The organism is Catellatospora sichuanensis (genome assembly GCF_007483665.1).
Classification (GTDB): domain Bacteria; phylum Actinomycetota; class Actinomycetes; order Mycobacteriales; family Micromonosporaceae; genus Catellatospora; species Catellatospora sichuanensis.
The window spans coordinates 1-96,686 of sequence record NZ_VIQO01000046.1 but is presented as its reverse complement, the minus strand read 5'-3'; the positions used below and the strand labels follow the sequence as shown (position 1 = coordinate 96,686).

Sequence of the window (96,686 nt, the reverse complement as noted above, 5' to 3'; positions counted from 1 at the left end):
GTGGGTGCTGAACGCGGTCGCGTTCGTGTAACCCTTGTACGCGTTGTACTCAGTCAACGACGCCGGGATCTCGTTCGCCACGAAGCCCATGACCACCTTGGCGGTCACGGTCGCGCCCGCCGCGATGGTGACAGACCGGTTGAGGCCGCCGCTGCTGACGGTGAAGCTGTCACCGGACAGCCGCGGGTAGAGCGTGGTGAGGTTGTTGTACGCGTTGACCTGGCCGGTCAGCTCGTTCCCGCTGCCGGAGGTCGCGAACGGCGAGGTGGCCCGCAGCTGCAGCGTCGTGGAGCTGCTGCCGCCGTTGGTGATCGACAGGTTCGTCACCGCGACGTTGTTGTCGGTGATGAACTTCGTCTGATTGATCGTGACCGAACCGCTGGTGTGCACACTCTTCCAGTGGCTGGGCGCCTGCCAGCGCGAACCCACCTGCTCGGTGAACGTACCGGGGGTCACCGCGACCGTGTAGGCGTTGCCGTTGTTGATGCTCTCCCAGTACGCGGCCTGCCCGGCGAAACCGAGCGTGCCCGGAGTGTGCGTCTTCATGTACAGCGCACGGCCACGCGACATCAGCCAGGTACCGGCCGGATCGTTGCCAGGACGGGCCAGCAACCGGTCCATCCAGAAATCGGTACCACCCGACTCCGCGTTGTAGATCGACTGCATCATGTTGCCGCTGGTGTAACCGACCGGCGCAGCAGGGATCGCCGGACCGCTGAACGTGGGGAAGCCGATGGTCTGCGCCGCCATCGCCGGACTGTTCGCCTGAACGGCGATCACGCCGGTGGCCAGTACTGCGGACAGGCCGAGTGCCAGGCTTCTGCGCTTGCCGCGCACGAGTTGTGACATGGGTATTCACCTCCACGTGAGGGACGGTTGTGAATATTCGCGGTGACAGGGTCGTGCCTGGAGCTGCGAGGGAGCGGCGGGCAACCGCTCCGTGGTTCAAGCCATCGATATGGACTTCCGGACCGGTCCGGCGTACCAGCCACTCTGGATGCCGAAAACCTTTTCGACAAGATGGCCAAAGCATTTCGTTGGATCGATGGCGTAACAGGCACTATCTGCTACATGCGCATGCCAGGCTGTGAAAGCACCACACGCCATGACCGAAAACTTTTCGGCCGTGCCTCACGCCATGGCGGGTTGCCTACTCCACCGCGACCACCAAGCTGGGCTGTATGCTCGGCGCCTCGTTCCCTGGGTTGGGTGGTGTTGGTCCGGTGACGTTCGACTGGGCGGCGTTTGAGCGCGAACTGGAGGCCGGGCTCGTGGCCACCGTCAAGGCCGCGATCGCCGTTGAGCCGGACCAGCGGTGGTACGCCGCCGCCATGGCCGAGATCTACGCGGAGGAGGACGGCGTCATCTGCTTGCCGCTGCTCGGTGTGAACAGCGAAGAAGCCCTGGCGGAGTCCGACGGTGACGTGCGGTGGCACCCGCCCGACTGGCCGACATTCGGTGACCTGTGGCTTCCCGAGGACCGGTGGGCGCACTGGCAGCAAGCACTCACGGCGCAGGCATGCCGGGGCACGCCTGAAGAGTGGACGTCAACGTATGAGTTGTTCCTGTCAGCGCTCGTCCGCGTTGCCAAGCGGTCGGCACGGACTCTGCGCGCCCGCGGCATCACCGACCGCCGGTTCGTCGTCGTCCTCGTCGACCAGGAGCGTTACGAGGCCATGATCGAGCGCTGCCTCACCAAGCAGGAGTTGCGCCGGCACTTCCCCGAGTTCGACGGGGAGGCTGTCGAGCGCACTCGCGTCGCGGCCCTGCCCGAGCCTCAGCGGCTCGCGATATATGTATCGAAATTGGATGCATATTCGGACCCCGTCGGTGGCGACTACGCCGTGCAGGCGCTTCGCGCCGCCGGTCCAGCGGCCTTCCAGGTGTTGACTGTGCAGCTGTCCGGCTCGTGTCGGGCCTGGCAGGCCGCGAAGCTGTTGGCCGAGATCGGCGGCGCCGACGACCGGGTCGTCGCCGCGCTCGACGCCGCACTGACCCAGCACGCCGGCCCCGACCAGTCATGGATCGCGAGTGCCCTGACTCGGCTCGGCCGGCCCGACCTCGTGGAGGCCAAGCTCGATTGGTTGCCGGAGGATACCGTCGCGGCGGCGATGACGGCGCCGTACAACGGGTTCCGCGACGACGCCGTCGACCCGCTGCCGCTGGACTACCGTCCGCTTGAGCGCTTCCTCGCACGCCACCCGACGTACGAGCCGGCGTTGGTGGCCTACCGGCGCGTGGGGACCACTTCGTGCCGGATCCGCCCGTACGAGGTCGACGAGGCGATCCGTGGACTGGCATCGCCGTATGCCCTCGTCCGCCACCACGCTGTCGACGTGCTCGGCAACCGGCGCCTCGGCCCACGGCTCGGCAAGCGTGTACTGCCCGCTCTCGCCGACGTCATGGCGCGAGACCTGGTCCCGTCGGTCCGCCGAGCAGCCGTGTACTCGCTGCTGTGGTGGAAGAAGGACTCCCGTCAGTACGTGGACGCCGTCGCCCGCGCGCTCGACGATCCGGACGCGGGCGTCCGCGAGGCCGCGGCCTACTGGATCGCGCAGCAGAACCTCGCCGCCGGGAATCCGTAGCCGGTGCCCCGGACACCAACCGCGGCCACTCGGCAGATCCAGGAGAAGCTCGCCGAGACGTCGGGCACCCCCAGCCTGTTCTACACGGGCCTCGACGATGTCGCACAGGTGCTCGGCGTTTCGGTCGCGGTCACCGCATTCGGCCCGACCTGGGCAGACCAGATGCAGCGATCCACGCGGTTGTCATCGGCGACGGCGGAGCGGCGACCTACGCCGACTCGTGCAGCGGCCACACCTCGACGACTCCGTGCGCGACCGCGCAGGGAGTCGCGGACACGGCTTCGATCGCCTCGTCCATCGAGGCCGCCTCGATGAGGGCGAACCCGGCCACCGGCAGTGCAGCCGACATGAACGGACCTTTCTCGACGACCACGCCGGTGGCATCATGATTTCTCACCTGTACAGGCGCACCGGCGATCCCTGACTCGGCACCAGCCTCCCGCAGCCGCACATCATGGGCATGCGCCCGATCGCGCAGCTCAGCGGCGGTACGGTCGTATCCGGCCTGGTCGCCGTATCCGATGGTCAAGAACTTCGCCATGACGGGGTCCTTCCGCGGCAGGGGGTCACCGAGCCGGACCGGCCGGTGACACCTACCAACTCACCGATCGGGCGGGCGATGAAACCTACGAAGTACCCCCGCGGGTGGCCCGGCGCAGGACTTCCGTAAGTCGCCAGGCGGTGGGTCGGGCCGCGCGACCTCGGCTGCGGATACATCGACTTCGAGGCGTGACCGCGCCGGCACCCTGAGCCCTGCCGTGTGCCGGTGAATGAAAGTGGCGCGTCGTGGGTACGTCTGCCGTTGCAAGATCGAGGAGGCCGCGATGAGCCAGACGCCCGAGGAGCCGGAAATCGTCCGTGAGGATGACGAGGCCGAGGTTCACGAACAGCGGGGACGTACTCCGCACCCCATCGAACCCGCGGAAGGGCCCGACGATCCGGAGTACACCGGCGGTTGAGGACGCCGACGCCCTTGCGTACAGGGCACGACAGCCGACTCGGACATTGCGCTCTGATCTGCTTAAACTAAGCGAAAATGGTCGCTCCGAGGGGTCACCCGTGCGGCCTGTCGTGCCGCTACGCCTGGGTTCGGCGGACGGACCTGCGACAAGCGGATCGAGTCCCTTGCCGACCGTCTGCAACAGGAAAGTCCAGACGACATCACGTCTCGCCGTGCCAACGGGTCCAGCAGACCGGGGCCGCGAGATCGGCCCAATGTCGAAAGTGAAAGGATTCGGGGCGCACGTTCGGCACCACGCCGGACCACGACCCCGAAGGAGTGGCCATGCCGGTTTCCGCTGACCTCGCCAAGCTGCTGGACAAGGACTACCAGGACAAGAGCCTTGAAGAGCTCGCCAACGCGCCCGTCGCCGCGCTCGCCGGTGTGAGCGAGCGCGCCGCCGAGCACCTCAAGGACGCCCTGGGCATCAAGACGATCGGCGAGCTGGGTCGCAGCCCGTACTTCCGCGCGGCGCGGGCAATCGCCGACCTGGCCGACGCAAAGTAGTTCGGTTTCGCAGGGCCGGCTGCTGAATCAGCCGGCCCCGCGGCCCGATCCGTCGCCCCCACGGCGGGCGACGGATCGGCCGGGCGGCGGCCAGCGCGCGGTCGTCGCCGTCGGCGGCGGGCGGGTACTGGACCGCAAGGATGCTCTCGTTCGCCTTGAACACCAGCTCACCGCCGGGAACATGCTGATGTCGTTGACGTAGGTGCCATCGGCCAGGCAAACCGAGGCCGGACGACGATGGCACAATCTGTGGGTGCTGCACATGGTGACGATCGCCGGCCTGGCCCACAGCGACTACGGGTGGCGGGTGCTTCCCGCGGTGAAGCTACGCGACCTGGCCTACCCCGCGGGCTGCCGCGTCTCCATGCGCGGAGACATCCTGCAGGTGCGCCGACCCGACGGGTCCGTGCTGACCGGAACGGTCGGGATGTGGGGCGTCGACGCATGGCAGGACGCCGACGGCAACCTCGTGATCTCATCCGATCCCGCCGACCCGGAGGTGTCGGTGACGGTCGCCGACCTCGCCGAGTCCGATCTGGTGCCGGGCTCCGAAGTCTGGATCGAGACCTACCGGATGCGGGACGACCCGGCCGATGAGACCGCAGACCGATCGCCTGCACGCACCCTCGGGCCTGCGGCCCGCCGGCCGGACCGGCCCGGGAGCGGCGCTCCGACCACATGATGGCTGCGTCCTGACTGCCCGTCGCGCGTCGCGGGCAGCTCGCGAGCGGTCGGTCGCCTATGGAGTGAGACGGATCCTGGCCCCTATGATCAGCCGACGACAATCCGGGGAGCAGACTTGAAACGAATCCTGGCAACCGCCGCTGCCATGCTGGTAGCCGTCACGACTGGGGCCGCTGTCGCGGCGCCGGCACATGCTGACGTTCTCTGCATGACGAAGGAGAATGCCCCGTTCTACGCCTCGATCGACGGCTACGGCGGGACTGGCTACCTCTTCACGCTCAGTCCAGGCCGTGGTTTCCGTGCCGACGGCGCGGGTTACAACGACGTTTACGGCCGCAACTGGCTCCGTGGCCACGGCGCGGAGCACCCCAATCGGACGGGTTGGGTGCTCCACAACCACACCACCTGCTGATCATCACGGTCGGTGAGCTTGGTGCAGCCGCGGCGGTCGCTACCCTGCGCCAAGCTCCCGGTCACGTCTTCCTGCCAACCTGGCCCGAAATGGTCGCTTTTCGAGATCTACGACACCAGGGTGCCCCGGACGTGTACGGCGGCGAGTTCCACTCGGGCGACCACCGCTTTGACGGTGCGATGCAGGAGTCGACGTTCGCCCGGCTCGGCGAGTGGGCGGTCGACAGGGCCAGCACGTCACTGCGGAATCCGGACGAGCCTTTACCCAAATGGTCGATATCCTGGCCGGCATGGCCATCGCTCGCTTGCCCCTCATCGCTATCGACTGCCCCGATCCCGGTGCGCTCGCCGAGTTCTACGGCGCGATGCTGGATTGGAAAATCGACGTCTCCGCCGACCGGGCTTCGGTCTGCCCCGAGGACGGCCAGTGCATCGCCTTCCATCGAGTGGCCGACTACACGCCTCCGACGTGGCCGACCCAGGAGCGACCCAAGCACATGCACCTCGACATGCTCGTCGACGACCTCGACGCCGCCGAGAAGGCAGTGATCGATCTCGGTGCGACCAAACACCCGGAACAGCCCGGTACGTCATACCGGGTCTTCCTGGACCCTGCAGGTCACCCCTTCTGCCTTTGTCTGGAATGATCCCTGAGTATGCCAGCGGCGTTACCGCAGGTCCGGCAGCCGGTCGTCGGGCTGCGGTGGGCGGCGGTCGTCAAGCCAGAAGCTCAGGTCGGCAGAGGATGCCACCGCTGGAGTCGGATCCCAGTAACCGATGGCGTCTTCCAGCATCATCGAAGACCCTCCCCGGCGGCACGCGCTCCGCTGCCGTGCCAGCTGTCGGTCATCGCCCCCGGTATGCCACGCTCACCGCTATGCCTGCGACAAGTCCCTGCCACAGCGACCGGGACACAACCAGGCTATCCGCGAACCAGGCGAGATCCAAAGCATTGACGTGACGTCCGCAGTACCAGACCGATGTTGCCTTTGATCATCGCTTGCAGTTCAGCACCTCGGCAGGTCACGCGTGCGTCACGCACCTCCACGCCGTCGAGCAGTACCAGCCGGGCAGACGGACCGGTGACCTGGATACCGTCGGATCCGAGACGGATCGGGGTGATGAGGTCACAGTCAGCGCCGTAGCCCCCGATCAGGACCGCCTGCTCGCCATCAACGAGAACGCCGGTGGCCCCGACATCGGGCGATACTCCATGATCGAGCATCTCGTCACCGCAGACGCTCACCAGGTGATGCGCGTTGTAGACAAACGCGCCCGGCGGCTTCCCTGCGCACGCCCGAATCGACGCTGACCTGGGTATCGAGGCGATCGCAACCGGCGCCGGGCCTCGTCGTCTCCGGCCCGGCCGCCCGGCAATTGACTCGCCGCGTCAGCGGGAATGCCGATGTAATCCTGCGATGCGCATCACCTCAGAAACCGTCGCAGACGGCATCCGCGAACAGCACTTCACCATCGGGGACATCCCCGGGGTGCTCTGGACGCCCGCCGAGGGCTCCGGTCCCCGTCCGCTGGTCTTGATCGGACACGGCGGCGGCCAGCACAAGAAGGGATGGGAGGTCGTCTCCCGTGCCTTCCCCTACGTCACCTCCTGCGGCTTCGCGGTCGCCGCGATCGACGCGCCGGGCACCGGTGACAGGCCGGAGCACCCGGAGATCCGGCGGCTCGTCGCGCTCATCCAGGAACGAGAGGCTGCGGGTGAGCCCTTCGGCCCGGCGTGGCGTGCCCTCAACGAGACCGTGGCGGCGCAGCTCATACCCGACTGGCAGACCACCCTGGATGCACTGCAGAAACTGGACTACGTCGGCGAAACCCAGCCCGTCGGGTACTACGGCCTGTCCCATGGGGGTGAGATGGGCATACGCCTCGTCGCGGCCGAACCTCGGATCACGGCTGCGGTCCTCGGCCTCATCGGAAGCGACTGGCTCATCGACACCGCAGCGCGGATCACGATCCCGGTCGAGTTCGTGCTGCAGTGGGACGATGAAGGCAATCCACGGGACTCCGTCATGAAGCTGTTCGACGCACTCGGCTCCGCCGAGAAGACCCTGCACGCCAACCCCGGCAGCCACTTCCGAGTCCCGTCCTTCGAAATCGACAGCTCGATCCGGTTCTTCGCCCGGCACCTTGATATCCCACGGCGCTAGCTGTCTAGCGACGGTGGCGAGTTGGGCGTGGTGTCGATCCCACCATGGCATCTCGGTGGGCAGACGCGGATCAGACAGCGTGCGCGGGAGGTATTCCTCGTCGAGGTGGTGATCAGCTTTCGCAGCGTTGTCGCAGCTGTCGCCGGGAGTACGTCGTGTTTTCGGATGGTGGCTTGCCTGCACCCGCCGACCGCGGTGTCCGTTGCGACAGCGTGGGTATGGCGGGGTCGGACGCCGCGCAACGCGGCATCTTGGCGACAAGCCTGTGCCCGCCGGCACCGCTGTCAGGACGTGATGAGGTTGATGTAGTCGGCGCAGGTCAGGGGGTCTTCGGTGAGGGAGCCGTTGCCGCGGGGCACACCGACGCGGGCGCCCTGGCGGGTGAACACGACCTGGTTGATGTCGGGCCTGCTGGACAGGGTGCACACCAGCTGCCCGAAAGCCAGGACGTCGTCGCTGCGGCCAGTGCCTTCCAACGCGGTGGACAGCTCGACGGTAGCCGACCCTGCGGCGTCGGTCGCTGAGTTGATCGCGGTCGTACCGGCCAGCGCGCTGCTCAGATCGGTGTCCTGTTCGGCGGGTGTAGGTCCGGCCAACAGATGGGCGAGTAGCTGCTGAGCGTCGGGTTGGGTGGGCACCCGGCGTTGCACCGCGACGAGGTGTCCGTCGCGCAGCAGGTAGAGCTTTTCCGTGACGGGGCCGGAGGCCTCGGCGGCCGGCGTCGGTGCGGCTGGGGTGGCTGTGCCAGTGTGCTCGATCTCGCGGGCGGTTTCCTCGGTGGGCACGCCGCAGCCTGCCGCGAGGCCTGCCAGCAGCACGGCCGTGAGGGTGGCCGCGGCGGCGCGGGCGAGGTTCATGAACGCTCCGGGGGTAGTTCGATGCGGAAGCGGGCGCCGCCGCCGGGCCGGTCGAGGACCTGCACGCTGCCTTCGTGGGCGGTGACGTGCTGGACGACCAGGGCCAGGCCGAGACCGGTGCCGTCGTTGTCGCCGCGGGCGCCGGCCGAACGCCCCCGCACGAACCGGTCGAAAATCGCCTCACGGTCGGCGGCGCTGACCCCGGGGCCTTCGTCATCGACCTCGAGGATCCTGGCGGCTGGCTGCGTGGCCAGGCGCACGGCGACCACGCCGCCGCCGTGAGCCTGGGCGTTGTCGATCAGGTTGGCCAGGACCTGTTCGATGCGTCGCCGGTCGACGCGCCACACCGGGCCGGTGTCGACGTCGGCGGTGACCAGGGAGGTCGGCAGGCCGCGGTGGCGGCACACCTGCCGGGCAAGGGCCCCGACGTCGACGGGGGCGGTGTCGGCGGGTTGATCGCTGCGGGCCAACTCCAGCAGGTCGGTGACGAGTTCCTGGAAACGCTGTACCTCCTCGACCACCAGCCCCGCCGCGGTGGCGGACCGCTCATCGAACTTCTCACGGCGCCGCTCCAGGACGCTCGCGGCCGCGGCGAGGGTCTGCAGCGGCGAGCGGAGCTCGTGGCTGACGTCGGCGGCGAAGCGCCGGTCGCGTTCCATCCGGGCGGACAGCTGGTCGACCATGTGGTTGAACGAGGTCGCCAGGCGGGCCAGGTCGGGTTCGGTGGCCGGATCGAGGCGGGCGCCGAGGCGGCCGCCGGCGATGTCGCGGGCGGCATCGGCGACCGTGTTCAGCGGTCGCATGACCCGGCGGCTGGCGTACACGCCCAGCAGGGCCCCAGCGCCGGCGGTGGTCGCCGCGACGAGTGTCAGGACGAGGGCGAGGACTTTGAGATTGCCGTCGAGCTCGCTCATATAGTCGATCTCGTACAGGGCCGTGGATTCACCGATCGGGATGCCGAAGACCATGGCGGGGCGTCCCGCGATGCGTACCCGCTGTACGGCCGGTTTGCCTTGCTCGACGAGGCTGATGACGCTTTTGGGGAGGCTGTCGGTGAGAGTCTTGTCCACGACGGTGCGGGAGTAGAAGTCGCCGTCGCGCCAGATGAGCGCACGGCGGTTGGCACCGGTGTCCAGCGAGCGCAGCACGGGTAGGACCTCGGGGTTGTCGGTGTCCAGGCCGGCGCGCACGATACCGGCGTCGAACAGCGCCGCCCGCCTGGCGGTGCGTTCGCGTTCGTCGAGCAGGAACCGTTCGGTCAGCTGGTAGGACAGCAGCGCCATCGCCGCTGATACCAGTAGGGCTCCGACGGCGAACCCGGCGGTGACCCTGGCCCGTAGCCCTGGACGTCTCATCGGGGCATCTTGTAGCCGAGGCCGCGTACGGTCACCAGCCGCTGCGGGTTGGCAGGGTCGTCTTCGATCTTCTGGCGCAGCCGGCCGACGTGCACGTCGACGAGGCGTTCGTCGCCGAAGTCGTACTCCCAGACCCGCTCGAGCAGCTGCTGGCGGGACAGCACCTGCCCGGCGTGCCCGGCCAGTTCGCACAGCAGCCGGAACTCGGTGCGGGTCAGTGCCAACGGCTGTCCGTGCAGCAGTACCTCCCCGGCCTGGGCACGCACTTTCAGGTCCCCGAGGTCCTGGTGCCCCGCCGGCGTGGCCGGTCCGGTGCGTGCCCGGCGACGCAACGCGCGCAGCCGCGCCGACAGTTCCTTCACCGCGACCGGTTTGACCAGGTAGTCGTCGGCACCTGCTTCAAGGGCCGCGACGATGTCGTGGGTGTCCTCGCGGGCACTGACGACCACGATCGGCACATCGTCGTCGCGGCGAAGCTCGCGAATGCACTGGAACCCGTCGATGCCGGGCAGCATCAGGTCGACCAGCACGGTGTCGGCGGGTTCGCGACGCTGGCGCAGCAGCCCTTCCTCCGCCGTCGCGGCGGTATACACCGCGTAGCCCTCGTCTTCCAGCGCCAGCGACAGCGACAGCCTGATCCGGTCGTCGTCTTCGATCACCAATACCGCAACCACCCGCGGAATACTGCCCCCGCGCAGGCGGGCGCGATAGGGCTGAGCAGCCGATCCGGCGATTTGTCACACAACTGTCACGGGTTCGCGGAACTTCCGCCACACCCGGCATCAATCGTCTGGTGCACCCGATACAAGGAGGTGCCGCGGTGGGGCGAACCGGCGCGATGACGACCTGCCCGACATCTGGACGACCGGCTCCAGGATGCCGGTGCGGCAGGTGAGCAGAACGTTGCGGATGCGGCTGTACTCCGGCCCGATCGGGTTGTACCTGATCGCCGAGGGCGCCCTGGACACCACTAGCGTGCACCAGCTGACCCGGGCCGTGGACCTGGCGATGAACCGGCTGAACCCAGCCCGGTTCACCATCGACGTCGGCGGCCTGGACTTCATCGACGTCGCCGGGGTCGCCACGCTGATCGCCTGCCGCCGTGACGCCGACGCCCGCGGCGTCACCTTGCGGGTGGTGCAGGCCTCTGCGCAGGTCAGAGCCACTGTCGACGCGTGCGAAGCGGCCGACCTGCTGGCCTGCGCTGACGGTGACCGGCTGCCGAGCGCCGGCCCACGTCGGCACCGCAGTCACCGACCAGGGCCGGGCTGCCTGCGCCCGACACGCCGGTCCCGCCGCAACCAGCCCAGCCGCTGACGCCACCGCCGGGAGAACTTTTCATGGCCGACCTGCTGCAACTGCGGCTGTACGCCACACCAGCCGGCACATGCCTGGGAGCACGCGGACGCCTGGACGCCACGACCTGCCGGCGGCTGTCAGCCGCCGTGGAGATCCTGCTCGAACACCTCGCCGTCGACCGCGTCCTCGTCGACCTGCACGACCTGACAGCCGTCGATGCCACAGGCGTCACCACCCTGGTCCTGATGCGCGTACGCGGGGACCATCGACCTCCGGTTGTCACACAACTGTCATGGGTTTGCGTAGTAAACGCCGTACCCGCTGGCAAGGGTGAGATCACCAGCGAGGAGGTGGCAGGTGGACGAGGTGAGCCGGGCGTCGCAGACGACGCAGGTCGTGCCGTTGGTCGAGGTGCAGGTACGCGGCGACCTCGACGCGAGTTCCGCGCCGGGCGTCAACGACGTCCTCGAGGAGGCCTTGGCTCTGCACCCGCGGCGGCTGGTCATCGACCTGGCCGATTGCGAGATCATCGACGCGGCGGGGATCCTGCTGCTGCTGGACACGCACCGCCGCGCCATGCGAGACGGTGGGATCGTCGCGCTGCGGTCGCCGTCGGCGCGGGCGCGCCGCAACCTGAAACTGGCCAAGGTCGACCGGGTGCTTCAGGTCATCTCCGCCGACGGCGACCTGACGCTCGGTGATTTTCCGCGCCCGCAGGTGGCCCCGTGATCCGCACCCACCGGCATCGGCTGGTCATAGCAGCTGATCGGATCCCACCCAGCGATGCCGATGACGGGCACGGCCATGTCGATGCCGCGCTGGCGGCGTTGCGGCCGTTCGCCGCGACGCAGGCGGCGACCTGGGTGGCTGCCGAACCTGGTGACCCGCAGCAGGCGTCTGCCGCCGCACACGCCGCGGCGCTGCTTCGCTCACTGGGCCACGGCCGGCAAGGCTGCTTCCCCGACGGCTGGTTCGACACCTATCTCGCCGCCAACCAGCAGGTGGCGACGGCCGTCGCCGACACGGCGGTCGATTCCGGGACGCTGTGGGTGCACGGTCACCAGTTGCAACTGCTGCCCGGCATCATGCGGCAGTTGCGCCCGGACCTGTCCAGCGTGATGCAGCTGCACACGACGTTCCCTCCGGCGGAGTCGCTGGTGCGGCTGCCCGAGCACCGGGCGCTGCTGTCAGGCCTGCTCGGCGCCGACGTCATCGCGCTACCTCACCGGCGGGCTGCCGACAATCTGCTCGACCTGGCCGGACGGGTGAACGGGCTGCCCGTGCGCGACGGCCAGATCGCCGTCGGGAGTCGGCGCGTACGAGTGATGGCCTACCCGTTGCCGGCCGACACGGCGGGAATCGGACGGCTCGCCCGTTCGGCGCTGGTGCGTGCTCGGGCGCGAGAGATCCGGGATGCGTTGCGGGTGGCAGGGCCGGTGCTGCTGTCGGTCGCGGACTGGGACCCAGGCGAGGCCGTCGAGCAGCGCCTCAACGCCTTCGAGCGGTTCCTTGCCGAGCACCACCCGGCCCCGGCGACCGTGGCCCTGCTGCACGTGGCCTGCGGCGAGCCGCAGACCGCTGCCGAAGCTGAGATCCGTGAGCGGGTCGACCGGCTCATCGCGAAGATCAACGGTACGTACGCCGACGTCGGCCAGCCTCTCGTGCACTACCTGCGTGCCACTCCTGATCGGCGGGAGCTGGCCGCCCTGTACCTGGCCTGCGACGGGCTGCTGGCCACACCCGCGAACCACGGCACGGCCGCGCACGCCCACGAGTTCATCGCCGCACACGGCCGCGCGCCGATGGTGGTCAGCGAGCTGACATGCGACAGCGGCGAACTGCCGGGAGCGGTCGTGGTCAACCCCCATGACACCGCCGCATTCGCCGCCGCCATCGCGCGCGTCGCCGGGGTCAGCGAGCCGGTGCCCGAAGCCCAGACCGCGGCCGCCGCACCGGCGCCGGGGGCGTGGGCGCGGCGACTGCTCGCCGTCGTGCACGCCAGAGCCGCCGCCGTCCCGCCGCGCCCTCGCCGGCAGGCATCCGTACCCGGGCACACGCGTCCGGCCGGGCACCCGGCACCACACGAACACGCAAGGAAGATCGACGCACAGTGACATACCCGCTCGACCAGCAGCAGCTGCGACGACGTGCACACGGCTGCCTGCTGGTAGCCGCTTGCGCCGACCTGATGGCCGCACCGCTGCACGGCCGCACCACACCTGATCCGGCACAGGTGGACACGATCCTGCGCGCCGCACCGAGCGTGCTTCAACCCAGCCCCGCCGCGCTACAGATGATCGTGCTCGCCGAGCATCTGGGCGCGCACGGCGGCCGGGTCAACGACGACAGCCTCGCCGCGGACCTGGCCAAGGAATGGCCCGCCGACCGCACGGACCTGGCCGGCACCGCCACCGCCCGGGTCCTGACCGTCATCGCGGGCGGCATCCGCTGGTGGCAGACCGCTCCGAGCGTCCATCACGGGCAGGGCAGCTACGGCAGCGTCGCCGCCGTGCGGGCGTGCGCGGCAGGCCTCGTCCCCGGCAACGGAGCCGCCGCAGCCGCCGCCCTGGGCCGCCGGTCGGCCGGCGTCACCCACACGCACCTGCTGGCCCGAGACGGAGCCGCGGCGTCGGCGGCAGCGGTCGCGCTCGCCGCCCAGACTCAGCCCTTCGCACCGGCGGACAAGTACCGGTTCCTGTCTGCGGTCGCGGCGCAGATGCGCACCACGGAGTTCCGGGCGGCGCTGCGCACCGTGCAGACGCTGGTCCGGCACCGCAGCGCGCCCGCCGAGACCGCCGCGACCCTCGGCGTGGACCGGACCGCGCTGCGCAGCGTGCCTGCGGCGCTGACCGCGTTTCTGCGCCATCCCGACGAGCCCGCAGCCGCGATCCGGTACGCGCTGATGATGGGCGGGCAGACCCAGACCACCGCGACGATCGTCGGCGCGATCAGCGGCGCCCGCAACCCCGAGCACACCCTGGCCATGCCGTGGCGGCCCGACGTCATGCGGCTGCTGCGCATCCGTGCGGCAGCCGCCACCCTGTCGGCCACTGCCGCCGGCCGCAGCGGGCGCCGCGGCGGCGAACAACACCCGGAACAGGCGCGATGACCGACGATCTGGCGCTGCGCCTGGGCGGCGAACAGCGGACGCTGAACGTTTCCGCGGTCGGCTCGCTGCACGCCGACAACGCTCACCGGCTGCCCAAGGCCGTGCTCGGGCTGCTGCGCCAGTACGCCCCCGCCGTGGTCCGGTTGGACCTGAGCGCGGTCACGCGCATCGACATCGTCGGTGTCGTCGCCATCGTCCTGTGCGAACGGCAGGCAGCCAGGCACCGGGCCGCATTCACCATCACCGGGCACTCCCCCGCCGCGGCAAAGGCGCTGCGCGCGCACGGCGCAGGCCACCTGCTACCCGTCCCGCGGACACGGCACGCCATGCCGCTGCGGCCACCACGTACCGGCACCGTGTGCCGCACCCCGGCGCACCCACCACGGCCCACCGGCCCGCACCCAGCAGACAGGCAATGATCGCCGCCCTGCACCTGCGGCTGCAGGACGCCGCACCCGGCCTGCGGCTGACCGCCCGTGGCCGCCGGGGTCGCCGCGCTGATCCGCAGCCGCATCGAAGCCGACCAACCACGGGCAGGAAGAGCACATGGGCTATAGCTGCAGCGTTCTGTCTGGCTGGACTCGCGCTTCTCGTAATGCTCGTGGTGCGGAATCAGCCACAGCCCGTGGATCAGGACCCGTGCGCTCTCCCAACGGCCGAGCGGCGCGGCGGCTGGACGTGTCCACTCTGACGGCGTTCTAGCCGCCTGACCTGCGTGCGAAGCATGTGCCGGTGCCGTACAAGGACTGCTTGAGGCACCACCCGCCGCGCATCGTGGCACCCTCGCGCACGTCGGCGTACCACCACGCCGCGCCGCCGGCGTTCCCCTCAGCCGAGAAGGAAATTCGACTCACCAGGTGACGACGACCGCACGGATACCTTGCTCATCATTGAATACGATCAGCACCCGGCCATCGACCGCGACGGTCATCGCCAAGGCGTTGAACTGGTTGTCGATCTGCCACAACGGTGTACGTTGCGGCTGGTCGCAGCCGGTGACCGGGCACCGCCACAGCATCAGCTGCTGTCCATTGCTCGGCGAGCCTGCGACGTCGATCCGAAGCGACAGACCCGCGATGGGCGGTGCCTCCTCCATGGTGAGCGCGTAGACACCGGTGCCGGTCGCGGCGAGTGTGCCGGCCGTCACCGGCTTGCCAGACGTCCGCAGGCCGACGTGTCGAAATGCGTTTCCCGTGCCGTAGGCCAGTTCACCGTCCAGCAGCGAGGCCGCGCCGGAACGGGGATCGTCGAGCCAGGTCATCGGGCCACGCCCGAACCCGGCCAGCTCAACCTGGTGCAGAGTCGGCCGGTCGCACCGTGGCGAGTCGCAGGTGCCGATCCAGCCGACGCCGCCCGCGCCGTCTCGGACCAGAACTGTCGGCACGTCGCGCTCGTCGACGCGTACCTGCAGCACGGCGTCACGCTGCCGGAACCGCAGACCAGTGGCATCTCCGCTGTCGAGCCTGGCCAGCAGGTCCAGCTCCAGGGTGCCGAAGTCGGTCAGGTGCCGGTCGGTGCAATGCACCGTGTTGCACCGGGTCAGCGTGATCCGGGTGCGATGCTGTTGCGGCTTCTGCGAGTCGGCGCTCGCGTCGAGCACGTGGGCGCTGGCGACGACGACGGATCCGTCGCGGCCGGGCATGGCCGCCAGGTGCGGCTGGCCGTCCGTGCCGCCGGTGTGCCACTTGGTGACGCCCTGCTCGCACACGCCCGGCTGCCAGCACAGCTCCATCCGGACGGCGTCGTTGCCGTCGGTGCGTACCAGGTCGTCTCCGCCGCGGCCGTGCACCGCGGCCATGGCGACGGCCCTGTCCGGGCCGATGCCGGCGAGGTTGTGCGGGCTCGTGCCACCGACGTTGCGGTCGTGGAAGTCGGTGTGCTCGCAGGCGTCGTCGCGGCACCAGTGCACGGTGCTGCTGGTGACGATGACCGGGTGTGAGCCGGCCGGCCAGGCCACCGCTTCGACGTCCCAGCCGTAGTTGACGTCCTGAGCCGTCACGGTGGGCCCGCCACGGCCGGTTGCGGCCAGACCCCCGGCCAGCAGCGCCGGTACAGCGACGAGTGCGGCCGCGGCGATGCCCCGAGCGCGGCTGCCCACGGGCCTGTCCCGGCCATCCCTCATGACGGCCAGGTCGGCGTCGACCTTGGCGAGGTCTGCCAGGGTGCCAGAACCTGGATGGCGTTGCAGGTAGACCACCGCGAGGGTGGCGGCCTGCAGTGCCACAGCCACGACCGTTGCGCAGTCCTCGACGAGGTGGGCGACGATCGCCACACCGAGCGGCAGGGTGCCCGGTACCGGATAGGCATCGTGGGTGATCGCCCACACCAGCCGTGGTGCCAGACCCACCAGCAGCGGCAGGCCCGCGGTGCCCAGCAGCACCGAGACGTTGGCGGCCAGGCGCTGCCTGGCCACGGTCGCGACACCGCCAGCGTGAAGCACAGCCTGCGGGATCAGCAGTGCCGACCTGCACACCAGCCCGATCAGCAGCACCAGCGGGACGATCGCGATCAGCGGGCCAGGGCCGCGCGCGGCGCAGCCCACGATCACCGCCGCGCCGAGCAGAACGACGACCACGATCATGAGAACCGCGAGAACCATGGTGAGCATCGAACGAGCAGCCCTGCTCAGCGCCGCACGCCACGTCACCGCGCTGCCGCGCAGCGCGGCAGCCGACACCACCACACCTGCGCCGACAGCCAGACACCAGGCGACGGCCAGCAACGCGGTCGTCCAGCCTGCTTGACCGCCCGCCAGCCGGCTGGTGATCGGCTCCTCCGCCACCGCGTACCGCACCGCCAGCGCAGGCACCAGCGTCGGCACGAGCACCGCCAGCAGGTCCCGCCAGCGCGTGATGACCAGCGCGATGACGACCCCGGTGGTGGCGACGGGACCACGGGCTTTCAGCAGCTCCTGGTCAGGCGACGGGCTCAGCATCGCCGCAGGGTACGTCACCGGCTCCAACTGCGCGGGACGCGCCGTCGCCCAAGGCTGTCACCGCCGGTGGCAAGCGGGCAACGCCACCGGCACCGGCTCCGTACGATCACCGCGTAGCGCCCCTCACCAGACCAGACACTCGTACCCGGCGGATCGCGCAGCTTGCCATGTCCGCAGTGGTCGTGGCGTTGTTCGTCGTGGTGTGGTCGGCACCGCCCGGTGAGCCATCCGTGCCCCTGTCGATGGAACCACGCTGCTCCGACACCAGCCCTTGTCTCCCGTCGCCCCTGCTGCCGATTGCCCTCGGCGCCCTGCTGACGATGCTTTTCGTCAATTGGCTCAGCCCGTGGACGGGTGCGTTGGCCGGCACCGTATTCGTCGGTGGCACGGTTGCCGACACGGTAGTCAGCGATCTGCCGCCGCCTGACAGCGACGACATCGCCGTGATGGTGGTGTTCCTGGCCGCCGTGTGGCTGCTCGCCGGGCTCGCCGAACGTCAGCGCGGCGGCAGTGTCGACCTCGTCCGCAATCGGACAGGTGCCGTGCCCGCGCCCAGCGGGCCACGCGCGACGGACGGCCGGTTCCGGACATGGTGCCTGGTCGGGGCAGCCGCGCTGGTCGGCATCGGGATCTGGCAGCAGATCGCCGCCGAGATCCGGCAGGCAAAGGCGGAGGTCGTCGCGGCTGTGGTCCAGTTCTGGCCACGTCATCTCTGACCATCGACCGAGGCCATCTTGCCGAAGCGAGACAAGCTGTACCGGCATGCTCTCCGTCGGATCCCGACCCCCCCGCCTCGTGACAGGTGGCACCCGGTGGGGGTGGGGGAAACTACACCCCCACTCGGCAGGCAGCGTCATACCGGGCCGTACGCGGCGCGCCTAACTTGAGCATTGCCGCACGAAAGGTGTCCCCACACCGGGCGGCGGGATGAAATCCATCCAGTTCGTACGCACCGACGCCGGCTGGCGCAGCAGCGCGGCCGCATCGGCTACGACCGCCCGCAGCGATAGGAGAACCGTGGTCAACGGCAGTGCATCGATGCCAGACTCGAGCAGGAAGGCCACCGGCTCGCACCCGTCGGCGCAGGACGACGGGCCGCCGGCGCTGATCCTCGCCGGCCTGACCAAGACCTTCGGTGGCAAGCCCGCGGTCGACCGGGTCGACCTGACCGTTCCCGCGGGATCGTTCTTCGGCCTGGTCGGGCCCAACGGCGCCGGCAAGACGACGGCGTTGTCGATGGCGGTCGGGCTGCTGCGGCCCGACGCTGGCAGCTCGGCCGTGTTCGGTGTCGACATGTGGTCCGACCCGGTACGGGCCAAGGCCTTGATCGGGGTGCTGCCCGACAGCCTCGCGCTGCCCGAAAGGCTGACCGGGCGGGAACTGCTCACGTTTCTCGGCCAGCTCCGCGGCCTCGACCCGGCCGCGATCACCGAGCGGACCCGCGAACTGCTCGACGTGATGGACCTGGAGCACGCCGAACGGACGCTGGTCGTCGACTACTCGACCGGCATGCGAAAGAAGATCGGCCTGGCGACCGCGCTGCTGCACGCGCCCCGGCTACTGGTGCTGGACGAACCGTTTGAGGCGGTCGACCCCGTGTCGGCGATGGCGTTGAAGTCGATCCTGGCGCGGTTCGTGGCCGACGGCGGTTCGGTGGTGCTGTCCAGCCACGTCATGGCACTCGTCGAGCAGCTGTGCGACACGGTGGCCATCATGGTCGAGGGCCGTGTGGTGACGGCCGGTCCGCTCGCCGAGGTCCGCGGCCACGGCTCCCTCGAGGAGACCTTCGTCCGGCTGGCAGGCGGCGACGTCCGGGCCGCGGAGGGGCTGTCATGGTTGGCGTCCTGATCCGGATGAAGCTGGCGATCGTCCGGAACTCCATGACGGGCGGCAGAGCCGCATTGATGATCACCGGCGGGGTGCTCGGCCTCCTGGGCGCCGCCACCACCGTCTGGCTCAGCCTGGTGAACCCGTCCGGTCCTGGCGTGGTCCCTGATCTGCTCGCCACGACTTACGTCGTCTGGTTGCTCGGGTGGCTGGTCGGCCCGGTGTGGGGCGCCTCGTCGGTCCTGCGCGTCGAGCACTTCGCGCTGCTGCCGATGCCACGGCGGCAGTTGGCGATCGGCCTGCTCGGTGCCGCGTTCGTCGGCGTCACCACCGCGGTGACGGCACTGGCCTTCCTGAGCCTCGTCGTGTACGGCATCCGGCAGGGTGTCCTGCCGGCGCTCGTCTCGGTGCCGGCGGCCGCGCTGCAGCTGGTGCTGGTGGTGCTCCTGTCCCGTACGTCCCACAGCGTGTTCGGTCTGATCGCGCGGGGGCGCCTCGGCTCGGCGTTCACCGGGCTGCTGCTCGCCGCGTTCCTGGTGCTCACCCAGTCCGGCTGGATCGTCCTCGTCGTGATCGCCAACTCGGAAGTCCTCTCCACCGGGTTCCCGTCGGGGTACTCGGCCGTGGTGCGGGCGATCCCGTCCGGATGGGGCGTGGCCGCCGTCGAGTCCGCCCACGAGGGACAGTGGTGGCGTGCGGTCGGCATGCTGGCGGCCATGGTCGCGCTGAGCGGCCTGCTGCTGCTCGGGTGGAGCCGCACACTGGGATCGTTGCGGCACGGCCGGACGACGATCCGCGGCAGCAGCCACGCGCCGGCCGCCACTTCGCCGGTGCTGGCCGGGCGCACCGCGGCCGTCGTACGCAAGGAACTGCGCACCTGGTGGCGCGACCCGGCGCGGATCCAGATCCTGGCGATCGTGCTCGGGTGGGCGTTGGGAACCGCGCTGCTGCCGCTGACGCTGGGCTGGACGGCGGTTCTTCCCTGGGCCGGCCCGGGCATGGCGTTGATGGCGGCCACGGTGGCCTGCAACCTCTACGCCCCAGACGGCACCGCGCTGTGGCTGACCCTGCAGACCGGCAGCGAACGCGAAGACCTGCGCGGGCGGCAGTGGGCGTACCTGCTGGTGTTCGGGTCGCTGACCGTCGCCGTCACGGTCGGGTTCACGCTCTGGAGCGGGTACACCTGGGCCTGGCCGTGGGTGCTCGCGCTGGTGCCGGCCCTGCTCGGCGGCGGCGTGGGCCTGGCCCTGTACACCTCGGTCGTGGCGCTGGCACCCGGCCCGGACGCGCACAAGCGGCCGGACAACCCGCTCGAGCACGGCGAGACCCCGTGGCAGTCCCAGGTGCTGTTCTGGGTCGGCCTGCTGCCGGCCGTTCCGGCGGTCATGACGGTCGTCTTCGGCACCGTGTACGACAACGCCGTGCTGCTGTGGGCCGGTGGCCCGGTCGGGCTGGCCACAGGCGTCTTCCTCGGGTGGTGGCTGGGGCGGGTCGCGATCGGGCGGCTACGGGCCAAGGGCCCCGAGATGTTGTACCAGATGCGCACCGGGCGGGCCGCGAAGACCGTTGCCGCGGCGGCACCCAGGGTCGACGTGCCCAAAGTCAAGCTGTCCAGAAGGGAGAGCCTCGTCGCGGGACTCTCCTGGATCTTCGGCCCGCTCTGCCTCATTCCCCAGGGCGTCATCCCGGTGGTGATCCTGCTCGCCGGTGCCGAACAGAAGGTCTGGTTCCTCGCGCTGTACATGCCGGATCCGCTGCGCTGGCCGGTGGCCATCCTGATGGTGCTACTCGGATGCTTCCTGCTCCACCAAGCGATCCGGCTCACCGTCAAAAGCAGCCGGCTATGACGCTGCCCGCTGCCCGCTCTCGGCGAGCGCTTCGTCGACGGTGAGGTCGCGGCCCGCCGCGAGTTGCGCGTCGAACGCGTCGCCGCCGAGGAGGGCCTTGGCCTGGTCGTTGGTCTGCCGTTCCCATTCGGTGACCAACGGCCAGGGCACCAGCCCGATACGCTCTCGTGCCGCGCTGCCGGCTCCGGCGAGGCGAGCGGCGAGGCGGGCGTCCTGTCTGCGCAAGGCCAGTGCGCTGAGCGCGCCGATGCATCGGGTCAGCCCGTCGAGATTGTCGAAGGCGCGGTATGCGGCCACCGCGACGGCCAGCTCGGCCTGCGCAGCGGCGGGGTCGCCGGCCTGCATGGCGTCCAGCGCCAGCTCGTAGTGGGCCTCGGCGCGCAGGTTCTCGTCGTTGAGCACATGGGCGATGTCCAGCGTCTCCCGGTGGTGTTCCCGTGCCTGGTCGGTCTCACCGGCCAGGCACAGCAGCAGCCCGTAGTGGGACAGGACGTACCCGAGGCTGAGCGGGTCCTCGGCGGCGCGTGCCGTGCGCAGCGCCTCCTCGAAGTCGGTCCGGGCCTGCTGGGGTGCGGTGGCGGCCAGCGCGATCGCCCGCGTGGTGAGCAGCAGTGCGGTGCGCGGTGGGGGTGCGAGCCGACGGGCGTCGGGAAGTATCCGTTCGACCAGGGCGCTGGCTTCGGCGAAGGAGCCGTCGTTGAGCAGCCGGTTGGCCTTGAGCCAGGCCAGCGCCAGCTGGTCGTCGTCGGTACGCAGCCTGTCGGGGGGCAGCGACTGGATCCGCTGCCACAGCTCGGAGGTCTGCCGCAGGTGCCCGCAGGCCTGCATCCACACCCAGGCGTCGCCCAGGGCGCGCAGCAGCGGACCGGACGGCTGCCCGTCGCGGCCGATCCATTCGATCACGGCCTGCAAGTTGAGCTGCTCGCTGTCGAGCTGCCGCATGAGCTGGTCCAGGTGCCCTCGCCTGGTGCCCGCGGCGGTGAGGACGTCCAGAATGTACCGGTGCAGCCGGCCAGGTGTCGGGCCTGCCGGGTCGAGGCGCTCGGCGGCGAAGCGCCGGATCGGTTCGAGCAGTTGGTACGCGCGCTGACGGTCGGCGCGCTCGGACGGGCTCACCATGCTGCTGTCCAGCAGCATGGACAGGTCGGTGACGACGTCGGAGCCGTCGTCGCCGCAGACCGCGATCACGGCGTCGACGGTGAACGGGGCCGCGAACACCGACAGCCGGGCGAGCAGCTGCCGTGCGGTGGTCGGCAGCAGGTCGTAGCTCCAGCCGATCGTGCTGGTCAGGGTCTGCTGGCGATCGGGCAGATCGATGAGGGTGCCGGGTTGTTCGAGGCGGCCGTAGACCTGGGTCAGCATCTGTTCAGGGGTGAGCAGGCGCATCCAGGCGGCCGCCAGCTCCAGGGCCAGCGGCAGGCCGCCCAGCCGCCGGGAGAGCTCGGCGAGAATCGGTGCGTTCTGGCCGGTCAACTCGAAGCCGGGCTGGACGTCGCGGACCCGTTCGACGAACAGCCGTAGTGCGGGTGCCTGCGCCAGTTCCTCGACCGGGGCCGTGGCCGGTGGGACCTCCAGCGGGTCTACCCGCCAGTCCTGCTCGCCGCGCACCCGCAGGACGACGCGGCTGGTCACCAGGACGCGTAGGTGCGGGGCTCGCTGCAGCAGGTCCGCGACCACGGGTGCGGCGTCGAGCACCTGTTCGAAGTTGTCGAGGACGATGAGCATGTCGCGGTCGGACAGGCGCCGGTGCAGCGTGTCCAGTGGACGTTCGCGGCCCTGCACCACCAGGTCGAGCGCCAGGGCTATCGCATCGGGGACGCGCCGGGCGTCGGTGATCGTGGACAGGTCGACGAACGCCGCGCCGTCGCGCCACCGGCCTGCGGTGCGCTGCATCACCGCGAGGGCGAGCCGGGTCTTGCCGATGCCGCCGGCGCCGGTCAGCACGACGAGGCGGCGTTCGTCGGAGTCGAGCAGTGCGGCTATGCGGTCGAGGTCGCCGTCTCGCCCGATCAGCGCCGTCGCCGGTGCGGGCGGCGCGGCGACCTCGGTCTCGCGCACCGGGGGCTGCGGCTTGCCGAACCGTTCCGCGAGCAGGGTCGCCAGGTCGGTGAGGATCAGTTCGCGTAGCTGGGCGGCGTCGGTGAACTTCTTGTAGGAGGTCCGGCCGTCCTGCCTGATCCGGTCGAGCATCCGGGCCAGTTCGGGGTCGCGGCCTGGTGCGGGCGACCTGACGTACAGCAGTCGCGGCAGGTCGGTGGCGCGTTGCAGTTCGTCTTCGAGGCCGGAGACGGTCATGCCCGGCCCGACCCAGCCGTAGCGGTCGCCGTATATGCCGACGAAGACATCGGATTGGGCCAGGTAGGCACGGTAGACGTCTTGTGCCGGGTGGGGCCGGGCACCGGATTCGAACATGACCGGTGCCAGCCGCAGCTGTTCGATCGCTGTCCGGGCCGCGGCGCGCTCGGCGGCCAGTTCTTCCAGGGTCGAGGAGACGAATATGCGCAGCCGCTGGTCTGGCGTCCTGATGGCGCTGCGCGGCGGCGCGCCGGTGTCGGCCATAGCGTCGCCATTCTCATCGCTGTGCGCGTGGACCGCGGCGCCGTCGTCGGCGCGTCTGGCCGCCCGGTGCGGCTGCTGCCAGGTGTTATTCACGATACAGGCGTGGGCCCGGCGCTGCGGCAAGATCCAGTTGTCAGGTCCGGGCCTGCCGCACGCCGCTGGAGACCGCCCTGTTTTGGACAGGGTCCCCGTTGGGCCTGCGAGCCGCTGTCCGGGCGGGCTGCGTCGAGCTCTTCATGGCGGCCCCACGGTGGCGGAGAGTAACCAGCTGTCCGGCCCGTCAGTTGACTGATCAGGCCGTATCCACGGCCCTCACTGCATCTGACGGGATGTGAGTCCATGAATCGTACGCGTCTGCGGGCCGGCGCACCCGGCCCGTCGACAACACGGCGACCGCGGAGGCGGGCCTGGTCGCTGCTCGCCCTCCTGGCGCTGCCGCTGTCGGGCCTGACCGGCCTGGCACAACCCGCCCACGCGGTCGGCGGCGGATCTGACGCCACCGACGGCCAGTTCCCCTTCATCGCCCGGGTCACCCTGCCGGGTCTCGTGTGCAGCGGTGCTCTCGTCCGGCCCGAGTGGGTGCTGACGGCCGGGCACTGCGTCGACGCGCTGCGGCCATACCGCATGCGGGTCGCACTCGGCGGCACCACTGTCGAGACCGCGACCTCTGTCGCCGTGGCCGGCGCCCGGCGCCACCCGTCCTGGCCGTCCCAGCCCGGCGCCGACCCGTCGCTCGACCTGGCCCTGATCCGGCTCGCCGAACCGGCCGACATTCCGTTCGCGCCGCTGGCCGAGCCGGGCGAGTCGGCGGCCTGGGACGGCCCGAGTGACCCGATGACCGCGGTCGGCTGGGGCGTCACGGGACCGGACACCGGACCGGCCGAAACCCTGCAGACCGTTGACGGCACCGTCACCACCAGCACCGACGTGCTGACCGCGACCTTCGCCGCCGGCAGCGGCGTCTGCGGCGGCGACAGCGGCAGCCCCGCGCTGGTGACGACTCCACGCGGAACGGTCGTCGCGGGCGCGCTGTCCAAGGCCCCGGAGTACTGCGGCAGCCCCGGCACGTACGCCATGGTCGGCAGCGGCCCCGCCCGCGACTGGCTGCAGAGCGTGCTGGACAGCGGCCCCACCGAGCGCACCGAGCACCCGTGGACCTCCGAACGGGCCGCCAGTGAGCGGTACTGCACGCTCGCCGGCGACCGGGGCGTCGACGCCGGGGAGGCCGAACTGGTCCCCGGCATCGCGGCGCACCACACGTTGTGGTTCAACTACGATCCGCCGGACACGTCCACGCCGGTGGTGGTGTCCACCGCGGGCAGCACCGTGGACACCGTGGTCGGGGTGTTCCACTCCACCGGCGACACCCTGCAGCACGACCTGATGGCCCGGTGGACCCAGGGCGAGAACGACTCCCAGGGCACACCGCAGACCCTGCACACGTGGGCCAGCCAGGGCGGCGAGCCCTCAGAGCGGGTGTACCTGATCGGTGTCGGCACCCGCACCGAGAGCGACACCGGCCCGATCTGCGTGCAGATCATGCCGCAGTACCCGGCCAACGACGTCCCCACCGGAGCGGTGGCGATCAGCGGATCCACCGGCTCTCAGAACACCGACGTCGGCATCGCCACCGGCGACCCGGCCGAGGGGTCAGGGGCGGACGCACCGACGGCGACGGCCTGGTACCGCTGGACCGCCACGGCCGGGCCGGTCGAGTTCAGCCACACCGCCGGCGCCGCGCTGTCGGTCTACCGCGGACAGGTCACCGTGGCCGACCGCGTCGCCGCCGCGCCCCGGCAACTCGCCGGCAAGCAGAAAGACAAGAACAAGAAGCCCAAGAAGACCCATCGGGTGCGGGCGGCGAACCCACGGTTCACCGCGACGGCGGGCGAGACCTACTACATCGGTGTGTCCGGGACGGGCACGGTGCCCAGCGGCGATCTGGTGTGGAGGCACGGTACGACGCTGACCGTCGACGGACCCGGCACGGTCGCCAACGACTTCCCGGCCACCCTGAGCGGCACGCTGCGCGAGGACGGCGACGGCCCGATCAGCAGCCGCACCGTCACGTTCACGCTGGGCTCGGGCGCATCGGCGCAGTCGTGCACCGGCACCACCAACGCCGCGGGCGTCGCCACCTGCACCATCGCGAACGTGGCACAGCCCGCACCGGCGACCAGCGTGCCGGTGTCCGCCGACTTCGCCGGCGACGGTCAGTACCTGCCGTCCCAGGCGAGCGCGACCGCGAAGTTGCTCTACCACACCGGCCGCGCTGTCGGCCTGTCCAGCAAGGTGCTGGCGCTGCCGCCGCTCGTGGTGAGCGACACCGGGGAGATCTCCACCTCGGCGACCTCCCACACCGAGCGGGTCGGCGGCCGGGTCACCGCCGGCATCGTCCGCGCGAGCGCCATCGGCGCCCGCGTCGACACCGGCCAGGCCAGATCGGTCGCCAACGCGTGGACTGACGAACTGACCATCGGCCTGCCGGGCCTGCCCGCCATCCGGGCCACCGACGTGCACGCCGTGTCCCGCAGCACCTGCCAGGTCGGGCCGCTCACACCGGCCGCCACCGGGTCGGTGAGCCTGGGCGCGCTCACCATCGGCGGGGTCAGCCGACCCGTGGCCGCCATCGCGCCGAACACGGTGATCCGCGTCGGCGTACTGACCGTCACGCTCAACGAGCAGAAGCCGGTTCCCGGTGCCTCGGCCGGCCTGGCCGTCACGGCGTTGCGGGTCAGCGCGCCCGGCGTAGCCGATGTGGTCGTGGCGCAGGCCAGGAGCGACATCCACCACTGCGGTTGACGACACCCGGTTTCCTGAGTGGGGTCCCGGCTGCCGCCGGGACCCCACGTCGCGTCCGGCCCGATCCCCACTTGCCACAGAAAGGACATCTGGCGCAAAAAACGACGCTAGGCTGCGGTTGTCGATCAACAGGGGGATGGCATGGGTGCGACCCGACGAACACTGCTGACCAGCGCAGGCGCGGCAGCGACCGGTGGCCTGACAGGGGCCCACGGCTCGCCGGTCACCCCCGCCATCGCCGCGCCTGCAGCCGACCCCGTCGTGCCCGTGGTCGAGCCCGTCACGCTCGGCCCGGCCACGGACATCCCGGTCGGCGGAGGCAAGATTTACAGCACAGCGATGGTCGTCGTCACCCAACCCGTGGAAGGCGACTTCAAGGCGTTCACATCGACCTGCACACACTGGGGCTGCCAGGTCACCGCCGTCGAGAACGACCAGATCATCTGCCGTTGCCACGGCAGCCGCTTCTCGGCGACCGACGGCTCCGTCGTCGTGGGCCCCGCCACGCTGCCCCTCGGCCCGAAGGCCGTCACCATCAGCGACGGCCAGATCACCCTCGGCTGAGCACGACCCCCGCCGGTCGACGGATGCGGGTGCTCAGGTCACGCCGCTTCGACAGGCAGCCACAGCTCGCAGGTCGCGGTGCTGAAGTCGGCCGCCCGGTCGAGGATCGCGACGATCGACGGACCCGGCCGCAGCCGCCACGGGTTGGACGGGAACCACTCGGTGGCCGTCGCGGCCCAGGTCGTCTGAAGCGCCTGCGGGTACGGGCCGGAGGTGCTGAAGACCGCCCACCGCCCCGCCGGCACCTCGATGGCGTCGAGGTCGCCGGGCACGGCGGCGTCCGCGGCCACGGCGACGCCATGCAGGTAGGTCAGCTGGGTGCCTTCGACCGCGTCGGGGTCGACGCCGTCGGTGACCTGCAGCAGACCGGCCGGCTCGGCGGCGCTGAGGGCCTTCAGCCGGCCGTGCTCGGCCACCGGCAGCGAGGCGATGTGCTGCTGGATGTGCGGGTTGACGCCGTGGTGGATCAGCGGAACACGGGCCGCGTGCCCGATGAGGCGGAACGCGGGGCGCTCGACGATGCGGGTGTCCATGGGGATGCTCCCTTCGACGGTCAGGCGGAACCTGAGCTGCGGTTGTGTACGAAGGGGGCCACCATCGCGGCGGACGTCACCGGGGCTCGCCCCGTGCACGGCCCGGAACGCGCGACCGAACGCCTCGGTCGAGCCGTACCCGTGCCGGACCGCGATGCTCAGCAGGTCGTCCTCGCCGCGGACCACGTCGGCGGCGGCGACGGTCATGCGCCGGCGGCGTACGTACTCCGACAGCGGCATGCCCGACAGCGACGAGAACATCCGGCGCAGGTGGTACTCGGTGGTGCCGAGCGAACCGGCCAGCCCGCCGAGGTCGAGCTCCTCGGTGAGGTGCTGCTCGACGAGGTCGACGAGCCGGTTGAGTGCCGAGATCATGTGGCCTCCCTTCGACGTCAAGCCTGGCCGAACAACCCCCGGCCGCGCCCGATCGCGGCGAACCGATCCGATCATGCGGACGGCCGGCCGTGCGACCAGGGGCATGCCCCGCCGAGGCGATCGTGCACCGGCTCGACCGGCCGCTGGACCGCGACACGCTGCTGCTCGGTATCGCCACCAGCCGTGGGCTGCTGCTGGAACTGCTCGCCGGAGCCGATCCGGCGGCGACCGACGCCGCCTACCGGCTGTTCGTGCGCAGGTGGATCCACTCACGAACGGCGGGCGACGGCCGAGGAGAGCGCGGGAGCTGAATGCCAGATCCTCCGCTTGCGCGGAGGTACCCCCCGAACCTTCCGATCCGACAAGGAGAAGGAAGCGCCTCCATGACCGCACGGGCGGTAAGCGGACGCGCTACTCAGTCGGATGCTCTGCCAGTTGAGCCAGCGACCCAGGCGTAGATCATCGCACCGGCCGAGCCGCCGGGGTGATCGAGTTTCGGAACGTGCCCCGGTCAGGCGGAACCTCGTCAGTCCTCGACCCAGCTGTGCCGGCGGGCGAGCGCCAGCATCTCGTTCCGGCGCGTGTCGAGGGCTCGCTCAGTCCGCTGCGAGCCTGCTCTTCTGCACCTTGCCGAGGGCGTTGCGCGGCAGCGCCTCGACCAGCCGCACCTGGCGGGGACGCTTGTGCGCCGACAGGTGCCGCGCCACGAAGTCGATCAGTTCGGCCTCGTGCACGCCGTCGCCCACCACGTACGCGGTCACCTGCTGGCCGAGGTCGGGGTGGGGGGTGCCGACCACGGCGGCCTCCCGGACGCCGGGGTGCGCGAGCAGCGCGTCCTCCACCTCGCCGGCGCCGATCCGGTATCCACCGCTCTTGATCAGGTCGGTGGCGGCCCGGCCGACGATGCGGTGCCAGCCGTCCGGGCCGATGGTGGCCACGTCTCCGGTGCGGAACCAGCCGTCCTCGGTGCGGGTGGCCGCATCGGCGTCGGAGCGGTTGAGGTAGCCCTCGAAGAGGGTCTGGCCGCAGACCTCGAGTTCCCCCATCCCGTCCGCAGGGACCGGCCGGCCCGCCTCGTCCACCACCCGGGTCCGCACTCCGGGCAGCGGCAGCCCGACGGTGCCTGGGCGGCGGGGCCCGTCGGCCGTGGCGCTCACGGTGATCAACGTTTCGGTCATGCCGTACCGCTCGACGACCTGATGGCCGGTGAGACCCGCGAGGTCGGCGAAGACCGACGCGGGCAGCGCGGCGCTGCCCGAGACCAGCAGCCGCGCCGCGCGCAGCGCCCGGGCCGAGTCTGCGTCGGCGGCGATCCGCGACCAGATGGTGGGTACGCCGAAGTACAGCGAGCCGCCCGCGGCCGCGTACTGCTCCGGGCGGAACCGGCCCACGTGGTGCAGCCCGCTGCCCACCCGCAGCGGACCGAGCACGCCGAGCACCAGGCCGTGCACGTGGAACAGCGGCAGCCCGTGCACCAGCCGGTCGTCCGGCGTCCAGGCCCAGGCCGCGGCGAGCCCGTCGAGGCAGGCGGCGACGGCCCGCCGGGACAGCACCACGCCCTTCGGCGCACCGGTGGTGCCGCTGGTGTAGAGGATCAGTGCACTGGTGGCCGGGTCGGGCTCCGGGTGGCTCGTGTCCGAGTGCCGGGTGAGGTCGACAGGGACGACCGGCGGTCCCGAGGTGGGGTCCGGCCGCTCGCCGTCGGCCGGTGCGAGCAGCGCCCCGGCCTGCGAGTCGCGCAGGATGTGGTCGCGTTCCACCGGTCCGGCGTCCGGCGGCACCGGCACGACCGCCGCGCCGGCCAGCAGCGCGCCCACGACGCCGACCACGGTATGCATGCTGGACGTCGCCGTCACGGCGACCCGGTCGACACCACGCAGGTCGTCGGCGACCGCGGCGGCGAGGCGGCGCAGCTGCACCCAGGACACCGCCTGGCCGTCGACCCGGACCGCGTCGGGGCGCTCGTCGGCGGACCCGGACAGCCAGCTGAGCAGCGCCATGGCGTATGCCTTTCCGTCGTTGCTCCGAGGTGCGCGCCAACCGGCTGCGGCGCGCCGTCCGGGAGTTGATGACCCGCCGCGGCGCCGATCTGCGCTTCGGCCGTACGCTGCCACGGGCGTTGCGTGCGGCGGGCCTGGTCGATGTCACGGCGGCCGGCTGCTTCCCGGTCGGCGGGGTGGCCTGCGACCGCTTGAAGACCGCGACGGTGCGCATGGTCCGCGCCGAGTTGCTCGCGGCGGGGCTGGCCAACGACGTCGAGATCGACGCGCACCTGGCCGCCGTCGATGCGGGCGGGCTCGACCTCACCCTCCGCCGCTGATCTCGGCATGGGGACGTCGCCCGGCCTGACCTCAGCAAACCAGCTCCATGCCTACCCGGGGGTGACCGCGAACGTTCGGCCGGGTTCGCGACGGGCCTGGCTCTGTCACGGTCGTGCCGGGCTCGATCCGCCGGCGGGAACGTATGACCAGACCTCGCTGTGCACTCCTACTGGTGGCGGCGCCTGCTCACCCGCGCGCTCGGCGGCGGAGCGGTGGCCGTGCGCGAAGGCGGGCGAACTGACCCATGCCTGGAATGCATCCTCGTCGCGCCAGCGGGTGATGACGAGCCACGTGGTCCGCTCGTCGTTCGGGCGGAGCAACTCGAAGCCTTCGAATCCGTCCTGGTCATCGACGGCGCCGGCCCGCGCGGCGAAGCGGCGCGCCAACTCGTCGCCGCTGTCGGCCGGCACCGTGATGGCATTGATCTTGACAATGGTCATGTTGCTATTCTGTCCGACCGGCCGGGAAGGCATCCGCACACGCGCCGGGGCGAACACGAGCCCGTCTGGCTGATCATGTGATGGCGACTGATGAGCGATACGCCGGGCCGCGCATGCCGCCAGGACGCGCGGACGGAGTCAGCACCGCCGCAGCGGGCAGCCCACGGCATGGGCGGATGGCCCGATCCCTCGTGCGGTGGGCTCGCCGTCTGGTCACCGGCTGGCCTGTGAGCGCCACCGCCGGAAGGCCCGGCCGGCGAAGTAGCCGAGGACGGTGACCGTCACGGCCGCGACAGGCAGCAGAAGGAGGAGTTCTGTGATGTTGAGGTTCTCGAGCACCCCGGGAGGATAGGGGTAAGCAGCCGAGCGCGTGACCCCGGTTAGGCCGAACGGCCGGTGTCGTCGATCCGTCGCCCCTGCGGAAGCCCGCCGAGCGGGGTGTTCCGGTCGGCCCACAGCGGTAAGCGGGAGCAACCGCCGTTGTCGGTTACGCCGACGACTGAGTCGGGACTCAGCCGTGAGCCAGCGGATGCTCCTCGTCGCGCGGTGCGCGCACGTTTGCCAGGCGCTTCTCCGACGACGCGCCGAGGTTCGCGAAGTTACGGCGGGCCGCGGTGAGGCTGAGCTTGCCGTTCGGCCCGCCTCGCACTTCATCCGCGTCGTGCTGGTCCTGGCCGTCGTCCTCCCAGAAGCACACCGGGCAGAGCTCATATCCGCCCCGCTCGTCGAGGGTCAGGTACCCGCAGCACGGACAGGCGTACGGTCCGCCGCCCAGCGGCCGGCTCACGTTCACGAACTTTCCCTCGGTCACGCGGGCGATCCTGCCACCTTCGTACACATGTCACACCCACAACCAGGAAGAACAGCTTCGGTGACCCACGGGCGAGTCAACGCTGGTCACCGAACGCCCGTAGCTCCGCTGTGACAGTGTCCTAGGCGCGTTGCCAGCTCACCGCAGTGCGACTCGGATCGATCATGATCTTGGCGTGGTCGTCGGGCCACGGTGCCTCGAAGGCTGTCCGCACGTGGCCGAGTCCGACCGTACCGGTGATCAGCATGGCCGGGTCGACCTTGCCGTCGGCGAGCATGTGCAGGGTGTCACGGAATTCAAGCGGGGTGTAGCCGACCACGAACCTCAGGTGCCGGGCTGTGCGAACGGCATCTGAAAGCGTTCGACGGTCCGGGCCGGGCAAATCACGACATCGAGCAGACCACCCGGGTCTACCTCGAACACGATCAGCAGGTACGCGAAGTCTCCGCGCGGCTGGCCGTGCACCCCAACACCGTCCGGTACCGGATACGGCGATTCCAAGAACTCACCGGCCTCGACCTCAAACGCACCGAGCACCTGGTCACGGCATGGTGGCTGCCGAACCGCCGGCGCTCGACACCCTAGAGCGGGGTGGCGCCCCGGTCGTGGCCGGGCGGGGCGCCGGGCCGGCAGACTTCGGCCCGCGATGGCATGGCCTTCCTTGAACGCGGCGCCGTCATGGCGGCCCCCACAGGTCTCCCGCATTGCCCTGCGCCAGGTGCTCTTCGTACACGCCGACCTTGAAATCGATCACTTCGAGGCAGGCGGTCAGCTCCGCGATCCGCTCCACCACCACATCCCGATGCTCACGCAGCAGCTTGAGGCGGATGTGCTCGTTGCCGACTCCCTGCCGCACAAGCTCGGCGAAGCGCCGGATCGTGGCCAGCGGCATACCCGACGCACGGAACCTCATGCAGTACTCCAGCCACTCCACATCCCACGCCGAGTAGACGCGACGGCCGCGCCCATCGCGCCGCACCTCACCCGCAAACAGACCCTCCCGCTCGTACAGGCGCAGGGTGTGCACACTCAGGCCGGTCCGCGCGCAGACCTGGCCGATAGTCAGCCCACTCGCCGCCGCGGTCATCCGCCGAGCGTACGCCGTTGACCTAGACCCCGGTCGAGCATCTAACTTCGGGTTCATGACCACACCGCAGCGCGGGATCGGCTCGGGTTTCGACGCCCGCAGTACCACCGACGACGTTCTCAAAGGGATCGATCTGACCGGCAAGACGGCCATCGTCACTGGCGGATACTCCGGCCTCGGGCTGGTGACGACACGCGCGCTGGCTGGTGCCGGCGCCCACGTCGTCGTCCCCGCCAAGCGACCCGAGCTCGCCAGGCAAGAGCTCGGCGGGATCGACGGCGTCGAGATCGACGCACTCGACCTGGCCGATCTCGACAGCGTCCGCGGGTTCGCCGAGCGCTTTTGCGCCTCCGGCCGCGATGCCGACATCGTCATCAACAACGCGGGCATCATGGCCTGCCCCGAGACTCGGGTCGGCCCAGGCTGGGAGGCGCAGTTCGCGGTCAACCACCTCGGCCACTACGCGCTGATCAACCGGATCTGGCCCGCGATCGCCCGCGCCCGCGGCCGGGTCGTCGCCGTCTCCTCCGGTGCCCACGGCATCACCGGCATCCGCTGGCACGACGTGCAGTCCACGACGGGCTACGACCGCTGGCAGGCGTACGGGCAGGCCAAGGCAGCCAACGTGCTCTTCGCCGTGCACCTCGACAAGCTCGGGCGCGATGCCGGCGTCCGAGCGTTCGCGCTGCACCCCGGTGCCATCCTCACCCCCTTGCAGCGTCACCTGTCCACAGACGAGATGGTCGCCGCAGGCTGGATCGACGAGGACGGCAACCTGGCCGACCCGACCTTCAAGACCCTCGAGCAGGGCGCGGCGACGCAGGTGTGGGCAGCGACCTCACCGCAGCTCGCGGGCATGGGCGGCGTGTACTGCGAGGACTGCGACATCGCCGGCCCGGCAAGCGACTCGGGCGGCGTGCACGCCCACGCGATAGACCCCGCAGAGGCGGCGCGCCTGTGGGAGTTGTCGGCCGAGCTCACCGGCGTGGACGCGTTCAGGTCCCTGGTCGCGACGACAACCGGCTGACGTCGAGCGTGGTCGCCCGTCAGACGGAAACGGCCGGCCGCATGATGTGCCTACGCGGGATCGTCCCACGTACTTTCCGGTGCCGTCGCGCTACGGGATTGGGGTCTATAACCGACGCCCGTCGCGGAGAGGTTCGGCCGACGCCCCGAGGCCTGCCGTGCCGGCGGCCCTTCGCCTGCCTACGGACATCATCGCAAGGGTGCACGCCAGGCCCACCAGGCCGACGATGACGTTGCTGACGATGGCGCCCACGCTTGGTGCGGGTCCGCTGACAAGCCAAGGTGCGACGATCGCCCATGCGCTGATGATCGGGGCGACCCACACGATCCGGTGCGAACGTCCGTACATGGTGGCGAAGCACAATGCCAGCACCGCCAGTGCGACACCGGTGAAGACGTTGCTCGCGGTCAGGCTGGAGTGGCTGGTGAAGCCGACCACCCATGGCGAGATGGCGAGGTAGAGACCCGCGAGGAAGGTCAGACCTTCTACTACCTGTGCCGCCTTGGTTTCGGCGGCTTCCTCGTACCGCAACCGAAGCTCGGCAAGGTCGGGATGATCTTCGATGGAAGGAGTTCGAACAGTCATGGCTACCGCCCTCCGAACACGGACGTCAAACAATCTTTCCCAAAGCCCGTCTTGCCCGATTTTACGCTGGTTCGCACAAGGAAGCTCGCCGAGCCGCCGGCGAACTGCTGCGAGGAACCGCACTGCTCACGGGTGCTGTCGCACAGAGCGGCCACCTGGTCCAGCCAGGTCAACACGATGACCTGGCGGGTGATCCCCGACGGTCCGCACAGCGTGATGGCCACGCCCGGTAGACGCGCCGAGAGCGCGTAGAGGCAGTGGACCAGGCCGGCTCCGCCGAACGTGACGCCGGCGAGATCCACGTACAAATGGCGTACTCGACGTACGTCGGGGGACGGTGAGGCTTCGACGGCCTCACCGTCCCCGCAGCCGGCGTACCTGCGTTTCGATCGCGCGGTACGGGTGGATCTTGCTGCTACCGCACGCCGTACGCTCTGACGATCGCCTGCTCCACGCCGTTGCCATGCTCATCGAGCAGGTCGACCTTCAGCGAGACGTACCGGCCGGACGCGGCGGCGTTGTTCACCTGTGCCACCCAGCCCTCGCCGGTGTGCACGACCGGCACCTCCATCCAGTCGGTGATCTCGGAAGCCTCGGTCGGGGCGCCGTAGGACACCCATGCCCGCGCCGCGACGATCCGGCCGGCGTCATAGCCGGGCTGACCTTCCGCCGACAGCCGGACAGGGTAGTGGGACACGGCGGGCGCCAGGTTGTACAGGTCGAGTTCCATGTCGTATTCGGGCAGCAGCAGCGGCAGCCGTTCGGCGACCCCGTCGGCGGGGCGGGCCGAGCGGAAGCGCCAGAAGGTGTCGGTCCCGAATGACATCTGCCAGTTCGGGTCCACCTCAGGAGATCTCTGCACGTACAGCCGAAGTCGGTAGTCGGCCGGCGCGTCCGGCACCTGCAGCACCATGTACCCCGGCTGGTCTGCCTCGCCGCGGCCGAACAGGGTTCCGTTGCGGTACAGGTCCACCCGCCCGTAGTCATAGGCCGCGGCCTGCCCGAAATGGTGGGGATCGCTGTCGCGCCACAGCGGGATCGACGCGGTCACGGTGTTCGCCTCGCGGATGCCGATCGGCGCCCGGACACCGGTGTAGGTCCAGCCCACACCCGGCCGGGCCGGCTGCTTGTACCAGCTCTCGGAGCTGCGGCCCGCGACGTGCCTCCTCGGGCCGTCGGTGTCCAGCCCGTTCCAGGTCCCGCTGATCGCACCGTGCCACCACAGTGTGCTGTCCGGGGTGTAGTACTCGACCCGGGTCACCGGGGCGTCGAGCGGGTGGACGTCACCGACGAGGTTCGCGCCGAGGTTGAAATCCGCGGCGTACGGGCGCTGCACGAACATCACGTCGTAGAAGGACGCGGGCGCGCCCTTCGTGTACCAGTCGGTTTGCACCCTGGCCAGCCGGTCGTCGTGGTGTTTCACGCGAAGGGCACCGTTGATCCGGCCGTCCGCGATGAACGACAGGTTGTAGACGTACGGGCTGCGGGAGACCGGCGTGCCCTGCCAGGCGAGCCGAACGGGTCCCTTCGCGAGCCGGCCGCGCAGCTGCTCCTCCACGGGCTGGGTGACCGAGAGCGTGGGCAGCGACGGGCCCGCGTACAGCCGCGGCAGCCACCGGCCGGGCGCATCATGGGCGAGCACCACACCGAGCGCGCCGGCGTTCGTCGCCTCGTACACCGCCTGGTTGACGTCGGTCGGGCTGTTCACCAGCACCAGCCGCCCGGTGGCGCCGGCTGCCGCGAGCTCGGCCGCGGTGCCGGATCCGGCATCGACCAGCTCCGCGATACGGGTATCGGGCAGCGCCGGTGAGCGCGGCAGGTATTCGACCGGCACCGCAGCACCGTCACCCGCGACGGTCACGGACAGCTCCGGAGCGAACATCCGCCACGTCGCCGAGAACTCGAATCCGCCGGTCCTCGCCTTGCCGGTGGGTGCGGCGTACACCTCGTCGGTGTATTTGCCGAGCGTCATCCCGCCCGTGACCAGCCATCTGTCCCACCAGCGGCCGTAGTCCAGGCGCAGGCCCTGGCTCTCCGCGGGCCGGTCCGCCTCCACCCGGATGCGGTGCGCCCGCCGAGCGTCGTAGTGCAGGACGGTGTCCCGGTCGAGGACGATCTCGGGATCACCGAGGTAGGCCACCGACTGCGCGACACCCTGCTGACCTGTGGTGCCGGGCTCACCGCTGAAGATGAACGCGGAGATCGCGTACCGGCCGGCCCGCAGCCGCATCGTCTGCTCGCGCACCCCTGCCGGGAAGTAGTCCTGCCAGGTCGCGTCGTCCAGGCCGGTCACCTCGACGCTGCTGGAGAAGGTCGCGCCCTCGCCCCGCCGGTCGGTGGTACGGATGGTCAACTCCACCGTCTCCGGCTCGACCCAGAACGCGAACGGCGTGACGACCTCCTGGCTGCCGTCCGCGGTGCGCGCGGTCAGGCGGCCGCCGAAGGAGCCGTACGCCTCCAGTGCCAGTTTCGCGCTCGCGTCGACGGTGACCGGGACCTCGGCGGTGCCCCCGGCCGGGACCGTGACGCTGCCGGCACCCAGCGAGACCATGCCGCGGGGCGCTGGGGCCCCGTCCTCACCGGTGACCTCGCCCAGCTTCACGTTCAACGTGACCGGGGTGCTCGCGGTGTTGGTGTAGGCGATGTGCGCCGTCGCGGTCTGGTCGCGCCCGTGCGGCCAGCTGAAGGCGGCCACATCGACAAGTCCGGGCCCGAGCACGGTCTGCCGGGTGGCACGCGCGACGTCCAGCATGCCCGCGCCCTGCTCCTGCACACGCGATGCGGTACGGGGATGCGCCGCCGATACGAGTGCCGCCTTGATCCGCGCGGGTGTCCAGTCCGGGTGCTGCTGGGCCAGGATCGCTGCCGCGCCGGCCACGTGCGGCGCGGCCATCGACGTCCCGGACAGGGCCGTGTACGCGTTGTCGCCGTTGCCGCCGGCCTTGGCCGCCATGATGGCGACGCCCGGGGCAGCCAGATCGGGCTTGCTACGCCCGCCTCCGGCGACGGCGCCGCGGCTGGAGAACTGCGCGGTGGCGCCTTTGTCGTCGACCGCGCCGACAGTCAGCACACTGGGAGCGCAGCCCGGCGACGACACCGTCGAGCGACCCGGGCCGGCGTTGCCCGCCGCCACCACGAACAGGGCTCCGCTGGTCGCGGCGAGATGCTCGACGGCGACGGCAAGGGGGTCCGTGCAGTCGGGGGACTCGCTGCCCAGGCTCATGTTGACCACGTCGGCGCCCTGGGCGACGGCCCACTCCATGCCGGCGATGATCCAGGACGTCTGCCCGTGCCCGTAGTCGTCGAGCACCTTGCCGACCAGCAGCTGGGCTGAGGGGGCCACGCCGCGGGACCGGCCCTGGGAGGCGGCGCCCGAACCGGCGATGGTCGACGCGACGTGCGTACCGTGGCCGTCGAAGTCGTCGATCTTCCACGTGTAGGTGAAGTTCTGCTCGGCAACGACCCGGCCCGCGAGGTCGGGGTGCGCGGCGTCGTACCCGGTGTCCAGGACCGCCACCTTGGTGCCCGCGCCGTCGAAGCCGGCACTCCACGCGGCGGGCGCGCCGATCGCCGGCACGCTGCTGTCGAGGCTGGCGCTCACCTTGCGGTCCAGCCAGATCGTGGTGCGGGGGCCACCGGCCCCGGTCGCTTCTGCGGCCAGGTCGGACCATACCTGCGCGGTCTTGTTCTTCGGTGCGGTGAACGCGACCGCGGACGCCGATGGCAGCGTCCGGCCCCGTGTCGCCTCCTTCGGGACCGGCAGGACCCCCCGCGCCGCGGCGGCATCGTCCTTCGCCACCGCCAGCAGCGGAATGGTGTCGGTGGACGCGTCGTCGTAGCCTTGCGCCACCAGACCGCTGACGTTGAACAGCTCCTCGTCGAGCAGGCCGCCGGCGAGCAGCGGCACGGCCTCGGCCGGGATCACGTACAGGTCGGCTCCCCGCTGCCGGGTCAGGTAGTCCGAAGCGGGCAGTCCGTCGCGCTCCAGGCCGGCGGAGTGCATACCGTTCGCGTCGGTCCGCAGGACCGCCCGGTCACCGGTGATCAGCGTGACGGTGGTGACCTTCGCCTGGCCGAGCGCGCCGACCTCGCCGCTCGTGCTGTCTGGTCCGGCGTGTGCCGGAGCGGTAAGTAGAGATAGAAGTGTGGCTGCGGCAACTACAGCAGCATTGCGGCGGGTGGCGATCATTGGTCTCCTTTGTATGGAGTCGCCGATGGGCCGCCCCAAGGTGCCACAGGCACCGATGATGATCTACACCCGACGGGGGCGGGCCTGCGCCATGGCGGAAGCCCGCCAATGTCACTCACGCCGACGCGACCGGCCGGGGTGTCATGGCCGGTGGGCTCTCCGCGGCGGGTGTCGGCCTCCCGCTGCAGCGTGTCCCTGTCCCAGATGACGACAGCTCCCGGAACGGCGTCATGCAAGACGTCCTCGAGGTGGTGCAGTGTGCGCCGGCGCGGGCCGCCGACCGCGAGGACGATGTGGATGCCGCCGAGGACGACCGGTGCCAACGCCATGCCCCGGCCGGGTCCCGCGCCGTGTCAGACGAGCCATGGTGGCCGGTTGGCAGGTGGCGGCGCAGCATGTCGACGGTGATGCGGCCGGTCTCGCCGGTCCAGCCCGGCGGCGTCTCATCCAGCGTGTGCACCAGGTCCAGGTTGAGGCGGTCGGCCCGCGTCGTTGGCGGAATCCAGCCATGGCACGACCCCGCCAACATCAACTATTCACCATGCGCGCCACGGCCCGGTAGACCCTATTCATGATCTTCCCCTCACAAGGTTCATCCTTCCGGCGCGGGCGGCTGATCTCGATGGCCGGCGTGGTGCCGCTGCTGGCGGCGAGCATCGCCGTCGTCCAGGCGCCCGCACATGCCGTGGCGAGCAGTCCCGCCGTGCCCGCGAAAGCCACCGCGACCCATAAGGTCACGCTGGTCACCGGCGATGTCGTCACGGTCACCACGATGGCCGACGGCAAGCAGACCGCCGATGTCGACCGGCCGGACGACGCCGTCGGCGGAGTGCGGCTCCAGCAGATCAAGGGTGACGTCTACGTCATCCCGGACGAGGCGGCGGGTCTGCTCGCCGCGGACCGGCTCGACCGGGAGCTGTTCAACGTAACCGATCTGATCGAGATGGGTTACGACGATGCGAAGTCCGGTGGGGTGCCGCTGATCGCGACGTACACCCCGGCGAAGTCGCGGGCGGCGGTGGAGCCGAAGGCGCCGCGTGGCAGCAGGCTGGTGCGCAGGCTGGCCGGTATCGGCGGTGCGGCGCTGAGCGCGGAGAAGAAGCAGGCCCGCACCTTCTGGAGCACGATCGCGCCACCCTCGGCCGCGTCCTCCTCGGCCGCGCCGGGGTCCGTGGCGGTCCAGGGCAGCGCGACGCTGGGCGGGGGTGTGGCCAAGCTGTGGCTCGACGGGCGGGTGAAGGTCAACCTGAAGGAGAGCGTGCCGCTGGTCGGCGCGCCCGAGGCGTGGGCCGCCGGTTTCACCGGCAGGGGCGTGAAGGTCGCAGTGCTCGACACCGGGGTCGACGTCAACCACCCGGATCTCAAGGACCAGATCGACGGCACCGCCAGTTTCGTGCCGGGTGAGGCGGTCACCGATGTCAACGGTCACGGCACGCACGTGGCGGGCACCATCGTCGGCACCGGATCGGCGTCCGGCGGTGAGCTCAAGGGTGTCGCCCCCGACGCCGACCTGATCGTGGGTAAGGTGCTCGGCGGTCCGGAGGGCTACGGCCAGGACTCCTGGATCATCGCGGGGATGCAGTGGGCCGCGGAGTCCGGCGCGGACATCGTCAACATGAGCCTCGGCGACTCGGTGCCCTCGGACGGCAGTGACCCGATGTCGCAGACGGTGGATACGTTGTCGGCGCAGTACGGGACGCTGTTCGTGATCGCGGCGGGTAACGGAGGTCCGGAGACGATCTCGACTCCGGGTGCGGCGGCGTCGGCATTGACGGTGGCGGCGACGGACAAGCAGGACAACCTGGCGTACTTCTCGAGCACGGGTCCGCTGGCCTACTCGGGTGGGATGAAGCCGGACATCGCTGCGCCGGGGGTGGACATCACGGCGGCGCGGTCGCAGGAGATGACCGACGGCGGTGAGGGTCTGTACCGGACCATCAGTGGCACGTCGATGGCGACCCCGCATGTGGCGGGTGCCGCGGCGATCGTGGCTCAGCAGCACCCGGACTGGACCGGTGCGCAGCTCAAGCAGCATCTGATGAGCACGTCGAAGGGTCTGGCGGACCGGTACTCGCCGTACGAGGTGGGCACCGGGCGCCTTGATGTCGCCGCCGCCGTGCGCACCACGGTCGACGGCACCGGCTCGCTGTTCTTCGGCAACTACAACTGGCCGCACGAGCCAGGTGACGTCGCCGTGATGAAGGATCTGACCTTCACCAACCACGGCGCGGCCGACGTGACGCTGAACCTGGCGCTGACCAACACGGGCGGCCCGTTCACGCTGGGCGCGTCAACGGTGACCGTCCCGGCCGGCGGCACCGCCGCGGTCCCGGTGACCGGTGACCCGCGGACCGCCGCCTCCGGCCGCCACACCGGTTACGTGGTCGGCACCGACGCGGCCACCGGCCGGCCGCTGACCCGCACCTCGGTCGGCATGGTCAAGGAGGACGAGCGCTACGACCTGACCATCAAGCTGCTCGGCAAGGACGGCAGCCCCGCCGCAGGCGTGGTCGTGCTCAGCAAGACCGGCGACTACTGGCCGTACCAGGTTTACGTCGACGGTTCGGCCACGTTGCGCATGCCCCCCGGCACCTATGCGTCGTTCGCCTACCTCGAGGTTCCCGGCGAGAAGCCCGACCGCTCGGGTCTGGCCACCCTGGTCGACCCCGAGACGGTCCTGGACACCTCCGCCGAGATCGTGCTGGACGCCGGCAAGGCGCGGCTGCTGGACACGCGGGCGCCCCAGCGCGCCGAGGACCGCCAGCGCAAGGTCGACCTGAGCATCGTCGACAGCCTCGGCATGGAACTGCGCAACGCCTACCAGATCCCGACCGCCTACGACGACCTGTACGTCTCGCCGACCGAGGCGACGACGCAGAACCGGTTCACCCTGACCACCCGCTGGCGTAAGGGCGAGCCCCTGCTCGGCCTGAGCGCGCTCGGCGGCCTGCTGCGTTTCGATACCATCGTTCAATCCGGCAGCGTGACCGCCAGCGGCACGGACTCAGCCCGGGCGGTCTACGCGGGCAAGGGCGCCGCAGCCGACTACAAGAAGGTCGACGCCCGGGGCCGGATCGTCGTCATCGAGCGCAGCGACGAGGTAGCACCGGCCGAGCGCACCGCGGCCGCGGCCGCCGCCGGCGCCAAGGCCCTGATCGTGGTCAACGACGGGGTCGGCGGCCTGCTCGAGCACGTCGGTGAGTCGCCGATCCCGGTGGCCACCGTGCACCGCGACGCCGGCAAGGTCCTCATCGCCCTGGCGAAGCTGGGCATCTTCACGCTGACCGCCAAGCGCACCGAGTACACGAGTTTCGTGTACGACCTGACCCGCGACTACCCCGGCCAGGTGCCGGACCGGCCCCTGGTCTACACGCCGAGCCACGGCGACCTGGCCAAGATCGAGGCGCGGCACTACAACGCCGCGGCCCCGAGCATCGGTGGCGGCTACCGTTTCGACGTCACACTGAGCCCCTCCCTCGGTTTCCTGGAGCGCGAATGGCATCCGGGCACCAGAACCGAGTGGGTCACCCCCGGCCAGGTCTGGGTCGAGTCGCACACGCAGAACATCACCGGCACGCTGCCGTGGTCGGTCACGTCCGGCTTCAACACGTTCGGCAGCGGCAGCACGACACGCGTCGACTGGTTCGCCCCGGCGATCCGCCCGGCGTTCAGCGAGACGTTCGGCGTGCGCACCTCGCGGGCGCGGGACTACCTGACCTGGAACGTGCAGACCTGGAGCTCCTACAGCGATGTCATGCAGCAGGGCGGCAACCTGCCGTGGGGTCAGAGCCCGACCCACCTGCAGCTGTTCCAGGGCGACACGCTGCTCAGGGACAACGTGTGGGGTGCGGACGTGCAGTGGCAGCGGGTGCCCGCGGGCAACCTGCCCTACCGCGTCGTCCTCGACGCGGAACGCGACGCCGACGTCTTCCGCCTGTCGACCCGCACCCACACCGAGTGGACGTTCATGTCCGACACCGTCGACTCCGATTACCGCGAGCCGTTCTCGGTGATGCAGCTGGACTACCGGCTGGAGTCCGACCTGCACGGTGACGTCAAGGCAGGTGCGCCGGCGCGGATCGAGGTCCGGTCGGTGCCGTCCCACGGCGGCACGCTGCCCGGCAAGGTCACCACGGTCACCCTCGACGTCTCGTACGACGACGGCGCCACGTGGGCGAAGGTCACCCTGACCAAGAACGACGACGGCTGGTGGAAGGGCACCCTCAAGCCCGCCGGCAAGGGCGGCTTCATCTCCGTCCGCGCGAGCGCCGAGATGGACACCGACTACAGCATCAAGCAGGAGATCATCCGGGCGTACGGCCTGCGGTGAGCGCGACATCGGGCCCCGGGAACGCGACCTCCCCGGGGCCCGATGCGCACGCCCCGTTGATCCTCGGCGGCGCAATCCAGATCGCGCTCGCGCTGCTCGGCGTCGCCGAGGGGTGGTGGTATCCGCGCGGGTGGATCAAGCGGCCTGCAGGAGTTTCGCGCTCGTGCAAGGCACGGTCATAACCGGTCGAAGCGGCGTAGCTGGTCGCGCAGCATCCTGGCGACGTGCGCCATGAGCGCCTCGGCTTCGGGCTGCACCGCGGCCGCGACGCTGGACTCGGTGAGCGCCGCGACGGCGAAGGTCTGACCGTCGGCGTGCTCGACGACGCCGATCTCGTGGCGCAGATTGAGCAGGCTGCCCGTCTTCGACGACCACACCGAGGCGTCCGAGCTGAAGTCCGGCGCCAGACGGTGGCGCATCACGCTGGCACCCATCAGCTCCCGTACCCGCTCAGCGACCGCGGTGTGCACGGTCGAGGGCCGCCACAGCGCGTGCAGCAGGTCGACGAACGCGCGCGCCGAGCCGGTGTTGGCGCGGGCGACGTCCAGTTGCGCCACCGCGTGACCGCCGGTCGGCGTGGCACCGGCGATGGCCAGCGAGTGCGCGACGTGCGCCTGGCCCCGGTCGAGAAGTTCGGCGGGGGTGCGGGTCAGTTCACGCATCAGGTAGCGCACGCTGATGCCGACCAGACCCAGCCTGCGCAGCTCGGCGGTGACCTGCTCGGGCGGGGTGAGCGCCAGCAGCGCGTCGGCGGCGGTGCTGTCGCTCACCGCCACGGCCAGGTACGCCAGGTCCTCGACGGCGATCGTCGCCGGGTGCCGAAACCTGCTCAGCCCCGTCGGGCCTGGTGTGCTCACCCGTCCAGGCTGGACGGTGACCGGCGCGGCCGGGTCGATCTCGCCGCGCGCGGCGCGCTCCAGCGTCGCGACCGCGATGGGCACCTTCACCAGTGACGCGACCGGCCACTCCACGTCCGCTTCGATGCCCAGCTCCTGCCCGGAGTCCAGGTCCCGCACCAGGAACGAACCTCGCAAGCCCGCATCGTGCAGGGCTGCTCGGGCTTCTGCCACGACCGCGGCGTCGTTCACGACCGCCCCCTGCCCTGCCCGTCGGCAACACCAAGGCAACGACCGATCTCGGCCTCCAGCAGCTGCCCCACCGCCGCGGCGTCCTCGCGGCTGCCTGCCGCAAGGTCGTAGCCGCGGCGCAGGTCGATCTCGCCGATCGGCCGCCAGTGCAGACCCAGCTCCGCCGACTGCGTACGCGAACACGCCAGCAGATCGTCGGAGCTCAATACCTCTGACGCCGCGGCCACCAGCGATGCCGCGGTCGCAACCTGTGCCGGCTGCAGCCCGACCGCCGCGCCCAGGCGCGTCAGCTCGTCGCGCACGTGCGCCACGTCGTCCTCTGGCTGCACCCAGATCCGCCGCCGACGCGTGGCGCGCGCGACCCTACCGGCGCGCAGCGACTCCACGTGCACGGCCGACCGGCTCGGCTCGGCGACCATGGCCACCCCGACGGGCACCTGCCACGCGGCGCCGCCGGGCGGGACGGCCACCAGCGCCGCACCGACCTGCTCGGCCCGCACCAGCTCCGCCCGCTCGACCGGACCCGCCGCGAGCAGATCCAGGTGCACCTGCTCGTCGCGACCCGCCGCGGCGAGCCTGGCGAGCGCGAGCGTGCTGCACACCGCCGGCACGGCCAGGCGCATCGGGCGCAGCCTGGCCCGTGCCGCGTCCAGCGCCATCGCGTCGGCCGCGTCGACCACCCGCCTGGCCCATGGCAGCATGTCGCGCCCGAACGGCGTCAACCGCACCGTCCGCGACGAGCGCGCGAACACCCGACCGCCCAGGTGCTCCTCCAGCGCGGCGACGCGCCTGCTGGCCACCGACTGCGGGATCCGCGCCATCGCCGCACCCGCGGTGAAGCTGCCCTGCCCGCTCACCGCCAGGAAGGCACGGCAGGCCGCTACAAGATCCACACCATCATCCTATGCAACAACAGCATGGATCCGATCGTTTTCGTCTTTGCCCGCATTCGACGTGCGGTGGGAGGCTCACCGCGTCGATCCGGGGACGTCGGCCGCCCGAACCTGGCGGCTTAGGCGTCCGGCGTACCCCGGATCGGCGCAGGACACGTACCGAGGAAAGGCACCCACATGATCATCTCTGTGCGGCGGGCCGCTGTGGCCGCCACGCTCACCTGCCTCGTCCTCAGCGGTTGCGCGAGCAACACCCCCGCCACCCCGACGCCCAGCGCTGCGGCGCCCTCGGCCGCCACCGCATTCGCGGACCTCGAGACCCGGTTCGACGCCAGGCTGGGGGTGTACGCGATCGACACCGGCACCGGCCGCACCGTCGAACACCGCGCCGACGAGCGCTTCGCCTACGCCTCCACCTTCAAGGCCCTCGCGGCCGCCGCGGTCCTGGACACCACCACCGCTGAGCAGCTCGATCGCGTCGTCCATTACACCGATGCCGACCTGGTGACCTACTCCCCTGTCACCGAGAAGCACGTCCAGACCGGCATGAGCCTGCGCGACCTGGCCGATGCCGCCGTGCGTTACAGCGACAACACCGCCGGCAACCTGCTGCTGGACCACCTCGGCGGCCCTGACGGCTTCGAGAAGGCGTTGCGCGGCCTCGGCGACCAGACCACCGACGTCGCCCGCCGCGAGCCCGAACTCAACCAGGCCACCCCCGGTGACACCCGCGACACCAGCACGCCCCGCGCCCTGGTCGACGATCTGCGCGCATACACCCTCGGCGACGGCCTGGCCGACGACGACCGCACCGTGCTCAACGACTGGCTGCGCGGCAACACCACCGGCGCCAAGCTCATCCGAGCCGGCGTCCCCGCAGGATGGCAGGTCGGCGACAAGACCGGAGCCGCCGCCTACGGCACCCGCAACGACATCGCCGTCATCTGGCCCACCGACGGCGCCCCCATCGTCCTGGCCATCCTGTCCAGCCACGATGAGCAGGACGCCAAGTACGACGACGCGCTCATCGCACAGGCCGCGGCAGCCGCCATCACCGCGCTCCGGCCCTGAGCGGCATCGCAGCGACACCGAAGCCCCATGTGGTGCTCCATCCGACGAACACGATCTCGGCCGGGTAGAGGCGGTGCCCGCCGGGGCTGCGGGCCAATTCTGCCAACAGGCCACGGCGTTCGTAGTGGCGCAGTGTCTGCAGGTTCTCCCCCGCCGCCTCGGCCAGTGGCTTGAGGTAGCGGGACGCCTGGCGGCGGCCGCATATCGTCGCATAGGATCGGTGACATGTCATCAAATGCATCGAACGCGTCCCTGCACACAGAACCCGACACTGCTCCCACCGGCACGTCCGGGCCGGTCGAAGGGCTCAGGCTGGCCATCGCCCAGCCTGACGACCTGGCCGAGCTGCTCGTGCTCCAGCGGTGCTGCTGGGTGCAGGAGGCCATCGCGAACGACACCCTGGACCTGTCGCCGCTCCGGGAGACACTCGACGACCTGCGCGAATCGATGTCGACCTGGCAGCAGTGGTGCGTACGCCGAAACGGGCGCCTCGTGGCAGCGGTCCGCGCCCGGGAACACGGAAGTGGGTGGCTGATCGGTCGCCTCATGGTGGCTCCCGACCAGGCCGGCAACGGCATCGGTTCCTGGCTTCTCGCATACGCCGAACAGCAGGCCCCCGCGGAAACCGCGTACTACGAACTGTTCACCGGCCACCGCAGCACGAGCAACATCAAGCGGTACGAACGCGCCGGCTATGCCCTCACCGACGGTGACAACGCCGCGGCTGACAGCGTCCGCCTCACCAAACAGCGGCAGGCGGTCCTCTGCGCCAGGTGACCAGATCACCCGGCCTGGTCACGCAGGCCGTCGCGGGGTCGGCTACACGCCGGACTCGCCGGCGGCGTCACCCGCCCACTCACGTCATTCACCCGGTGAGCCGGCGCCCTGTCGCAGCGACAGGGCATCGGATGGCTCCGTCACCGCTGAACGATGTCCACGAAGTGGACTGCAATGGTTCGGATGTCCATCGAGGACCGACGCAAAGCAATCGGCTGGACGCTGACCGCTACGTGAAGGTGCTCAGGAACCGGCGATGTCGGCGCCAACGACCGACATCGCCGGGTCTGTCCTCGCGGCTGCAGGGCGTGGTTCCGCCGCGATGGCGCGGGGCACCGCCAGCACCTGTCAGGGCCGGCGGCCGATCTGGTTCATCGGTAGCCGGCGGCGACGATGCTCGCCTGGACCATGTTCTCGGTCGCATCAGACGGGTAGCCCGAAACGATGGCACCCTCGTAGAAAGTGCCCGCGCTGTCGTTGGCGCCGCCGTCGGGCTTGCAGCAGTCGCCGCCACTGCCCAAGACGATGGCGCCCTGCTTTCGCATGGGGCTGTATCCGTTGGGAAGCGCGCCGTCCCACAGGGTGTACAGGTTGCCGGACTGGGCGTTGCTGCCCTTGATCGCGAAACGCGACGTCCCGTTGTTCTTCAGCGTCGCCGTGACGAACTTGCTGGTGAACGCCTGCTGGTTCGGGTTCCACGTGCTGCTGCCGCCGGGGAACAGACCCCATTCGAGGTCCGCCTGGACCCAGGGTCCGGAACCGGAGCAGCCCCCGAACCAGCAGCTCTTGCCGAAGTAGATGGCGTCCATGGCACCGGCGGCGTCGGCCTTGCGGGTGGTTTCGCTGTTGCCGTAGTCGAAGCAGCACCCGCTGTTGACGTGCGTGCCGCTGGTGACCATGTACATGCCCTCGGGTGCGCTGCCCGTCGGGACACCCGTGAGGTGGCCGTCGCGCCAGTAGCTGTTCCCGGGGTTGATGTAGAGCGAGTAGGCCTTGCTGCCGCCGACCGTCAGCGATTCGGTGGTCGCCACGGCCGGGCGGCTCTGCGGTGAACCCGGAACCACGCTGGAACCCTGGTACCAAAGGTCGTTGCCGCGCCCGGACTGGTCGAACAGGACCGTGATGACGCAGGTGGTGTTCACGCAGAACGTGTCCTGGGCCGCCGCGTTGGCGACACCGCCGGGGGCGAGCAGGCCGATGTTGCGGGTGGTGCTGTCTGACGAGCGTCTGACCTGGTACAGGTTTCCGTTGTAGGCGCGGTACAGGGCGCGCGTCGTGCTGTGCGCCGCCACGCAGGGCGTGCCACCCGCGCCGTAGATGTCGCAGGGGCCTGCGCCGGTCGGAGGTGTGGCGGTGGGCGTGGCGGTGGGCGTGGCGGTGGGCGTGGCGGTGGGCGTGGGTGTGGTCGGACCTGACTGCGTCCACTGCTGGTTCGAGCCACCGTGGCACGCCCAGAGGTTCACCTTGGTGCCGTTCGCGGTCCCTGCTGCGACCGCATCCAGGCACAGCCCTGACTGCACCCCGGTGATGGTGCCGTTGCCGTTGACGTTCCACTGCTGGTTGCTCTGCCCGTTGCAGTCCCAGATGATGGCCGGCGTGCCGTTGGCCGTGCCCCTGCCTGACGCGTCGAGGCATTTGTTGCCGTAGACCATCAGCTGGCCGGCTGCAGTGTAGGTCCAGGTCTGGCTGGCGGTGCCGGTGCAGTCCCACAGCTGTGTCTGTGCGCCGTTGCTGGTGCTGAAGTTCGGCACCTCCAGGCAGCGACCGGACTGGCCGCCCACGATCCGGGTGGGCGTGCCGACCGTCGCGGCCAGCGCGACACCGGTCTGGGCTGCCACCGCCACGCCGGCGAATGCCAAGGTCACCACGGACATGGCGACGGCCGCCAATCGGGTGTGACGACGTTTCGTAAGATCCATCGGATTCCTCGCAGAACTCATAGTCGAGTGGAAGACATCCAGGCGGACCAGGGCCGCCGTGGAGGGCAGCCTGAGATCTGACTGGGCTTGAGGTAGCAGGACGCCTTGGCGGCGGCCGGTCGCATGTCCCGGCCATTGCCGGCCTCCCGTCCGCGGCATACCCCGAAGCGCCCCTGGCCGGGGCACTTCGAGGTCGCCGTGGGCCTAGCGCGAGCTGAACTGGGCCTCAGGATCCCGCGCAGGTCGGCTTCTTGCGGTTCAGGGCAGGGTCCATTTCTGGTTGGCGCCGTTGTGGCAGGTCCACAGGTGCACGGCCTGGCCGTCGGCAGAGCTGTTGTTGGACACGTCCAGGCACTTACCCGACTGCGGATTGCGCAGCGAACCGTCAGCCTGCGCCGACCAGACCTGCGGCGCACCGCCGGTACACGTCCACAGCTGGATCTTCGTACCGTCCGCCGAAGCACCGCCGCTGACGTCCAGGCACTTGCCGAACGCCTTGATCGTCGAGTTCGGGCTCACCGTCCACGTCTGCGAGGCACCGCCGTTGCAGGTGTAGATCTGGATCTGGGTGCCGTCGGTGCTCGCCCCGCCTCGCACGTCCAGGCACTTTCCGGCCAGCCCCTTGATCGGGCCGGTGCCGGTGGTGGGGGTGGTGCCCTTGAGCAGGACGAACTCGTCGACGTCGTAGAGGAATCCGCTCGGGCCGGTGAAGGTCAGGTACAGGTTCTGCGTGCTCGACGGAACGCCCGACAGGCTGGTGGTGACATTCTGGAAGTTCGTCCAGCTGCCGGTGTTGGCCACCGTGACGGTGCCGAGCACCGGCCCGGTGACCGAACCGGTCCGGACCTGGATCGCGCCGCCGGAGCCCGCGGATGCCACCCGGGCCCGGAACGAGGTGGTCCCGGTCAGATCGAGACCGTTGTACGCCGCCCAGTCGCCGGACTCGATGTTGCCCAGTACCTGGCCGCCGTTCGCACCCGACTTGGCCAGCGCCGAGACTCCGCCGGCCGAGGAGAACGACTCGGCCTGGCGGGTGATGTCGCCGGTGGGCGGGGTCCCGCCCAGGTCCTTGATCCGGATGTTGCGGAAGGAGACGGCGTCGCCGGTGCCGTGGTTCTGGATGCCGATGTAGCCGGCCATCGACCGCGCCGGGTTAGTGTTGGTGAAGTCGTTGATCTTCGAACCGTTCAGGAAGACCTGGAGCCGTTCGCCTTCGACGAGCAGTTCGAAGGTGTTCCACTCCCCCGGCGGGTTGAGTGCCGCGTCCCGGGCGGCGATGTCGGCGGACTTGATCGCGTAGATCGCGCCGGTGGTCCGGTCGGTGGCGTCGGTGGCGTCGATCTGGACCTCGTAGCCGTTGTCCAGCGCCCCCTGTGCGGTGCTGCCTGCCGGGTAGCCGATGACCACGCCGGAGTTGTCGTCGTCGGCCATCCGCCAGTCGAGCTTCAGCGAGTAGTTGGTGTACTCCCGTGCGCTGTAGCCGAGCATGCCCATGCCGCCCGACGAGGTCAGTGTGGCGTCGCTGTTGCTGAAGCTGCCCGGCCCGGTCTGCGACCAGCCCGTGGTCGAGCCGTTGTAGAGAGCGGTGTAGCCGGTCTCCGGGCGGCAGTCGGCCCTGGCGCGGCCTGCCGCGTACCGGATGCCGCCGAGCAGGTGGCTGCGGAACGCCGACTCGGAGTACGCCGACTGCGAGTGCCCGCCGCCGGTGTAGAAGGCGCGGCCCCCGCTGTAGGTCTTGCACCAGGAGTGCGGGTGGTCGCTGCCCATCGAGCCGCCGGAGTACGAGGACTCGTCGACGGTGGCCAGCACGCGCGCGGTGGAGCGGGCGTTGGTCTGGTAGTTGTACCACTCCTCGGTGCGGGTCCAGGTCTGCGGCAGGTGGGCGGTGGCCGGGTGGGCCCGGTTCTCGACCTTGATGTTGGCCTGCTGGATCGCCGGGTGGGAGGCGAAGTAGGCCCCGACCAGGTTGCCGTAGAAGGGCCAGTTGTACTCGGTGTCGGCGGCGGCGTGCACGCCGACGAAGCCGCCGCCGGCGCCGATGTAGGACTCGAACGCGGTCTGCTGGCTGGCGTTGAGCACGTCACCGGTGGTGTTGAGGAAGACGACCGCCTCGTACTGGGCCAGGTTGCCGGTGGTGAAGGCGGCGGCGTCCTCGGTCGCGGTGACGGTGAAGCTGTTGGCCGCCCCCAGGGATTGGATCGCCTGGATGCCCGCGGCGATCGAGTCGTGCCGGAAGCCGGCCGTCTTGGAGAAGACCAGCACGTCGTACGGTGCGTCGGCGGCGCTGGCCGGGCTGGCCGGAACGGCGCCTGCCAGCGCGGCCAGGACGGCGACGGCCGCGCTGAGCGTGGGTCGGAAAAGTCTGCGCATGAGGTTCTCCTCGGTGTGCGGTGCCGGAGGGTCCCTCACGCGACGCGCGAGCGCCGGTGAGGGACCGTCACGTCAGGGCAGGGTCCATTTCTGGTTGGCGCCGCCGTGGCAGGTCCACAGGTGCACGGCCTGGCCGTCGGTCGAGCTGTTGTTGGACACGTCCAGGCACTTGCCGGACTGCGGGTTGCGCAGCGACCCGTCGGACTGCGCCGCCCAGTTCTGCGCCGCACCGCCGTTGCACGTCCACAGCTGGATCTTCGTGCCGTCTGCCGTGGCGCCGCCGTTGACGTCCAGGCACTTGCCGAACGCCTTGATCGTCGAGCCGGAGCCGACCGTCCACGCCTGCGAGCTGCCGCCGTTACAGGTGTAGAGCTGGATCTGCGTGCCGTCGGCGGTCGCACCGTTGCGCACGTCCAGGCACTTTCCGGCCAGCCCCTTGATCGGACCGGTGCGGTCGGTGCCGCCGGTGGTGGTGCCGAGGGTGAACGAGTCGAGGTCGTACAGGAAGCCGGTGCCGGAGCCTGCGAAGGTGAGGTACAGGGTCGCGGTGCCGGTCGGCGGGTTGGCGATCGTCCCGGTGACCGTGGCGAAGGTGTCCCATGATCCGGTGACCGGCACGGTCGCCGAACCGAGCACGGTGCCGGTGGCCGAGCCTGCGCGGATCTGCAGGGTGCCGCCGGCGCCCGCCGAGGAGACCCGGGCGGTGAACGAGGTCACGTTGTTGATCCGGTACGGCTCGAACGCGATCCAGTCGCCGTTGTGGATGTCGCCGACGGTCTTGCCGCCCTCGGCGGCGGTCTTGACGTAGGTGGCGATCCCCGACGAGGTCTTGAAGTGTTCGGCCTGCCGCCTGCGCGGCTGCAGGATGTGCTGGGTGTGGGTGGTCAGGCCGCCCGCGTCGGTGTACTCGGCGTCGAAGACCCCGAAGATGTTGGCCGCGTCGTCGTGCTCGCCGTCGACGGGGACCGCGATCGATCCGGTGCACCCGCTCTGCGAGGTGATCTGGTGGCCGTGGCTGTCGTGGCCGAGCACGTAGGTCATCTTGACCTTGGTGCAGTCGATCGTGCCGTCCTCCGGGTCGGTCACCGTGACGCTGAACGGGACGGTGTCACCGAAGCTGAACAGCTGCCCGTTGGCCGGGGTGCTGATGGTGACCGTCGGCGCGGTGTTGCCGACGCCGATCTGCACGCTCGCCGATCCGGTGGCTCCCTGGGGGTCGCGGACCGTCAGCGTGGCGGTGTAGGCGCCGTTGGCGCTGTAGGTCTTGACCGGGTTGGCCGCCGTCGACGTGGTGCCGTCACCGAACGTCCACGAGTAGGTGAGCGTGCCCCCTTCGGGATCGGAGGATCCCGCCGAGGAGAAGGTCACGGTCAGCGGGGCCACCCCGGAGGTCCGGTCGGCCTTCGCCACCGCGGTCGGCGCCCGGTTGCCGCTGCCGACGTAGTCGTAGCGGTACAGGGCCGAGTTGGCGTCGCCGTTGTAGTAGCCGGTGCCGTAGTCCAGCACGTACAGCGCGCCGTCGGGCCCGAACGCCATGTCCATGACCTGCTTGCCGTTCCACGGGAACGACTCGATGGTGCCCCGGGTGCCGTCGGAGTTGACGTGGATCGGCTTGATCCAGCTGCGGCCGAATTCACCGGCGAAGAACTGCCCGTCGAAGCCCTGCGGGAACTTCGTGCTGGAGTTCAGCGCGGCGTCGTAGCGGTAGACGGGTCCGCCCATCGGGGACTCCGAGCCGCTGCCGAACTCCGACGGGCTGCCGGCATCCCCGGCGTAGCGGATCCAGGCCGTCTTCGCGGCCGGCAGGGTAGGCAGGCCGGTGTTGCGGAACGAGTTGTTGGTGGGTCCGCCGGAGCAGTTGTACTTCGATCCGGCCGTGTTGCTCGCGAAGTCCCACTCGGCATACGTCTCGTTGGAGGTGTTCGTGCCGGTGCAGTAGGGCCAGCCGTAGTTGCCCGGCCCGGTCACCCGGTCGAACTCGACCTGCCCGCTCGGTCCCCGGTTGGTGGTGGAGCCGGAGTCGGGGCCGTACTCGCCGACGTAGACCACGCCGCTGGCCTTGTCGACGCCGATCCGGAACGGGTTGCGGAAACCCATCGCGTAGATCTCGGGACGGGTCCGCGCGTCGGAGTCGACGAACATGTTGCCGTCGGGGATCGAGTACGAACCGTTCGCGTTCACCTTGATCCGCAGGATCTTGCCGCGCAGGTCGTTGGTGTTGGCCGCGGAACGCTGGGCGTCGTAGGCGGGGTTGCGGCTGGTCCGCTCGTCCAGGGGCGCGAAGCCTGCGGACTCGAACGGGTTGCTGTCGTCGCCGGTCGACAGGTAGAGGTTGCCCGCGGCGTCGAAGTCGATGTCGCCGCCGGTGTGGCAGCAGATGCCCCGGTCGGCGGCGACGTCGAGGATGTCGACCTTGCTCGACTGGTTGACGGTGAAGTCGGAGTTCAGGGTGAACCGGGAGAGCCGGTTGACCCCCTGCCACGCCGACCAGTTGCTGCCGGTGGTGGGGGCGTCACCGCCCGGGGTGGACAGCGGCGGGGCGTAGTAGAGGAAGATGTGCCGGTTCGAGGCGAAGTTCGGATCGATGCCGACGCCGTGCAGGCCCTCCTCGTCGTGCGTGTAGACCGGGATGGTGCCGACGACCGACGTGTTGCCGGCCGCGTCGGTGCGGCGCAGCGTGCCGTTGCGGGCGGTGTGCAGGACCGACCGGTCGGGCAGCACCGCCAGCGTCATCGGCTCGCCCATCTCGGAGACGCCCTTGGCCAGCGTGACCTGCTGGAAGTCGGAACTGACGATGGGATGCGCCGCGGCGGGCGCAGGACCTCCGAGACCGGAGGGGCCTGCGGCGAATGCGGCTGCGACGATCAGCGTCGATGCCGAGCCGGTGGATGTCCAGCGTCTGAAGCGATGGGGGTGGGGTCTGTCCGTCATGGACGTGTGGTCCCTTCGTGGCGGGTGAGACCGGGAACGGGCGCGCGCCGTCGCGTCCGATGCCGGAGCGGGGGATGCTGCCTGCCGGTTGCCGCGCCCGACAGGCGGCGGCCTCTGACGGCGCGAATGACCATCAAAGATCGCCAGTCGATGGGGTCCCGCGCCGCCGGTTCACCTCGACGAAACTGTTGCCGATCTCGCCGTCCCTGTGCGCTCGCCGAAATGGCGGCCCGCCGTCGGTCTTCGACGCGGTCAGGGAGTCGGCCCGGTCGATGTTATCGGTAACACTCCGGTTGTCAACCCACACGCGTCAATCGACTTGTCGCACGTCGCAGCGCTGGGCGGCGTCAGTCTGGCTGACCTGCGCTCGTGCGAAACATTTTCGCCAGGCCTTGACGTCCGACCTGTTATCGGTCACATTCGCGCGACTGCGCGGGTCCGGCAGGTCCGGAGCGAACATTGACGTCTGACGTCACATCTCTTAACCTCGTCGATACACATAGAACACCGTCGCTTCCCACGCTGCGGCGACCAGGCCCCGCCGCGGGTGCTGGTGGCATGAGGACCGGCGCCCATCCATGAGGACCGTCCCCGTTGGAGAACCGAGATGTCGGATCTGACCCGCAGACAAGTGATCAAAACCGGTGCGGTCGGCACGGGAGCCCTGCTGCTGCCCCTACCGTGGACCGCTGAGGCGCAGGCCGGCTCGACGGCGCCGCCCGAGGTGCTCGCAGCCGACGATCTCGCGCTCTGGTACGCCCAGCCCGCCGGCACCGACTGGCTGCGCGCCATGCCGGTCGGCAACGGCCGGCTCGGTGCGATGGTCTTCGGCAACGTCGACGTCGAACGGCTCCAGCTCAACGAGGACACGGTGTGGGCAGGCGGCCCGCACGACCCGAGCAACACCGCCGGGGCGCAGGCCCTGGCCGAGATCCGGCGGCTGGTCTTCGCCAACCAGTGGAGCCAGGCCCAGGACCTGATCAACCAGAGAATGCTGGGCCGGCCGGTCGGGCAGCTGGCGTACCAGCCGGTCGGCAACCTCCGGCTCACCTTCCCCACCTCGGGCAGCGCCTCGCAGTACACGCGGCGGCTCGACCTGACCACCGCCACCACCGCCGTCAGCTACCTGATGAACGGCGTGCGGTACCAGCGGGAGGTCTTCGCCAGCGCACCGGACCAGGCGATCGTCATCCGGCTGACCGCCGACCGCAGCGCCGCCGTCACCTTCACCGCGACGTTCGACAGCCCGCAGCGGACCACCCTGTCCAGTCCCGACGGCACCACCGTGGCCATCGACGGCACCTCCGGCAGCATGGAAGGCATCACCGGAGCGGTACGGTTCCTGGCCCTGGCCGCCGTCACCGCATCGGGCGGCACCGTCTCCAGCTCCGGCGGCGTGCTGCGGGTGACGGGCGCGACCAGCGCCACCCTCGTGATCACCATCGGCTCGAGCTACGTCAACTACCGCAATGTCGGCGGCGACTACGGGGGCATCGCCCGCGGGCACCTGGCCGCCGCCCGCAACCTCGGCTACGACCAGCTGCGCAGTCGGCACCTCGCCGACTACCAGGCGCTGTTCTCCCGAACGACGCTCGACCTCGGGCGGACCTCCGCGGCAGACCAGCCGACCGACGTCCGCATCGCGCGGCACTCCGCCGTCGACGATCCGCAGTTCTCCGCGCTGCTGTTCCAGTTCGGCCGATACCTGCTGATCGCCTCCTCCCGGCCGGGCACCCAGCCCGCGAACCTGCAGGGCATCTGGAACGACCAGATGAGTCCCCCGTGGGACTCGAAGTACACCCTCAACGCCAACCTGCCGATGAACTACTGGCCCGCGGACACCACGAACCTGTCCGAATGCTACGAACCGGTGTTCGCCATGGTCAGGGACCTCGCGGTGACCGGCGCACGCACCGCCCAGGTGCAGTACGGGGCCGGCGGCTGGGTCGCCCACCACAACACCGACGCCTGGCGGGCGACCTCGGTCGTCGACGGCGCACTGTGGGGCATGTGGCAGACCGGCGGCGCCTGGCTGGCGTCCATGATCTGGGACCACTACCGCTTCACCGGCGACGTCGAGTTCCTGCGGACCAACTACCCGGCGCTGAAGGGCGCCGCCCAGTTCTTCCTCAACACCCTGGTGACCGAACCGAATCTCGGCTACCTCGTCACCAACCCCTCCAACTCCCCCGAGCTCGCCCACCATAGCGACGTCAGCGTCTGCGCGGGTCCGACGATGGACAACCAGATCCTGCGGGACCTGTTCGACGGATGCGCCGCGGCCGGCGAGGTGCTCGGCGTGGACACCGACTTCCGGACGCAGGTCCGCGCAGCCCGCCAGCGGCTGGCGCCGATGCGGGTGGGCTCCCGCGGCAACATCCAGGAGTGGCTCTACGACTGGGTCGAGCCCGAGCGCACCCATCGCCACATCTCCCACCTCTACGGCCTGCATCCCAGCAACCAGATCACCAAACGGACCACGTCCACGCTGTTCGAAGCGGCACGGCGGACCCTGGAGCTGCGCGGCGACGACGGCACCGGATGGTCACTCGCCTGGAAGATCAACTTTTGGGCGCGGATGGAGGAGGGCGCACGGGCCCACAAGCTGATCAAAGACCTCGTCACCACGTCCCGGCTCGCGCCGAACATGTTCGACCTGCACCCGCCTTTCCAGATCGACGGCAACTTCGGTGCGACCTCGGGCATCGCTGAGATGCTGCTGCACAGCCACAACGGCGAGCTGCACCTGCTGCCGGCGCTGCCGCCGGCGTGGCCGAGCGGCCGGGTGGCGGGCCTGCGCGGCCGGGGCGGGTACACCGTGGGCATCGCCTGGAGCGCCGGCCGGTTGACGGAGGGCCTCATCCGGGCCGATCGCGACGGCACCGTCCAGTTGCGCGGCCGGGTGTTCGGCGGCGGCCACACCGTCGTCGACGTGGCCGACGGCACGACGCCGGCCTCGGTGCGGGTCGACTCCGACAGCATCCGGCTGACCGTCCGAGCCGGTCGGACCTACCGGGCGCAGCCGGTCGCCACACAGGTGCCGACCCTGGAGGAGACCTTCAGCAATGTCAGCACGACCAGCGACGACAACACCGGCGTCGGCAACTTCGACGGCGGTGGGGCGACGCTGTCGGCGCAGGCGCTCGCCCAGGCCGGAGTGACGCCGGGCGCCACGGTGAGCCGCAACGGAGTGAACTTCCGCTGGCCCGCCGTGCAGTCGGGCGCACCGGACAACGCGGTCGCCACGGGACAGTCCATCGCCGTGAGCGGCACCGGCAGCCAGCTCGGTTTCCTCGCCGCGGGCACCTACGGAGCCGTGTCCGGCACCGCCACGGTGGTGTATGCCGACGGCACGCGCCAGGCGTTCACCCTCGGCGTGCCCGACTGGTACGGCCCTCCGAAGTCGGGTGCGACCTCGGCGATCGTGATGGCCTACCAGAACCGGCCCGGCAACCGCCGCGAGAACACGGCCGCGACCATCTACTACGTCGGCGTGCCGCTGTCGGCGAAGCCCGTCGTGCGCGTCGAACTGCCCAACATCAGCGCAGGTCCGGCGACCGGAGTGCCGACGATGCACATCTTCGCCATGGCCCTCGGCTCGTAGCTCGACCGCCAGGCACGCAGGCGGCTGTCCCGTCCGGGCGGGCGGCGGCTGTCCGGGCAGCACCCGCTGTCCGGACAGCCGCACCGGCCGGGCTTCCGCCGTGCGAACCGCCTCTTCCGGGCGCCGGGTCCAGGGTGGACGGTGCCATCCGGCGAATATTGCTATGACGTCATACATGTGATGTGATGCTGGCCATCGGTTTCGTCGGCGTTTCCGCCTGATGACGTCCGCCGACGCCTGCTGTGCCATCGCCAGCAGCTCTCCTCCTGGAAGGAATCCATCGTGGCTTCTCCCCACAGCCGCGCACATCCACGAACCACACGCCGCCGCGCGCTGCTGTCCCGATACGCCGTCGCACTGCTCCTGGCCGGGTCCGCCCTTTCCGCGGCGCCCGCGCAAGCCGCGGTCATGACGACCGTCCACGTCTCCCCCACCGGCAGCGGCACGGCATGCTCGGCGGCCCAACCGTGCTCAGTGGCCCAGGCCCAGACGACGGTGCGCGCGATCGCGCCCTCGATGACCGGCGACATCGTCGTACAGCTCGCGGGCGGCACCTATGCCCTGACCGCACCGCTCACGTTCACCGCCGCCGACTCCGGGACCAACGGCTACACCGTGTTCTGGCAGGCCGCATCCGGCGCACTGCCGGTCATCTCCGGCGGCCAGAAGGTCACCGGCTGGACGCAGGTCGACGCCACGGCGAACATCTGGCGCGCCGCTGCGAGCGCCGGCTTCGACACCCGCCAGCTCTTCGTCAACGGCCGCCTCGCCACCAGGGCGCGCACCCAGCTCAACCGCAGCGACTTCGCCTTCACGACCTCCGGCATGACGTTCACCAGCAGCGCGCTGTCCTACCTGAACAACGTCTCCGGCGAGGGCCGCATCGAGCTGGAGTCGGTCAACTCCTTCACCGACCGGTACGTGCCGGTGCAGTCCATCAACAACAATGCCATCACCATGGAGCAGCCCGCCTGGAACAACAACACGTGGGGCTACGACACCCTCAGCCGCCCCTTCCACTCGGGGCCGGTGTACCTGGTCAACGCGCGGGAGTTCCTCGACGCCGCCGGCGAGTGGTTCCTCGACACCGCCGCCGGCCAGCTGTACTACAAGCCGCTCAGCGGTGAGAACATGGCCACGGCCGAGGTGCAGCTGCCCCGCCTGGAGTCGCTGCTGAGGGTCGGCGGCAGCTACGCGGCGCCCGCCCACCACATCGCCTTCTCCGGGCTGCAGTTCTCCCACACCAGCTGGCTGCAGCCCAACAGCAGCCAGGGCTACGCCGATCAGCAGACCGGTGCGTACATCTACGGCACCTGGTCGAGGCCGTCGGACTGGCTCAACTCCTGCCAGTCGGGCTGCCCTGCCTTCGAGGCCGCCCGGCCGCACTGGCGGCAGATGCCCGCCGCCGTGCAGGTTTCGGCGGCCAACGCCGTCCGGTTCACCGGCAACCGCTTCACCAACCTCGGCCAGGTCGCCCTCGGCATCGGTATGGACGCCAACGCGCACGCCACCGGGGTCGGGCTCGGCGCGCGTGACGTCGACGTCATCGGCAACACGTTCGAGCAGCTCGCGGCCGGTGCGGTCATCGCGGGCGGGGTGCAGGCCGACGCCCATCATCCCAGCGACACCCGGATGATCAACAGCGACATCGTGTACAGCAACAACGTCGTCCACGACGTCGCCATCGACTACCGCAGCCACGTCGGGCTGCTGATGACGTACACGGCGGACTCGGCGATCGCCAACAACGAGGTGTACAACCTGCCCTACACCGGCATCGCGATCGGCTACGGCTGGGGCGCCAACGACGCGGGCGGCGCACAGGACTACACCGACCGAGGCCTGTACAACTACCAGCCGAAGTACACCACGGCGACCATCGCGAAGAACTACCGCGTGCAGGCCAACCACGTGCACGATGTGATGCGCCAGATGACCGACGGTGCCGCGTTCTACAGCCTGTCCGCGCTGCCCGGCACGACCGTGAACCAGAACTACTTCCGCAACACCAACGGCTGGCTGGGACTGTACTTCGACGAGGGCTCACGGTATCTGTCGGCCGCGAACAACGTCTTCGAGAACGTGGGCCAGTGGGCGTACGGGCAGCACTGGGCCAACAACAACACGGGTAACCTGACGCTGACCAACAACTGGACGACCAGCACCAACACCAACGTCACGAGCGGTTCCCGGAACAACGTCAACACGGGCACGGTCGTGGTCACCGGCGGCAACTGGCCCGCCGCCGCCAGGACGGTCATGGCCTCCGCCGGGGTGCAGTCCGGCACCTCGCAGACGGTCAGCATCGTCGGCGGCCCGTCGGGCCGCTGTGTCGACGTGCCGGGCGGCAGCACCGCCAACGGCACCCAGGTGAACCTGTGGGACTGCTCCGGCGCCGCCCAGCAGCGCTGGACCTACACCACGAGCAAGCAGCTGACGGTGTACGGCAACAAGTGCCTGGACGCCACCGGGCAGGGCACCGCCAACGGCACCCGCCTGGTCATCTGGGACTGCAACGGCCAGACCAACCAGCAGTTCAACGTCAACGCCAACGGCACCATCACGGGGGTGCAGTCGGGCCTGTGCGTGGACGCCAGCGCCTACGGCACCGCCAACGGCACCCTGCTGCACCTGTGGGCGTGCCACGGCGGCACGAACCAGCAGTGGAGCCTGCGCAGCTGATCGGAGACCGCTGTCCTCGCGGGGATGGCGACCGGCGGACCCGCCGGTCGCCATCCCCGCGGCCGTTTCACATCCCGACGGCTGCCTGCCAGAGGCTGTCCGGCGCGGACGCCCGGATGCCGCCGGCGGCAGCTGCCACCTGCTCCGCCGACCGCATGCCGGCCACCACGGTGGCCACGGCCGGGTGGCGCAGCGGGAACTGCAGCGCGGCGGCGGGCAGCGGCACGCCGTGCGCCTGGCAGGTCCGCGCCAGTCGGCGGGCGTGCTGGAGCACCTCGTCGGGAGCCGCACCGTAGTCGTAGTTCGCGCCGTCGGGCGGCCACGGCCGCGCCAGGATGCCCGAGTTGAACGGTGCCGCGCTGACGACGGCCACGCCGCGCCGGGCGCACTCGTCCAGCAGCTGCTCACCGGACCGGTCGAGCAGGGTGTAGCGGCCGGCGAGCATCACGACGTCGAGGTCGGTCTCCTGGACCATCCGCAGGGGTGCCTGCCACTGGTTCATGCCCACGCCGACCGCGCCGATCACGCCTTGCTCACGCAGTGCGATCAGCGCCGGGATGGCGCTGCGGATCGCGTCGTCGACGGCATGGTCGGGGTCGTGGACGTAGACGATGTCGACCCGGTCGACGCCGAGCCGGACCAGGCTCTCCTCCAGGCTGCGCCGCACCCCGTCGGCGCTGAAGTCCCAGACCCGCACCAAATCGTCGGGGACGTCGAAGCCGCCGGCTGCCAGGTCGGAGCCGGTCGGGGCGGGATGGGGGCGCAGCAGGCGACCCACCTTGGTGGACAGCACGTACTCGTCCCGAGAGCGGCCGCGCAGGGCCTCGCCGAGCCGGCGCTCCGACAGGCCGAGCCCGTAGTGGGGAGCGGTGTCGAACAGCCGTATCCCCGCCGCCCAGGCCGCGTCGACGGCCTGCGCGGCGTCGCGGTCGGGCCTGGCGTAGCCGAGGTTGCCGATGCCCCCGGCACCGAACCCGAGCACGGTCACGTCGAGGCCGGTGCGGCCCAGCGGCCGGGTGGGCATGCTGTGGGCTGGTGGCGTCACGGGCGGCTCCTCATGGTCGGCGCGATGAGAGTCTCAGGAAGCGTGGCGCTGCGCCGTCTCCGGCAGTTGCCAGACCAGCGGCAGCGGACCGCGCTGGGAGACGGACATGTCGAGCAGCGGGTGGATGACCTCGTGCCAGCGTGCGGTCAGCGCCAGCCGCGCCATCGACGACTCCATGTCCGCCCAGTCGTCGCACACCACGGTGTGGAACAGGTCGAGGCCGTCGCGCCAGATGTGCCACGAGTGGACCCCGCTGTCGCGCAGGGCCTGTTCGTGCTCCGGCGACAGCACCGCGTGGATGCGGTCGTAGTCGGCTTCCCGACCGGTCTTGAGCCGCGTGTGCAATCCGATCACCTGCATCGGGCGCTCCTTCGGTGGTATGGGTCGCGGTGGGCGCGTCGGCCCGGGTTCGAACTCCGCGGCTGGGTCAGCGGCCCAGCCAGCCGCCGTCGACGGGCACGAGTGTGCCGTGCACGTAGTCGGAGGCGGCCGAGGCGAGGAAGACGGCGACGCCGCCGAGATCGGCGGGGGTGCCCCACCGTCCGGCCGGGATGCGGTCGACGATGGCGGCGTTGCGCCTCGGATCGTCCCGCAGGGCCTGGTTGTTGTCGGTGGCGATGTAGCCGGGCACGATGGCGTTCACGTTGACCCCGTGGGCCGCCCATTCGTTGGCCAGTGCCCTGGTCAGCCCGGCGATGCCGGACTTCGCCGCGGCGTATCCCGGCACGGTGATCCCGCCCTGGAAGCTCAGCAGCGACGCCGTGAATATGATCTTTCCGGTGCGCCGGGCCAGCATCGCCCGGCCGACTTCGCGGGCAAGGATGAACGGTGCGGTGAGGTCGACTGCCAGGACGTGGTCCCAGTCCTCGTCGCTGTGCTCGGCCGCCGGCGCCCGCGCGATGGTGCCGGCGTTGTTGACCAGGATGTCGACTGGGCGCTGCCCGGACGTCAGGTCTGCGGCCAGCGCCGCGACGGCCTCACGGCCGGCGAGGTCGACGGCGCGGACCTCGCACTGCCTGCCGTGGGCCGTCACCCGCCGGGCGACCTCGCTTCCGTCGGGTTCGAGGTGGGCGCTCACGGCGATGATGTCGGCCCCGGCGGCGGCGAGCGCGTCGGCGATGGCCAGGCCGATGCCGCGTCGTGCGCCGGTGACCACGGCGAGCTTGCCGGTGAGGTCGAACATCGCGGCGGTCATCGCGGGCCTGCGCAGTCGAGCAGAACCTTCATCACTCCGGCTCCGGATTCCAGTGCGGCGAACGCGTCTCCGACCCGGTGCAGCGGCTCCACCGTGGTGATCAGGTCGGCGGCGGGGATCCGGCCGGAGGCCACCATCGCCACGGCGGTCACCATGTCGTCCGCGCTGTAGAGCCGCGCGCCGAGCATCGTGAGTTCACGCCAGAAGAAGCGGTGCAGGTTGACCTCCCGCGGCGCGGCGTGGATCGCGACCATCACCAATCGCCCGCGCGGGGCCAGGCAGTCCACGGCCGTGGCGACCGCCGCTGCCGCTCCGGACACCTCGAACGCCACCGCGGCGCCGTCGCCACCGGTCCAGTCGTGGACGGCCGCGGCCACGTCGGGGCCGGCCGGGTCCGCGGTGGCGAAGCCGAGGCGCTCGGCCACCGCTCGCCGCCGCGGGTTCGGTTCCACGATCAGGACGTGGCCGCCGGCGTGCCGGGCGACCACGGCGATCAGCAGACCGACCGGGCCGCCGCCGACCACGACGGCGTGCTCGCCGCTGGTCAGGGCACTGCGCCGCACGTCGTGCACGGCCACCGCGGTCGGCTCGACCAGCGCGCCGTGCGCGAGATCCAGGTCTGCCGGCAGGCGTACCAGTGCTCGTGCGGGCACGTTCCAGCGCTGCTGCATGGATCCTGTGCTGTCGATACCGATGAAAGTCAGCCGGGGGCAGACGTGTCCGTGTCCGGCGCGGCAGGTCGTGCAGTCGCCGCAGGGCAGTACGGGTAGGACGGTGACGGGCTCGCCGGGGGTCCAGCCGTCCACCCCGTCGCCGACTTCGGCCACCGTGCCCGACATCTCGTGTCCGAGCACGGCCGGGACGGCGACCCGCTGGTCCATGTCACCGTGCAGGATGTGCAGGTCGGTGCCGCAGATCCCGGTGAAGGCGACGTCGATCCGCACCTGCCCGGCGGCCGGTGGCGTCTCCGGCACGTCGATGACGCTCAGGCGACGGTCGCCGTGGTAGACGGCTTGGCGCATGTTGTTCCTTCCCTGGCAGGGCTCTGCTGCCGAGCGTGGGCCGCGACGGCTGGACGGGCGTGTCGCGAGGGCCGCCGTCGCGCCGTCGACAGCGGCCCTCGCTCAGCGCCGAAGCCTGCGGCGTCGACAGCCCAGATATGACATCATATGTTTAACGGGATGACAACGGGTCACGACCGAGCGGTCGATGCCCGGGCCTGCGAGCCACCCCACGGCAAGCCGCACGCCACCGTCGACCCCCGGAGATCGCCGCCCCCTGTTGACTTCACCGTCGGAGCTGCCCCATGACCAGTCCTCCCCTCGGCACCATCGTCGACGCGCACCTGCACGTATGGGATCCCTCGCGTGGCGTCTACCCGTGGCTGGGTTCCGGCCTGGCGCCCGTGAACCGGGCCATGGCATTACCCGAGGTGCTGCCCGAACTCGCCGGCCGGGGAGTCACCGCGGTCGTGCTGGTGCAGTCGGCCGACAGCGACTTCGACACCGACCTGATGTTCGAGACCGCGAGTTCGCACCGCCAGGTCGTGGGTGTCGTCGGCTGGTTGCCCCTGGACCGGCCCGCCCTCGCCGCAAGCAGACTGGCGCACCTGCGTGAGCATCCGCTCTTCGCCGGCGTGCGCTGCCTCATCCACGAGCGGCCCGATCCGCACTGGATCCTCGGCCGTACCGTGGATGCCGGCCTGGACCTGCTGGAACAGCACGGTGTGCCGTTCGACTTCGTCGCGGCGGGGTCCGCGGCGCTGACCGTCGCGGCCGAGGTGGCGCGCCGTCATCCCGGGCTGCACCTCGTGCTCGACCACCTCGGGGCACCGCCCTTGCACGACGACCCCGCACAGGCCGAGCAGTGGCGGCAGACACTGGAGGTCCTCGCCGGACACCCACGGGTCTGCGTCAAACTCTCGGGGCTGTACCCGGGGCGCGTCGCGGACGACGGCGCTCCGGCGCGGGCGGGGGCGTACATCCGCACAGCGTTCGACCTCTTCGGGTCGGACCGGCTGATGTACGGCGGCGACTGGCCCATCTGCCTGCTCCACGAACCGTACGGCCGCACGCTGGACATCGTCCAGCGCAGCCTGGCCGACCTCGACGCCGGCGGCTGGAACGACGTGCTCGCCGCCACGGCGGCTCGGGTGTACGGCATCGATCCGCTGCGGCTGGCAGCAGCAGCCGCCTGATCGTCCGCGGCTCGTCCCGGCCACGGCGGGGGCGAGCCGCCGGTCGCGGCCGCCGCGGCTGCCGCGTCCGTCCGGGTCAGCTCTGACGGGGACGGCGCAGCAGGTCGCCGGTGTCGAGCAGGTAGGTGCCGACGGCGGTCAGCGAGAAGACAGCCGGGTGTATGCCGCCCAGCAGAGAACTGATCGCCTGTAGCGACTCGGCGTGGGTGGCCGCCAGGCGGCACGTGGGCCAGTCCGAGCCGAAGATGAGTCGCCCTGGGCCGAACACCTCGATCGCGTGGTCCACGAAGGGCCGTAGATCGTCGACCGACCACCGGTCCCAGTGCGCGAGGGTCAGCAGGCCGCCGAGCTTGGCCCGCACGTTGCCGCACTCAGCCACCGGCTGGATGAGGCGCTGCCATTCGGCCAGACCTTCCGCGCCTCCGGTGATCCACGGTGAGCCGGCCTGCTGCAGCACGAAACGCGCCTGGGGCATGGTCTCGGCCACGCGCGCCACGGATGGCAGCTGTTCAGTGCGCGCCGCCAGCTCGATGACCAGCCCGAGTTCGCCGACCACCGCCAGCCCGGAACGCACCGCCGGATCGTCGAGGAAGTCATCGGCCTTCTCGTACGCGCGCTCCTGCAGGCCGACGAGCCGCTGACCGCCGGGCCCGGCCCGGTGCTTGCCGATGACGTCGCCGAGATCCGGGTCGGTCAGCGGCGCCCATCCCACCACGCCCAGCACCTGCGGGGTCCAGGCTGCCACCTCCAGGCACCGCGTCGTGTCCGCGGCGCTGGTGCCGTCGGCCTCGACCAGCACGCATGCATCCACATCCGACTCGGCCAGGGTCGCCCGCAGTTCGTCGATCCCGTGGTCACGCCGGATGGGGGCGTATTCTGCCGCCGCGAGCCAGGGGCTGTCCGCCGTCCACAGCTGCATGTGCGCATCGATGATCATCTGGGCCGCCTGTCGTCGCCGTAAGCGAGCCGAACCGACGGCTGCCGCGTGATTCCGGCGGCGCAGGGCAGCTGTCCGATGCCGACATGCTGAACTGCGACACTCACGGAAACCGCCGAGTACACGGTTGGCCGGCCTGTCGCCGACCAGCCGGAAACCAGCTCATGCACTGTGTTGGCGCCCCGAATCATAGTGAAGATCGGCGCTGGCCGGTCTTCATGCCAGTAGATGGGACGCCGGCCCGCACGCGGCGGGTGCGGGCCGGCGTCGTCTTGTGGTGTCGGGGCGTCCGGAACTGTAAGAACCCCTGCAGTTCCGGACACAGCAGCGCCCGACACGGCGATCACTTGGCATCAACCGCGCGCGACGCGCGCTCAATGCCTCGAAAGAACATCATACGTGTGACGTCTTAGCAAGACCTTCGCGCAAATATCGTGCCGACCTGGGGATGCAACATGGATCCGGCGCACGGGAACGCAGGCGACCGGAGGCAGACAGACTGGTGGAAGGGTCGGACAGCGCCACTCGACCGACGGCCGAAGACCGTGGCGTCTGCCTGGGTACTACGTCAGCGGGTCGCCTGCCGGCGGGTGGCCGCCGCGGGAGCATCAGTCTCCGGGACCGGCCGGCGACGGCTCCACGAGCCGGTGATGTGGGCACGCATGGCGGCGGCGGCGGCCTCGGCGTTCTTGGCCATGATGGCGTCGTGCACGGCCTGGTGCTCGTCCAACGTGCGTCGCATCACCGCCTCGTTGTATTCGCCGTGGTAGCGCATGCTCCCTCGCGCCTTGTCGTGAATGCTGTTCACGATGGCGCGTCCGAGCCGGTTGCTGGACGCGGCCATGACCATGTCGTGGAAGTGCGCGTCCGCGGCGGCGAACTCCGCGACATTATTGATCTTCGAGCGCATGAGCTCGAGCGCTGCGCTGATGCGGAGCTTCTCTTCACCCGCGCGCGAGACGGCCGCGGTGGCCGCCATGTCGGCTTCGAGAGCGGTCCGGGTGGCGACCAGCTCGTCCAGGAAGGAAAGGTTGGCGTCGTGGGCGATGATGGCGGTGAGCACGACGTCGTCGAGCAGGTTCCACTGGCGCGGATCGGTGACCTGGGTGCCCCTGCCGTGCTCGATGCGCACGAGGCCCTTCTCCTGCACGACCTTGACCGACTCGCGGATCACGGTGCGGCTGACCCCGAACTGGTCGCACAGGTCCGCCTCGGGCGGCAGCGTCGAGCCCGGATTCAGCACTCCCCGGACGATGTCGTTGACGATCTGCTGCACCACGTTGATGCCCAGCTTGGTTCCGCGGACACGCGGCGGAGCGACCTCCGCGGCTGGCGCCACAGGTACGCCGAATGGATCCGCCAAGAACTGCCGCGTCAACGCGTCCTCCAGGAGCAATAGTCGCCGTAAGTGTAGGACAAGCTCTCACGACGTCACAGGTACGATGTCATATGTCACTGCCCGGTTAGGGTCCCTCTACCAAAATTCTCGCACGAAAGTGTTATGTGTGACCATCGGGCATTGCCGCATCCCCGTTCGGGGTCCTTGCCTGCTGCAGACAAGGCGGGCGGCACCGCGCAAGGCAGGGCGGGTGCGGCAGCCCGACCGGCCACCGCACCCGCCTGTGGAAGGGTGCTCGCCTTCCTCCGCACCACGCCGGTCAGCCGGCCGCCGCCAGCAGCCGCTGACCGGCCCGCTCCGGCCGGACGCCCGGCCCGTCGAACGACACGGTGGCGGGTTTGAGCTCGCAGGCGCCGATCAGCTCTTCGTCCACGACGATCCCTAGACCGGGTGAGTCGCCGAGGATGAAGGCCCCGCTCTCGATGCGCAGGTCGAGAGCGACGCCGACGGGCGGCTGCAGGACCTGCAGCTCACTGGCCATGTGGTTGGGCACCGACGCCGCCGCGTGCAGGAGGCCGACCGGGTTGGTGCCGATCGGGCTGACGGGCAGATCGTGGCCGTGTGCCAGCGCGGCGACGCGCAGGAAGTGGGTCACCCCCCACACCGATGCCGTCTGCACGATGTCCAGAGCTCCGGCCGCCAGCAGTGGCCGGAACTGCTCCAGCCCGCTGAGGTTCTCGCCGCTGGCGACCGCGGCGCGGACCCCGCGGCCCACCGCGGCCATACCTTCGGCGTCCCACCGCCGCACCGGCTCCTCGACCCAGATCAGATCCAGCGTGTGCTCCAGCTCCGCGACGTGCCGGACAGCCTGCTTGCGGCTCCAGCACTCGTTCGCGTCGAGCATGAGGCCGGGCCGCGACCCGCCGCCGGCCTCGGTCAGCACATCGCGCACCAGGCTCAGCCGGTGCCGGTCGCGTTCGACGTCCAGGCCGCCTTTGAGCTTGGCCGCACGCAGGCCATGCTCGGCGTATGCCTGGTAGGTGCCGACCAGCTCCTCGTCGTCGAGGTCGATGTCCAGCCCGGAGGCATAGGCCGGCACGACGCGGTCGCGTCCGCCCAGCAGACGCCACAGGGGCTCCCCCGCCGCCTTGGCCTTGATGTCCCACAGCGCGGTGTCGAACGCGCCGATGGTACCGAAGACCGTTCCGGCATGTCCGGCCTTGAACATCTGCCGCAGCATGCGGTCGTAGAGCGCCGTGACGCCCCGCGGGTCCTCGCCGTCGATCGCGGCGAAGACCGCGTCCAGTTCCACGTGCGGGCCCATCCCGACGCCGGTGATGCCTTCGTCGGTGGTGACCAGGACCAGCGGCACCTCGGTGAGGCCGTCGGCGTAGACGCCGTTGGCGTCGCCGACGGCACGGCCCCATTCCTGCACGGTGTTCAGGGCGCGATACCCAGTGATCCGCATGTCAGCCTTTCGTCGAACCGGCGGTGACAGCGTCGGCGATCCGGCGCTGGAAGAACAGGTAGACCGCCAGTACGGGCACGGCTGCGATCAGCACCCCTGAGGCGAAGGTGGGGATGTCGGCCGTGTATTGACCGCGCAGCGACGTCACCCCGACCATGAGGGTGCGGTGCTCCGCGGACGGCATCATGAGCAGCGCGATGAGCACGTCGTTCCAGCAGAACAGCGCGTTGAGCACACCCACCGACAGCAGGGCCGGCCGCCCGATCGGGAGCATGATCCTGCGGTATACGCCGTAGGGGGTGTTGCCGTCGATGCGCGCCGCGTCGACGATCTCGGCAGGTATCGCGCTGTAGTAGCTGGTCATCAGGTAGATCGTGAAGGGCAGGAACTGCGCCGTGTAGGCGAGGATCAGTCCCGGGTAGGTGTCGACCAGCCCGGTGTCGGCCATGGTCCGCACGAGCGGCACCATGATCACCTGGAAGGGCACGAACAGCGCGGCGAGGCATCCCAGCAGGAGTGCCCGCGAGCCGCGGAACCGCAGGTGGCTCAACGCGAAGCCGGCCATGGACCCGAACAGCAGCAGCAGTGTCACCGCGCCGGCCACCACGAGCACCGAGTTGAAGAAGTATCGCGCGGTGCCGGCGGTGGTCCAGGCGGTGCTGATGTTGTCCCAGCGCAGGGTGTCCGCCAGGCTGAACCTGTCCAGGATGTAGTCGCGACGGGTCTTCATCGCCGCGTTGGCGGTGAAGACCAGCGGGTAGACGGTCGCCAGAGCGAGCAGCGCCATGGGTACGGCGATCAGCCACCGGCTCATCCGAGCGCCGAGCATCAGTCCTCCTTGCCGGTGCGTCGCAGGAAGCTGACCTGCGCGAGCCCTACGACGAGCATGACCAGGAACAGCACCGTGGAGGCCGCCGACGCGAACGCCGGGCGGTTCATCTGGCCCTGCTGGATCCAGATGTAGTACTCCGGCAGGTAGGTCGAGCCGCCCGGACCTCCGCTGGTCATCACGTAGATCAGGCCGAACATGGAGGTCAGCATCCCGATCATGGTCGTCACGAATACGAACTGGATCGTGCGGGACAGGCCCGGGATGATCACGTGCCGGATCACCTGCGGCAGGGCCGCCCCGTCGGAGCGGGCGGCGTCCAGCAGCGCGGGGTCCAGCGTCGCGAACCCGGACAGGAAGACCACCAGCGCCATCCCGAACGTCGCCCAGACGTGCACGCCGACCACGGTGAACAGCGCGACCTTGGAGTCCCCCAGCCAGTCGACCGGTCCGATCCCCACCACGTCGAGCAGGCTGTTGAGCGGGCCGTCGAAGGACAGCAGGAGGTTGAAGATGGAACCGACGATCACCGGGGAGAGCACCGCGGGGAAGAAGTAGACGCTGCGGTAGAGCCGGTGGCCCGGCACGCGCAGGTAGATGAACGTCGCGAGCATGCCGGGGATCGCGACCGCGACGGGGAGCAGCAACACGAGCCACCCGACGTTGCGCAGCGCGCCCCGGAACAGCGGGTCGGCGAACAGTTCCGCGTAGTTGTCCAGGCCGACCGCCGCCCCGTTGCGGTCGCCGTCGCCGGTGAAGGAGAAGTTGACGCCGAGCAGCAGCGGCCAGAGCCGGAACAGCACGATGATCAGTACGGCAGGAGCGATCAGCACGAACGGGGCCAGGCGTTCGGCCGACATCGGGCCCGTCCGGGAGCGCCTGCGTGGCGCGGGGTCTGTTCCATAGGCCCGCCCCGCCCGAGCGGGGCGGGCCAACAGCGGTGGAGATTCACCGAGCGGCACTGGTCAGCTCCGGTCCGACTCGCCGAGCTGCTTGAGCGCGGCGTCGACGCTGACGGACCCTTCGAGGATCTGCTGGGACAGCCGCCCCATCAGTTCGATGGTCTTCGACGACAGCGCCACGTGCAGAGCGGGCTTGCCGGTCTTGAGGTCGGCGACGATGGCGGTGACGGCCGCCCCGCCGTCGGTGGTCTTCACGGTGGTGTCGGAGACGACCGCGCCGGCATTGGCGTAGAAGGTGGCCAGCGCGTCGGTGGAGGTCAGCGAGCGCACCAGGTCGGCGGCGAGGACCGGGTCCTTGGTCCACTTGGCGACCGCGTAGCCGATGCCGCCGTCGAACGGCAGGCTGGGCGTCGCTCCGGTGGTGATGACCGGCGACTTCATCACGCCGAGGTTGTCGGGGCCGATGAACTCGTTGAAGTCCTTCCAGTGCCCGATGTCGGACATCAGGCCGATGATGTTGGTCGCCTTGGCCGACTGGAAGATGCCGAAGGCGTCGGTGAACATGGTGGTCGAGTTGCCGCCCTTGCTGTTGAGGCCGCGGTCGTTGACGTCCTTCCACAGCTGGAAGACCTTCTTGACGTTCGGGGAGTTCCAGTCGCGCTTGCCGGCGATCCAGCTGTCGTACTCCTGCGGCGTCAGGATGCCCGAGCCGAACGCCGACAGGAAGAACTGGATGCCGATGCCCTCCTTGTTGCCGAGGGCGAAGCAGCTGGCCTTCGTCGCCTTGGTGATGGTGGCGCAGTCTGCGGTGAACCCGTCCCAGGTCGTCGCCGGCTGCTGCGGGTCCAGACCGGCCTTCTTGTAGAGGTCCTTGTTGTAGTAGATCGGGTGGCCCTGCAGGGTCACCGGTGAGGCGTAGACCTTGCCGTCCTTGGTGAACGCGTCCCAGCCGGCCAGGCGCTCCTTGTCCGGGCCGACGTACTGGTCCAGCGGCACCAGGGCGTCGACCCGGTCGCGGATCTGGCCACCGCCGTTGAACATCATGACGTCAGGGCCCTTGCCCGCCTGGATCGCCGCCCCGAGCAGCGTGTAGTACTGGTCGAACGGCTGGGCGACGAACTCGACGGTCACGCCGGGGTGCTTCTTGGCGAAGTCGGCCTTCGCCTTCTCCACATAGGCCGTTGCGGTCTTGTCACTGGACTTCCAGTCCCACACCACGAGTTTGCCGCTCGCGGAGTTGGACGAGGGTTCGTTTCCGGTGGCGCTTCCACAGCCCGCCAAGGCCAGCGCCACCGCGACGGCGGCCGGCCAGAGTACTCGCTGCTTCATTGATTCTCATCTCGAGAATGGCCGGAAGAGCCGGCCGTCCGATGGAATGCAGCAAAGCTAAGTCATATGATGTGTGATGTCAACGGAAACGGCCCGCGCACCACGCTCCTCCGGTGGGGCGCCGCGTCAGCGCGGAACGGATGTCCGGTCACGGCTCAGATGACGTCACACGCCGTGCGTGCCCTCGTTCCCCGCCTGCCAACTCACCGGTGTCTTGACGCGGGGCCAGGAGTCGGTCAAAGTCAACCACCGCGAACCACCGACGACAGCGATCTGGACATGCCACCCCACAGCACAGACGACGCCGCACTCATCGTCGCGGCGCAGGCCGGCGACCGGCGAGCGCTCGACGTCCTGATCGAGGCGTACCTGCCGTTCGTCTACACCATCGTGCGCAGGGCCGTCGACGCCGATGCCGACGTCGACGACGTCGTGCAGGAAACGATGGTGCGTGTCATCCGCGACCTGCCGGACCTGCGCGACCCGGCCACCTTTCGCGCGTGGGTGGGCACCATCACGGTCCGTCAGATCAGCAACCACCTGCAGCGGCTGCGGAGTTCCGAGCCCCGTGCCGGCGATCTGGCCGGGCTGTCCGAGTTCCCTGACGCCGACGGTTCGTTCGAAGGGCTGACATTGCTGCGCCTGGGCATCGCCGCGCAGCGGCGCCAGGCAGCACAGGCCGCACGATGGCTCGACGACGAAGACCGCGTGCTGCTGTCACTGTGGTGGCTGGAACTCGCCGGGCGGCTGACGCGAACCGAGTTGGCGGCCGCCGCGGGAGTCAGTGTCGCCCACGCCGGGGTGCGCGTGCAGCGGATGCGCCAGCAGTTGGAGCAGTGCCGGGCGCTGCTGGCCGCGCTCGACACCCGGCCCCGATGCGGCGAATTGGACCTGCTGGTCGCCGACTGGGACGGCGTGCCGTCCTCGGTACTGCGCAAACGTCTGGCACGGCACGTCCGCGGCTGCGCGATCTGCGATCCGGCAGCCGCTCAGCTGATGGCCGCCGACAAACTGCTGATGGGCCTCGCGCTGCTGCCCGTGCCGGTCGCGCTCACCGCCGCCGTGCTCGGCAAGGCCGGAACGGCGACCGTGGCATCCTCGGTGGCCCTGGCCGGGGCCGCGAAAGCGGGAGTGCTCGGCCACCTGGCCAAGGCCCTCGCCGTCCCCAAGGTCGCCGCAGCGGTCGTGACGGGCACCGTGGTGGTGGGCGCCACGGTCGCCGTGATCACCTGGCCTGCGACAACTCCCCCTCCACTGCCGGCTGTCCTGTCGCCGCCGGCGGCCGTCGCGACGCCCGCGCGCAGCCCTGCCGTTCGCCCGCCCAGCCCCAGCCGTACACCCGGCCCTCGGCGGCCGACGCCCTCGCGCAGCCCCGCCGGTCTGCTGGCGATCGGCCTGACCTCGCTGGAAGCGGCGAACGACGCCGGGCTGTTCGTCACCACCGCCGCGGATCTCGCCGTGTTCTCGCCCGTGACGGCCACCGCCGGTACACCGGCACGCCGGCAGGCCACCTTCACAGTCGTGGCGGGCCTTGCTGACGTCAAGTGTGTGTCGCTGCGGGCGAGCGACGGTCGCTACCTGCGCCATTTGTCGTGGCGGCTGCTGCTGAGCCCCGCGGACGACACCGACCTGTTCCGGGGCGACGCGACATTCTGCGTCCGCCCCGCCGACCTCGACGGGGCGATACTGCTCGAGTCCCGGAACTACCCCGGCTGGTTCGTGCATCGCCGGGGAACCGAACTGTGGGTCGACCTTGCCGCTGACGGAACCGCCGACTTCGACACCGAGTGTTCGTTTCGCGCACGACCGCCGTTGGCACCCTAGTCCCGGGAAGCGACCACCGCCGGTGCCGGTGGGAGGTACCGTCCCTGGGTGCCGACGATGCGCAGCGCCACCGACGTACCGGCGCCAGGGGTGTGACCTGGCTCGGACCCACCCCTGGCGCTCGTCTCGATCAGGTGATGAGGCAGGCCGCGCCGTTGAGGGTGAATGAGGTCGGCTTGCCGGTGTTACCGGTGTGGGTGGCCTGGAAGCCGATATCGACGGATCCGTTGGCGGGGATACCGGCGTTGTAGGCCAGGTTCCGGGCCGTCACCTGCCCCGAGGTGGGCGAGTAGCCGGCGTTCCAGCCCGAGGTGATGGCCTGGCCGCTGGGCAGGGTGAAGACCAGGGACCAGCCGTTGATCGCGGCGTTTGCGGTGTTCGTCACGGTGATGTTCTCGACCAGGCCGTTGTTCCACGCGTTGATGGTGCTGGTGACGCGGCAGGAGCCGGAGCCAGGCGGCGCGGACGGGCTGGGCGGTGTGGACGGGCTGGGCGAAGCGGACGGGCTGGGCGGTGTGGACGGGCTGGGCGAAGCGGACGGGCTGGACGGCGGTGTCGGGCCCGTGGTGGTCAAGCCGAAGAACGCGATGGCGGACGCGGCCATGCCGCTCGACGGCAGGCTGTGCCCTGCGCCCTGGATGCTGAGGGCCTCGACCTGCACGGTGCCCGACCCGTCGGCGAAGCGGCGGCGGTTCCAGTTGGTCTGCGGGGTGTCGGAGGAGGTGGGGGTCTGGCTGAGTCCGTGCACGTTGGTCCACTGCTCCACCGACTCCTGCAGCAGCGAGTACGGCACGAGGGTGTCGTTGGTGCCGTGCCACAGCTGCACCCGGGGCCGCGGGCCGGCGAAGCCGGGATACACCTGCCGCACCGCGTCACCCCACTGCTGCGGGGTCCGGTTCATGCTTCCGCCGGTGCACTGGCTGGTTCCGGGCGGGTAGTCGGCCGCGTTGGCGAAGCAGTTGAACGGCACGCCCATGAACGCCGCGCCGGCTTTGAACCTGTCCGGGTAGAGGGCAAGCATGTGCTGGGTCATCATGCCGCCGGAGGAACTTCCCGTGGCGTAGACCCGGTTCTGGTCACCGCCGTACTGCAGCCCCGCGTAGGCGACCATCGACATGATCGAGACCGGGTCGCTACCGCCGTCGCGGCGCTTGGCGGCTGCCGACCAGGTGTCGAAGCATCTGCCGAAACCGGCCTCCTGCATGGCGCTCGGGTAGATGACGATGAAGCCGTACTGGTTGGCCAGCGACGCGAACTCGCTGCCGGAGTAGAAGCCCGGGCCCGAGCCCCCGCAGCCGTGCATGGCCACCACGATCGCGGGGTTGGCCGGGCGAGAGTCGGGCACGTAGATGTGCATGCGCATACCGCCCGGGTTGCTGCCGAAGTTGGTCACCTCGACCAGCGACGCCGCGAAGGCGGGTTGAACCGCCGGGATCGTGAGTCCGGCCACCGCCAACGAGGTGGCGAGTCCGAGCAGTAGCTTCCGGTTGATTCTCATACGTCCATCTCCTTTGCCCACAACGGGCTGAGGCAGGCCGCGGAGGCGCGCTCGCACGCGACCCACGCCACGGCGTGCCGACTGTTGACTGAGGGCATGGCGGCCCGACGCGGTGGCAGTCATCCCGCCGATGCCGTCGGGCGGCGCGCGTGACCCGGCCCGGCTGGTCACATGTGCACACGTCGCGAAGGTCCGGTGTGGTCCGTACCGCGCCTGGCCCTCACGATCCGGTCCCGCCCGTCATCGTGTGACACATAGTGTGTCCCTGAAGGCACAAAACTGTCAATCGAACATTCACGATAGATTTTCGGCGCGGACCGGCCCTGCCTGGGCTCAGGACCACTCCGCTCGCCCGAGCACTTCGGCGCTGGCCGATGAGTCCGTGCGGGTTGCGTTACGGTCGTTACCGACATCCACCTCGATCCGTGCCGGAGCAGCCCACGTGACCAGCCCCTTCGACATCGAGGAGATATTCCCGCAGGACGCGGTGGGGGCGGTCCGGCTTCCCCGGCGGCAATCCGGCAACGCGCCGCAGGGCCTGGCAGTGACGCTGCTAGCCGACTACACCCTGCGCACCCGTGCCTGGCTGCCGTCTGCGGCAATCACGGCGCTGCTCGGCGAGGCCGGCGTGAGCCTTGGCGGTGCCCGAACGGCGATAAGCCGCCTGACCCGCCGGGGTGTGCTCGAAAGCAGTCGGCAGGGACGCAACAGTTCCCACCGGCTGACCCAGCCCGCCGCCGCCCACCTGTCGACCGGTGGCAGTTGGATCGTGTCGTCGGCGTCGGCGCCCCGGCCGTGGGAAGGCTGGTGGACGCTGATCGCCTTCTCCCTGCCACAAGAGGAGAACACGCAGCGGCGAGCGCTTCGGGGCCAGCTGCGCTGGCTGGGCTACGCGCCCCTTTTCGACGGGCTGTGGGTCTCGCCCGACGAGTTCACCGAGCAGGCGCGGGCGCAGCTGGCTCAGGTCAACCTCGGCGCGATGACGGTGTTCCGGGCCCGGCACGTCGAGTTCGCGGCCGCCAGCGGCCGCAACCCTGTCGAAGCGTGGGACATCCCGGCCATCGCCGCGGAGTACGAGTCCTTCGTCGGGCGCTGGAGCATGCTGCTGCCCCGGATACGCGGTGGGCGGGTCCCCGGCGCCGAGGCGGTACGGGCCCGCACCGAGGTGATGGACACGTACCGCCGCTTCCCCACCCTCGACCCGCAGCTGCCGCTGCAGTTGCTGCCGTCCGGGTGGCTGCGCCGGCGTGCCCTGGAAGTGTTCGCCGCCGTCTACGACGGTCTGGCCGCGGCCGCCGAAGAACACGTACAGGCCGTGGTGGCTCGCCACGCCGACGGTGCCCGACTCGGTATCAGTGCGCACACCGTCGCCGACATGCTCGCTGGGGTGCGCCACGGTCCAAGTGCCGATGTGCCCGCCCCGCTGCGCCGGCAGTGACCTTTCCGCTGACGCCACTCCCGGCGACCGATCGGCCTTCGACCCGGACCTGAATGTTCGGGTCCGGGTCGAAGGCCTGCGGGCTGGGCGTCGGCTATGCCACGGGGCGGAGGCTGAACCGCTGGTTGGCCTGGCCGTTGCAGTCGTAGATCTGGACCTGAGCGCCGTTGGCGGTGCTCCAGACGTCCAGGCACCGCCCGGACTGCGCACCGGTGATGGTGCCGTTGGCGTTGACGTTCCACTGCTGGTTGGCCTGGCCGTTACAGCTGTAGATCTGGACCGCCGAACCGTTGCCGGAACCGGCGGCGTCCAGGCACCTGGTCCCGAAGACCTGCAGTTGCTTGCCGGCGGTATAGGTCCACCGCTGGTTGGTCTGGCTGTGGCAGTCGTACAGCTGCACCCGCGTGCCGTTGGTCTGCGACGAGTTGGGCACGTCGATGCACCGCCCCGACTGCGCGCCCACGATCTGGTTGACGCCGCCCGCCGGAGGTGTAGGCGAGGAGGTCGGGGAAGGCGGGGAAGTCGGCGAGGAAGTCGGGGAGGGCGATGCGGGTGGCGACTGCGACGGCGACGGCGTGGCGGCGTTGAGGGCGTTGAGGACGGAGGTGTACGCCGCCTTCGCGCCGCCCCCGCTGTTGAACAGCAGCGGGCTCTCGCTGGAGCGCCAGGAGTCGCTGTCGCGTACGCCCCAGACGGTGATGCCGATGCAGCGCGGCACGTTCATGCAGGCCTGGGTCAGGCCGGCGTACTGCGACGTCGACGCGTTGGTGACGTCGACCTCGGTGAGGGTGACGTCCACCCCGAGGGCGGCGAAGCTCGACAGGGTGGTCTGGAAGTTGCCGGGCAGCGAGCTACCGCCGGTGAAGTGGGTCTGCAGCCCGACGCAGTCGATGGGCACGCCGCGGGACTTGAAGTCCTGGATCATGCGGTACACGCCCTGGGTCTTGCCGTAGCTCCAGTTCTCGATGTTGTAGTCGTTGTAGCAGAGCTTGACGCCGGGGTCCGCCGCGCGGGCGGTGCGGAAGGCCACCTCGATCCAGTCGTTGCCGGTGCCCTGCAGGTTGGACGAACGGCGGCTGCCGTCCTCGTTGAAGGCCTCGTTGACGACGTCCCAGGCCGCGAGCTTGCCCCTGTAGTGGGCCATGACGCCGTTGATGTGGTCGATCATCGCCTGGCGCAGCGTGCTGCCGTTGAGGCTCTGCATCCAGCCGGGCTGCTGGGCGTGCCAGGCCAGGGTGTGGCCGCGCACCTTCATACCGCGCTGGGTCGCCCAGTTGTAGATCTGGTCGGCCGTGTTGAAGGAGAACTGGCCGCGCTGGGGCTGCAGGGCGTCGATCTTCATCTCGTTCTCGGCCGTCACCATGTTGAACTCGCGGGCGGCGATGGTGGTGTACGTCGAATCGTTGAGCCTGTTGGCGGCGATGGCGGTGCCGAAGTACCGTCCCGACTGGGCTGCGGCGGCACCGAGGGTGCTGGCTGCGGCGCTCGCGTTCGGGATCACGAGCACGACCGTCAGCAGCGCGAGTGCGGCGACCGCACCGGTGAGCGCGGCCGTGCGGATCGGCGATCGTCTCGGTGGGTCCTCGCCACGATACGCGGTGGGTAGCGCTGTCATCATGGGTTCCTTTCTGGCCGGCGCAGGGCTGTTCGGGCGAGCGGCCGCGGCGCCGTGGAGCGGGCATCGATACCGGGGCATGTTGCCATGCGCGAGCCCAAGTCGCAATGTCTTCTTCCGATAACTTCCGGAAGGTGTGTCCGGCCAATGTGGTGCCTCACCGACACGAGGGAATAGCCGCACCCACGCCGCCGAGGTCTTTGAGCAGCTAGTCGCCGTAGCTTAGTGATCTAAATCGAACCCCACGGGGAAACGTTCATCACTAGCTATTGCCCGTCGTTCCGCCGATCCTCCTGATAGCACCGAAACTTCCGGAGTGCCTCCGGAACGCGTTCGGCCGCCTCGGGAGGCTGTGCATCGCCCGGAGGGCATCCGAACCAATCGATTGACACTTTCCTGTCCGAGAGGCAAGCTGTGTGACACACGTCGTCGATGGAGCCCGACAACGTATGCGAACGGGGATCCGGCTTGCGGGCAGGGCAGGCCGGGCAAAGCCGACCCGAAACTGTTGCCATCGAGGAAGTGTCATGAGACCAATGACCACCCCAGCCCGGCGCCGCTGGGTGCTGAGCAGCCTGCTGACCCTGGCGCTGGCCGGCGCCGTCCTACTGGTGCCGCGCTTGGCCGAGGCCGGTCCGACGGCCGGCTGCGGCAGGACCCCGACCCTGACCAACGGGACCCACTCGATCCAGAGCAGCGGCCAGAGCCGCAGCTACATCCTGAGCATTCCGAACACGTACAACAACACCCGGCCGTATCGGCTCATCTTCGGTCTGCACTGGCTCAACGGCACGGCCAACGACGTCGCCACCGGCGGCGCGGACGGCGCAGCCTGGGCCTTCTACGGGCAGAAGCAGCTGTCGAACGACAGCACGATCTTCGTAGCGCCGCAGGGCATCAGCAACGGCTGGGCCAACACCAACGGGCGCGACGTGACCCTGGTCGACGACCTGATCAGACTCGTCGAAGGCGACCTGTGCGTGGACACCAGCCAGGTCTTCGCGATGGGATGGAGCTACGGCGGTGCGATGAGCTACGCGCTGGCCTGCGCTCGGCCGACGGTCTTCCGCGCGGTCGTGGTCTACTCCGGCGCCAACCTCAGCGGCTGCAGCGGAGGCACCCAACCGGTCGCCTACTTCGGGATCCACGGCACCCACGACAGCGTGCTCAACATCTCCAGCGGACGTTCGGTGCGCGACACCTTCGTACGCAACAACGGATGCACCGCACAGAGCCCACGTGAGCCCGCCCAGGGCAGCCTCACGCACATCACCACCGTCTACGCGGGATGCCGTGCCGGGTATCCGGTCCAATGGGCCGCGTTCGACGGTGACCACGCTCCCCACCCGGTGGACGGAACGACCGCGACCAGCGGCACCCGGACGTGGACCTCGGCCGCGGTGAACACGTTCCTGGCCCAGTTCCCCGGCAGCCCCTCGCCCAGCGCTTCCCCGTCCGGCAGCGCCTCGCCGAGCGCTTCCCCGTCCAGCGGCCCGTCGCCGAGCGCTTCTTCGAGTCCAGCTCCCAGCAGCCCGGCACCGTCCACGCCCGCCCCGGGCGGAGCATGCAGCGCAAGCTACAAGACCGTCAATTCGTGGCCCGGTGGCTTCCAGGGCGAAGTGACAGTGACAGCCGGCAGCTCGCCGATCACCGGGTGGACCGTCCAGTGGACGCTCAGCAGTGGCCAGACCATCACCCAGGTGTGGAACGGAACCCTGTCCGCCAACGGCTCGGCCGTCACGGTCCGGAACGTCTCCTACAACGGCTCACTGCCGGCGTCCGGTTCGGCCACGTTCGGGTTCCTCGCCGGCGGAACTCCGTCGGCTCCTTCGCCGTCCTGCAGCAGCGCGTAGGTGTAATCGCGAGGGCCCTCTGGCCGGGTGCGTGCGACTTGCACGCCCTGAACAGAAGGCCCTCGCATGATCCTGCTGATCCGCCGGGTGCAGGGCCGTACCCGGGCTTCGGCCACGAACTACGAGACGGCGACGGAGAACCGTTGCCGCCCGCAGGTGGGGTCAGCCCCACCGTGCCGGGTCGGCCCAGCACTATCGATAGTGCTCGAACCGGCACCTAGCGTCGCTGACATGGTTGATGACACACCCGCCCTCGCAGTCCAGGGCCTCACGAAACGACACGGCAGCGGGTCCTGGGCCGTCGACGCCCTCGTCGGCATCGACCTCGCGTTCGCGCGTGGCACCTTCACGGCCGTCATGGGCCCGTCCGGCTCGGGCAAGTCGACCTTCCTCGCCTGCGTGGCGGGGCTGGAGCGGCCGACGTCCGGCCATGTCCTGATCGAGGGCGCCGATGTCACACACTGGGCCGAGGCCAGGCGGACGCGGATGCGCCGCGACCGTATCGGCTTCGTGTTCCAGGACTTCAGCCTCGTCCCCTACCTGACCGCGGCGGAGAACGTGGCGCTGCCGGCGCGCCTGTCCGGCCGGCGGGCGCAGCCGGAAGCCATCCGGACAGCTCTGGCCCGGGTGGGACTGGAGAACCGTGCCGGGCACCTGCCGGGTGCCCTCTCGGGAGGCCAGCAGCAGCGAGTCGCCGTCGCCCGGGCGCTCGTCACCGGACCCGCCGTGCTGCTGGCCGACGAGCCGACGGGTGCGCTGGACAGTGCGACGGCGCGCGAGGTGCTGCAGCTGCTGCGGGCTGCCGTCGACGACCTGGGACAGACGACGGTGATGGTCACCCATGACCCGGTCGCGGCCTCGTATGCCGACAATGTCGTCTTCCTGGTCGACGGCCGGGTGGGCGGCCGGATGGCCGCTCCGAGCGTCGACGCGGTCGCCGCTCAGTTGGCCCACCTCGACCAGCTCACCGGGGTGGCACGATGACGGCGCTCGCGCTGCGCTCGCTGCGACACCGTCCCACGGCCGCCGTCGCGACGTTCCTGGCCGCCCTGCTCGGCACGGCGCTGACGGCGTCGTTCGGCACCCTGGTCGAGTCGGCCCTCAGCACGCACGACGACGACCGCGAGCTGCTCATCATCATGGGTAGCATCGTCGGCGGCTGGGCCGCGCTGATCGTCTTGTTCTCGGTGGCGTCGACGGTCGGCATCGTCGCCGGGCAGCGGACCCGCGAGGCAGGCCTGTTGCGGACCATCGGCGCGACGCCCCGGCAGGTACGGGCGCTGATCGTGTACGAGGCCGGCGTGGTGGTGCTGCTCGCAGCGTCGGCCGGTGCCGTCGTCGCGTCGGTCGGCGGACCTGCCCTGTTCGGCGCCCTGCAGCGGGGCGACCTGGTCACGCCCGCGTCGACGTATGCCGGCGGGCCGGCGTCGCTGTCGAGCGCTGCGGGCGTGGTGGTGCTGGTCGGTACGGTCGCGGCCGGGATCGCGTCCCGACGCGCCACGCGCGGCGCCGCGGCGTTCTCCCTGCGGCAGGTGGATGTGCCGGAGCATCGCCTGCACCGGTGGCGGATCCTGGTCGGCGTCCTGCTGGTCGCGGTCGGCCTGGCCTCGGCCGTCGCCACCGTCACCGTCACGGGGAAGGCCGACGACGCCTACGCCGCCATGCAGACGTCAGGATCGGCGTCGATCGTGGTCGGCGTCGGTCTGGCCACGCTGGCGCCGGGGCTCCTGCGGCTGCTCGCGACACCGTTGCGCCCGCTGCTGGCCATGTCCGGCAGCGGCCACCTGGCGGCAGCGAACACGACCCGGCGGGCCCACCTGCTCGCCGGTGCGCTCGCCCCGGTCATCGTGCTCGTCTCCACCGCTGTCGGCACCCTGCTGATGATCGGCATCGACGAACGCACGCTCACCGCTGCGGGAGATCCCGAGGGTGTCGGCGGCACCATCACGATGATCAACTTTGTGGTCATCGGAATGATCTGCCTGTTCACCGCCATCATGGTGGTGAACGCCTCCGTCGCCGTCGTCGCTCACCGCCGCCCCGAGCTGGACCGGCTCTGGCGGCTCGGCGCCACGGCGGCCCAGCTACGCAGCAGCATCGTCCTGGAGGCGGCGGTCGTGGCGGTCATCGGGATCCTGCTGGGACTGCTGGGGTCGACGGCGACGGCGGTGCCCTACTCGATCGTCCGGCATGAAGGAGTGGTGCCCGACGGCCAGCTGTGGCTGCCGCCGCTCATCGCGGTCGCCGCGGCGGTGCTGACGGTCGGCGCCGCGTGGGGCGCACAGCGCCGATCAGCCCGGTGAACTACTCTCCCGCTGTGGAGGCGCCGAAGACCTGGCTGGCACCGCTGCTCGCGGTGCCCGCCGGCGTCGGCCGTGCCGGTGTCGTCGAGCGGGTCCGGCTCACGGTGCTGTCGGCCGGCCACGCGGCTGCCGGGCTCGCTGCGCTGGTGCTGGCGCTGCTCATGACCGGTTCGTTCCCGGCCCTGCTGTCCGTGACCGGTCTTCTGGTGCTGTGGCTGGTCGTTCCGCTGGCGGCCCTCCTGGCGGGAGCGCATCGGTCCGTCGCCGCGCGGCTGCTGGGCGAGCCGGTGGTCGCCCGGTACGCCGACACCGACGGGAAAAACCCGATCACCGCCATGATCGTCTGGGCCCGGGATCCGGCGCGGTGGAGGGACTTCGCCTTCTGCTGGTTCTCCGGCACAGGTGGCCTGCTCATGTCGCTCGTGCCGGTGGTGTTCCTCGTGGGACCGCTGGTCCACGTCGTCATCGGCCTCGCGCACGGCGACTGGCTCTGGTTCACCGTCGCCGCTGCCATGTCCGGACCATTCTTGCTCGTCTGGTGGTTCCTCACGGTGCCGATGGTGCGCGCCCGCCTGCACACGGACCGGGCCATCCTCGACCACTCACGCGGCGAGCGGCTCCGGGAGCGGGTCGCTCAGGTCGTCCGGTCCCGTTCCGCGACGGTCGACCACAACGAGGCCGAGCTGCGCCGAATCGAGCGCGACCTGCACGACGGCGCGCAGGCCAGGATCGTCGCCGCAGGTATGAACGTGGGACTGGCCGAGAAACTGGTGCACACCGATCCCGACACCGCCGTCGCGCTGCTGCGGGAGGCCCAGGACACCACCCTCAGCGCGCTGGAGGATCTGCGCACGCTCGTACGCGGCATCCACCCGCCGATCCTCGCCGACCGCGGACTCGTCTCGGGCATCGAGGCCCTGGCCATTCCGATACCCATCCCCGTCACCGTCGCGCTGCGACTGCCCCGGCTCGCCCCGCCGGTCGAATCGGCGGCCTATTTCGCCGTCGCCGAGTGTCTGGCCAACGTAGCCAAACACGCGCGCGCTTCCCGGGCCTGGGTCGTCGGCGACCACGACGGTGGCACGCTGCGGCTGACGGTGGGCGACGACGGCCGGGCCGGTGCCGACCCCGCTGGAAGCGGCCTGGCCGGGGTGGCCCGGCGGCTGGCCGCCTTCGACGGCACACTGACCGTGGCCAGCCCCGCCGGCGGGGGGACCGAAGTGCGTATGGAGGTGCGGTGCCGGGCGATTTGAAAGCCCTGGTCGCGGAGGACCAGATGCTGCTGCGCGTCGGTCTCACGAGGATCCTCGAGGCGGCTGGCATCGCCGTCGTCGCGGCCGTCGGCACCGCTGACGCCCTCGACGATGCACTGGCGCGCGACGATCTGGACGTCGCGATCGTGGACGTGCGGCTGCCTCCGACCTTCACGACCGAGGGCCTCGAGGCGGTCGTGAAGGCGCGCTCGTCGCGGCCCGGCCTGCCCGTCGTCGTGTTGAGCCAGTACGTGGAGCCGCTGTACGCACGCGAGTTGCTGGCCGCGGGCACCGGATCGGTGGGCTACCTGCTCAAGGACCGGGTCGTCGACGTCGACGGTTTCGTGGCGGCTGTACGTCAGGTCGCCGCCGGCGGCACCGTGCTCGACCCGGAGGTGGTGGCCGGACTGCTCAGCGCCCGCCCGCTCGACCGTCTCACCGACCGGGAGCGGGAGGTGCTCACGCTCATCGCCGAGGGCCGGTCGAACGCCGCCGTCGCCACCCGGCTCTACGTCACCGAGAAGGCAGTCGACAAACACATCAACAACATCTTCACCAAACTCGATCTCCCGCCGGCCCCGGACGACAACCGCCGGGTCCTCGCCGTGCTCGCCTGGCTCAACGCCGCGTGACCAGACACCGCCGGCGTCGTGGGGTCGGCGGCGCGTAGGCACGCAGCGTCGCGGAATGCGGAAACCTCTACCTCACGAGCACCCGGTCGCCGACCGGGCTTCCGCCAGAAGTGAGCGCAAGCCCGGTCGGCGACTGCTGTGACCGGTCAGTTGCGCAAGCTCCACTGCTGGTTCGTGCCGCTGTTGCACGACCACAGCACGATCCTGGTGCCGTTGGCGGTCGCCGCGCCCGTGGCGTCCGCGCACAGCCCGGACTGGACGTTCGAGATGGTGCCGTTGGCGTTGAGGTTCCACTGCTGGTTGAGTCCGCCATGGCAGTCCCAGATCACGACCGCGGTGCCGTTGGCCGTGCCGGCCCCGGACGCGTCCAGGCACTTGTTGCCGTACACCGTCAGCTGTTTGCCGCTGGTGTAGGTCCACCGCTGGTTCGTGCCGCCGTGGCAGTCCCACAGCTGCGCCTGGCTGCCGTTGGCGGTCGCGTTGCCGGGCACGTCGATGCAGCGGCCCGATTGGCCGCCCACGATCTGGACGTTCTGCTGGCCGCCGCCGCCACCACTCTGCTGCCGGACGATCGACTTCGACTCCGCTGACCGGATGCCTTGCGCATCCACGACGTAGAGCCGGTAGTCACCCGGCGACGTCGGAACGGCGATGGTGGTCGCGGTGCCGCCGGCACGGGTCATCGTCGGGCCGGCGACGAAGGCGGTGGTGCCGGAGGGAGCCAGCCAGAGGGACCTGGTCGCGTCGCCGGTGCTGCGGACCGGGATCGACGACCCGGCGCTGCTGACGAACGTGCTGGCCGGTAGCACGTAGTCGGGCATCGAGAGGTTGGCCTGCGGGATGATGCCCCGGTAGGCGTCCTCAAGTCCGGAGTTGACGGCGATGCCGTAGGCGGCCGCCGGCCAGACATAGTCGGACGAGACGAGGATGTCCTGGACCGTGCTGTTCGGCAGGTTCTTGTTGGAGACCTTGTTGATCGGGCCGTATGTCTGCGTGATGCTCAGGTCGTGCTTGCGGCCGAAGTCGTCGGAGTTGATGAGCCACGTGACGTTCTTGTCCACGCTCAGCACGTTGTCGCGGAACGTCATGTACGCCGAGCCCTCGTCGGGGTGCAGGCCGTACTTGTGGCCGGACGGAACGCCCTGCAGGTAGTTGCTGGTGATGGTGGTCCCAGGCTGGCTGCCCAGGGTGTAGACGGGCGCCGTGTCACTGAGGCGCTGCACCGTGTCGATGATGTGGTTGAAGCTGATGTTGTTGTTCTTCGCGGTCGTCGTCGGCCGGTTGGGTGTGATCGAGCCCGACGAGCCGTCGAAGTTCCACCATCCCCAGCCCATCGTGATGCCCGACCACGGCGTCTTCTCGATCCGGTTGCGCTGCACCGTGAGGGTGTCGGCGAAGTACGCCGAGATGGGGCTGTGCCCGTTGAACAGCACCGCGCTGTCGTAGAGGTAGTTGTTCCTGATCTCGATGTTCTTCGGCAGTCCCTCGGCCTGCACGGAGTACTTCTCGCGATTGGTCGACGTGTGGTCGCCGATGAAGACGTGCTGCGGATGGCCCACGGTGATGGCGGTTCCGGCCACGTCGTTGGTGAAGTTTCCCACCAGCTGGGTGTTCTGCACATCGTTCACCATGCTGATGCCGTCGGCGCCGGTGTGCTGGATCTTGTTGCGCTGCAGCACGATTCCGTCGGCGTTCTGGATGTCGATGATGCCGGGAGTGACGTCGACATTGCGGTAGTAGTAGACGTGGAAGTTGCCCTTGGCGTAGGCGATGGCGCCCAGGTTGCCCTGCTGCGCCTGCTTGAACGCCGAGCCGGCCACGTTGAACAGGTTCCAGTCCGAATGCTGCACCGTGAGGCCCGACAAGGTGATGTTGCGCGCGTGGCTGCCGGTGGAGGTGCCGGCGATGCGCAGCGCCGTGGTCACGTTGTTCGGCGCGAAGACCGTCGCGGTCGCCATGTTCTCGGAGCTGCTCTTGTAGTAGTACAAGGTCCGGCTGGTCTTGTCGAAGTGGAACTCGCCGGGGGTGTCCAGGAACTCGTAGGCGTTCATGACCTTGTGAGAGCCGCCGACCTGCGCATTGCCGTTGAACGCGCCCTGGGCGATGGCCGCGCCCGGCTGCTGGAACAGCGCCACCCGGTTGCTGCCGTCGGTCGTCACCTGGCGGACCCCGACGATGGCCGTGGTCCAGGTCGTGCCCGTCTCGATCTCGATGTCATCCTGGTTGCGGGCAATGGCGGGAAAATCCGCCGCGCTGTATCTGGCCCCGTCGCACTGCGACCCCGACTCCCAGGCCCACGACGCCTGCCCGGCGGTGACGTTGTACGTGCCGTGGCATCCCGCCGAGCTGATCGTCTTGGCGGCCATGAATGCCCGCTTGTCGTTGACGTAGAGCGCACGCAGCTTGTTGGCGCGGTCGAGCGGGGCTTTCCAGATGTTCCCGCTGTGCTGGGTCCATCCGGTCACCTGCACCCCGCCGTCGAGGACCGGCGTCTCGTTGGCGTATGCGGCATAGACGACCCGGTAGCCGTTGGTGCCGGAGTCACCGGCCCCGAACTCGATGGCGCTGCTCACCGGGTACCTGCCGCCGCGAAGATACACGTAGATGTCGCCGGTCATACTCGCGTTCACGGTGCGGACGGCGTCCCGCGCGCGCTGCACGGTTCGCCACGGTGCCGTGATGGTTCCCGGGTTGGCGTCGTTGCCGTCGGGGGCGACGTAGTAGGTCGCCTGGGTCGCGGCCGACGCCGGCGACTGGTAGGCGACGGTGGTCGCCAGCGCGGCGGAGATGAACACCGCGCCCGCCAACAGCGATCTTCCCACGATCGAAAGAGCTGGTCTCACGTGTTGTCCTTCCGATTGTCGGCTCAGTTCCGTATGGTCCATTGCTGGTTGGTGCCGCCGTGGCAGCCCCAAAGCTGGATCCTGGTGCCGTTGGCGGTGCCGGCGCCCGCCGCGTCGAGGCAGAGCCCCGACTGCACGCCGGTGATGGTGCCGTTGGTGTTGAGGTTCCACTGCTGATTGGACTGGCCGCTGCAGTCCCAGATGATCACGGCGGTGCCGTTGGCCGTGCCGCGGCCGCTGGCGTCCAGGCACTTACCGGCGATGGTCAGCTGCCGGTTCGAGGTGTACGTCCACCGTTGCGAGGCACCGCCCCAGCAGTCGTACAACTGCATCCGGGTGCCGTTGGCGGTCGCGCCGTTGGGATCGTCGAGGCAGCGGCCTGAGCCGGTTCCGACGATCATCACGTTGCTGCGGCTCGGCGCCGGGCTGCTGGGCGGTGGGCTGCTGGGCGGTGCGCCGCCGTCCAGGCCGAGAAAGGAGACCGCGTAGGCGAGCATCCCCACCTGCGGGAGCGTGTGCCCCGTGCCGGAGATGCTCACCGCCTCAACGGTGGCCTGCGTGCCGGTGCTGCCGTACCGGGTCCGGGTCCAGCTCGCCTGCGGATGGTCGGTGTGGGCCGGCGTCTGGTTCAGGCCGTTGAGCTGGGTCCACTGCTTGATCTCTTCGTTGAAGTTCGGATAGGCCAGCGTGGTGTCCGTGGTCCCGTGCCACAGCTGCATGCGCGGGTACCGGCCGGTGTAGCCCGGATACATGGCACGCGCGACATCCGCCCACTGCTGCGGCGTCCTGCTGATGTTGCCGCTGGAGCACTGGCTGTTCCACAGTGAGCCGTCACCGGTGGCGAAGCATCCGGCGGGCACGCCCGAGAACGCCGAGGCTGCCGCGAAGACGTCCGGGTACTCGGCCGCCAGGACGTTGGCCATCATGGCCCCGGAGGAGAAGCCGCTCACCACGATCCGGGCCGGATCGACGTTGTAGCGCGTGCGTGCCCAGCTGACCATCGACATGATGCCGGTGGAGTCGCCGCCGCCGTCACGGCGCAGCGCCTGCGACGTGGAGACGTCGAAGCAGTGTCCGGACCGGGTGGCCTCCGGCAGGACGATGACGTAGCCGTGCCGGTCCGCTGCGGTGGCGAAGTCGCGGCCGTTGCCGCCGAATATCGCCGATGCCGATCCGCTGCAGTAGTGGACCAGTACCAGCAGCGCGGGGCGCGATGCGGTCGTGTCCGGCGCGTACACGTACATGTTGAGGTTGGTCGGGTTGTTGCCGAAGTTTGCCACCTGCGTCAGCGTCGCGGCTGACGCAGGTGGGGCCGCCACGGCGACAAAACCCAGGGTGACCAGCACGGCGGCCGCCGCCGCGGCGAGTGTGCGTTTCATGAGCAGCTCCTTGTCCGCCACGGGGCGAGGACGTGCCGTGTGTCGTCAGCGAGGGGTGAAGTCCTGGTTGGTGCCGGGCGCGTTCTTGCACTGCCACTGATCGAGCTGCTGGCCGACGGTGCTGTTGGCGCCGTACACGTCCAGGCACAGTCCGCTGTTCTGGTTCCGGAACGAGTACGAGCCGTCGGACTGCCGGACCGGCAGCCACAGGCTGTTCGCCGCGCTGTTGGGCACCTGCTGGATGATGTTGAGGACTCCGGCGGCAGTAGAGCTGTTGGCGACCGCCACGTCGTAGCCCGAATGCTGGGCCTGCAGTCGGCCATAGCCGCCCGAGACCGGTACGAACTGGAACTTCTGGCTGTTCTGCCCGCTGCAGGTCCCCTGGACGATCGCCGCACCGGCGGCGGTGGACATGCCGCTCACATCCACGCACAGGCCGTTGTTGCCGATGACGAGCTGGCGGTAGCCGGTCGGGTACCCGGTGGCCTGGCCGGTGGTGAACTGCCACCAGTTCACGTTGAACAGGTATCCGCTGCCGCCCGTGAAGCGCAGGTACAGGTCGTGGGTGCCGGTCGCGCCGGTCACCGCGCACGACACCGTGGTCCAGGTCTGCCAGCCGCCGGTGCCCGGCACGGTGCAGGTCGCGACAGTCGTTCCGGTCGCGCTGTCCACCCGCGCCTCGATTCGGCCGCCGCTTGCTCCCGAGGCCACCCTGGCCGTGAACGAACTGGCACCGGCCCCGAACGCCACTCCCTTGACCTTGATGTAGTCGCCGTTGTCGATCCAGCCGACGTTCATCCCGCCCTCGCCCGCGGGCTCGGTTTCGATGCCGCTGCCCCAGGCGACGGTCTCCGCCTCCTGGCGTACATAGGGGTCGAGCGTGCCGACCTGCGGCGCACCGGCGGCCGTCATGTTGATCGTCGGGATGGTGCCGTCGCTGCTGTAGCTGAACTTCTCCACCGCCACCGACCGGGTGAAGCCACCGCCGCCGGGCAGCGCGCCGTTGTGGTAGAAGAAGTACGAGCCGCCGTTGAAGTCGATGACACCGGCGTGATTGGTGAAGCTGCCGCCCTGGGTGGGCATGATGGTGCCGCGATACGTCCACGGCCCGGTCGGGCCGGGCGAGGTGGAGTAGGCGATGAACTCAGAGCAGCACTTCGCCGCGTACACCATGTAGTAGAGGTTGTTGCGCTTGTAGACCCACGGTCCTTCCTCGTACAGGGTCGGCCGGTTCGCGTCTCCGCTGCGGCTGCCGAATCCCGCGGTGGTCAGCGATATCTGGGTCGGGCTGCCCGAGTACGAGATCATGTCGGCGTTGAGCCGCACGTACCATAGGCGCGGGTTGCCGTAGTACAGGTACGCCTGGCCGTCGGTGTCGATGAAGACGGTCGGGTCGATCTCAGCGTTCTGGATCAGCGGACGGCCGAGCGCGTCGCGGAACGGTCCGGTCGGGCTGTCCGCGACCGCGACCCCGATGGCGTTCGACCCGTTGGCCATCCGCACCGGCACGTACCAGTAGAACTTGCCGTTGCGGTAGACGGCCTGTCCTGCCCAGGCGTCGGAGCTGGCCCAGCTGAACGTCGCCAGGTTCATCGGCGATCCGTGGTCTGTCCAGTTCACCATGTCCGACGACGACCAGACGCGCCAGTCGCGCATCGTGAAGTAGGTCGAGCCGTCCTCGTCGTGTCCGGTGTACAGGTAGACCCGGCCGTTGTGGACCAGCGGCGCGGGGTCGGCGGTGTACACGTGTTGCACGATCGGGTTGTCCGCGAGGGCCGTACGCGGAACCGATGCCGCCAGGCATGAGAGGCCCACCGCCAGGGCGAGCAGACGCGTCGACGTCCGCCGCAATGTGAATGCCACTGTGCTACTCCGTCATCTGAAAGGAGGTGAGGCGGTGGCGGCGGCCCGTGCCGCCGCCACCGGTCAGGCGATCAGTTGCGCAGGGTCCACTGCTGGTTGGCGCCGCCGTGGCAGCTCCACAGCTGGATCTTCGTCCCGTTGGCGGTTCCCTGACCGCTGACGTCGAGGCACAGGCCCGACTGGACGCCGGTGATCGTTCCGTTGGAGTTCACATTCCACTGCTGGTTGGCCTGCCCGTTGCAGTCCCAGATGATCACGGCCGTGCCGTTGCTGGTGCCGTTGGCGTTGGCGTCCAGGCACTTGTTGCCGTACACCGTCAGCTGCCGGCTCGCGCTGTGGGTCCAGCGCTGGTTGGTCCCGCCATGGCAGTCCCAGAGCTGCAGCTGGGTGCCGTTCGCCGTGCCGGAATTGGGCACGTCGACGCAGCGGCCCGACTGCTGGCTCACCATCAGCACGTTCGACTGGCCAGGTGCGGGGCTGCTCGGCGGCGGGGAGCTCGGCGGCGGGTTGGTCCCGAACTGCGAGAGGAACCGCCAGGCCTCCCCCTTGCTCCAGGTCCTGACGCCGTCCTCACAGCCGGGGCACCCGTCCACCGGCGCCGGGCCGTGGCCGCCGTCGAAGGCGGCCCACTGCACCGGGTACCCGGCGCGGCACGAGTATGTGGTCGTGATGTGCCTGCCGCTGCCCGCAGCCGGTTCGGGGGCGTTCTGCGCGGCGCAGCCGTTGTTGCTCAGGAACCTGTCCCGCAGCGACCGGCCCTGCGAGATGTTGAGCACGTTGTCGGAGATGCCGTGGATGCCGAAGTAGGCGATCGGCTGGCTGCCGCCGCTGCAACCGGACAACTGCGCGCCCGAGTAGGCAACGACGGCCCGGAAGGTGGTCGCCCGGGCACAGGCGATGGCGTAGCTCATCCCACCGCCGTAGCTGAACCCCATGGCGAACAGCTGGGTGGTGTCGACGCACAGATCGTTCTCGATCATCCGGACCATGTCGTCGGTGAAGGTCAGGTCCGCACCGTTGGTGTTGGCCCAGCCGTTGCCGAGTCCCTGCGGGGCGACCAGGATCGCGCTGTTGTTCGACTGCTCCTGCATGCCGTAGTAGGACCAGGTGCTCCCGCTGGTTCCCCCCGAGGAGACATCGTTCATGGTGCCTCCGCGCCAGTGGTAGGCGAAGATCAGCCGGTAGGGCCGGGTGTTGCTGTAGCCGTCGGGGATCCGCAGGATGAAACTTCGGTTCTGGCCGCTGCTCTGGATGGTGTGGGTTCCGTTGCGCAACGTCGGGGCCTTGCCGCATCCCGCGGTCGTCGCGGCGAACGCGGACGGGCCGGTGAGCGCGGTCACCGCCAGGGCTCCGGCAACGACCATGGTGACCGTGCCGAGTGCGGCCAGCCACCGGTGACGCCGGCTTCGTAGGTGGACTTTTGTCACGATGCTGTCTCCTTGCTGGGGAGCGAGGCGGCACTGCCGCGGCCGCGACTGGGGCACTCCGACAGCACCACCGGACCGCCGTACCCCGGGCGGGGAAGCGGTTGGTCGACGTGTCGGCAGGTGGAGCCGATCGGAATGTTCAGGTCAGTAGCGCGACCGCGGGTGGCCCGGCGTTCTTTCACCGTGCGGCGGCGTTGACCCGTGCTCGGCCCTCTGCCCCGGGCCATGTCCCATGGGGACAGCGCCACGGTAACGACATATCACGTCACATGTCAACGACCGCCGTCGATTGCCGGCACTGCGCCGGGAACGGCCTGATCAGTTCCTGTTCACTACCAGGGCGGGCCCGGCTCGACGACGCGACTAAGGTCGGATTTTTACCGCGAAACGCATCGCGTACACATCATATGACTTAGCGTTGCGCCCGCAGATGTGGGGCCAGCGTGCGGGTAGCGGACGAGTCGCCGCCCGGCTTCTGGTCGCCCGTCTTGGTGCTCGATCTTCTTATCGCTCTTCGCTCAGGACGGCCCGCAGGCCGGAGGATCAGATCTCGATCGGGACACCGTTGTGCCAGCTTCACCGAGCGTCCACATTGTTACCGATCACACACTTGTCGGTCCGTTGGATCGTGTTGGTCGATGGTGGTTTAGTAACGGTTGAGTCGCAACGGAATCCCACCACGCACCTCGGCCCAACCGATCCGCCGCAGCTGCAGGCGGGGCGCCCGCACCACTCATTCGCAGGTAACCAGGGTCGGGACCATCGGTTCGGGCCAGCATCGCGCCGCGAACCAGTTCGGTCACTCGAAATCTTTCGGCAACATCTTGACGTATTTCGATGTTATCGGTCACAGTCTAGGACGACGCCTTGCGGCTGCCCGCACCGCACCGGGCGTACAGCACATTTACACCCTCACGCTCTGCCCTGTCCGGACAGAGCGCCCGCCTGCGAGGCCGCCCCTGGCGTTCCCGCCCAGCGAGCACCTCGCCGCGGCCACCCACCGGCCGCAACACGACGACCCGCCGGGCCAGGCTCACGCGGACCGGCGGCCACTCCACCACACCGCTCCTGCCCTGCCCGAACCACTCCCGAGGAGAAGCCATGAACCGTCCCCTCCGCAGGCATCGCCTGACCACCGCCCTGACCGCAGCACTGCTGCTGATCTCGGCCGCGCTCGCCCTGCAGGCCCCCGCCGCGCATGCCCTCGACAACGGCGTCGCCCGCACGCCCCCGATGGGCTGGAACTCCTGGAACACCTTCGGCTGCAACATCAACGAAACCTTGATCCGCCAGCACGCCGACGCGATCGTCAGCAGCGGCATGCGCGAGCTCGGCTACCAGTACGTCGTGGTCGACGACTGCTGGTTCAACCCCAACCGCGACTCAGCCGGCAACCTGCAGGGCGACCCCACCAGGTTCCCCAGCGGCATGAAGGCGCTCGGCGACTACCTGCACAGCCGCGGTCTCAAGTTCGGCCTCTACCAGGTGCCCGTGGACAAGACCTGTGCCCAGTACTTCGGCGCGTATCCGGGCGCCACCGGCAGCCAGGGACACGAGGTCCAGGACGCCAGGCAGTTCGCCGCCTGGGGCGTCGACTTCCTCAAGTACGACTGGTGCTCACCCAACGGCACCATCGACCAGCAGGTGACGACCTTCGCCAAGATGCGCGACGCGCTCGCCGCCTCCGGCCGCCAGATCGTCTACAGCATCAACCCCAACAGCATCCACGCCAAGACCGGACCTCTGCGCAACTGGGGCGACGTGGCCAACATGTGGCGGACCACCGAGGACATCACCAACGCGTGGAACACCGGGCAGACCAACGGTTACCCGATGGGCATCCAGAACATCGTGGACGTCACCGTTCCGCTGGCCTCCTACGCCCGGCCCGGCCAGTTCAACGACCCCGACATGATGGAGGTCGGCAGAGGCGGCATGACCGACACCGAGATGCGCAGCCACTTCGCGCTCTGGGCCGTCATGGCGTCGCCGCTGATCGCCGGCAACGACCTGCGCTCCATGTCCACGGCGACGCAGACCATCCTCAAGAACTCGCACCTGATCGCCATCAACCAGGATTCCCTGGGCCTGCAGGCCACGCAGGTCTCCAACGACGGCACGCGGCGCGTGCTCGCCAAGAGGCTCGCCAACGGCGACGTCGCGGTCGCCCTGTTCAACCAGGGATCCACGACCACCACGGTTTCCACGACGGCCGCAGCCGCCGGCAAGACCGGCACGTCCTTCACGCTCCTGGACGCGTGGACGAGCACCACCAGCTCCACGAGCGGAGCCATCTCCGCCAGCGTCCCGGCGCACGGCACTGTGGTGTACCGGGTCAGCGGCGGCGGCACCACTCCCGCACCGACGACGTCCACGCTGGTGAGCACGTCCTCCGGGCGCTGCCTGGACGTCCCGCAGAGCAACACCGCCAACGGCACCCAGCCCGTCATCTGGGACTGCAACGGCCAGAACAACCAGCAGTGGGCTGTCAACGGGGCGGCCCTGCAGGCACTGGGCAAGTGCCTCGACGCACCGCTCAATGCCACAGCAGGCGCCAAGGTACAGCTCTGGGACTGCAACGGCGGCGCCAACCAGCAGTGGAACCTGAACTCCGACGGCACGGTCGCCAGCCGCCAGTCGGGCCTGTGCGTCGACGTCAACGGCAACGCCACCGCGAACGGCACCTTGGTCATCCTGTGGACCTGCACCGGAGCGGCGAACCAACGCTGGACCCGGCGCTAGCCCGCGCTGCGCAACGGCTGATCGGCGGCCCTCGACACTCATCGAGCGCCGTCATACGTCATATGTCGGTGCCACAGGATCCGCAACAGCGGTCCGAAGGTGTACCGCCGGGGCATGCAGCGCGCGTGCCCCGGCGGGCCAAGGCGCCGGAACCGGCTCAGCCGTGGACGCGTTATCCGGACATGGCGCGCAGCAGCGCCCTTACGGCGCGAGTCAGGTCCGTCCTGCTTTCGGCCGTGCCGGGCGGCGGGGCGGTGAGCGCGCCCGCGCCCGCGAGGCGGTCGAACAGCAACCCGTCGACGCAGGCCACGAAGTGGTCGCCGGCCCGGTCGGGATCGCGGGCTCCGGCTGCCGCCAGCAGTGCGCGGGCCTGAGCGCGGGAGGCGGCGCCGTGGCCGAGGATGTCGCGCAGTTCGGGGTGGTGGGTGGCTTCGAGCAGGCATGCATACCGGGCCAGGGACCGGTCGCGGCCGGTGGTGAGCCAGGCGTCGATCACGGCGGCTATCCCGGCCGCGAGCCCGTCCAGGTCCGCGGGGGTGAAGCGCCGATCGTGCGGGTACGCCGGAGCCTGGTCGGCGGGCAGGTCGCGCGCTTCGAGATCGGCCCGGTCGAGGTCGGCCAGCCGTTGCACGAGTGCCTCGATCAGGGCTTTACGGGTGCGGTAGTAGGCCGAGGTCGTGCCGGTGGGCAGCCCGGCGCGGGCGTCGACGGCACGGTGGGTGAGCCCGCGCATACCCTGCTCGGCGACGAGCGCGATGGCGGCGTCGGTGATGACGGTGTACCGGCTTACCACGTGGTCCCTCGCATTCTCCGTGTGTAGTATCGCGCTTCTACAGCTGTAGAAAGAGGTGGGCGTGGACGCGATCGTCATCGGCGCTGGGATCGGCGGACTGTGCGCGGCGATCGGCCTGCGCCGACGCGGCTGGCAGGTCACCGTGCTGGAGCGGGCTCCGCAGTTCGCCGAGGTCGGCGCGGGCATCACCCTGATGGCCAACGGCCTGCGCGGTCTCGACGCGCTCGGCGTCGGCGACGCGGTCCGGGCCGCCGGCGCGGCCGACGCACCCGGCGGCACCCGCGACGCCGACGGACGCTGGATCTCGCGTATCGACGGCGACGCGATGACCCGCCTGCTGGGCACCGCCGCGCTCGGCATCCACCGGGCGGACCTGCACGCGGCCCTGCGCACCCAACTGCCGGCCGACTGCCTGATCACCGGCGCCGAGGTGGTGGAGCTCGCACCCGGCCCGCGGCCACGGGTGGCCTACCGTCACCGCGACGAGCGGGTCACCCGCGACGCCGCCCTGATCGTCGGCGCCGACGGCCTGCACAGCGTCGTGCGCGCCCGGCTGTTCCCCGGCCATCCCGGACCCGTCTACTGCGGCTCGACCGCCTGGCGCGGAGTCACGACCGCGCCCTGGAACGGCGAGCGCGCGGCCGCGATCACGTGGGGGCCGGGCGCGGAATTCGGCATGGTGCCGCTCGGCGGCGGCCGCGTCTACTGGTACGCCGCGATCAACGCCCCCGAGAACCAGCACGTCGACGACGAGGCCGCCGCGGTGCGGGCACGGTTCGGCCGTTGGCACGCGCCGATTCCCGCTCTGCTCGACGCCACCGATCCCGCTGCGGTGATCCGCACCGACCTGCGGCACCTCGCCACGCCGCTGCCGTCGTACGCACAAGGGGCGGTCGTGCTGCTCGGCGACGCCGCGCACGCCATGACGCCGTTCCTCGGCCAGGGCGCCAACCAGGCCATCGAGGACGCCGCGGTGCTCGCCGCGGTCTGCGGGCCCGGCGACGACGTGCCGGCAGCGCTCGCCGAGTACGACCGGCTGCGCCGCCCCCGCTCGCAGCAGGTCGCCCGCGCAGCGGCGCAGATCGGGCGGATCGGTCAGCAGCTGAGCAATCCACTGGCCGTGGGGCTGCGCAACACACTGATGCGGCTCACCCCGCCGCAGATGGCACTGCGGTCGATGGCCCGCTGGGCCGACTGGCGCCCGCCCGCGGCTCGGCCAGCGGCTGGTCGTCCTGTGTGACGGCCGGCCGGCTCTCGCCCTGTGGGTTGCCAAGGGTGCCGTCTCTTCATGCCGGTCCATTCCCTGCATGCGACCGGCGCGCGATGGGCGCCATGACACCTTCCCCGACAATACTTTGCGGATACCAACGAATTCAGCGCGCGAAAATGTGTTATCGGACCCGGTCATAAACAGTCGCAGTCAACACCATCCGCATTAGCAGAAGTCGGCGGGCATCCACAAGCAGCCCGCATGACCTGGCACAACTGTTGACCGATCTCGACCTCGGCCGATGGATCGGCATTAGATCGACGCTCGTCCTTGTACATCTGGGAGCGCTCCCGTAACATCTCCGACACGATTGTTGGCAGTCACCGGAAACTGCTCCAGGAATGCGCTGGCCGACTACTCGTCAGGAGTGTGCCAATGGCAAAACCGAGATCAATCATTGTCAGTCTGGTGTCGGCCGGCGTCGCGTTGCTGACGTCGGTGACGGCCCTCGTGGCGTTGCCCGCCCGTGCCGCAGCCGCGGGCTGTGCGGTGAACTACGCCGTGTCATCGCAGTGGTCAGGCGGATTCGGCGCCAACGTGTCGGTCACCAACCTGGGCGATCCACTCACCGCATGGACGTTGACGTGGTCATTCAGCACCGGGCAGACGGTCACGCAGGCGTGGAACACGTCGCTCACGCAGAGCGGCTCGGCGGTGACCGCGAACAACATGAGTTACAACGGGTCCGTCCCGACCAACGCCATGGTGTCGTTCGGGTTCAACGGATCCTGGACGGGCAGCAATCCGGCGCCGTCGAGTTTCGCCCTGAACGGCGTGACGTGCACCGGCGGCGTGACACCGACGACCTCGCCGAGCGCGTCGCCGTCCACCAGCCCCTCGGCGCCGCCGTCGCCGTCAGCATCACCGTCGCCGCCCAGCACGTGCGCTCTTCCCTCGAGCTACCGCTGGACGTCGACGGGCGTGCTGGCGACCCCGAAGTCGGGCTGGGTCTCGCTCAAGGACTTCACCACCGCCCCCTACAACGGCAGGCAGCTCGTCTACGCCACCACGCACGACAACGGATCGACCTGGGGCTCGATGAACTTCAGCCTGCTCACCAACTGGTCCGACATGGCCTCGGCCAGCCAGAACACCATGTCGTCCGCCACCGTCGCACCATCGCTGTTCTACTTCGCCCCCCGCAACATCTGGGTACTCGCCTACCAGTGGGGC

Annotated in this window: 79 protein-coding genes and 1 pseudogene; 38 read left to right on the top strand and 42 right to left on the bottom strand. The window is 69.9% G+C overall.

All coding sequences use genetic code 11. The features are described from left to right. Positions 1-849: pseudogene (locus tag FLL47_RS40115) on the bottom strand (hypothetical protein); the annotation flags it as partial. A gap of 374 nt (positions 850-1,223) precedes the next feature. Between FLL47_RS40115 and FLL47_RS40110 the strand changes: the two are divergent. Beyond that, positions 1,224-2,585, top strand: a complete 1,362-nt coding sequence (locus tag FLL47_RS40110) for a DUF4303 domain-containing protein (RefSeq protein ID WP_246159302.1) — start codon at positions 1,224-1,226, stop codon at positions 2,583-2,585. Between the two features lie 208 nt (positions 2,586-2,793). Here FLL47_RS40110 and FLL47_RS40105 read toward each other — a convergent pair whose 3' ends face one another. Further along, a complete protein-coding gene (locus tag FLL47_RS40105) occupies positions 2,794-3,126 on the bottom strand; it encodes a YciI family protein (RefSeq protein ID WP_144127915.1) in 333 nt (110 codons plus the stop codon). A 283-nt stretch (positions 3,127-3,409) separates the two neighbouring features. Here FLL47_RS40105 and FLL47_RS44930 point away from each other — a divergent pair, with 283 nt between their 5' ends. The 5 genes from FLL47_RS44930 (at position 3,410) to FLL47_RS40085 (ending at position 5,834) form a co-directional block, all read left to right on the top strand. Then, complete coding sequence (locus FLL47_RS44930; protein ID WP_281286789.1) at positions 3,410-3,544, top strand: hypothetical protein; 135 nt, start codon at positions 3,410-3,412, stop codon at positions 3,542-3,544. A gap of 326 nt (positions 3,545-3,870) precedes the next feature. After that, positions 3,871-4,092, top strand: a complete 222-nt coding sequence (locus FLL47_RS40100) for a hypothetical protein (RefSeq protein ID WP_144127914.1) — start codon at positions 3,871-3,873, stop codon at positions 4,090-4,092. Positions 4,093-4,345: 253 nt separating this feature from the next. After that, complete coding sequence (locus FLL47_RS40095) at positions 4,346-4,774, top strand: hypothetical protein (protein WP_144127913.1); 429 nt, start codon at positions 4,346-4,348, stop codon at positions 4,772-4,774. Between the two features lie 210 nt (positions 4,775-4,984). Next, complete coding sequence (locus FLL47_RS40090) at positions 4,985-5,188, top strand: hypothetical protein (RefSeq protein WP_144127912.1); 204 nt, start codon at positions 4,985-4,987, stop codon at positions 5,186-5,188. 268 nt (positions 5,189-5,456) lie between these two features. After that, positions 5,457-5,834: a VOC family protein gene (locus FLL47_RS40085; RefSeq protein WP_246159301.1), complete on the top strand. Its 378-nt coding sequence runs from the start codon at positions 5,457-5,459 to the stop codon at positions 5,832-5,834. Positions 5,835-5,855: 21 nt separating this feature from the next. Here the strand turns inward: FLL47_RS40085 and FLL47_RS44925 are convergent, their stop codons facing one another. Further along, on the bottom strand, positions 5,856-5,984 hold the full coding sequence (locus FLL47_RS44925; RefSeq protein ID WP_281286788.1) for a hypothetical protein: 129 nt from the start codon (positions 5,982-5,984) through the stop codon (positions 5,856-5,858). 203 nt (positions 5,985-6,187) lie between these two features. Between FLL47_RS44925 and FLL47_RS40080 the strand changes: the two genes are divergently transcribed. Together FLL47_RS40080 and FLL47_RS40075 are read left to right on the top strand one after the other, a co-directional pair. Continuing rightward, entirely contained in the window at positions 6,188-6,499 is a 312-nt protein-coding gene (locus tag FLL47_RS40080; RefSeq protein ID WP_144127911.1) for a hypothetical protein, read from the top strand. A 106-nt stretch (positions 6,500-6,605) separates the two neighbouring features. After that, on the top strand, positions 6,606-7,352 hold the full coding sequence (locus FLL47_RS40075; RefSeq protein WP_144127910.1) for a dienelactone hydrolase family protein: 747 nt from the start codon (positions 6,606-6,608) through the stop codon (positions 7,350-7,352). A gap of 284 nt (positions 7,353-7,636) precedes the next feature. On the opposite strand, the gene FLL47_RS40070 is transcribed toward FLL47_RS40075, so the two are convergent. From FLL47_RS40070 to FLL47_RS40060, 3 genes are read right to left on the bottom strand one after another with little or no spacing between them, the layout of a single operon-like run. Beyond that, complete coding sequence (locus tag FLL47_RS40070) at positions 7,637-8,209, bottom strand: GerMN domain-containing protein (protein ID WP_144127909.1); 573 nt, start codon at positions 8,207-8,209, stop codon at positions 7,637-7,639. Then, positions 8,206-9,564, bottom strand: a complete 1,359-nt coding sequence (locus FLL47_RS40065; RefSeq protein WP_144127908.1) for a HAMP domain-containing sensor histidine kinase — start codon at positions 9,562-9,564, stop codon at positions 8,206-8,208. The genes FLL47_RS40070 and FLL47_RS40065 overlap by 4 nt, the downstream gene beginning before the upstream one ends. Continuing rightward, entirely contained in the window at positions 9,561-10,238 is a 678-nt protein-coding gene (locus FLL47_RS40060) for a response regulator transcription factor (protein ID WP_144127907.1), read from the bottom strand. Before FLL47_RS40060 ends, FLL47_RS40065 begins: the two co-directional genes overlap by 4 nt. A gap of 217 nt (positions 10,239-10,455) precedes the next feature. On the opposite strand from FLL47_RS40060, the gene FLL47_RS40055 reads away from it, so the two are divergent. Then, complete coding sequence (locus FLL47_RS40055) at positions 10,456-10,881, top strand: STAS domain-containing protein (protein WP_186316207.1); 426 nt, start codon at positions 10,456-10,458, stop codon at positions 10,879-10,881. A gap of 119 nt (positions 10,882-11,000) precedes the next feature. On the opposite strand, the gene FLL47_RS44920 is transcribed toward FLL47_RS40055, so the two are convergent. After that, on the bottom strand, positions 11,001-11,129 hold the full coding sequence (locus FLL47_RS44920) for a hypothetical protein (RefSeq protein ID WP_281286787.1): 129 nt from the start codon (positions 11,127-11,129) through the stop codon (positions 11,001-11,003). Positions 11,130-11,220: 91 nt separating this feature from the next. Here FLL47_RS44920 and FLL47_RS40050 point away from each other — a divergent pair, with 91 nt between their 5' ends. Genes FLL47_RS40050 through FLL47_RS40035 form a run of 4 tightly spaced genes read left to right on the top strand, consistent with a single transcriptional unit; the run spans position 11,221 to position 14,391 of the window. Then, positions 11,221-11,592 (top strand): STAS domain-containing protein, encoded by a 372-nt coding sequence (locus FLL47_RS40050; RefSeq protein ID WP_186316206.1) that lies wholly within the window; start codon positions 11,221-11,223, stop codon positions 11,590-11,592. Then, positions 11,589-12,977: a trehalose-6-phosphate synthase gene (locus FLL47_RS40045; RefSeq protein ID WP_144127904.1), complete on the top strand. Its 1,389-nt coding sequence runs from the start codon at positions 11,589-11,591 to the stop codon at positions 12,975-12,977. The genes FLL47_RS40050 and FLL47_RS40045 overlap by 4 nt, the downstream gene beginning before the upstream one ends. Next, the gene (locus FLL47_RS40040) at positions 12,974-13,972 is read left to right on the top strand and encodes an ADP-ribosylglycohydrolase family protein (RefSeq protein ID WP_144127903.1); all 999 of its coding nucleotides are present in this window, start codon (positions 12,974-12,976) and stop codon (positions 13,970-13,972) included. Before FLL47_RS40045 ends, FLL47_RS40040 begins: the two co-directional genes overlap by 4 nt. Then, on the top strand, positions 13,969-14,391 hold the full coding sequence (locus FLL47_RS40035; RefSeq protein ID WP_144127902.1) for an STAS domain-containing protein: 423 nt from the start codon (positions 13,969-13,971) through the stop codon (positions 14,389-14,391). The genes FLL47_RS40040 and FLL47_RS40035 overlap by 4 nt, the downstream gene beginning before the upstream one ends. A gap of 431 nt (positions 14,392-14,822) precedes the next feature. On the opposite strand, the gene FLL47_RS40030 is transcribed toward FLL47_RS40035, so the two are convergent. After that, the gene (locus FLL47_RS40030; RefSeq protein WP_144127901.1) at positions 14,823-16,907 is read right to left on the bottom strand and encodes a hypothetical protein; all 2,085 of its coding nucleotides are present in this window, start codon (positions 16,905-16,907) and stop codon (positions 14,823-14,825) included. 167 nt (positions 16,908-17,074) lie between these two features. Between FLL47_RS40030 and FLL47_RS40025 the strand changes: the two genes are divergently transcribed. From FLL47_RS40025 to FLL47_RS40015, 3 genes are all read left to right on the top strand, one after another. Further along, a complete protein-coding gene (locus FLL47_RS40025; protein ID WP_144127900.1) occupies positions 17,075-17,623 on the top strand; it encodes a hypothetical protein in 549 nt (182 codons plus the stop codon). A gap of 322 nt (positions 17,624-17,945) precedes the next feature. Beyond that, positions 17,946-18,755 (top strand): ABC transporter ATP-binding protein, encoded by an 810-nt coding sequence (locus FLL47_RS40020; protein WP_144127925.1) that lies wholly within the window; start codon positions 17,946-17,948, stop codon positions 18,753-18,755. Further along, on the top strand, positions 18,740-20,581 hold the full coding sequence (locus tag FLL47_RS40015; protein WP_144127899.1) for a hypothetical protein: 1,842 nt from the start codon (positions 18,740-18,742) through the stop codon (positions 20,579-20,581). Before FLL47_RS40020 ends, FLL47_RS40015 begins: the two co-directional genes overlap by 16 nt. Here the strand turns inward: FLL47_RS40015 and FLL47_RS40010 are convergent. After that, complete coding sequence (locus FLL47_RS40010) at positions 20,576-23,233, bottom strand: DUF4062 domain-containing protein (RefSeq protein WP_144127898.1); 2,658 nt, start codon at positions 23,231-23,233, stop codon at positions 20,576-20,578. The two genes, FLL47_RS40015 and FLL47_RS40010, sit on opposite strands and share 6 nt — an antisense overlap. Before the next feature lie 246 nt (positions 23,234-23,479). On the opposite strand from FLL47_RS40010, the gene FLL47_RS40005 reads away from it, so the two are divergent. Together FLL47_RS40005 and FLL47_RS45295 are read left to right on the top strand one after the other, a co-directional pair. Next, positions 23,480-25,942, top strand: a complete 2,463-nt coding sequence (locus FLL47_RS40005; protein ID WP_144127897.1) for a choice-of-anchor P family protein — start codon at positions 23,480-23,482, stop codon at positions 25,940-25,942. Between the two features lie 141 nt (positions 25,943-26,083). Then, entirely contained in the window at positions 26,084-26,506 is a 423-nt protein-coding gene (locus FLL47_RS45295) for a Rieske (2Fe-2S) protein (RefSeq protein ID WP_144127896.1), read from the top strand. 38 nt (positions 26,507-26,544) lie between these two features. On the opposite strand, the gene FLL47_RS39995 is transcribed toward FLL47_RS45295, so the two are convergent. Further along, positions 26,545-27,414, bottom strand: a complete 870-nt coding sequence (locus FLL47_RS39995) for an AraC family transcriptional regulator (RefSeq protein ID WP_144127895.1) — start codon at positions 27,412-27,414, stop codon at positions 26,545-26,547. A gap of 89 nt (positions 27,415-27,503) precedes the next feature. On the opposite strand from FLL47_RS39995, the gene FLL47_RS39990 reads away from it, so the two are divergent. Further along, a complete protein-coding gene (locus FLL47_RS39990; protein WP_144127894.1) occupies positions 27,504-27,725 on the top strand; it encodes a hypothetical protein in 222 nt (73 codons plus the stop codon). Positions 27,726-28,010: 285 nt separating this feature from the next. On the opposite strand, the gene FLL47_RS39980 is transcribed toward FLL47_RS39990, so the two are convergent. Beyond that, complete coding sequence (locus FLL47_RS39980; protein ID WP_144127892.1) at positions 28,011-29,414, bottom strand: acyl-CoA synthetase; 1,404 nt, start codon at positions 29,412-29,414, stop codon at positions 28,011-28,013. Positions 29,415-29,419: 5 nt separating this feature from the next. Here FLL47_RS39980 and FLL47_RS39975 point away from each other — a divergent pair, with 5 nt between their 5' ends. Then, a complete protein-coding gene (locus FLL47_RS39975) occupies positions 29,420-29,734 on the top strand; it encodes a hypothetical protein (RefSeq protein WP_246159300.1) in 315 nt (104 codons plus the stop codon). A 105-nt stretch (positions 29,735-29,839) separates the two neighbouring features. On the opposite strand, the gene FLL47_RS39970 is transcribed toward FLL47_RS39975, so the two are convergent. The 4 genes from FLL47_RS39970 to FLL47_RS39960 all read right to left on the bottom strand — a co-directional run bounded on the left by FLL47_RS39970 (position 29,840) and on the right by FLL47_RS39960 (position 31,305). Further along, on the bottom strand, positions 29,840-30,175 hold the full coding sequence (locus tag FLL47_RS39970; protein ID WP_144127891.1) for an antibiotic biosynthesis monooxygenase family protein: 336 nt from the start codon (positions 30,173-30,175) through the stop codon (positions 29,840-29,842). 213 nt (positions 30,176-30,388) lie between these two features. Then, the gene (locus FLL47_RS44915) at positions 30,389-30,514 is read right to left on the bottom strand and encodes a hypothetical protein (RefSeq protein ID WP_281286786.1); all 126 of its coding nucleotides are present in this window, start codon (positions 30,512-30,514) and stop codon (positions 30,389-30,391) included. A gap of 172 nt (positions 30,515-30,686) precedes the next feature. After that, a complete protein-coding gene (locus tag FLL47_RS39965) occupies positions 30,687-30,986 on the bottom strand; it encodes a CPCC family cysteine-rich protein (protein WP_246159299.1) in 300 nt (99 codons plus the stop codon). A gap of 121 nt (positions 30,987-31,107) precedes the next feature. Beyond that, positions 31,108-31,305 (bottom strand): hypothetical protein, encoded by a 198-nt coding sequence (locus FLL47_RS39960; protein ID WP_222106413.1) that lies wholly within the window; start codon positions 31,303-31,305, stop codon positions 31,108-31,110. On the opposite strand from FLL47_RS39960, the gene FLL47_RS45290 reads away from it, so the two are divergent. Further along, a complete protein-coding gene (locus tag FLL47_RS45290) occupies positions 31,281-31,571 on the top strand; it encodes a helix-turn-helix domain-containing protein (protein ID WP_144127923.1) in 291 nt (96 codons plus the stop codon). The genes FLL47_RS39960 and FLL47_RS45290 overlap by 25 nt on opposite strands. 91 nt (positions 31,572-31,662) lie before the next feature. On the opposite strand, the gene FLL47_RS39950 is transcribed toward FLL47_RS45290, so the two are convergent. Then, positions 31,663-32,073 (bottom strand): MerR family transcriptional regulator, encoded by a 411-nt coding sequence (locus tag FLL47_RS39950; RefSeq protein ID WP_144127890.1) that lies wholly within the window; start codon positions 32,071-32,073, stop codon positions 31,663-31,665. A 55-nt stretch (positions 32,074-32,128) separates the two neighbouring features. Between FLL47_RS39950 and FLL47_RS39945 the strand changes: the two genes are divergently transcribed. Next, complete coding sequence (locus FLL47_RS39945) at positions 32,129-33,100, top strand: SDR family NAD(P)-dependent oxidoreductase (RefSeq protein WP_144127889.1); 972 nt, start codon at positions 32,129-32,131, stop codon at positions 33,098-33,100. 105 nt (positions 33,101-33,205) lie between these two features. On the opposite strand, the gene FLL47_RS39940 is transcribed toward FLL47_RS39945, so the two are convergent. The 3 genes from FLL47_RS39940 to FLL47_RS39930 all read right to left on the bottom strand — a co-directional run bounded on the left by FLL47_RS39940 (position 33,206) and on the right by FLL47_RS39930 (position 37,874). Further along, positions 33,206-33,685 (bottom strand): SPW repeat protein, encoded by a 480-nt coding sequence (locus tag FLL47_RS39940; protein ID WP_144127888.1) that lies wholly within the window; start codon positions 33,683-33,685, stop codon positions 33,206-33,208. 2 nt (positions 33,686-33,687) lie between these two features. Next, a complete protein-coding gene (locus FLL47_RS39935) occupies positions 33,688-33,987 on the bottom strand; it encodes a hypothetical protein (RefSeq protein ID WP_144127887.1) in 300 nt (99 codons plus the stop codon). A 113-nt stretch (positions 33,988-34,100) separates the two neighbouring features. Next, positions 34,101-37,874 (bottom strand): S8 family serine peptidase, encoded by a 3,774-nt coding sequence (locus tag FLL47_RS39930; protein WP_144127886.1) that lies wholly within the window; start codon positions 37,872-37,874, stop codon positions 34,101-34,103. A 571-nt stretch (positions 37,875-38,445) separates the two neighbouring features. Between FLL47_RS39930 and FLL47_RS39925 the strand changes: the two genes are divergently transcribed. Continuing rightward, complete coding sequence (locus FLL47_RS39925) at positions 38,446-42,204, top strand: S8 family serine peptidase (RefSeq protein WP_144127885.1); 3,759 nt, start codon at positions 38,446-38,448, stop codon at positions 42,202-42,204. A 176-nt stretch (positions 42,205-42,380) separates the two neighbouring features. Here FLL47_RS39925 and FLL47_RS39920 read toward each other — a convergent pair whose 3' ends face one another. Together FLL47_RS39920 and FLL47_RS39915 are read right to left on the bottom strand one after the other, a co-directional pair. Then, positions 42,381-43,292: a serine hydrolase gene (locus FLL47_RS39920; protein WP_144127884.1), complete on the bottom strand. Its 912-nt coding sequence runs from the start codon at positions 43,290-43,292 to the stop codon at positions 42,381-42,383. Further along, on the bottom strand, positions 43,289-44,185 hold the full coding sequence (locus tag FLL47_RS39915) for a helix-turn-helix domain-containing protein (protein ID WP_144127883.1): 897 nt from the start codon (positions 44,183-44,185) through the stop codon (positions 43,289-43,291). The genes FLL47_RS39920 and FLL47_RS39915 overlap by 4 nt, the downstream gene beginning before the upstream one ends. A gap of 177 nt (positions 44,186-44,362) precedes the next feature. On the opposite strand from FLL47_RS39915, the gene bla reads away from it, so the two are divergent. Then, entirely contained in the window at positions 44,363-45,256 is an 894-nt protein-coding gene (gene bla, locus FLL47_RS39910) for a class A beta-lactamase (protein ID WP_144127882.1), read from the top strand. Here the strand turns inward: bla and FLL47_RS39905 are convergent. Next, the gene (locus FLL47_RS39905) at positions 45,237-45,488 is read right to left on the bottom strand and encodes a MerR family DNA-binding transcriptional regulator (protein ID WP_222106412.1); all 252 of its coding nucleotides are present in this window, start codon (positions 45,486-45,488) and stop codon (positions 45,237-45,239) included. The genes bla and FLL47_RS39905 overlap by 20 nt on opposite strands. On the opposite strand from FLL47_RS39905, the gene FLL47_RS39900 reads away from it, so the two are divergent. Beyond that, positions 45,482-46,033, top strand: a complete 552-nt coding sequence (locus FLL47_RS39900) for a GNAT family N-acetyltransferase (RefSeq protein WP_144127881.1) — start codon at positions 45,482-45,484, stop codon at positions 46,031-46,033. The genes FLL47_RS39905 and FLL47_RS39900 overlap by 7 nt on opposite strands. 371 nt (positions 46,034-46,404) lie before the next feature. On the opposite strand, the gene FLL47_RS39895 is transcribed toward FLL47_RS39900, so the two are convergent. The 3 genes from FLL47_RS39895 to FLL47_RS39885 form a co-directional block, all read right to left on the bottom strand. Beyond that, on the bottom strand, positions 46,405-47,907 hold the full coding sequence (locus FLL47_RS39895; RefSeq protein ID WP_144127880.1) for an arabinofuranosidase catalytic domain-containing protein: 1,503 nt from the start codon (positions 47,905-47,907) through the stop codon (positions 46,405-46,407). Positions 47,908-48,210: 303 nt separating this feature from the next. Then, positions 48,211-50,322, bottom strand: coding sequence for a ThuA domain-containing protein (locus tag FLL47_RS39890; RefSeq protein WP_144127879.1), 2,112 nt, complete (start codon positions 50,320-50,322; stop codon positions 48,211-48,213). Positions 50,323-50,394: 72 nt separating this feature from the next. Next, positions 50,395-53,253, bottom strand: a complete 2,859-nt coding sequence (locus FLL47_RS39885; protein WP_144127878.1) for a PQQ-dependent sugar dehydrogenase — start codon at positions 53,251-53,253, stop codon at positions 50,395-50,397. Between the two features lie 607 nt (positions 53,254-53,860). On the opposite strand from FLL47_RS39885, the gene FLL47_RS39880 reads away from it, so the two are divergent. Continuing rightward, a complete protein-coding gene (locus FLL47_RS39880) occupies positions 53,861-56,857 on the top strand; it encodes a glycoside hydrolase family 95 protein (protein WP_144127877.1) in 2,997 nt (998 codons plus the stop codon). Positions 56,858-57,139: 282 nt separating this feature from the next. Beyond that, positions 57,140-59,539, top strand: a complete 2,400-nt coding sequence (locus FLL47_RS39875; RefSeq protein WP_246159296.1) for an RICIN domain-containing protein — start codon at positions 57,140-57,142, stop codon at positions 59,537-59,539. 67 nt (positions 59,540-59,606) lie between these two features. Here the strand turns inward: FLL47_RS39875 and FLL47_RS39870 are convergent, their stop codons facing one another. From FLL47_RS39870 to FLL47_RS39855, 4 genes are all read right to left on the bottom strand, one after another. After that, complete coding sequence (locus FLL47_RS39870; protein WP_246159295.1) at positions 59,607-60,584, bottom strand: aldo/keto reductase; 978 nt, start codon at positions 60,582-60,584, stop codon at positions 59,607-59,609. Between the two features lie 33 nt (positions 60,585-60,617). Then, positions 60,618-60,944, bottom strand: a complete 327-nt coding sequence (locus tag FLL47_RS39865; RefSeq protein ID WP_144127876.1) for an L-rhamnose mutarotase — start codon at positions 60,942-60,944, stop codon at positions 60,618-60,620. A gap of 67 nt (positions 60,945-61,011) precedes the next feature. Beyond that, on the bottom strand, positions 61,012-61,779 hold the full coding sequence (locus tag FLL47_RS39860) for an SDR family oxidoreductase (protein WP_144127875.1): 768 nt from the start codon (positions 61,777-61,779) through the stop codon (positions 61,012-61,014). Beyond that, a complete protein-coding gene (locus tag FLL47_RS39855) occupies positions 61,776-62,801 on the bottom strand; it encodes a zinc-dependent alcohol dehydrogenase (protein WP_144127874.1) in 1,026 nt (341 codons plus the stop codon). The genes FLL47_RS39860 and FLL47_RS39855 overlap by 4 nt, the downstream gene beginning before the upstream one ends. Before the next feature lie 284 nt (positions 62,802-63,085). On the opposite strand from FLL47_RS39855, the gene FLL47_RS39850 reads away from it, so the two are divergent. Further along, complete coding sequence (locus tag FLL47_RS39850; RefSeq protein WP_144127873.1) at positions 63,086-63,976, top strand: amidohydrolase family protein; 891 nt, start codon at positions 63,086-63,088, stop codon at positions 63,974-63,976. 76 nt (positions 63,977-64,052) lie between these two features. Here the strand turns inward: FLL47_RS39850 and FLL47_RS39845 are convergent, their stop codons facing one another. The 6 genes from FLL47_RS39845 to FLL47_RS39820 all read right to left on the bottom strand — a co-directional run bounded on the left by FLL47_RS39845 (position 64,053) and on the right by FLL47_RS39820 (position 70,780). Further along, a complete protein-coding gene (locus FLL47_RS39845) occupies positions 64,053-64,913 on the bottom strand; it encodes an amidohydrolase family protein (RefSeq protein WP_144127872.1) in 861 nt (286 codons plus the stop codon). A 568-nt stretch (positions 64,914-65,481) separates the two neighbouring features. Continuing rightward, on the bottom strand, positions 65,482-66,192 hold the full coding sequence (locus FLL47_RS39840) for a FadR/GntR family transcriptional regulator (RefSeq protein ID WP_186316204.1): 711 nt from the start codon (positions 66,190-66,192) through the stop codon (positions 65,482-65,484). A gap of 379 nt (positions 66,193-66,571) precedes the next feature. Beyond that, entirely contained in the window at positions 66,572-67,720 is a 1,149-nt protein-coding gene (locus FLL47_RS39835) for a mandelate racemase/muconate lactonizing enzyme family protein (RefSeq protein WP_144127870.1), read from the bottom strand. Position 67,721: 1 nt separating this feature from the next. Further along, complete coding sequence (locus FLL47_RS39830) at positions 67,722-68,549, bottom strand: carbohydrate ABC transporter permease (RefSeq protein WP_144127869.1); 828 nt, start codon at positions 68,547-68,549, stop codon at positions 67,722-67,724. Continuing rightward, positions 68,549-69,409 (bottom strand): carbohydrate ABC transporter permease, encoded by an 861-nt coding sequence (locus FLL47_RS39825; protein ID WP_144127868.1) that lies wholly within the window; start codon positions 69,407-69,409, stop codon positions 68,549-68,551. Before FLL47_RS39825 ends, FLL47_RS39830 begins: the two co-directional genes overlap by 1 nt. A gap of 105 nt (positions 69,410-69,514) precedes the next feature. Continuing rightward, positions 69,515-70,780 carry an ABC transporter substrate-binding protein gene (locus tag FLL47_RS39820; RefSeq protein WP_144127867.1) on the bottom strand — a complete coding sequence of 422 codons (1,266 nt, stop codon included), beginning with the start codon at positions 70,778-70,780 and terminating at the stop codon, positions 69,515-69,517. Positions 70,781-71,059: 279 nt separating this feature from the next. Between FLL47_RS39820 and FLL47_RS39815 the strand changes: the two genes are divergently transcribed. Then, positions 71,060-72,604, top strand: a complete 1,545-nt coding sequence (locus FLL47_RS39815; RefSeq protein ID WP_144127866.1) for a sigma-70 family RNA polymerase sigma factor — start codon at positions 71,060-71,062, stop codon at positions 72,602-72,604. 130 nt (positions 72,605-72,734) lie between these two features. Here FLL47_RS39815 and FLL47_RS39810 read toward each other — a convergent pair whose 3' ends face one another. Next, positions 72,735-74,102: an extracellular catalytic domain type 1 short-chain-length polyhydroxyalkanoate depolymerase gene (locus FLL47_RS39810; RefSeq protein ID WP_144127865.1), complete on the bottom strand. Its 1,368-nt coding sequence runs from the start codon at positions 74,100-74,102 to the stop codon at positions 72,735-72,737. Positions 74,103-74,544: 442 nt separating this feature from the next. Between FLL47_RS39810 and FLL47_RS39805 the strand changes: the two genes are divergently transcribed. After that, on the top strand, positions 74,545-75,540 hold the full coding sequence (locus FLL47_RS39805) for a PaaX family transcriptional regulator (protein ID WP_144127864.1): 996 nt from the start codon (positions 74,545-74,547) through the stop codon (positions 75,538-75,540). A gap of 94 nt (positions 75,541-75,634) precedes the next feature. Here the strand turns inward: FLL47_RS39805 and FLL47_RS39800 are convergent, their stop codons facing one another. After that, on the bottom strand, positions 75,635-77,155 hold the full coding sequence (locus FLL47_RS39800; protein ID WP_144127863.1) for an endo-1,4-beta-xylanase: 1,521 nt from the start codon (positions 77,153-77,155) through the stop codon (positions 75,635-75,637). Positions 77,156-77,682: 527 nt separating this feature from the next. Between FLL47_RS39800 and FLL47_RS39795 the strand changes: the two genes are divergently transcribed. The 5 genes from FLL47_RS39795 (at position 77,683) to FLL47_RS39775 (ending at position 83,196) form a co-directional block, all read left to right on the top strand. After that, positions 77,683-79,008, top strand: a complete 1,326-nt coding sequence (locus tag FLL47_RS39795) for a CE1 family esterase (protein ID WP_246159294.1) — start codon at positions 77,683-77,685, stop codon at positions 79,006-79,008. 231 nt (positions 79,009-79,239) lie between these two features. Beyond that, positions 79,240-79,992: an ABC transporter ATP-binding protein gene (locus FLL47_RS39790; protein ID WP_144127862.1), complete on the top strand. Its 753-nt coding sequence runs from the start codon at positions 79,240-79,242 to the stop codon at positions 79,990-79,992. Continuing rightward, complete coding sequence (locus tag FLL47_RS39785) at positions 79,989-81,311, top strand: FtsX-like permease family protein (RefSeq protein ID WP_144127861.1); 1,323 nt, start codon at positions 79,989-79,991, stop codon at positions 81,309-81,311. Before FLL47_RS39790 ends, FLL47_RS39785 begins: the two co-directional genes overlap by 4 nt. 14 nt (positions 81,312-81,325) lie before the next feature. Beyond that, positions 81,326-82,564, top strand: a complete 1,239-nt coding sequence (locus FLL47_RS39780; protein WP_246159293.1) for a sensor histidine kinase — start codon at positions 81,326-81,328, stop codon at positions 82,562-82,564. Continuing rightward, positions 82,561-83,196: a LuxR C-terminal-related transcriptional regulator gene (locus FLL47_RS39775; protein WP_144127919.1), complete on the top strand. Its 636-nt coding sequence runs from the start codon at positions 82,561-82,563 to the stop codon at positions 83,194-83,196. The genes FLL47_RS39780 and FLL47_RS39775 overlap by 4 nt, the downstream gene beginning before the upstream one ends. Positions 83,197-83,342: 146 nt before the next feature. Here FLL47_RS39775 and FLL47_RS39770 read toward each other — a convergent pair whose 3' ends face one another. From FLL47_RS39770 to FLL47_RS39755, 4 genes are all read right to left on the bottom strand, one after another. Next, positions 83,343-86,039 (bottom strand): ricin-type beta-trefoil lectin domain protein, encoded by a 2,697-nt coding sequence (locus FLL47_RS39770; protein WP_144127859.1) that lies wholly within the window; start codon positions 86,037-86,039, stop codon positions 83,343-83,345. A 23-nt stretch (positions 86,040-86,062) separates the two neighbouring features. Further along, positions 86,063-87,418 (bottom strand): extracellular catalytic domain type 1 short-chain-length polyhydroxyalkanoate depolymerase, encoded by a 1,356-nt coding sequence (locus FLL47_RS39765; protein WP_144127858.1) that lies wholly within the window; start codon positions 87,416-87,418, stop codon positions 86,063-86,065. A gap of 45 nt (positions 87,419-87,463) precedes the next feature. Next, on the bottom strand, positions 87,464-89,281 hold the full coding sequence (locus FLL47_RS39760; RefSeq protein ID WP_222106410.1) for a family 43 glycosylhydrolase: 1,818 nt from the start codon (positions 89,279-89,281) through the stop codon (positions 87,464-87,466). Positions 89,282-89,352: 71 nt separating this feature from the next. Beyond that, complete coding sequence (locus tag FLL47_RS39755) at positions 89,353-90,645, bottom strand: RICIN domain-containing protein (RefSeq protein WP_144127917.1); 1,293 nt, start codon at positions 90,643-90,645, stop codon at positions 89,353-89,355. A 1,164-nt stretch (positions 90,646-91,809) separates the two neighbouring features. Between FLL47_RS39755 and FLL47_RS39750 the strand changes: the two genes are divergently transcribed. Beyond that, on the top strand, positions 91,810-93,450 hold the full coding sequence (locus tag FLL47_RS39750; protein WP_144127857.1) for a glycoside hydrolase family 27 protein: 1,641 nt from the start codon (positions 91,810-91,812) through the stop codon (positions 93,448-93,450). Positions 93,451-93,622: 172 nt separating this feature from the next. Here FLL47_RS39750 and FLL47_RS39745 read toward each other — a convergent pair whose 3' ends face one another. Then, positions 93,623-94,243 carry a TetR/AcrR family transcriptional regulator gene (locus FLL47_RS39745; protein ID WP_246159292.1) on the bottom strand — a complete coding sequence of 207 codons (621 nt, stop codon included), beginning with the start codon at positions 94,241-94,243 and terminating at the stop codon, positions 93,623-93,625. Between the two features lie 61 nt (positions 94,244-94,304). On the opposite strand from FLL47_RS39745, the gene FLL47_RS39740 reads away from it, so the two are divergent. Both FLL47_RS39740 and FLL47_RS39735 read left to right on the top strand, forming a co-directional pair. Then, positions 94,305-95,483 carry an FAD-dependent monooxygenase gene (locus tag FLL47_RS39740; RefSeq protein WP_246159291.1) on the top strand — a complete coding sequence of 393 codons (1,179 nt, stop codon included), beginning with the start codon at positions 94,305-94,307 and terminating at the stop codon, positions 95,481-95,483. Between the two features lie 405 nt (positions 95,484-95,888). Then, positions 95,889-96,686 (top strand): non-reducing end alpha-L-arabinofuranosidase family hydrolase (locus FLL47_RS39735; protein ID WP_186316202.1); only part of this gene is annotated, 798 nt, incomplete at its 3' end.

What these genes read in the sequence shown, in the direction of transcription:
- FLL47_RS40105 (WP_144127915.1), bottom strand. Translation starts at nt 3,126, where the DNA reads ATGGCGAAGTTCTTGACCATCGGATACGGCGACCAGGCCGGATACGAC.
- FLL47_RS44930 (WP_281286789.1), top strand. Translation starts at nt 3,410, where the DNA reads ATGAGCCAGACGCCCGAGGAGCCGGAAATCGTCCGTGAGGATGACGAG.
- FLL47_RS40100 (WP_144127914.1), top strand. Translation starts at nt 3,871, where the DNA reads ATGCCGGTTTCCGCTGACCTCGCCAAGCTGCTGGACAAGGACTACCAG.
- FLL47_RS40090 (WP_144127912.1), top strand. Translation starts at nt 4,985, where the DNA reads ATGACGAAGGAGAATGCCCCGTTCTACGCCTCGATCGACGGCTACGGC.
- FLL47_RS40085 (WP_246159301.1), top strand. Translation starts at nt 5,457, where the DNA reads ATGGTCGATATCCTGGCCGGCATGGCCATCGCTCGCTTGCCCCTCATC.
- FLL47_RS44925 (WP_281286788.1), bottom strand. Translation starts at nt 5,984, where the DNA reads ATGATGCTGGAAGACGCCATCGGTTACTGGGATCCGACTCCAGCGGTG.
- FLL47_RS40075 (WP_144127910.1), top strand. Translation starts at nt 6,606, where the DNA reads ATGCGCATCACCTCAGAAACCGTCGCAGACGGCATCCGCGAACAGCAC.
- FLL47_RS40070 (WP_144127909.1), bottom strand. Translation starts at nt 8,209, where the DNA reads ATGAACCTCGCCCGCGCCGCCGCGGCCACCCTCACGGCCGTGCTGCTG.
- FLL47_RS40065 (WP_144127908.1), bottom strand. Translation starts at nt 9,564, where the DNA reads ATGAGACGTCCAGGGCTACGGGCCAGGGTCACCGCCGGGTTCGCCGTC.
- FLL47_RS44920 (WP_281286787.1), bottom strand. Translation starts at nt 11,129, where the DNA reads ATGGTCCCCGCGTACGCGCATCAGGACCAGGGTGGTGACGCCTGTGGC.
- FLL47_RS40035 (WP_144127902.1), top strand. Translation starts at nt 13,969, where the DNA reads ATGACCGACGATCTGGCGCTGCGCCTGGGCGGCGAACAGCGGACGCTG.
- FLL47_RS40030 (WP_144127901.1), bottom strand. Translation starts at nt 16,907, where the DNA reads ATGCTGAGCCCGTCGCCTGACCAGGAGCTGCTGAAAGCCCGTGGTCCC.
- FLL47_RS40025 (WP_144127900.1), top strand. Translation starts at nt 17,075, where the DNA reads ATGTCCGCAGTGGTCGTGGCGTTGTTCGTCGTGGTGTGGTCGGCACCG.
- FLL47_RS40020 (WP_144127925.1), top strand. Translation starts at nt 17,946, where the DNA reads ATGCCAGACTCGAGCAGGAAGGCCACCGGCTCGCACCCGTCGGCGCAG.
- FLL47_RS40015 (WP_144127899.1), top strand. Translation starts at nt 18,740, where the DNA reads ATGGTTGGCGTCCTGATCCGGATGAAGCTGGCGATCGTCCGGAACTCC.
- FLL47_RS40005 (WP_144127897.1), top strand. Translation starts at nt 23,480, where the DNA reads ATGAATCGTACGCGTCTGCGGGCCGGCGCACCCGGCCCGTCGACAACA.
- FLL47_RS45295 (WP_144127896.1), top strand. Translation starts at nt 26,084, where the DNA reads ATGGGTGCGACCCGACGAACACTGCTGACCAGCGCAGGCGCGGCAGCG.
- FLL47_RS39995 (WP_144127895.1), bottom strand. Translation starts at nt 27,414, where the DNA reads ATGATCTCGGCACTCAACCGGCTCGTCGACCTCGTCGAGCAGCACCTC.
- FLL47_RS39980 (WP_144127892.1), bottom strand. Translation starts at nt 29,414, where the DNA reads ATGGCGCTGCTCAGCTGGCTGTCCGGGTCCGCCGACGAGCGCCCCGAC.
- FLL47_RS39975 (WP_246159300.1), top strand. Translation starts at nt 29,420, where the DNA reads ATGCCTTTCCGTCGTTGCTCCGAGGTGCGCGCCAACCGGCTGCGGCGC.
- FLL47_RS39970 (WP_144127891.1), bottom strand. Translation starts at nt 30,175, where the DNA reads ATGACCATTGTCAAGATCAATGCCATCACGGTGCCGGCCGACAGCGGC.
- FLL47_RS39950 (WP_144127890.1), bottom strand. Translation starts at nt 32,073, where the DNA reads ATGACCGCGGCGGCGAGTGGGCTGACTATCGGCCAGGTCTGCGCGCGG.
- FLL47_RS39945 (WP_144127889.1), top strand. Translation starts at nt 32,129, where the DNA reads ATGACCACACCGCAGCGCGGGATCGGCTCGGGTTTCGACGCCCGCAGT.
- FLL47_RS39940 (WP_144127888.1), bottom strand. Translation starts at nt 33,685, where the DNA reads ATGACTGTTCGAACTCCTTCCATCGAAGATCATCCCGACCTTGCCGAG.
- FLL47_RS39930 (WP_144127886.1), bottom strand. Translation starts at nt 37,874, where the DNA reads ATGATCGCCACCCGCCGCAATGCTGCTGTAGTTGCCGCAGCCACACTT.
- FLL47_RS39925 (WP_144127885.1), top strand. Translation starts at nt 38,446, where the DNA reads ATGATCTTCCCCTCACAAGGTTCATCCTTCCGGCGCGGGCGGCTGATC.
- bla (WP_144127882.1), top strand. Translation starts at nt 44,363, where the DNA reads ATGATCATCTCTGTGCGGCGGGCCGCTGTGGCCGCCACGCTCACCTGC.
- FLL47_RS39900 (WP_144127881.1), top strand. Translation starts at nt 45,482, where the DNA reads ATGTCATCAAATGCATCGAACGCGTCCCTGCACACAGAACCCGACACT.
- FLL47_RS39905 (WP_222106412.1), bottom strand. Translation starts at nt 45,488, where the DNA reads ATGACATGTCACCGATCCTATGCGACGATATGCGGCCGCCGCCAGGCG.
- FLL47_RS39895 (WP_144127880.1), bottom strand. Translation starts at nt 47,907, where the DNA reads ATGTCCGTGGTGACCTTGGCATTCGCCGGCGTGGCGGTGGCAGCCCAG.
- FLL47_RS39890 (WP_144127879.1), bottom strand. Translation starts at nt 50,322, where the DNA reads ATGCGCAGACTTTTCCGACCCACGCTCAGCGCGGCCGTCGCCGTCCTG.
- FLL47_RS39885 (WP_144127878.1), bottom strand. Translation starts at nt 53,253, where the DNA reads ATGACGGACAGACCCCACCCCCATCGCTTCAGACGCTGGACATCCACC.
- FLL47_RS39880 (WP_144127877.1), top strand. Translation starts at nt 53,861, where the DNA reads ATGTCGGATCTGACCCGCAGACAAGTGATCAAAACCGGTGCGGTCGGC.
- FLL47_RS39865 (WP_144127876.1), bottom strand. Translation starts at nt 60,944, where the DNA reads ATGCAGGTGATCGGATTGCACACGCGGCTCAAGACCGGTCGGGAAGCC.
- FLL47_RS39860 (WP_144127875.1), bottom strand. Translation starts at nt 61,779, where the DNA reads ATGACCGCCGCGATGTTCGACCTCACCGGCAAGCTCGCCGTGGTCACC.
- FLL47_RS39855 (WP_144127874.1), bottom strand. Translation starts at nt 62,801, where the DNA reads ATGCGCCAAGCCGTCTACCACGGCGACCGTCGCCTGAGCGTCATCGAC.
- FLL47_RS39850 (WP_144127873.1), top strand. Translation starts at nt 63,086, where the DNA reads ATGACCAGTCCTCCCCTCGGCACCATCGTCGACGCGCACCTGCACGTA.
- FLL47_RS39845 (WP_144127872.1), bottom strand. Translation starts at nt 64,913, where the DNA reads ATGATCATCGATGCGCACATGCAGCTGTGGACGGCGGACAGCCCCTGG.
- FLL47_RS39835 (WP_144127870.1), bottom strand. Translation starts at nt 67,720, where the DNA reads ATGCGGATCACTGGGTATCGCGCCCTGAACACCGTGCAGGAATGGGGC.
- FLL47_RS39830 (WP_144127869.1), bottom strand. Translation starts at nt 68,549, where the DNA reads ATGCTCGGCGCTCGGATGAGCCGGTGGCTGATCGCCGTACCCATGGCG.
- FLL47_RS39825 (WP_144127868.1), bottom strand. Translation starts at nt 69,409, where the DNA reads ATGTCGGCCGAACGCCTGGCCCCGTTCGTGCTGATCGCTCCTGCCGTA.
- FLL47_RS39820 (WP_144127867.1), bottom strand. Translation starts at nt 70,780, where the DNA reads ATGAAGCAGCGAGTACTCTGGCCGGCCGCCGTCGCGGTGGCGCTGGCC.
- FLL47_RS39815 (WP_144127866.1), top strand. Translation starts at nt 71,060, where the DNA reads ATGCCACCCCACAGCACAGACGACGCCGCACTCATCGTCGCGGCGCAG.
- FLL47_RS39810 (WP_144127865.1), bottom strand. Translation starts at nt 74,102, where the DNA reads ATGAGAATCAACCGGAAGCTACTGCTCGGACTCGCCACCTCGTTGGCG.
- FLL47_RS39800 (WP_144127863.1), bottom strand. Translation starts at nt 77,155, where the DNA reads ATGACAGCGCTACCCACCGCGTATCGTGGCGAGGACCCACCGAGACGA.
- FLL47_RS39795 (WP_246159294.1), top strand. Translation starts at nt 77,683, where the DNA reads ATGAGACCAATGACCACCCCAGCCCGGCGCCGCTGGGTGCTGAGCAGC.
- FLL47_RS39790 (WP_144127862.1), top strand. Translation starts at nt 79,240, where the DNA reads ATGGTTGATGACACACCCGCCCTCGCAGTCCAGGGCCTCACGAAACGA.
- FLL47_RS39785 (WP_144127861.1), top strand. Translation starts at nt 79,989, where the DNA reads ATGACGGCGCTCGCGCTGCGCTCGCTGCGACACCGTCCCACGGCCGCC.
- FLL47_RS39765 (WP_144127858.1), bottom strand. Translation starts at nt 87,418, where the DNA reads ATGAAACGCACACTCGCCGCGGCGGCGGCCGCCGTGCTGGTCACCCTG.
- FLL47_RS39755 (WP_144127917.1), bottom strand. Translation starts at nt 90,645, where the DNA reads ATGGTCGTTGCCGGAGCCCTGGCGGTGACCGCGCTCACCGGCCCGTCC.
- FLL47_RS39750 (WP_144127857.1), top strand. Translation starts at nt 91,810, where the DNA reads ATGAACCGTCCCCTCCGCAGGCATCGCCTGACCACCGCCCTGACCGCA.